Source organism: Paraburkholderia sp., assembly GCF_047605525.1.
Taxonomy (GTDB): Bacteria; Pseudomonadota; Gammaproteobacteria; order Burkholderiales; family Burkholderiaceae; genus Paraburkholderia.
Genome location: NZ_JASGFN010000006.1, coordinates 1 through 113,537 on the forward strand (window position 1 = coordinate 1; position 113,537 = coordinate 113,537).

At 64.7% G+C, this 113,537-nt stretch carries 111 protein-coding genes, 1 other RNA gene, 1 pseudogene and 1 riboswitch (1 of these 114 running past the window's edge); of the genes and pseudogenes, 67 read left to right on the forward strand and 46 right to left on the reverse strand.

Translation table 11 applies throughout. From position 1 onward, the window contains the following. Positions 1-159 precede the first annotated feature (159 nt). From cobU to QM685_RS10330, 4 genes are all read left to right on the forward strand, one after another. On the forward strand, positions 160-714 hold the full coding sequence (gene cobU / locus QM685_RS10315) for a bifunctional adenosylcobinamide kinase/adenosylcobinamide-phosphate guanylyltransferase (protein ID WP_415115412.1): 555 nt from the start codon (positions 160-162) through the stop codon (positions 712-714). Beyond that, a complete protein-coding gene (gene cbiB / locus QM685_RS10320; protein WP_415115414.1) occupies positions 714-1,655 on the forward strand; it encodes an adenosylcobinamide-phosphate synthase CbiB in 942 nt (313 codons plus the stop codon). The genes cobU and cbiB overlap by 1 nt, the downstream gene beginning before the upstream one ends. A 40-nt stretch (positions 1,656-1,695) precedes the next feature. Continuing rightward, positions 1,696-2,778, forward strand: coding sequence for a threonine-phosphate decarboxylase CobD (gene cobD / locus QM685_RS10325; RefSeq protein ID WP_415115416.1), 1,083 nt, complete (start codon positions 1,696-1,698; stop codon positions 2,776-2,778). A 67-nt stretch (positions 2,779-2,845) separates the two neighbouring features. Next, the gene (locus QM685_RS10330; RefSeq protein ID WP_415115945.1) at positions 2,846-3,805 is read left to right on the forward strand and encodes a cobalamin-binding protein; all 960 of its coding nucleotides are present in this window, start codon (positions 2,846-2,848) and stop codon (positions 3,803-3,805) included. A gap of 62 nt (positions 3,806-3,867) precedes the next feature. On the opposite strand, the gene cobC is transcribed toward QM685_RS10330, so the two are convergent. From cobC to QM685_RS10360, 6 genes are all read right to left on the reverse strand, one after another. Further along, positions 3,868-4,458, reverse strand: coding sequence for an alpha-ribazole phosphatase (gene cobC, locus QM685_RS10335; RefSeq protein ID WP_415115418.1), 591 nt, complete (start codon positions 4,456-4,458; stop codon positions 3,868-3,870). Next, positions 4,443-5,219 (reverse strand): adenosylcobinamide-GDP ribazoletransferase, encoded by a 777-nt coding sequence (locus QM685_RS10340; protein ID WP_415115420.1) that lies wholly within the window; start codon positions 5,217-5,219, stop codon positions 4,443-4,445. The genes cobC and QM685_RS10340 overlap by 16 nt, the downstream gene beginning before the upstream one ends. A gap of 63 nt (positions 5,220-5,282) precedes the next feature. After that, on the reverse strand, positions 5,283-6,344 hold the full coding sequence (gene cobT / locus QM685_RS10345) for a nicotinate-nucleotide--dimethylbenzimidazole phosphoribosyltransferase (RefSeq protein ID WP_415115422.1): 1,062 nt from the start codon (positions 6,342-6,344) through the stop codon (positions 5,283-5,285). A 35-nt stretch (positions 6,345-6,379) separates the two neighbouring features. After that, entirely contained in the window at positions 6,380-7,234 is an 855-nt protein-coding gene (locus QM685_RS10350) for an ABC transporter ATP-binding protein (RefSeq protein WP_415115424.1), read from the reverse strand. Next, entirely contained in the window at positions 7,231-8,301 is a 1,071-nt protein-coding gene (locus tag QM685_RS10355; RefSeq protein WP_415115426.1) for a FecCD family ABC transporter permease, read from the reverse strand. The genes QM685_RS10350 and QM685_RS10355 overlap by 4 nt, the downstream gene beginning before the upstream one ends. A 39-nt stretch (positions 8,302-8,340) precedes the next feature. Further along, positions 8,341-10,293, reverse strand: a complete 1,953-nt coding sequence (locus tag QM685_RS10360) for a TonB-dependent receptor domain-containing protein (RefSeq protein WP_415115428.1) — start codon at positions 10,291-10,293, stop codon at positions 8,341-8,343. A 90-nt stretch (positions 10,294-10,383) separates the two neighbouring features. Next, a riboswitch (cobalamin riboswitch) is annotated at positions 10,384-10,645 on the reverse strand. Between the two features lie 209 nt (positions 10,646-10,854). Between QM685_RS10360 and QM685_RS10365 the strand changes: the two genes are divergently transcribed. The 5 genes from QM685_RS10365 (at position 10,855) to QM685_RS10385 (ending at position 13,504) form a co-directional block, all read left to right on the forward strand. Continuing rightward, the gene (locus QM685_RS10365; RefSeq protein ID WP_415115430.1) at positions 10,855-11,214 is read left to right on the forward strand and encodes an ATPase; all 360 of its coding nucleotides are present in this window, start codon (positions 10,855-10,857) and stop codon (positions 11,212-11,214) included. Further along, complete coding sequence (locus QM685_RS10370; protein ID WP_415115432.1) at positions 11,211-11,525, forward strand: cell division protein ZapA; 315 nt, start codon at positions 11,211-11,213, stop codon at positions 11,523-11,525. Before QM685_RS10365 ends, QM685_RS10370 begins: the two co-directional genes overlap by 4 nt. A gap of 150 nt (positions 11,526-11,675) precedes the next feature. Next, a non-coding RNA gene (ssrS, locus tag QM685_RS10375) (6S RNA) lies at positions 11,676-11,857 on the forward strand. A 139-nt stretch (positions 11,858-11,996) separates the two neighbouring features. Beyond that, the gene (locus QM685_RS10380; protein ID WP_415115434.1) at positions 11,997-12,455 is read left to right on the forward strand and encodes an EVE domain-containing protein; all 459 of its coding nucleotides are present in this window, start codon (positions 11,997-11,999) and stop codon (positions 12,453-12,455) included. A 320-nt stretch (positions 12,456-12,775) separates the two neighbouring features. Further along, positions 12,776-13,504, forward strand: a complete 729-nt coding sequence (locus QM685_RS10385) for an SIMPL domain-containing protein (protein ID WP_415115436.1) — start codon at positions 12,776-12,778, stop codon at positions 13,502-13,504. Between the two features lie 125 nt (positions 13,505-13,629). Here QM685_RS10385 and lgt read toward each other — a convergent pair whose 3' ends face one another. Beyond that, complete coding sequence (lgt, locus tag QM685_RS10390; protein ID WP_415115438.1) at positions 13,630-14,535, reverse strand: prolipoprotein diacylglyceryl transferase; 906 nt, start codon at positions 14,533-14,535, stop codon at positions 13,630-13,632. A 123-nt stretch (positions 14,536-14,658) separates the two neighbouring features. Next, positions 14,659-15,633 (reverse strand): LysR family transcriptional regulator, encoded by a 975-nt coding sequence (locus QM685_RS10395; protein WP_415115440.1) that lies wholly within the window; start codon positions 15,631-15,633, stop codon positions 14,659-14,661. 184 nt (positions 15,634-15,817) lie between these two features. On the opposite strand from QM685_RS10395, the gene ilvD reads away from it, so the two are divergent. Together ilvD and QM685_RS10405 are read left to right on the forward strand one after the other, a co-directional pair. Then, entirely contained in the window at positions 15,818-17,491 is a 1,674-nt protein-coding gene (gene ilvD / locus QM685_RS10400) for a dihydroxy-acid dehydratase (protein ID WP_415115442.1), read from the forward strand. Between the two features lie 178 nt (positions 17,492-17,669). Beyond that, the gene (locus tag QM685_RS10405) at positions 17,670-18,011 is read left to right on the forward strand and encodes a c-type cytochrome (protein ID WP_415115444.1); all 342 of its coding nucleotides are present in this window, start codon (positions 17,670-17,672) and stop codon (positions 18,009-18,011) included. A gap of 36 nt (positions 18,012-18,047) precedes the next feature. Here QM685_RS10405 and QM685_RS10410 read toward each other — a convergent pair whose 3' ends face one another. From QM685_RS10410 to QM685_RS10420, 3 genes are all read right to left on the reverse strand, one after another. Next, positions 18,048-18,671, reverse strand: coding sequence for a DUF2486 family protein (locus tag QM685_RS10410; RefSeq protein WP_415115446.1), 624 nt, complete (start codon positions 18,669-18,671; stop codon positions 18,048-18,050). Between the two features lie 61 nt (positions 18,672-18,732). Next, on the reverse strand, positions 18,733-19,149 hold the full coding sequence (locus QM685_RS10415) for a DNA polymerase III subunit chi (protein ID WP_415115448.1): 417 nt from the start codon (positions 19,147-19,149) through the stop codon (positions 18,733-18,735). A 52-nt stretch (positions 19,150-19,201) separates the two neighbouring features. Further along, entirely contained in the window at positions 19,202-20,713 is a 1,512-nt protein-coding gene (locus tag QM685_RS10420; RefSeq protein WP_415115450.1) for a leucyl aminopeptidase, read from the reverse strand. 137 nt (positions 20,714-20,850) lie between these two features. On the opposite strand from QM685_RS10420, the gene lptF reads away from it, so the two are divergent. Genes lptF through QM685_RS10435 form a run of 3 tightly spaced genes read left to right on the forward strand, consistent with a single transcriptional unit; the run spans position 20,851 to position 23,505 of the window. Beyond that, positions 20,851-21,948, forward strand: coding sequence for an LPS export ABC transporter permease LptF (gene lptF / locus QM685_RS10425; RefSeq protein ID WP_415115452.1), 1,098 nt, complete (start codon positions 20,851-20,853; stop codon positions 21,946-21,948). A 3-nt stretch (positions 21,949-21,951) separates the two neighbouring features. After that, positions 21,952-23,100, forward strand: a complete 1,149-nt coding sequence (gene lptG / locus QM685_RS10430) for an LPS export ABC transporter permease LptG (protein ID WP_415115455.1) — start codon at positions 21,952-21,954, stop codon at positions 23,098-23,100. A 24-nt stretch (positions 23,101-23,124) separates the two neighbouring features. After that, on the forward strand, positions 23,125-23,505 hold the full coding sequence (locus QM685_RS10435) for a sirohydrochlorin chelatase (RefSeq protein WP_415115457.1): 381 nt from the start codon (positions 23,125-23,127) through the stop codon (positions 23,503-23,505). A 58-nt stretch (positions 23,506-23,563) separates the two neighbouring features. On the opposite strand, the gene cobA is transcribed toward QM685_RS10435, so the two are convergent. The 6 genes from cobA to QM685_RS10465 form a co-directional block, all read right to left on the reverse strand. Then, positions 23,564-24,319: a uroporphyrinogen-III C-methyltransferase gene (cobA, locus tag QM685_RS10440; protein ID WP_415115459.1), complete on the reverse strand. Its 756-nt coding sequence runs from the start codon at positions 24,317-24,319 to the stop codon at positions 23,564-23,566. 59 nt (positions 24,320-24,378) lie between these two features. After that, positions 24,379-25,695 carry a sulfate adenylyltransferase subunit 1 gene (locus QM685_RS10445; protein WP_415115461.1) on the reverse strand — a complete coding sequence of 439 codons (1,317 nt, stop codon included), beginning with the start codon at positions 25,693-25,695 and terminating at the stop codon, positions 24,379-24,381. A 30-nt stretch (positions 25,696-25,725) separates the two neighbouring features. Then, on the reverse strand, positions 25,726-26,688 hold the full coding sequence (cysD, locus tag QM685_RS10450) for a sulfate adenylyltransferase subunit CysD (protein ID WP_415115463.1): 963 nt from the start codon (positions 26,686-26,688) through the stop codon (positions 25,726-25,728). Positions 26,689-26,831: 143 nt separating this feature from the next. After that, positions 26,832-27,578, reverse strand: coding sequence for a phosphoadenylyl-sulfate reductase (locus QM685_RS10455; RefSeq protein WP_415115465.1), 747 nt, complete (start codon positions 27,576-27,578; stop codon positions 26,832-26,834). Continuing rightward, positions 27,575-28,135 carry a DUF934 domain-containing protein gene (locus QM685_RS10460; RefSeq protein WP_415115467.1) on the reverse strand — a complete coding sequence of 187 codons (561 nt, stop codon included), beginning with the start codon at positions 28,133-28,135 and terminating at the stop codon, positions 27,575-27,577. Before QM685_RS10460 ends, QM685_RS10455 begins: the two co-directional genes overlap by 4 nt. A gap of 22 nt (positions 28,136-28,157) precedes the next feature. Further along, entirely contained in the window at positions 28,158-29,837 is a 1,680-nt protein-coding gene (locus QM685_RS10465) for a nitrite/sulfite reductase (RefSeq protein WP_415115469.1), read from the reverse strand. A 241-nt stretch (positions 29,838-30,078) separates the two neighbouring features. Between QM685_RS10465 and QM685_RS10470 the strand changes: the two genes are divergently transcribed. Continuing rightward, positions 30,079-31,020 (forward strand): CysB family HTH-type transcriptional regulator, encoded by a 942-nt coding sequence (locus tag QM685_RS10470; protein ID WP_415115471.1) that lies wholly within the window; start codon positions 30,079-30,081, stop codon positions 31,018-31,020. Between the two features lie 47 nt (positions 31,021-31,067). Further along, positions 31,068-32,243: an ABC transporter substrate-binding protein gene (locus tag QM685_RS10475; RefSeq protein ID WP_415115473.1), complete on the forward strand. Its 1,176-nt coding sequence runs from the start codon at positions 31,068-31,070 to the stop codon at positions 32,241-32,243. Here the strand turns inward: QM685_RS10475 and QM685_RS10480 are convergent. After that, the gene (locus tag QM685_RS10480; protein ID WP_415115475.1) at positions 32,209-33,183 is read right to left on the reverse strand and encodes a LysR family transcriptional regulator; all 975 of its coding nucleotides are present in this window, start codon (positions 33,181-33,183) and stop codon (positions 32,209-32,211) included. The two genes, QM685_RS10475 and QM685_RS10480, sit on opposite strands and share 35 nt — an antisense overlap. 108 nt (positions 33,184-33,291) lie before the next feature. On the opposite strand from QM685_RS10480, the gene QM685_RS10485 reads away from it, so the two are divergent. Together QM685_RS10485 and QM685_RS10490 are read left to right on the forward strand one after the other, a co-directional pair. After that, on the forward strand, positions 33,292-34,044 hold the full coding sequence (locus QM685_RS10485; RefSeq protein WP_415115477.1) for an SDR family oxidoreductase: 753 nt from the start codon (positions 33,292-33,294) through the stop codon (positions 34,042-34,044). A gap of 168 nt (positions 34,045-34,212) precedes the next feature. Beyond that, a complete protein-coding gene (locus QM685_RS10490; protein WP_415115479.1) occupies positions 34,213-34,977 on the forward strand; it encodes a ParA family protein in 765 nt (254 codons plus the stop codon). Positions 34,978-35,023: 46 nt separating this feature from the next. Here QM685_RS10490 and QM685_RS10495 read toward each other — a convergent pair whose 3' ends face one another. Next, positions 35,024-35,164 (reverse strand): hypothetical protein, encoded by a 141-nt coding sequence (locus QM685_RS10495; protein WP_415115481.1) that lies wholly within the window; start codon positions 35,162-35,164, stop codon positions 35,024-35,026. Between the two features lie 511 nt (positions 35,165-35,675). Between QM685_RS10495 and QM685_RS10500 the strand changes: the two genes are divergently transcribed. The 3 genes from QM685_RS10500 to QM685_RS10510 all read left to right on the forward strand — a co-directional run bounded on the left by QM685_RS10500 (position 35,676) and on the right by QM685_RS10510 (position 38,166). After that, positions 35,676-36,371: an alpha/beta fold hydrolase gene (locus QM685_RS10500; RefSeq protein WP_415115483.1), complete on the forward strand. Its 696-nt coding sequence runs from the start codon at positions 35,676-35,678 to the stop codon at positions 36,369-36,371. A gap of 94 nt (positions 36,372-36,465) precedes the next feature. Further along, complete coding sequence (locus tag QM685_RS10505) at positions 36,466-37,320, forward strand: alpha/beta fold hydrolase (RefSeq protein ID WP_415115485.1); 855 nt, start codon at positions 36,466-36,468, stop codon at positions 37,318-37,320. A 75-nt stretch (positions 37,321-37,395) separates the two neighbouring features. Further along, a complete protein-coding gene (locus QM685_RS10510) occupies positions 37,396-38,166 on the forward strand; it encodes an SDR family oxidoreductase (RefSeq protein WP_415115487.1) in 771 nt (256 codons plus the stop codon). A gap of 416 nt (positions 38,167-38,582) precedes the next feature. Here QM685_RS10510 and QM685_RS10515 read toward each other — a convergent pair whose 3' ends face one another. Next, positions 38,583-39,086, reverse strand: coding sequence for a hypothetical protein (locus QM685_RS10515; protein ID WP_415115489.1), 504 nt, complete (start codon positions 39,084-39,086; stop codon positions 38,583-38,585). A gap of 97 nt (positions 39,087-39,183) precedes the next feature. On the opposite strand from QM685_RS10515, the gene QM685_RS10520 reads away from it, so the two are divergent. Both QM685_RS10520 and QM685_RS10525 read left to right on the forward strand, forming a co-directional pair. Next, on the forward strand, positions 39,184-40,155 hold the full coding sequence (locus tag QM685_RS10520) for a LysR family transcriptional regulator (RefSeq protein WP_415115491.1): 972 nt from the start codon (positions 39,184-39,186) through the stop codon (positions 40,153-40,155). Between the two features lie 49 nt (positions 40,156-40,204). Beyond that, positions 40,205-40,465 carry a hypothetical protein gene (locus QM685_RS10525; RefSeq protein WP_415115493.1) on the forward strand — a complete coding sequence of 87 codons (261 nt, stop codon included), beginning with the start codon at positions 40,205-40,207 and terminating at the stop codon, positions 40,463-40,465. A 21-nt stretch (positions 40,466-40,486) separates the two neighbouring features. Here the strand turns inward: QM685_RS10525 and QM685_RS10530 are convergent, their stop codons facing one another. The 6 genes from QM685_RS10530 to QM685_RS10555 all read right to left on the reverse strand — a co-directional run bounded on the left by QM685_RS10530 (position 40,487) and on the right by QM685_RS10555 (position 47,410). Further along, positions 40,487-41,638 (reverse strand): Gfo/Idh/MocA family protein, encoded by a 1,152-nt coding sequence (locus QM685_RS10530; RefSeq protein ID WP_415115495.1) that lies wholly within the window; start codon positions 41,636-41,638, stop codon positions 40,487-40,489. Between the two features lie 43 nt (positions 41,639-41,681). Then, positions 41,682-42,731 carry a sugar phosphate isomerase/epimerase family protein gene (locus QM685_RS10535; RefSeq protein WP_415115497.1) on the reverse strand — a complete coding sequence of 350 codons (1,050 nt, stop codon included), beginning with the start codon at positions 42,729-42,731 and terminating at the stop codon, positions 41,682-41,684. 79 nt (positions 42,732-42,810) lie between these two features. Next, positions 42,811-43,773 carry a substrate-binding domain-containing protein gene (locus QM685_RS10540; RefSeq protein ID WP_415115499.1) on the reverse strand — a complete coding sequence of 321 codons (963 nt, stop codon included), beginning with the start codon at positions 43,771-43,773 and terminating at the stop codon, positions 42,811-42,813. 78 nt (positions 43,774-43,851) lie between these two features. After that, positions 43,852-44,865, reverse strand: a complete 1,014-nt coding sequence (locus tag QM685_RS10545) for an ABC transporter permease (protein WP_415115501.1) — start codon at positions 44,863-44,865, stop codon at positions 43,852-43,854. After that, on the reverse strand, positions 44,846-46,333 hold the full coding sequence (locus QM685_RS10550; RefSeq protein WP_415115503.1) for a sugar ABC transporter ATP-binding protein: 1,488 nt from the start codon (positions 46,331-46,333) through the stop codon (positions 44,846-44,848). Before QM685_RS10550 ends, QM685_RS10545 begins: the two co-directional genes overlap by 20 nt. Before the next feature lie 3 nt (positions 46,334-46,336). Continuing rightward, positions 46,337-47,410 (reverse strand): LacI family DNA-binding transcriptional regulator, encoded by a 1,074-nt coding sequence (locus QM685_RS10555; protein ID WP_415115505.1) that lies wholly within the window; start codon positions 47,408-47,410, stop codon positions 46,337-46,339. Positions 47,411-47,754: 344 nt separating this feature from the next. Here QM685_RS10555 and QM685_RS10560 point away from each other — a divergent pair, with 344 nt between their 5' ends. Next, a complete protein-coding gene (locus QM685_RS10560; RefSeq protein WP_415115507.1) occupies positions 47,755-48,408 on the forward strand; it encodes a protein-L-isoaspartate O-methyltransferase family protein in 654 nt (217 codons plus the stop codon). A 93-nt stretch (positions 48,409-48,501) separates the two neighbouring features. Here the strand turns inward: QM685_RS10560 and QM685_RS10565 are convergent, their stop codons facing one another. Next, positions 48,502-49,431: a LysR substrate-binding domain-containing protein gene (locus QM685_RS10565; RefSeq protein WP_415115509.1), complete on the reverse strand. Its 930-nt coding sequence runs from the start codon at positions 49,429-49,431 to the stop codon at positions 48,502-48,504. Positions 49,432-49,586: 155 nt separating this feature from the next. Here QM685_RS10565 and QM685_RS10570 point away from each other — a divergent pair, with 155 nt between their 5' ends. The 6 genes from QM685_RS10570 (at position 49,587) to QM685_RS10595 (ending at position 54,745) form a co-directional block, all read left to right on the forward strand. Further along, the gene (locus QM685_RS10570) at positions 49,587-50,525 is read left to right on the forward strand and encodes an amino acid ABC transporter substrate-binding protein (protein ID WP_415115511.1); all 939 of its coding nucleotides are present in this window, start codon (positions 49,587-49,589) and stop codon (positions 50,523-50,525) included. 65 nt (positions 50,526-50,590) lie between these two features. Then, entirely contained in the window at positions 50,591-51,367 is a 777-nt protein-coding gene (locus tag QM685_RS10575) for an amino acid ABC transporter permease (protein WP_415115512.1), read from the forward strand. Between the two features lie 10 nt (positions 51,368-51,377). Next, entirely contained in the window at positions 51,378-52,064 is a 687-nt protein-coding gene (locus QM685_RS10580; protein ID WP_415115513.1) for an amino acid ABC transporter permease, read from the forward strand. 18 nt (positions 52,065-52,082) lie between these two features. Beyond that, positions 52,083-52,817, forward strand: coding sequence for an amino acid ABC transporter ATP-binding protein (locus QM685_RS10585; protein ID WP_415115515.1), 735 nt, complete (start codon positions 52,083-52,085; stop codon positions 52,815-52,817). Positions 52,818-52,833: 16 nt separating this feature from the next. Then, complete coding sequence (locus QM685_RS10590) at positions 52,834-53,913, forward strand: threonine aldolase family protein (protein ID WP_415115517.1); 1,080 nt, start codon at positions 52,834-52,836, stop codon at positions 53,911-53,913. A gap of 10 nt (positions 53,914-53,923) precedes the next feature. After that, complete coding sequence (locus tag QM685_RS10595) at positions 53,924-54,745, forward strand: amidohydrolase family protein (RefSeq protein WP_415115519.1); 822 nt, start codon at positions 53,924-53,926, stop codon at positions 54,743-54,745. Positions 54,746-54,784: 39 nt separating this feature from the next. Here the strand turns inward: QM685_RS10595 and tolA are convergent, their stop codons facing one another. Further along, entirely contained in the window at positions 54,785-56,338 is a 1,554-nt protein-coding gene (tolA, locus tag QM685_RS10600; protein ID WP_415115521.1) for a cell envelope integrity protein TolA, read from the reverse strand. Between the two features lie 256 nt (positions 56,339-56,594). On the opposite strand from tolA, the gene QM685_RS10605 reads away from it, so the two are divergent. From QM685_RS10605 to QM685_RS10625, 5 genes are all read left to right on the forward strand, one after another. Further along, positions 56,595-56,918, forward strand: a complete 324-nt coding sequence (locus QM685_RS10605) for a rhodanese-like domain-containing protein (RefSeq protein ID WP_415115523.1) — start codon at positions 56,595-56,597, stop codon at positions 56,916-56,918. A gap of 278 nt (positions 56,919-57,196) precedes the next feature. Next, positions 57,197-57,910 carry a hypothetical protein gene (locus QM685_RS10610; protein ID WP_415115525.1) on the forward strand — a complete coding sequence of 238 codons (714 nt, stop codon included), beginning with the start codon at positions 57,197-57,199 and terminating at the stop codon, positions 57,908-57,910. 10 nt (positions 57,911-57,920) lie between these two features. Continuing rightward, positions 57,921-58,148 carry a hypothetical protein gene (locus tag QM685_RS10615; protein WP_415115527.1) on the forward strand — a complete coding sequence of 76 codons (228 nt, stop codon included), beginning with the start codon at positions 57,921-57,923 and terminating at the stop codon, positions 58,146-58,148. Between the two features lie 97 nt (positions 58,149-58,245). Further along, positions 58,246-58,542 carry a hypothetical protein gene (locus tag QM685_RS10620; protein WP_415115529.1) on the forward strand — a complete coding sequence of 99 codons (297 nt, stop codon included), beginning with the start codon at positions 58,246-58,248 and terminating at the stop codon, positions 58,540-58,542. A 23-nt stretch (positions 58,543-58,565) separates the two neighbouring features. Then, positions 58,566-59,033: a hypothetical protein gene (locus QM685_RS10625; protein ID WP_415115531.1), complete on the forward strand. Its 468-nt coding sequence runs from the start codon at positions 58,566-58,568 to the stop codon at positions 59,031-59,033. A gap of 323 nt (positions 59,034-59,356) precedes the next feature. Here the strand turns inward: QM685_RS10625 and QM685_RS10630 are convergent, their stop codons facing one another. Then, complete coding sequence (locus QM685_RS10630; protein ID WP_415115533.1) at positions 59,357-60,688, reverse strand: aspartate aminotransferase family protein; 1,332 nt, start codon at positions 60,686-60,688, stop codon at positions 59,357-59,359. A gap of 414 nt (positions 60,689-61,102) precedes the next feature. Here QM685_RS10630 and urtA point away from each other — a divergent pair, with 414 nt between their 5' ends. The 13 genes from urtA to ureG all read left to right on the forward strand — a co-directional run bounded on the left by urtA (position 61,103) and on the right by ureG (position 73,930). Then, the gene (urtA, locus tag QM685_RS10635; RefSeq protein WP_415115535.1) at positions 61,103-62,401 is read left to right on the forward strand and encodes an urea ABC transporter substrate-binding protein; all 1,299 of its coding nucleotides are present in this window, start codon (positions 61,103-61,105) and stop codon (positions 62,399-62,401) included. A gap of 227 nt (positions 62,402-62,628) precedes the next feature. After that, positions 62,629-64,293, forward strand: coding sequence for an urea ABC transporter permease subunit UrtB (gene urtB, locus QM685_RS10640; protein ID WP_415115537.1), 1,665 nt, complete (start codon positions 62,629-62,631; stop codon positions 64,291-64,293). 1 nt (position 64,294) lies between these two features. Next, positions 64,295-65,524 (forward strand): urea ABC transporter permease subunit UrtC, encoded by a 1,230-nt coding sequence (urtC, locus tag QM685_RS10645; protein ID WP_415115539.1) that lies wholly within the window; start codon positions 64,295-64,297, stop codon positions 65,522-65,524. Further along, positions 65,524-66,387 (forward strand): urea ABC transporter ATP-binding protein UrtD, encoded by an 864-nt coding sequence (urtD, locus tag QM685_RS10650; RefSeq protein WP_415115541.1) that lies wholly within the window; start codon positions 65,524-65,526, stop codon positions 66,385-66,387. The genes urtC and urtD overlap by 1 nt, the downstream gene beginning before the upstream one ends. Before the next feature lie 41 nt (positions 66,388-66,428). Further along, positions 66,429-67,121, forward strand: a complete 693-nt coding sequence (gene urtE / locus QM685_RS10655; RefSeq protein ID WP_415115947.1) for an urea ABC transporter ATP-binding subunit UrtE — start codon at positions 66,429-66,431, stop codon at positions 67,119-67,121. 307 nt (positions 67,122-67,428) lie between these two features. After that, positions 67,429-68,310, forward strand: a complete 882-nt coding sequence (locus QM685_RS10660; RefSeq protein WP_415115543.1) for an urease accessory protein UreD — start codon at positions 67,429-67,431, stop codon at positions 68,308-68,310. 269 nt (positions 68,311-68,579) lie between these two features. Continuing rightward, on the forward strand, positions 68,580-69,392 hold the full coding sequence (locus QM685_RS10665) for a transporter substrate-binding domain-containing protein (protein ID WP_415115545.1): 813 nt from the start codon (positions 68,580-68,582) through the stop codon (positions 69,390-69,392). Positions 69,393-69,502: 110 nt separating this feature from the next. Continuing rightward, the gene (gene ureA, locus QM685_RS10670) at positions 69,503-69,805 is read left to right on the forward strand and encodes an urease subunit gamma (RefSeq protein ID WP_154565940.1); all 303 of its coding nucleotides are present in this window, start codon (positions 69,503-69,505) and stop codon (positions 69,803-69,805) included. 25 nt (positions 69,806-69,830) lie between these two features. Continuing rightward, positions 69,831-70,136, forward strand: a complete 306-nt coding sequence (locus QM685_RS10675; protein WP_415115547.1) for an urease subunit beta — start codon at positions 69,831-69,833, stop codon at positions 70,134-70,136. A gap of 98 nt (positions 70,137-70,234) precedes the next feature. Further along, a complete protein-coding gene (gene ureC, locus QM685_RS10680) occupies positions 70,235-71,941 on the forward strand; it encodes an urease subunit alpha (protein ID WP_415115549.1) in 1,707 nt (568 codons plus the stop codon). 2 nt (positions 71,942-71,943) lie between these two features. Further along, positions 71,944-72,579, forward strand: coding sequence for an urease accessory protein UreE (ureE, locus tag QM685_RS10685; protein WP_415115551.1), 636 nt, complete (start codon positions 71,944-71,946; stop codon positions 72,577-72,579). Continuing rightward, the gene (locus QM685_RS10690) at positions 72,566-73,246 is read left to right on the forward strand and encodes an urease accessory protein UreF (RefSeq protein ID WP_415115949.1); all 681 of its coding nucleotides are present in this window, start codon (positions 72,566-72,568) and stop codon (positions 73,244-73,246) included. The genes ureE and QM685_RS10690 overlap by 14 nt, the downstream gene beginning before the upstream one ends. Positions 73,247-73,273: 27 nt before the next feature. Further along, positions 73,274-73,930, forward strand: coding sequence for an urease accessory protein UreG (gene ureG, locus QM685_RS10695; protein WP_415115553.1), 657 nt, complete (start codon positions 73,274-73,276; stop codon positions 73,928-73,930). A 105-nt stretch (positions 73,931-74,035) separates the two neighbouring features. Here ureG and QM685_RS10700 read toward each other — a convergent pair whose 3' ends face one another. The 10 genes from QM685_RS10700 to QM685_RS10745 all read right to left on the reverse strand — a co-directional run bounded on the left by QM685_RS10700 (position 74,036) and on the right by QM685_RS10745 (position 84,145). Continuing rightward, positions 74,036-75,463, reverse strand: coding sequence for a M81 family metallopeptidase (locus QM685_RS10700; protein ID WP_415115555.1), 1,428 nt, complete (start codon positions 75,461-75,463; stop codon positions 74,036-74,038). Between the two features lie 20 nt (positions 75,464-75,483). After that, positions 75,484-76,623, reverse strand: a complete 1,140-nt coding sequence (locus tag QM685_RS10705; RefSeq protein ID WP_415115557.1) for a M24 family metallopeptidase — start codon at positions 76,621-76,623, stop codon at positions 75,484-75,486. A 44-nt stretch (positions 76,624-76,667) separates the two neighbouring features. Further along, on the reverse strand, positions 76,668-77,447 hold the full coding sequence (locus QM685_RS10710; RefSeq protein WP_415115559.1) for an ABC transporter permease: 780 nt from the start codon (positions 77,445-77,447) through the stop codon (positions 76,668-76,670). Then, on the reverse strand, positions 77,444-78,298 hold the full coding sequence (locus QM685_RS10715) for an ABC transporter permease (RefSeq protein ID WP_415115561.1): 855 nt from the start codon (positions 78,296-78,298) through the stop codon (positions 77,444-77,446). The genes QM685_RS10710 and QM685_RS10715 overlap by 4 nt, the downstream gene beginning before the upstream one ends. Continuing rightward, a complete protein-coding gene (locus QM685_RS10720) occupies positions 78,295-79,425 on the reverse strand; it encodes an ABC transporter ATP-binding protein (protein WP_415115563.1) in 1,131 nt (376 codons plus the stop codon). Before QM685_RS10720 ends, QM685_RS10715 begins: the two co-directional genes overlap by 4 nt. Before the next feature lie 2 nt (positions 79,426-79,427). Next, positions 79,428-80,546, reverse strand: coding sequence for an ABC transporter substrate-binding protein (locus tag QM685_RS10725; RefSeq protein ID WP_415115565.1), 1,119 nt, complete (start codon positions 80,544-80,546; stop codon positions 79,428-79,430). After that, on the reverse strand, positions 80,506-81,558 hold the full coding sequence (locus QM685_RS10730; protein WP_415115567.1) for a MurR/RpiR family transcriptional regulator: 1,053 nt from the start codon (positions 81,556-81,558) through the stop codon (positions 80,506-80,508). Before QM685_RS10730 ends, QM685_RS10725 begins: the two co-directional genes overlap by 41 nt. 319 nt (positions 81,559-81,877) lie before the next feature. Then, positions 81,878-82,750 carry an NAD(P)-dependent oxidoreductase gene (locus QM685_RS10735; protein WP_415115569.1) on the reverse strand — a complete coding sequence of 291 codons (873 nt, stop codon included), beginning with the start codon at positions 82,748-82,750 and terminating at the stop codon, positions 81,878-81,880. Positions 82,751-82,757: 7 nt separating this feature from the next. Next, positions 82,758-83,771, reverse strand: coding sequence for an alpha/beta fold hydrolase (locus QM685_RS10740; RefSeq protein WP_415115571.1), 1,014 nt, complete (start codon positions 83,769-83,771; stop codon positions 82,758-82,760). 59 nt (positions 83,772-83,830) lie between these two features. Further along, positions 83,831-84,145, reverse strand: coding sequence for an EthD family reductase (locus QM685_RS10745; protein WP_415115573.1), 315 nt, complete (start codon positions 84,143-84,145; stop codon positions 83,831-83,833). Between the two features lie 177 nt (positions 84,146-84,322). On the opposite strand from QM685_RS10745, the gene QM685_RS10750 reads away from it, so the two are divergent. The 4 genes from QM685_RS10750 (at position 84,323) to QM685_RS10765 (ending at position 89,208) form a co-directional block, all read left to right on the forward strand. Then, on the forward strand, positions 84,323-85,174 hold the full coding sequence (locus tag QM685_RS10750) for a LysR family transcriptional regulator (RefSeq protein WP_415115575.1): 852 nt from the start codon (positions 84,323-84,325) through the stop codon (positions 85,172-85,174). 369 nt (positions 85,175-85,543) lie between these two features. After that, positions 85,544-86,563 carry a beta-propeller fold lactonase family protein gene (locus tag QM685_RS10755; protein WP_415115577.1) on the forward strand — a complete coding sequence of 340 codons (1,020 nt, stop codon included), beginning with the start codon at positions 85,544-85,546 and terminating at the stop codon, positions 86,561-86,563. Between the two features lie 10 nt (positions 86,564-86,573). Continuing rightward, entirely contained in the window at positions 86,574-87,539 is a 966-nt protein-coding gene (locus QM685_RS10760; protein WP_415115579.1) for a sterol desaturase family protein, read from the forward strand. Between the two features lie 361 nt (positions 87,540-87,900). Next, positions 87,901-89,208, forward strand: coding sequence for an Nramp family divalent metal transporter (locus tag QM685_RS10765; RefSeq protein ID WP_415115581.1), 1,308 nt, complete (start codon positions 87,901-87,903; stop codon positions 89,206-89,208). 141 nt (positions 89,209-89,349) lie between these two features. On the opposite strand, the gene QM685_RS10770 is transcribed toward QM685_RS10765, so the two are convergent. Next, positions 89,350-90,234, reverse strand: coding sequence for a LysR substrate-binding domain-containing protein (locus tag QM685_RS10770; protein WP_415115583.1), 885 nt, complete (start codon positions 90,232-90,234; stop codon positions 89,350-89,352). Positions 90,235-90,359: 125 nt separating this feature from the next. Between QM685_RS10770 and QM685_RS10775 the strand changes: the two genes are divergently transcribed. The 5 genes from QM685_RS10775 to QM685_RS10795 are packed head-to-tail and all read left to right on the forward strand — an operon-like array spanning position 90,360 to position 95,923. Beyond that, positions 90,360-91,979 (forward strand): FAD-dependent monooxygenase, encoded by a 1,620-nt coding sequence (locus QM685_RS10775; RefSeq protein ID WP_415115585.1) that lies wholly within the window; start codon positions 90,360-90,362, stop codon positions 91,977-91,979. 16 nt (positions 91,980-91,995) lie between these two features. Continuing rightward, complete coding sequence (locus tag QM685_RS10780) at positions 91,996-92,946, forward strand: VOC family protein (RefSeq protein ID WP_415115587.1); 951 nt, start codon at positions 91,996-91,998, stop codon at positions 92,944-92,946. Between the two features lie 10 nt (positions 92,947-92,956). Next, positions 92,957-93,817: a fumarylacetoacetate hydrolase family protein gene (locus QM685_RS10785; RefSeq protein WP_415115588.1), complete on the forward strand. Its 861-nt coding sequence runs from the start codon at positions 92,957-92,959 to the stop codon at positions 93,815-93,817. Between the two features lie 46 nt (positions 93,818-93,863). Then, positions 93,864-95,189 carry an MFS transporter gene (locus QM685_RS10790; RefSeq protein WP_415115590.1) on the forward strand — a complete coding sequence of 442 codons (1,326 nt, stop codon included), beginning with the start codon at positions 93,864-93,866 and terminating at the stop codon, positions 95,187-95,189. 32 nt (positions 95,190-95,221) lie between these two features. After that, positions 95,222-95,923, forward strand: coding sequence for an SDR family NAD(P)-dependent oxidoreductase (locus QM685_RS10795; protein ID WP_415115592.1), 702 nt, complete (start codon positions 95,222-95,224; stop codon positions 95,921-95,923). 269 nt (positions 95,924-96,192) lie between these two features. Here the strand turns inward: QM685_RS10795 and QM685_RS10800 are convergent, their stop codons facing one another. Next, positions 96,193-96,495 (reverse strand): VF_A0006 family four-cysteine protein, encoded by a 303-nt coding sequence (locus QM685_RS10800; RefSeq protein WP_415115951.1) that lies wholly within the window; start codon positions 96,493-96,495, stop codon positions 96,193-96,195. A gap of 369 nt (positions 96,496-96,864) precedes the next feature. Between QM685_RS10800 and QM685_RS10805 the strand changes: the two are divergent. Then, positions 96,865-97,029: pseudogene (locus QM685_RS10805) on the forward strand (transketolase family protein); the annotation flags it as partial. Positions 97,030-97,352: 323 nt separating this feature from the next. On the opposite strand, the gene QM685_RS10810 reads toward QM685_RS10805, so the two are convergent. Then, entirely contained in the window at positions 97,353-98,234 is an 882-nt protein-coding gene (locus tag QM685_RS10810) for a LysR family transcriptional regulator (protein WP_415115594.1), read from the reverse strand. A gap of 101 nt (positions 98,235-98,335) precedes the next feature. Between QM685_RS10810 and QM685_RS10815 the strand changes: the two genes are divergently transcribed. From QM685_RS10815 to QM685_RS10835, 5 genes are read left to right on the forward strand one after another with little or no spacing between them, the layout of a single operon-like run. Then, on the forward strand, positions 98,336-99,208 hold the full coding sequence (locus tag QM685_RS10815; protein WP_415115596.1) for an HpcH/HpaI aldolase/citrate lyase family protein: 873 nt from the start codon (positions 98,336-98,338) through the stop codon (positions 99,206-99,208). 47 nt (positions 99,209-99,255) lie between these two features. After that, positions 99,256-100,461 carry a CaiB/BaiF CoA transferase family protein gene (locus QM685_RS10820; RefSeq protein ID WP_415115598.1) on the forward strand — a complete coding sequence of 402 codons (1,206 nt, stop codon included), beginning with the start codon at positions 99,256-99,258 and terminating at the stop codon, positions 100,459-100,461. Between the two features lie 50 nt (positions 100,462-100,511). Then, positions 100,512-101,405 carry an amidohydrolase family protein gene (locus QM685_RS10825; RefSeq protein ID WP_415115600.1) on the forward strand — a complete coding sequence of 298 codons (894 nt, stop codon included), beginning with the start codon at positions 100,512-100,514 and terminating at the stop codon, positions 101,403-101,405. Between the two features lie 59 nt (positions 101,406-101,464). Beyond that, positions 101,465-102,829, forward strand: a complete 1,365-nt coding sequence (locus QM685_RS10830) for a short-chain fatty acid transporter (RefSeq protein WP_415115953.1) — start codon at positions 101,465-101,467, stop codon at positions 102,827-102,829. 48 nt (positions 102,830-102,877) lie between these two features. Beyond that, positions 102,878-104,257, forward strand: coding sequence for a 2-hydroxycarboxylate transporter family protein (locus QM685_RS10835; RefSeq protein ID WP_415115602.1), 1,380 nt, complete (start codon positions 102,878-102,880; stop codon positions 104,255-104,257). Positions 104,258-104,654: 397 nt separating this feature from the next. Here QM685_RS10835 and waaA read toward each other — a convergent pair whose 3' ends face one another. The 4 genes from waaA to QM685_RS10855 form a co-directional block, all read right to left on the reverse strand. Next, positions 104,655-105,968 (reverse strand): lipid IV(A) 3-deoxy-D-manno-octulosonic acid transferase, encoded by a 1,314-nt coding sequence (waaA, locus tag QM685_RS10840; protein ID WP_415115604.1) that lies wholly within the window; start codon positions 105,966-105,968, stop codon positions 104,655-104,657. A gap of 121 nt (positions 105,969-106,089) precedes the next feature. Further along, positions 106,090-106,974 (reverse strand): Kdo hydroxylase family protein, encoded by an 885-nt coding sequence (locus tag QM685_RS10845; RefSeq protein WP_415115606.1) that lies wholly within the window; start codon positions 106,972-106,974, stop codon positions 106,090-106,092. A gap of 68 nt (positions 106,975-107,042) precedes the next feature. Further along, positions 107,043-107,984, reverse strand: a complete 942-nt coding sequence (waaC, locus tag QM685_RS10850; protein ID WP_415115955.1) for a lipopolysaccharide heptosyltransferase I — start codon at positions 107,982-107,984, stop codon at positions 107,043-107,045. Positions 107,985-108,220: 236 nt separating this feature from the next. Continuing rightward, positions 108,221-109,615, reverse strand: coding sequence for a phosphomannomutase/phosphoglucomutase (locus tag QM685_RS10855; RefSeq protein WP_415115608.1), 1,395 nt, complete (start codon positions 109,613-109,615; stop codon positions 108,221-108,223). Positions 109,616-109,852: 237 nt separating this feature from the next. Between QM685_RS10855 and QM685_RS10860 the strand changes: the two genes are divergently transcribed. From QM685_RS10860 to galE, 4 genes are all read left to right on the forward strand, one after another. Beyond that, on the forward strand, positions 109,853-111,115 hold the full coding sequence (locus QM685_RS10860; RefSeq protein WP_415115610.1) for an oligosaccharide flippase family protein: 1,263 nt from the start codon (positions 109,853-109,855) through the stop codon (positions 111,113-111,115). Further along, positions 111,112-111,942, forward strand: a complete 831-nt coding sequence (locus QM685_RS10865; RefSeq protein WP_415115612.1) for a glycosyltransferase — start codon at positions 111,112-111,114, stop codon at positions 111,940-111,942. Before QM685_RS10860 ends, QM685_RS10865 begins: the two co-directional genes overlap by 4 nt. Positions 111,943-112,021: 79 nt before the next feature. Then, entirely contained in the window at positions 112,022-113,170 is a 1,149-nt protein-coding gene (locus tag QM685_RS10870; RefSeq protein WP_415115614.1) for a glycosyltransferase family 4 protein, read from the forward strand. Positions 113,171-113,182: 12 nt separating this feature from the next. Then, positions 113,183-113,537, forward strand: the 5' portion of a protein-coding gene (gene galE / locus QM685_RS10875) for a UDP-glucose 4-epimerase GalE (protein WP_415115616.1). The gene runs 668 nt beyond the window's last position; only the first 355 of its 1,023 coding nucleotides appear in the window; the start codon lies at positions 113,183-113,185; its stop codon lies beyond the right edge, outside the window.

A 113,537-nucleotide genomic window follows, 5' to 3' on the forward strand; every position in this document is an offset into this window, starting at 1 on the left:
GTTGCGGTTGCGGTTGCGGTTGCGGTTGCGGTTGCGGTTGCGGTTGCGGTTGCGGTTGCGGCTGCGGCCATGCCTGCGGCTCACAACTCCACAACTCACGCAATCGCGCAGCATTATCCCACCGCGCCGGCCCGCGCCGCGCGCCGGTACAATCACGCGATGACTCCCCGCGACCTCACCTTCGTCCTCGGCGGCGCGCGCTCGGGCAAGAGCGCGCACGCCGAACGGCTCGCCGGCGACAGCGCGCTGCCCGTCACCTACATCGCCACCGCCCGCGTCACCGACGACGCCGAATTCAGCGCGCGCATCGCGCATCATCGCGCGCGCCGGCCCGCGCATTGGGGCCTCGTCGAAGCGGATCACGATCTCGCCGGCGCGATCGCGCAACACGACGTGCCGGGCCAGTGCCTGCTGATCGACTGCCTGACGTTGTGGCTCGCGAACCTGCTGTGTCCCGCCGACGGCGCCACGCCGCCGCTCTCGCACTATCACACGCAGGCCGCCGCGCTCGAAACGGCGCTCGCCGAAGCGCGCGGCAAGCTCATCGTCGTCAGCAACGAAATCGGCCTCGGCGTCGTGCCGCTCGGCGCGGCCACGCGTCTTTACGTCGACGAACTCGGGCGCATCAATCAGCGCATCGCCGCGTTGAGCAGCACCGCCACGCTGATGGTCGCGGGCCTGCCGCTCGCGCTGAAAGGCGTGGGCCGCGCGTAATGCCGATGCTGACGATGCCGCTGATCGCGACGCTCGCCACCCTGGGCGTGGCCGTCGACCGCTGGTTCGGCGAGCCGCGCCGCGCGCATCCGCTCGTCGGCTTCGGCAACTGGGCCGCGCGCATCGAAGCGCGCTGCAATCGCGGCCGGCGTCTGCGGTTGAAGGGGCTGTTCGCATGGGGGCTCGCGGTGCTGCCGCCGGTGCTGATCGCGTGGTGGCTGGTCGCCGTGCTGCCGTTTTTCGCGGCCTGCGCGCTGCACGTCGCGCTGCTGTGGTTCGCGCTCGGCGCGCGCAGCCTGCGCGATCACATCGCGCCGATCGCGCGCGCACTCGGCCAACACGATCTCGCCACCGCACGCCTGCTGACCGCGCGCATCGTGTCGCGCGATACCACACGAGCCGACGAAGCCGCGCTCGCGCGCGCCGCGGTCGAATCGGCGCTCGAGAACGGCAACGATGCGATCTTCGGCGCGCTGTTCTGGTTCGCGATCGCGGGCGGACCGGGCGCGCTCGCCTTCCGCCTCGCCAATACGCTCGACGCGATGTGGGGTTATCGCACGCCGCGCTATCTGCGCTTCGGCTGGGCCGCGGCCCGCATCGACGACGTGCTCAACTGGATTCCCGCGCGCCTGACCGCCACGAGCTACGCGCTGCTCGGCGATACGCTGACCGCATGGCGCTGCTGGCGCGAGCAGGCGCCGCGCTGGGACAGTCCGAACGCGGGTCCGGTGATGGCGGCGGGCGCCGGGAGCCTCAATGTGCTGATCGGCGGCCCGGCGGTGTATCACGGCGCGCTCGAACAGCGGCCGACGCTCGGCTTCGGGCATCCCGCCGAGGCGCGCCACGTGGGCGCCGCGTTGATGCTGGTCGAGCGCACGATGATTCTCTGGCTGGCCGTGCTGATCGTGCTGGCGTTGCTGAGCGTGCCGTTTCATGGCTGAGCGGATGAATGAGCGCATGACCGACCACACCGATAAGCCCATGACCGCTCCGCTGCCGCCCCACCCGAGCGCGGCAGCCGGTCCGATCGCGCACGGCGGCAACCTGCACGAAGCGGCGACGCGCTACGGCATCCCGTACGCGCACTGGCTCGACCTGTCGACGGGCATCAATCCGCACGGCTATCCGGTGCCGCCGGTTCCCGCCGATGCATGGCGCCGCCTGCCCGACGAAGGCGACGGCTTCGCCGCGCGCGCGGCGCTTTACTACAGCGCGCCCGATGCCGCGCACGTGCTGCCGGTCGCCGGCAGCCAGGCGGCGATTCGCGCGCTGCCCGCGCTGTTGCCGCGCGCGACGGTCGGCATCGCGCCGCTCACGTACGGCGAATATGCGCCCGCGTTCGCGCGTGCCGGCCACCAGGTCGCGCCACTCGACACGCGGGGCGACACGCTGCCCGCCGCGCTCACGCACGTGGCGATCGTGAATCCCGACAACCCGACGGCCACGCATCTCGACGCCGGCAGACTGCTGCGCTGGCACGCTCAACTGAGCGAGCGCGGCGGCACGCTGCTCGTCGACGAGGCATTCGCCGATGCGCTGCCGGCTGCGTCGCTCGCCGCGAGCGCGTATCGGGATGGGCTCATCGTGCTGCGCTCGCCGGGCAAGTTCTTCGGTCTTGCCGGCGTGCGCGCCGGCTTCGTGCTTGCCGCGCCCGCGTTGCTCGCAACGCTGCGCGATACGTTGGGCGCATGGACGGTCAGCGGCCCCGCGCGTCACGCGGTAAGCGCCGCGTTCGCCGATACCGCGTGGCAGGTGCAAATGCGCGAACGGCTCGGCAGCGAAAGTGCGCGACTCGTCGCGCTATTGCATGCGTGCGGTTTCAGCACGCGCGGCACACCGCTTTTCGCATGGACCGACGATGCACGCGCCGCCGCACTACATGAAGCACTCGCGCGGCGCGGCGTGTGGACACGGCTTTTTGCGCCATCATCTGTTGCGCCATCATCTGTTGCGCCGTCGGGCAGCGTGCGTTTCGGGCTGCCCGGAACCGAGGCCGAATGGAGCCGCTTCGAACGACATCTGCAAGAAGCAATGCGCGCGATCGATGCCACGCAAACGGGTTAGCGTGGCATTTGCGTCAATTTCGCCACGCCCCCGACCTGCTCAACGTTTCGTGAACCGTCCTCGTCCGATGATCCGCTTCGCCCGCTCACTCCGCTGCGCCGTGAACCCGCGCCGCTTCATCCGCATCGTCCGCTTGTGCGGCGCCGCGTCGCTCGTCATCACCACGCTGACCGCGCATGCCACCATCACCGTCACCGACGACACCGGCGCGACCGTCACGCTTCCCGCTCCCGCGCAGCGCGTCATCAGCCTCGCGCCGCATGTGACCGAACTGCTCTACGCGGCGGGCGGCGGCGCAAAAATGGTCGGCGCGGTGTCGTACAGCGACTACCCGCCGCAAGCAAGGCAGTTGCCGCGCGTCGGCGACAACAAGGCGCTCGACCTCGAGCGCATCGTCGCGCTGAAGCCCGATCTGATCGTCGTATGGCGGCATGGCAATGCGCAGCGTCAGCTCGATCGGTTGCGCGAACTGCACGTCCCGCTCTTCTTCAGCGAACCGCGTCGTCTCGACGACGTCGCCGTCTCGCTGACGAAGCTCGGCGAATTGCTCGGCACCTCGGCGAGCGCGGATGCGGCGGCGGCAACGTATCGCGCGCAGATCGCGAGTCTGCGCGCGCAGTACGCGAACCGTGCGCCCGTCAGCGTGTTTTACCAGGTATGGGACCGGCCGTTGATGACGCTCAACGGCGAGCACATGATCAGCGACGTGATCGCGCTATGCGGCGGGCGCAACGTATTCGCGGGACTTCAGCCGCTCGTGCCGACCGTCTCGACCGAAGCGGTGCTCGCGGCGAATCCGGAGGCCATCGTTACCGCCGCGCCCGGCGCGACCCGGCCCGACACGACGCTGCCGCAGCTCGCGACGTGGCGCGCGTGGCCCGGCCTTGAGGCCGTCGCGCACAACAATCTGTTCGCCATCGACGGCGATCTGATCAACCGTCCCGCGCCGCGCATCGCGCAAGGCGCGCGGCAGCTCTGCGAGGATCTGGAACTCGCGCGCTCGCGCAGAAAGCCGCGCGCGCCGTGACAGCGGCGGGGCGCCTCGTTCTTATCCGCCATCCGCCGCGTTACACGCGCCCAGGAACCCGCTCAGGCATTCCACCGCACCAGCGCCCACTGCTGCGTCTCGTCATTGCGCCGCAGCCACACGACCCCTGTCATATCGAGCGACCATTGCAGGCAACGCGCGAGCGGCACTTCGAGCACGCACGACGCGATCGCGCGCATCACGCCCGCATGCGTGACCACATACGCGGGCGATAGCTCGCGCGTCTGCGCGAACGCATCGAACCATGCATGCACGCGCGCGGCGAACTGCGCGACGCTCTCGCCGCCGTGCGCGCGCGCATGCTCGAAGTCGGCGGCCCAGTCGTCGAGCTGCGCGCGATCGATATCGTCCCAGCGCTGCGTTTCCCAGTCGCCGAAATCCATTTCCTTCAGATTCTCGTCGTGGCTGACCACGCAGCCGAAGTCGTTCGCGATCTCGGCCGCGAATGCCGCGCAGCGTGTGAGCGGACTCGAGATCAGCACGCGCGGCGCCGGCACCTGCAACGTCGCGAGCCGCAACGACAACGCGCTCGACGACACCTCGGCGCTTTCGGCCAGCGCGACGTCGCTGTGGCCGTAACACACCCCCGCATCGAGCGCGACAGCGGGATGACGAATCAGGACGATATCCATGCAAGCCCCACCAGATAGATGCTCAATTCGAAGATCTGTTGTGCGAAGCCGAGGCAATCGCCGGTATAGCCGCCAATGCGTCTGACGAAATAACGGCCGATCACGAAGCGCAGCGCGAGCAGCACGGCGCACGTGAACGCGGCGAAGCGCCAGGCGGGCGCGCCGGGTCCGTCCGGCCATAGCAGCCACGGCAAACCGAACAGCGCCGCGCACAGCAGCGCGGGCCCGGAGAGGCGTTGCGCGACCGGCTTCGCCTTGCCCTCGGCGCGCACGTAGTCGAGGGTGGCCAGATAGCTGATCGCGCACGCGCGGCTCGCGCCGTGCGCCGCAATCATCAGACTTGCGGCACGCAGCGGCGGCAATGCCGCAAGCGTTTGCCACTTCAGCGCCAATGCGATCACGAGCGCGACGGCGCCAAATGCGCCGATGCTCGAGTCATGCATGATGCGTAATGCATCTTCGCGCGTATAGGCGCCACCGAACGCATCGACGCAATCGGCGAGACCGTCCTCATGAAAAGCACCGGTGACGAGCAGCGACGCGGCCATCGACAGCAGCACCGCGACGCCGGCCGGAAACACCCGCAGCGCGGCGAGATAGACGAGCGCGCTGAAGCCGCCGATCAACACGCCGACGAGCGGAAAATAGCGCGCCGCCGCGTTCAGATAATGCGGCTCGTAGCCGACCCAGCGCGGCACGGGCACACGGGTGAAATAACCGAGCGCCGTGAAGAAATAGCGCAGTTCCGCAAGCGGGTTCATGAACGGGCCGGGTGCCTGTGAGGTGCGATGCGGGTTCTCGCGACGCGCGTCGTCACGCGCGGATCAGGCATCGCGATCCGCGACGCCCGCCGAATCGAAGCTCGCCATCTCGTTGACGAAGGCCGCCGCCGCGCGCAGCAGCGGCACCGCGAGCGCCGCGCCGGTACCTTCGCCGAGCCGCATGTCGAGCGACAGCAGCGGCTGCGCGCCGAAATGATCGAGCATGCGGCGATGCCCGGTCTCGTTCGACGCATGCGCGAACACGCAGTACTCGCGCAGCTCGGGCGAGAACGCGTCGGCGACCAGCAGCGCCGAGGTCGCGATGAAGCCGTCGACCAGAATCGTCATGCGTGCTTCGGCGGCGGCAAGATAGGCGCCCGCCATCATCGCGATTTCGAAGCCGCCGAACGTCGCGAGCACGTCGAGCGGCGCGCGCGCATCCGCGTGACGCGCGAGCGCCGACGCGAGCACGTCGCGCTTTCTCGCGAGCCCGGCGTCGTCGAGACCGGTGCCGCGGCCGACGCATTCGTCGACCGGCATGCCGCACAGCCGGCTCATCAGGCACGCGGCCGCCGACGTGTTCGCGATCCCCATCTCGCCGAAGCCGATCACGTTGGTGCCGAGCGCCGCGTGATGGCGCACGCGCGCCGCGCCGGCCTGCATCGCGGCGAGTGCTTCGTCATGCGTCATCGCGGGTTCGTGCGCGAAGTTGCGCGTGCCGGCGGCAAGCGGAATGTCGACGAGTCCGTCGGTGGACGGCAACGGCGTCGCGATACCCGCGTTGACCACTTCGAGTTCGAGGCCCGCGACGCGGCTCAGCGCGTTGATCGCCGCGCCGCCCGCGAGGAAATTCGCCACCATCTGCGCGGTCACCGCTTGCGGATACGGGCTCACGCCTTCGGCGGCGATGCCGTGATCGCCGGCGAACACGATCATCGCGGCACGCTCGACGCGCGGATGCGTGGTGCGCTGAATCAGGCCCATCTGCCGCGCGAGCGTTTCGAGCCGGCCGAGGCTGCCGGGCGGCTTGGTGCGCGTATCGATGATCCGTTGCAACTCGGCGCGCAGCGTCTGATCGAGTGGCGCGATCTCGGGCAAACCGGCCGGGCGAGGAAAGCGAGTCATAGGTGTCGTCGGAGAAGAGAATGTCGGGATAAAAATCAGCCTGACGCAGTGTCATGGCCGGCCGGCGATTCGTGATGCAAGCGCAACGCGGGAATCAGCGCCTCGTGTTCGCCGTCGCGAATCAGAATCAGCGGATAGCCGAACACGCGGCTCGTCAACGCGGGCGTCAGCACGTCGCGCACCGGCCCGGCATACGCGCTGCCCTCGCCGTCGAGCAACAGCGCGTGCGTCGCGAAGCGGCGCGCGAGGTTCAGGTCATGGCACGAGAACAACACACTGCGCGCCGTGTCATGGTGCGGCTCGCGCGTCCACGCAACAAGCGCTTCGAGACAGTCGATCTGATGATGCAGGTCGAGATGCGACAACGGTTCGTCGAGCAGCAGGAGCGGCGCGTCCTGGCACAGCACCGCCGCGAGCGCGACGCGCTGACGCTCGCCGCCCGACAGCAACAGCACGTCGCGCGCGGCGAGTGCCGCGAGGCCGAGCCGTTCGAGCGCCGCGTGCGCGATCTCCCGATCCCCGTCGCCCTCCCAGCCCCAGTCGCCCAGATGCGGGAAGCGGTTCAGCAGCACGACGTCGAACACGCTCGCGCCGAACGCATCGGCCGCGCTTTGCGGCATCAGCGCGCGGCGCCGCGCGAGCGGCAGCGGCTGCCAGTCGGTCACCCGCACGCCGTCGAGTTCGACATGACCGGCCGACGGCCGCGACAATCCGGCGAGCGTCGACAGCAGCGTCGTCTTGCCCGCGCCGTTCGGCCCGGCGATGCACCAGATTTCGCCCGCGTGGAACGCGTGCGTGAACGCGTCGAGCAAGGTGCGCGCGCCGGCGCGCAGCGTCAGGCGTTGCGCGCTCAGACCTGAAGCGGATGAAATGTCGTGGGTTCGAATCATCGGCGGCGCCTCAGGAGCATCCAGAGAAACACCGGCACACCGACCAGCGACGTAATCACGCCGACCGGCAATTGCGCGGGCGCGATCGCGGTACGCGCGATCAGGTCCGCGCCCATCACCGCGACGCCGCCGCCGAGCACGGCGGCCGGCAGCAGCATGCGTTGATCGTTACCGAACGCGAGCCGCAGCATATGCGGCACGACGAGGCCGACAAAACCGATCGTGCCCGCGGTCGTCACCGCCGCGGCCGCCGCGAGCGACGCGACCAGATACACGCGCAAACGCAGCGGCATCACCGCGACACCGAGCGCCTGCGCGGCCGCGTCGCCGCGCAACAGCACGTTAAGACGCGGCGCGGCCGGCACGATCGCGACCAGAGCGAGCGCCAGCGCGGCGAGCGCGGTCCACGGCAGCGCGCCGCCGTTGAGGTCGCCGGTCAGCCAGAACAGCATGCCGCGCAGCCGGCTGTCGGGCGCGAGATTGAGCAGCAGCGTGATCAGCGCGCCCCACCCCGCCGCGATCACCGCGCCGGTCAATAGCAGACGCGGCGACGTGTCCTGCGGCTCGCCGCGCCACAATTCGCGCCGCGCGAGACCGAGCACCAGCAGGATCGACACGAACGCGCCGGCGAACGCGCTCGCGTCGACGATCCACCATGCGCCGCCCGCGATCATCGCGACGAGCGCGAACGTCGCCGCGCCGCCCGACACGCCGAGCACATACGGTTCGGCCAACGGATTGCGCAGCAACACCTGCAGCAGCGCGCCGGCAAGCGCGAGCAACGCGCCGCATGCGAATCCGGCGAGCGCGCGCGGCAGACGCAATGTGCGCACGATTTCGCCGGCCAGATCATCGCCATGCGCGGTGCCCACGGCCACGCCGCCGATCGCATGCGAGGGCGCCAACGCCGCGAGCACGCGCGACGGCGCGAGCGGCACGCTGCCGAGCGCGAGCGACGCGACCAGCACCGCCACGGCAACGAGCGCGAGCCCGAGCCAGATCGCGGCCGCGCGCTTCGCGCTCATCGTCCGCATGGCGGTGGGCAGCAACCCGGGCGCGCGGTTCATCCGCGTGCGCTCACGGATTTGCCAGACCCGGCGCGCGCGTCACTGCTGCTGCCAGCCGAGCGTGACATACGCACCGCGGCGCGGCGAGTTATATGAGTAGGCCGTTTCATAGTCCTTGTTCAACAGGTTCTGGATTTGCGCGCTCACGTACCACGCTTTCGTGATGTTGTAGCGCGCCGCCAGATTCACGACGCCGTAGCCGCCCAGGTTGCCGTTGCTGTCGATGCTCGGGCCGCTGACGATCCACTCGCCGCCGACGCGCCATGCGCCGATGCTGCGATTGATCGCAAGCGAGCCGAAGCGCCGTGCGCGCCGCACGAGGTCGACGTCGTTGTCGAGGTCGACGGGATTCTGCAGCGTCAGCGACGCGCGCACGTCGGTCTTGCCGACGTGACCGCTCCACGATCCCTCGAGTCCCTGCACCTTCGCATGGCCGACGTTCTCGGCCAGATAGATGCCGGGGATCGTCTGCACGTAGTTGATCAGGTTCGAGTAGCGCGTCTGGAATGCGCTCACGCGCATCACGCCGAGCGCATCCGATGCGTACTGCAAACCTGCCTCCACCGAATGACTGCGCTCGGGCTGGATCGACGGATTGCCGCTCAACGGATAGTACAGATCGTCGAAGCTCGGCGCGCGAAACGCATCCGAATAGCTTGCGGTTGCCTTCCAGTGCGACGTGATGTCGAAACCGTAGCCAAGATAGTAACTGTTCGCTCCGCCGAAATCGGAATACTGGTCGTGCCGCACGTTGGCCTGAAGCTGGTTGCGGCCGAAACGCGCGGTGTAGCCCGCGAACACCGAATCGACGTGACGGTCGGGCGCGGCGAACGTATCGGAGTCGAGGCTCTGGTCGAGATGTTCGTAGCCGGCCTGCAGCTTCTGATGCGCGGCGAGCGCGAAATCGTTCTGCCACGTGTACTGGCGATTGTCGGTATCGAAGCGGCCGTTGTAGATGCCGTTGGTGTTCGACACGCTGCGGTCGTCGCCCTCGGCGACCGTGAAGTGCGTGGTCCACCAGTCGGTCAGCTTGCCGTTCGCGAACACCGACACCTGGCGCACCCTGCTGTACAGATTGTTCAGATCGGTCGGCATGCCGTACGCGTTGTCGTAGCTGTCGTTGCCGTTCGCCTGGAAATAGCGCACGCCCGCATCCCAACTGTCGTTGAACTTGTGACGCAGCGACGCCGAGATGCTCTCGTTCAGATAGCCGTTCGCATTCGGATTCGCCCCCGGTGCCTGGTTCGGATTGAGCGACGAAAAACCGTCGTCCTTGGTGCGCGCGAGCGCGATGCTGAAGGTCGTGCGGCCGTCCTGATCGAGCGCGCCGTTCACGCCCGCGGTCTGCGTCTGCGTGTGATAGCTGCCGTAGCCGACCGAAAAGTTGAAACGCGGCGGATGATCGCCGCCGTCCTTCGTGAACACCTGCACGACCCCGCCGATCGCGCCCGAGCCGTATAACGCGGACACGTTGCCGTTCACCACTTCGACGTGATCGATCTGATCGAGCGGAATCTGCGCGATCTGCGCGGAGCCGAGGCTCACCGAGTCGACGCGCACGCCGTCGATCAGCAACAGCGATTGCGTCGACGACGCGCCGCGCAAATAGAGGCTCGCCGTCGAACCGGGGCCGCCCGTGCGCGAGATCTGCGCGCCGGGCGCGAGTTGCAGCAGGCCGGGCAGATCGGTCGCGGTGGTGTCGGCGATGTCCTGCTGATCGAACTGCGCGGTTTGCGGAATGGCATCGGCGAGCGCTTGCGGTCCGCGTCCCGCGGTCACGACGATCGGCGAGAGCACGGGAGCCGATTGAGCGGCGGCGGCGCTCGCGTTGGCGGCCGTGGCAGACGAACTGTCGGATGAGGGCGAAGCCGGGGACGAAGCCGCGGCAGGCACGGAAGAGGCCGAAGCCGCGGGTTCAGCGCTTTGCGCATGCACGACGAGCGGCAGACCCGCGGAAGCGAGCAACGCCGCGCGGGCGATGGGGGACAGCATGGGATGACATTCCTGTGGATAGCGTGCGCGGCCCGCTTCCCCGCAGGCCGACGCGTAACGAGGCGCCCCCGATGTTTAACGTTTTCGCGGGCGACGTCCTCTCCCTCTGGCCGGTATCCGGGCTGCGACGCATCGGTCCCGCCTTCCCACGCGTGACGCGCAGTGGCACACTCGCACGTTGAACTTCCAACCTGCGACGAGGACCGACCTGCATGAGAGCATGCGGTCGCTTACCGTTGCGGGGGCAGCGCAGGTTCGCGCGTCCGGTTTTCGAAACCCGCGCGCGCCCTGCTTCCCGTTTAACCGCGCGCGCGGAAAAGCACGCGCGGGCACCAGAGTGCGGCAAGTTTAGGAGCGGCCTCGACGGGCGTCAAGAAAGGTTGGCCCGCGAACCAACCGTTCCGTTGAACGCGGCGCATGGTCCGGCCGGCGACGCGTTTTTCATCTTATGGTCGGGAAAAAAGTGTGCAAGAAGCGATGTTGTTACGTCTCGAAACGAGACAATTGTCGGAACCTGTAATATTCCGCGCTAAAATGCGATGTCTTTAGAGGACGCAGCACATGCTCACCGAACTCGAATCACTCTCCCAGAATATCGGCAAGCTGATTGCGATCAGCCAGCGCCACAACGAAGCGCGGGCCGCGCTCGAAGAGCAGCTCGCGCACTCGCGTGCCGAAGTGGAAACCACGCGTGCGGAACTCGCGCAGTTGCGCGCGGAGCGTGACGCCTTGCAGGCCGAACGCGACACGCTGTCCGCCAAGATCGACGACGCTCAGGTGCGTCTGAATGCGATTCTCGAAAAATTGCCGCGCGCTCGCGCGAGCAGCGAACCGGATAACCAGCTCGATCTGCTCGAGTCCGCTCAGCCCGCGGGCGACGAAGCGGAAAGCGACGTGAGCCGCCACGGAGAAAACGCATGACCACCAAGCAGATCGAAGTATCGATTCTCGACGTACCGTATCGTCTCGCCTGCTCGCCGGAAACGGAAGGCGCGCTGCTCGAGGCGGTCGCGCGCGTCGACGCGGAAATGAAGAAGATCCGCAGCGCCAGCAACGTGCGAGGCACGGATCGTATTGCGGTCATGGCCGCGCTGTCGCTGGCATCGGAACTGCTTAAGCTGCAAACCAGCGTAAGGCATGGAGAAGCATTTCCCGCTGAAGAAATCCGGCGTACAATGCAGCAAATGAACGAGCAGCTGGATACTGTGATTCAGCAATACAGCATGCAGTAAGCCGTAGCGCGCGGGTCTGAACCGGTCGCGCATTCAACGAGGTAGCGCGAAAGCAGTACTTGTGCGTTGCTTTTCCGAAGTACATGAGAAGATCGCGGCAAGCATTTGAGTTCAATCGTTAAATGGTTTGGTTGTAGCTTTATCGGTTTTGCTTCCCTGCCTGGTTCGCCAAGGTCATATATTCCTTGAACCAATGCCATGTGCACGGTTGCGGAAATTTGTAGCACGGGTGTGCGCGTCACTCAGTCTGATGTACCCGAAGTGTTGCTAACTGCGACCAATTCTGAACCCTCGGTTCAGGATGCCGGCCTAGCGGCTAAGGCGGGGACCTTATCTGGAACGGCATCGGACTTCGATTCGATGCCGTTTTTCTTTGCGGTGCCGTCTTTTTCGTGCCGTTTTTTAAGCCCTTTTTTGCAGGCAGCCGTTCGTTCCCGCGCATCGCTTAATCTCTAACGTTCAATTCGATTCATGCGCTACTGGCTGATGAAGTCCGAACCGGACGAAGCGAGCATCGACGATCTCGCCAACGCACCGCATCGCACGCTGCCGTGGACCGGCGTGCGCAACTATCAGGCGCGCAATTTCATGCGCGACGTGATGCAGATCGGCGACGGCGTGCTCTTCTATCATTCGAGCTGCCCCGAGCCCGGCATCGCGGGCATCGCGGAAGTGTCGTCCACCGCTTATCCGGATCCGACCCAGTTCGACAAGAAGAGCCCTTACTACGACGCCAAATCGTCACCGGAAACGCCGCGCTGGATGCTCGTCGACGTCGTGTTCAAGAAGAAGATTCCGCTGATTCCGCTCGCCGCGCTGCGCGAGCATCCGCAATTGCAGGACATGCGCGTGCTCGCCAAGGGCAACCGTCTGTCGATCACGCCGGTAACCGAGGCTGAATGGCGCTTCATCACTAAACATCTGGTTTAAAGGCGAATTCGACGTTCGACTGCGTTTGATGTCCGGCCGCGTCATGGGGCAAACGCGTGCGCATCGTCCGCGCCGATGTGGCGGCAAATGCCGAATTGGGGAACCAAGCCGGAGCGCGCCGCGCCTAATCCATCAACGAACCAATCGGCGCAATTCAGCGGTTCGCCCAATCGGTTCGCCCCGATCGATCCACACCACGGCCAATCCATCCAGACAGCCCGACCACCCCTACCCCACTCCCAGCGAATCCACCCACCTCGCGCCGCGACACGGCGCTCGCGTCAATCGAGTACAACCTGTTCAAACAAAGGAGTCCAGCAATGACGAAAAAAGCCGCACGGGCCCTCGCACTCGCTCTCGCCTGCACCGCGCCTGTCGCGCTCGCGCTGACCCCGGCCCTCGCTCGCGCGCAGGCCGTCATGCAGCAGCCTTCGGGCGTCCTGTCGCTGAATGCGCAGGCGAGCGCGGAGGTGCCGCAGGACGTCGTCGACATCACGCTGTTTTACGAGCAGGAAGCGAGCGATCCATCCTCGCTCACGGTGACGCTGAACCAACGCGCCGACGCGGCGTTGCAGAAAGCGCGCGGCATCAGCGGCGTAACGGCGCGCACGGGCGCGTTCGCGATCTTCCCGTCGACGGACCGCGACGGGCGCATCTCGACCTGGCGCGGCCGCACCGAGGTCGTGCTCGAATCGCGTGATTTCGCGGCGGCGTCGAAGCTCGCCGGACAGATGGCATCGATCATGCAGGTGGGCAACGTGAGCTTCTCGCTGTCGCCGGAAGCGCAGCGCGCCGCCGAGCAGCGGCTCACCGGCGAGGCGATCAAATCGTTCCGCGAGCAGGCGGCTTCGTCCTCGCAGGCGTTCGGCTTTAGCGGCTATTCGATTCGCGAGGTCAACGTGAATCACAGCGGCGGCATAATGCCGCGTCCGGTCATGATGATGAGCGCGCGCGCGATGGGCGCCGACGCGAAGACGTCGCCGATACCGCTCGAAGGCGGTACGTCGACGGTGACGGTCAACGTATCGGGGTCGGTGCAGATGAAGTGACGTGCGTTGCGGGCCGCGCGTCCGCGAAGATGCAAACACGCAAATAGAAACGCCACTGCATGAATTCATGCAGTGGCGTTTTTCATTAAAGACACGCCGCGGCCGGCCGCCCGGCGGCGCTCAACTTAGCTCGCGCTTACCGCCTGCGCCGGCTCCCGGCGCCCACGGCGATACGCCCACACCATCAGGCCGATGCCCGCGAGAATCATCGGCAACGACAGCCACTGGCCCATCGACAGCCCCATCGCCAGCAGGCCGAGGAAATCGTCCGGCTCGCGCGCGAATTCGACCGTGAAACGCGCGAGCCCGTAGCCGATCAGGAACATCGCGGAAATGGCGCCGAGCGGCTTCGGCTTGCGCGAGAAGAAGATCAGCACGAAGAACAGCACAAGGCCTTCGAGCGCGATCTCGTACAGCTCCGACGGATGCCGCGGCAGCATGTGATATTGCGCGAACACTTCGTTCAGGTGCCATTGCGCGGCCAGTTGCGGATGCGCGGCGAGCCACGCGGCGTCGTCGGGCGCGGCGCCCGGAAACAGCATCGCCCACGGCGCGGACGGATCGGTCACGCGGCCCCACAGCTCGCCGTTGATAAAGTTGCCGAGACGCCCCGCGGCGAGCCCGGTCGGCACCATCGGCGCGACGAAATCGGTGACTTGCAGCCACGAACGCTTGCGCTGATACGCGAACAGCATCATCGCGAACGTCACGCCGAGAAAGCCGCCGTGAAACGACATGCCGCCTTCCCATACCTTGAAGATGTCGAGCGGATGCGCGAAATAGAAGCTCGCCTTGTAGAACAGCACATAGCCGAGCCGGCCGCCGAGGATCGTGCCCAGCACACCGTAGAACAGCATGTCGTCGATATCCTTCGCGGTCCAGCCTTGCGCGGCAATGTACGGCAAACGCAGCCGCAGCCGCGCGACGACGATCGCCGCGACGAACGCGACGAGGTACATCAGGCCATACCAGCGCACGGCGAGCGGCCCCAGATGAATGGCGACGGGGTCGAAATTGGGGTGAATGAGCATCGTGTAGTTATGGGCAGTTCAGGTTCAGAAGCGGTTTTGCAGCGGCGCGAACATCAGTATCGACAATCGGATATCGGATCAACCACGCGGGATCGGGCACGTCATTACGCGCGACCGGCATCGCTAGACACGCGCCGCGACGCTCGCCGCATGAGCACGCACGATCGCGATGAAACCCGCCAGCACCGGACTCACCTCGTCCGTGCGCCAGACGAGGCCCGTCTCGATCGCCGGCACCGACTCGGACAGCGGCCGGTACACGACCCCGGTGCGGCGCAGGTTACGCAACGATTGCGGCACCAGTGCGACGCCCATGCCGGCCGACACGAGGCTGACGATCGTCTGCATCTGGATCGCCTCCTGGCCGATCCGCGGCGTGAGGCCCGCGACGCCGTAGCAATCCATAATGATGTCATAAAAGCCTGGCGCGAGACGTCTTGGAAAGATCACGAGCGGCGCGTCGGCGAGATCGCGCAAGCTGACCGGGGTGTCGAGCCATTCGGCGTCAGGGTCGGCGTTGCCGGCGTTGCCGACGGCGCCCTGCACGCGCTGCGCCATCTCCGTCGACATCGCGATCACCAGCGGCTCGCGCGCGATCGGCAGCCACGACAACTGTGCCGCATGACGCGACGGCAGCGGCGCGATCACGAGACCGGCATCGATGCGCCCAGCCACCAGTTCCTCGACCTGCACGTCGCTCGTCGCCTCGGTCAGCTCGAGCCGCACGCGCGGATGACGCGCGCCGAAATCACGCAGCAGCAGCGGCAACAGGCCGTAGTCCACGGTCGACACGAACGCGAGCGACAGTACGCCCGCTTCGCCGCGCGCGAGACTCTGCGCGAGCGGCCGCAGCCCTTCCGCGCCCGCCAGCAGCCGCCGCACCTCGGGCAGCAGATCGGCGCCGACCGGCGTCAGCTCGACCGAACGCTTGGTGCGCGCGAACAGTTCGACGCCAAGCGTCTCCTCGAGCGCGCGGATCGCCTGCGACAGCGGCGGCTGCGTCATCGACAGACGCGCGGCCGCGCGCCCGAAGTGCTTTTCCTCGGCAACGGTGACGAAATAGCGCAACTGGCGCAGGTCGGGAATCGTCGGCAGCATGATTAATACATTTTACGACTTTGACAGGCCCGAATAATACACGCGACACGCACCACGCAAAACCGTCTGCCCAGCCGGCGCGGCGGCACTACACTGAACGGTGTGCCGGCGCAACGGCCGGTGCATTCGCCGGCGCGGCGTCCCGCGCGGCCCGATCACGAACAGAACAGACTGGAGCGTCCCCATGGCATACAACCGTCGTTCGAAAAACATCACGCAAGGCATCGCGCGCTCGCCGAACCGCTCGATGTACTACGCGCTCGGCTACCAGAAAGAGGATTTCGACAAACCGATGATCGGCGTCGCCAACGGCCATTCGACGATCACGCCATGCAACGCCGGTCTGCAGCGCCTCGCCGACGCGGCCGTCGTCGCGATCAAACAGGCCGATGCGAATCCGCAGACCTTCGGCACGCCGACGGTCTCGGACGGCATGTCGATGGGCACCGAGGGCATGAAGTACTCGCTGGTGTCGCGCGAAGTGATCGCCGACTGCATCGAGACCTGCGTGCAAGGGCAATGGATGGACGGCGTGGTCGTGATCGGCGGCTGCGACAAGAACATGCCGGGCGCCATCATCAGCCTCGCGCGCATGAACGTGCCGGGCATTTTCGTGTACGGCGGCACGATCCGCCCGGGCAACTGGAAGGGTACCGATCTGACGATCGTGTCGTCGTTCGAGGCGGTCGGCGAATTCACCGCGGGGCGCATGTCGGAGGAGGATTTCGAGGGGATCGAGAAGAACGCGTGTCCGTCGACCGGTTCGTGCGGCGGCATGTACACGGCCAACACGATGAGCTCGTCGTTCGAGGCGCTCGGCATGTCGCTGATGTATTCGTCGACGATGGCGAACCCCGACCAGGAAAAAGTCGACTCGGCCGCCGAGTCGGCGCGCGTGCTCGTCGAAGCGGTCAAGAAGGATCTGAAGCCGCGCGACATCATCACGAAGAAATCGATCGAAAACGCGGTCGCGCTGATCATGGCGACCGGCGGCTCGACCAACGCGGTGCTGCACTATCTCGCGATCGCGCATGCGGCCGAAGTCGAATGGACGATCGAGGACTTCGAGCGCATGCGCAAGAAAGTCCCGGTGATCTGCAACCTGAAGCCGTCGGGCCAGTACGTCGCCACCGATCTGCACAAGGCGGGCGGCATCCCGCAGGTGCTGAAGATCCTGCTCGACGCCGGGATGCTGCACGGCGATTGCGTGACGATCACCGGCCGCACGATCGCCGAGGAGCTGAAGGACGTGCCGGCCAGACCGCGCGCCGATCAGCAGGTGATCTTTCCGATCGACAAGGCACTCTACAAGGAAGGCCATCTCGCGATCCTCAAGGGCAACCTCGCCGAGGACGGCGCGGTCGCCAAGATCACCGGCCTGAAGAATCTGGTCATCACCGGGCCGGCGCGCGTCTTCGACGATGAGCAGAGCGCGCTCGAAGCGATCCTCGCGAACAGGATCGTCGCCGGCGATGTTCTGGTGCTGCGCTATCTCGGTCCGAAGGGCGGCCCCGGCATGCCGGAGATGCTCGCGCCGACCTCGGCGATCATCGGCAAGGGGCTCGGCGAATCGGTCGGCCTGATCACCGACGGCCGCTTCTCGGGCGGTACGTGGGGGATGGTGGTCGGGCACGTCGCGCCCGAAGCGTTCGTCGGCGGCACGCTCGCGCTCGTGCAGGAAGGCGACTCGATCACGATCGACGCGCACAAGCTGCTGCTGCAACTGAACGTCGACGACGCCGAACTGCAGCGGCGCCGCGCCGCGTGGCAGGCGCCGAAGCCGCGCTATACGCGGGGCGTGATGGCGAAGTATTTCGCGCTCGCCCAGCCGGCCAACCGGGGAGCGGTAACGGGTTGACGAAAGCGGGCGAAAGCTGACGAGGGTTGGTCGGGGTTGAGGGGCAGGCTGCGCGAACCCGGCCCGACCCGCCGCCGTTCCACGCACAAACGCAAAGGGGCGCACGAGAAACCGTGCGCCCCTTTGCTCTTATAATGCGTGCACCACGAGCCGGGCATCTGAACCGGCGGAGACCATAATGAAATCGACGTCGTATGCAGCCGTATCAGCCGCTGTTGCGCTTGCCATCACATTGAGCGTCGCCAGTCCCGCCATCTACGCCGAGGCCTCCACGGACCTCGCGCTCGCCCAGCAGAAGAACTGCATGAGCTGCCACTCGGTCACGCGCCCGTTCATGGGGCCGGCGCTGCACGACGTCGCGGCGAAATATGCGGGACGCGAGGACGCGGCGACGTATCTGAAGCACAAGATTCTCGACGGCAGCACCGGCGTGTGGGGAACGGTGCCGATGCCCGCGAACACCCAACTCACGCCCGATCAGGCGGCCGTGCTCGCGACCTGGGTGCTGACGCTCAAATAATGGGCGCGTTGCCGATGAACGCCGCTTCATACAGCGTCAAGCGCGGCCCGAGCGCCGTGCAATCTCCTCTTCCACTGCTTCCCGCACCCAGCCGGTCATTTCGGCTTCCAGAGTCTGCGCGACTTCTGTCGTGATCTGACCCACGAGCAGACTCGTATGCCGCTGCAACGCATCGCGGCAGCGCGCCTCGATGAGGCCGCGCCCTTCGCCCGTCAGAAATGCCGCGAAACGTGCGCGCAGACGTTCGGCGATCACATCGGCATCGGGTCGAGGCTGCGCCGACGCGGCCTCGCGCGCGGCGTCATGCACGCCTTCGTGTCCGAGGTCCGGCGGCACGGTGGCGCCGGCCTCGGCCGGCACGGTCGGCTCCGCGCGGTCGAACACCCCCGGCGACACCTCCATGTCTTCATGGACGTCTTCATGTCCATGCCGCACATGCACGCCGTGATGCGGACGCAAGCGCTTTTTCGCATGCGTATGATCGGCCACATGCGGCGGATAAAGCTCGGTCTCGGGAGCGGGAACAGGAGCAGCAACGGGCGCGGCCGGCTGGGCGGCCGGCGCTGCGCCGCCCCCCGACGCCTCGCGCGTCTGGGGGGCGCGGCCCGGCACGAGAATTTCGTGCAGGACCGGAATCGAATTGTCGTTGGGATCGGACACGTGCGCTCTCCGTGTTTGAATCGAAGCGGAAGCAGGCCGCCCGCATGCCATGCTCCGCGACCTAACCGCCCTGCTTGTAGTTGTTCAAAGCATAGCCGCGATCGCGATAGAAACGATAGCGTTCACGGCCCGCGGCAAGTTCCTCGTGTGCGTTACCAACCACTTCGAGCAATCTTTCGAAGCGGGCGAACTGCGCGGGCACCGTCGCGCCGAGATTGAGCAGCACCTGGTGATGCGGCACGTCGTCGAGATTCGCGGCCAGCACAACTGGAGTTTGATCTGCAAGCGGCGTGCCCGCCATGCAGTGCGGCACGAAATCGAGCGGCGAGAAGGTCCACAGCTTTTCGTCGAACGCGCGCAGGCGCGCGGGCTCGGCCAGCACGACGAGCGGCTGGCCCGCCAGATACGCCTTGCGCACGAGGCGGCACGCATATACCAGCGAATCGCCGACGTTCGAGTGAAAGTCGATTCTCGTCATCGGCCGCTCCGCCCCGCTTGCCGCGCGCGGTGCGCGCGCTTACCGCACGGCGTCATTGCCCGGCGCGATCGATCAGGAACTGCGCGAGCAGCGGCACCGGCCGTCCGGTCGCCCCCTTGGCCGCGCCGCTCTTCCACGCGGTGCCCGCGATGTCGAGGTGCGCCCACGGATACGCGTCGGTGAAGCGCGACAGGAAGCACGCGGCGGTCACGCTGCCCGCCGGGCGTCCGCCGATGTTCGCGACGTCCGCGAAGTTCGACTTCAACTGGTCCTGATACTCGTCGTCGAGCGGCAGGCGCCATGCCGGGTCGGCCGCTTCGCGCGACGCGTCGAGCAGTTCGCCCGCGAGCGCGTCGTCTTTCGAGAACAGGCCGCTGTTGTGATGGCCGAGCGCGATGATGCAGGCGCCCGTCAAGGTGGCGATGTCGATCACCGCGGCCGGCTTGAAGCGTTCGGCGTAAGTGAGCGCGTCGCACAGGATCAGACGGCCTTCCGCGTCGGTGTTGAGCACCTCGATCGTGAGACCCTTCATGCTCGTGACGATGTCGCCCGGCTTCGTGGCGGTGCCCGACGGCATGTTCTCGACCGCCGGGATCAGGCCGACCACGTTGATCTTCAGGCCCATTTCGGCGACCGCGCGCAGCGTGCCGAGCACCGAGCCCGCGCCGCACATGTCGTACTTCATCTCGTCCATGCCCTCGCCCGGCTTCAGCGAGATGCCGCCGGTGTCGAACGTGACGCCCTTGCCGACCAGCACCACCGGCGCGGCCTTCGCGGCGCCGCCCTGGTATTGCAGCACGATGAATTGCGCCGGTTCGACCGCGCCCGCCGTGACCGACAGGAACGAGCCCATTTTCAGCGCTTCGCATTGCTTTTCGCCGAGCACCTCGACCTTCAGCTTCCAGTCCTTCGCGAGCTTTTTCGCGGTGTTCGCGAGGTAGGTCGGCGTGCAGACGTTGCTCGGCAGGTTGCCGAGGTCGCGCGTGAGGTCCATGCCGTTGGCGAGCGCGGCGCCCTGCTTCGCGGCGAGCTTGGCGGCCTTCTCGTCGCCGCTGTTGACGCTGAACACGATGCGCTTGAGCGCGCGCGGCGTGTTGTCCGGCTTGCTCTTCATCTGCGTGAAGCGGTAGGTCAGCTCGCGCAGCGCGAGGATCGCGGCGCGCACGCACCAGTCGGAAGTGCGCTCGAGCACCGGCAGTTGCGCGAGCGTGAACGTGACCTGGACGATCTTCGTGCCGAGCAGCGCGCGCCACGCGGCACGCGCCGCTTCGCCGTAGGCTTTCTGGCCGAAAGCATCCTGTTTGCCGAGGCCGACGAGCAGCACGCGCGATGCGCCGATGCCCGACACCTCGTGCAGGAACAGCGTGGTGCCGGCCTTGCCGTCCATGTCGCCGGCCTTGATGATGCGCGTGAGCAGGCCCCTGGTGGCCGCGTCGATCTCCAGCGCGGCGCCCGACAGCGTCTGCGACTCGAACACGCCGATCACGATGCAATCGGATTTCCCGGTCACGAAACCGTTCGTCGAGCCTTTGGTCCAATCACAGGCTTTTATGCTAAAGTCCATCGCGCTTGTCCTCGGATAAAATCTGGGCTTAGGATGAAAGCCGCAATTATCCGCTATTTTTCCCGCGGCGGCTGCACCGGAGGCGTGACGGGAACGAACCCGCGCGCTGTCGTGAGCGCCCCCTCTCGTCATCACTAATGATCTTCGAACGCTCCCTCCAGCGCGAACTCGCGTACACGGCTGGCGCCGTGTTCATGGTTCTTCTCACGCTCGTGCTGACGACGATGATGATCCGTATCGTCGGCTTCGCGGCCCAGGGCGAGATCGACCCGCGCGACGTGCTGGTCCTGATCGGCCTCACCGTGATCGGCTATCTGGCCATCATGCTCGTCGCGACGCTGTTCGTGTCGATCCTGTTCGTGCTCACGCGCTGGTACAAAGACTCCGAGATGGTCGTGTGGCTGTCCTCGGGCGTGAGTCTCACGCAATTCATCAAGCCGATCGGCATTTTCGCGACGCCGATCATCATCCTGATCATGTTCTTCGTGTTCGTCGGCTGGCCGTGGTCGAACCAGCAGAACAAGCTGATCCGCGCGCGCTTCCAGCAGCGCGACGAGGTCTCGCTGCTCGCGCCGGGGCAGTTCCGCGAATCGCCCACGACGCACCGCGTGTTCTTCATCGAGAAGATGTCGCCCGACCAGGGACACGTCGAGAACGTGTTCGTCACCAGCACCGAGGGCGGCAAGGTCAACGTGGTGGTGTCGAAGAACGGCCACGTCGAGACGCACAAGAACGGCGACCGCTTCGTCGTGCTGGAGAACGGGCGCCGCTACGACGGCGAGCCGGGCCACCCCGATTTCCGCATCATGGAGTTCGAGCGCTACGGCGTGAAGATCCAGAGCCAGCCGGTCGTCAATACACCGACCACCACGGGTTTGCCGACGCTCGCGCTGCTGCGCAACCCCACCCGGGAGAATCTGGCCGAATTCGCATGGCGCGCGGGGCTGCCGCTGATCGCGATCAACCTGATGCTGCTCGCGATTCCGCTCGCTCACCAGAACCCGCGGCGCAGCCGCACGATCAACCTCGTGATGGCGGTGCTGATCTACCTCACGTATTCGAATCTGCTGAACGTGGTGCAGTCGTGGATCGAGCAGGGCAAGATGTCGTTCGCCGTCGGGCTCGTGATCCTGCACGTGATCGTCCTCGGGATCGTCGCGTTCATCTTCTGGCTGCGGGTGCGCAACCGGCCGCTCTTCACGCGCGCCATGTTCAGCCGTTCGCAGGGAGCCTGACCGATGCGCATCTATGAAAGGTATTTCGCGCGTCAGATCTATCTCACGTTCATCTTCATTCTGTTTGCGTTTTCGGGTCTGTTCTTCTTTTTCGACCTGATCAATGAACTGAATTCGGTCGGCCACGGTAATTACAAGTTCCAGTACGCGGTGCTGCGCGTCGCGCTGCAAACGCCGTCGCGCTTCTACGAGATCATTCCGGTCGCGGCCCTGATCAGCGCGATCTACGTGTTCGCGCAGATGGCGGCGAACTCCGAATACACGATCTTCCGCGTGTCGGGCCTCGCGACCAACCAGGCGTTGCGCTCGCTGCTGAAGATCGGCATTCCGCTCGTGATCGTCACCTATCTGATCGGCGAAGTGGTCGGCCCGTACACGGATCAGCTCTCCGAGCGCGTGCGGCTCGAGGCGCTCGGTTCGTCGGTGTCGAGTAATTTCCAGTCGGGCGTATGGGTCAAGGACACGCTGACCGAGCGCGCCGACGGCGAACAGGTCACGCGCTTCGTCAACGTCGGCGAGTTGAAGCCCGACGCGACGATCAGCAACGTGCGCATCTACGAGTTCGATTCGAAATTCCGGCTCTCGAACGTGCGCATCGCGCAGAGCGGCCGCTATCAGCCGCCGGGCCACTGGCTGCTGACCGGCGTGACCGATACGCAGCTGGTCGACGTGCCGCCTCCTTCGGGCACGCCGGCCGATGCGCTCAACCCGGTCTACCGCGCGAACCAGGTGACGCTGCCCGAGTACTCGCTGCGCTCGGAGCTGACGCCGCAGATTCTGTCGGTGCTGCTGGTGTCGCCGGACCGCATGTCGATGTTCAACCTGTTCCGCTACATCCAGCATCTGACCGAAAATCATCAGGACACCCAGCGCTATGAAATCGCGCTGTGGCGCAAGCTGCTGTATCCGTTCGCGGTGTTCGTGATGCTGGTGCTGTCGCTGCCGTTCGCGTATCTGCATACGCGTGCCGGCGTGGTCGGCATGAAGGTGTTCGGCGGCATCATGCTCGGCATGAGCTTCCAGCTGTTCAACACGCTGTTCTCGCACATCGGCACGCTCAATACGTGGCCCGCGCCATTGACGGCCGCGACGCCGGGGCTCGTGTACCTCGTGCTGGGGCTCGTCGGGCTGAAGTGGGTCGACCGGCACTAAATATGGGCATCGGGAGCTGACGCGATGGCTATGCACGGACTGATTCTGTTTGGCCACGGCGCGCGCGATGCGCGCTGGCGCGAGCCGTTCGAACGGCTCGCCGGCAAACTGCGCGACGCGCGCGCGTCGACGGGCGAAGCGCAAGCGGTGACGCTCGCGTTTCTGGAACTGATGGAGCCCGATCTGCCGGCGGCGGTCACCCAACTCGTCACGCAAGGCTGTGATGCGATCACGGTGGTACCGGTGTTCTTCGGTCAAGGCGGCCATGTCAGGAAGGATTTGCCCGCGCTCATCGATCAGTGCCGCGCGGCTCATCCGGCCGTCGAGATTCGCTGCGCGGTGGCGGTCGGTGAGGATGATTCGGTGCTGGATGCGCTCGCACAGTATTGCTTGCGGCAGGTCTGATTTTTTCTTTATCGGTTGCTCAGACTCGCCGCTGTCGGGTCCTTCCTGCCGAGCGACTTCAGGCCGCGACCAGCATCCCGTTCGATGAGAGTTTCACTTCGATCTGCCGCGCCGCGAACGCTTCGCCGATCATCAGCAGACTCGGCTGCGATGCATCCACCCAACGCTGAGCTTCGCCGGCGGCAAGCTCGTCGAGCGTGAGCGTGAGCATGCGTTCGCGCTCGGTACTGCATGCCTCGACGATCGCGACCGGCGTCGTGACCGGCTTGCCGGCATCGATCAATTGCTGCGCGATCTCGACGCCGCTGTCGCGTCCCATGTAGAACACCAGCGAATCCGCGTTGACCTGCTCGCGGATTTCGTCCGAACCGGGCGCGCGGCTGAAGGTGGCCAGCGCGACGCTGCGCGACACGCCCCGCAGCGTCAGCGAGCGCTTCAGCGACGCCGCGCTCGCGAGCGCGGCGGTGATGCCCGGCACGACTTCATATTCGATGCCCGCGGCTTCGAGCGCGCGCATTTCCTCGTCGGCGCGTCCGAACAGCATCGGATCACCGCCCTTCAGACGCACGACGACGTCATGTTCGAGCGCCGCATCGACGATCTGCTTGTTGATGAACTGCTGGGCCGTCGAGAGTTGTCCGCAACGCTTGCCGACCGCAATACGCTTCGCGCGCGCGGGCGCGTAGTCGAGCATCGCCGCCTCGACCAGCGCGTCGTGCAGCACGACGTCGGCCGCGCCGAGCAGCCGCGCGCCGCGCACCGTAATCAGATCCGCGGCACCGGGGCCCGCGCCGATCAGATAAACCTTACCCATTTACATCAACCTGTTCGTTGGAGCGTGCAGGCGACGCAGTGCGTCGCCGCTTACGCCACTTACGCCGAATATGCGCGGATCATCCCGGCCGCGACGGTATGGTTCGTCGCCTCGTCGATCAGCACGAACGCGCCCGTGCCCTGGTGCGAATCGTACACGTCGCACACGAGCGGCTTCTGCAAGGTGAGCGCGACACGGCCGATGTCGTTCATCGCCAGTTCCTTGCGATCGACGGCCTGCGACAGCGTATGCACGTCGAGCACTTCCCTGATCGACCCGATGCGCGCGAACACCGTGCTGGTGGTCTGCTTCAGCAGATACTTGCGCTGCGTCGACAGCGGCGCGTCGTCGAACCAGCACAGATCCGCTTCGAGTTTCTTCGCCGGTTCCGGCGCGCCGGCGCGCAGCACGAAGGTATCGCCACGCGACACGTCGACGTCTTCCGCGAGACGGATCGTCACCGTCTGGCCGGCGAACGCGCGATCCACCTGCGCGGTGCCGCCGACCACCGGCGCGATGATCTCGGCGACTGTTGCTTCGCGATTCGCCGGCAGCACGACGATCGTGTCGCCGAGCTTCACTTCGCCCGATTCGACGCGGCCCATATAGCCGCGGAAATCGTCGGCCCGGCTGCCGTCCTGACGCGCGACCCACTGCACCGGGAAGCGCAGCGCTTCGCCGCTCGCGGTTTCGACCGGCAGCGCCTCGAGCACGTCGAGCAACGGCGCGCCCGCGTACCACGGCATGCGCTCGCTCGCGGTCACGATGTTGTCGCCCTTCAGCGCCGACACCGGCACGAAGCGCACGTCTTCGAGACCGAGATGGCGCGCGAGCTCGACGTACGCATCGCGAATCTCGTTGAAACGCGCTTCGCTGTAGTCGACGAGGTCCATCTTGTTGATCGCGACGATCACGTGCTGCAGACCGAGCAGCTTGACGATCGCGCTATGACGCTTGGTTTGCGGCAGCAGTTGCGCGACGTCGTTCTCGAACGTCACGCGCGTCGCGTCGACGAGAATGATCGCCGCGTGCGCGGTCGATGCACCCGTCACCATATTGCGCGTGTACTGCTCGTGGCCCGGCGTGTCGGCAATGATGAACTTGCGCTTGGCCGTCGCGAAGTAGCGATATGCGACGTCGATCGTGATGCCCTGCTCGCGCTCGGCTTCGAGGCCGTCGGTCAGCAGCGACAGATCGATTTCGTCGCCGACGGTACGCTTGTTCTTCGCGCGCGACAGCGCGGAAAGCTGGTCGGACAGCACCGCCTTGCTGTCGTACAGCAGGCGGCCGATCAGCGTACTCTTGCCGTCGTCGACACTGCCCGCGGTGATGAAACGCAGCACGCCGAGGTCTTCCGGTTGATGAATACTGCTCATGGTTGCATTGCCCTCGTCTCGTGTGCCTGCTTAGAAATAACCTTGCTTCTTGCGCTGTTCCATCGCGGCTTCGGACACCTGGTCGTCCATCCGCGTCGCGCCGCGTTCCGTGATTTCGGTCACGGCCGTTTCGGCGATGATCTTCTCGACGTCGTCCGCGTCGCTTTCGACCGGGCACGTGCAGCTGATGTCGCCGACGGTACGGAAACGCACGAGCGCCTGTTCGCTCGTCTCGCCCTCGCGCATCGGCGTGAGCGGCGTGACCGGCACGAGCAGGCCGTTGCGGCGCACGATCTCGCGCCGGTGCGCGTAATAGATCGACGGCAGTTCGAGCTGTTCGCGCGCGATGTACTGCCACACGTCGAGTTCGGTCCAGTTCGAGATCGGGAACACGCGCAGGTGTTCGCCGTTGTGCAGGCGCGCGTTGTACAGGCTCCACAGTTCCGGGCGCTGCGCCTTCGGATCCCACTGGCCGAATTCGTCGCGGAACGAGAAGATGCGCTCTTTCGCGCGGGCTTTTTCTTCGTCGCGGCGCGCGCCGCCGATCATCGCGGTGTAGCCGTATTGCTCGATCGTTTCGAGCAGCGTGACCGCCTGCGCGGCATTGCGCGAATCGGTTTCGCGGCGCAGACGCACGGTGCCGCGCCTGATCGAATCCTCGACATGGCCGACCACGAGTTCCGCGCCGATTTCCTGCGCGCGGCGATCGCGAAAGTCGATCACCTCGTCGTAGTTATGGCCGGTGTCGATATGCACGAGCGGGAACGGCAGTTGCGTCTTGCGGTTCGCGCCGAGACCGAACGCCTTCAGCGCGAGCGCGAGCACCACGACGGAATCCTTGCCGCCCGAAAACAGCAGCGCCGGCTTGCTGCATTCGGCGACCAGTTCGCGCAGGATATGGATCGACTCGGCTTCGAGCCAATCGAGGTGATCCATCCGGTTGACCGTGTTGGCAAGGGGAGCGTTGACAGTGGAATCGAGCGTGGTGCTCATAGCAGGGTCCTTCGTTGGTGCGCCCGGCGAGCGTGGATTCGCCTGGGCGGAAGTATTCAAATCGGTATGTGCGCGGGGTGGGCGAGTCATTCGCGGCCTATGCGGCGTTCAGTCGGATAGCCGAAGCTTAGCGCACCGGCCATTCAGGCCGACGCGTTTTCGCCGTGCCCGGCCGCAAGCGGGGTAATCGCCGTGATATGCAGTCCGCATTCCTTCGTGTCGCGCGACTCCCACCACCAGCGCCCCGCCCGGCTGTCCTCGCCGGGGCGAATCGCGCGCGTACACGGCTCGCAGCCGATGCTCGGATAACCGCGCGCGTGCAGCGGATTGACCGGCACGTCGAACGTCTTAAGATAATCCCAGACTTCGGCTTCCGTCCAGTCGGCGAGCGGATTGAACTTGGCGATATTGCGCGCGCCGTCGTGCTCTTCCTCGTGCAGTTCGGCACGCGTGACCGACTGCTCGCGGCGCTGGCCCGTCACCCACGCGCTGACGCCCGCGAGCGCGCGGTTCAGCGGCTCGACCTTGCGGATTTCGCAGCAGCGCTTGCGCAGCTCGACGCTTTCGTAAAACGCGTTCAGGCCGTGCACGCTCACATACTGCCCGACTGCCGCGGCCTGCGGATGAAACTGTTCGATGTCGTAGCCGTAGCGTGCTTTCACGCGCTCGAGCATGCCGAGCGTTTCCGCATGCAGACGGCCGGTGTTCAGCGAGAAAATGCCGATCTTTACGCCACGCGAAAGAATCGCATGCGTGAGCAACATGTCTTCCGCCGCGAGGCTGCTCGCGAGCTTCACGTCCGCGTGGCGCGCGGCGATCGAATCGAGCAGCGCGTCGAGACGCTCGACCTTCGCAGCAAGTTCCGGGTTCAGCGACTGCACGGCGCTCATGCCGGGACCTTGCCCACGGCAACGGCCTGTCCGGCGGCCGCTTGCGCCGCACGGCGGCGGAACAGCGGCGGCGTGTCCACCGCACCCTGATACTGCACGCTGAATTCGTCGAAAGACTTCAGTGCGTCGTTGATGTCCTTGTCGGCGCGCAGCGCGTACGAGTCGAAGCCGCAGCGGAACATGAAGGTGATCTGGTCGCGCAGCACGTCGCCGATCGCGCGCAGCTCGCCCTTGTAGCCATAGCGCTCGCGCAGCAGGCGGCCGATGCTGTAGCCGCGGCCGTCGCGGAACACCGGGAAGTCCACCGCGATCAGCGCGAGCTTGTCGAAGTCGCCGGCGATGTCCGCCGGTTCGTTGTCCGGCGCGAGCCACACGCCGATTTCGGCGGCGCCGCGCGACGCGACGAGCGCATCGCGTTCGGCCTGCCACAGCGCGAGCGGCACCAGCACCTTGCCGGCCGGCAGGTCGCTCACGACCGGCAGCGCGCCGTCTTCGGCCGGGCGCACGACCGTCCAGTCGTCGTCGACGATCGCGCGATTCTTGATGATAGAAGCCATCTGTTCAGTATCCTTTGCGCGGTTACGCGTGAGCCGGTTGACGCGCGGCGTACACGCGCTCCTTGAACGGGGTGATGCCGATACGGTTGTACGTATCGATGAAACGCTCGCCTTCCTGGCGGTTTTCCACGAAGGTGTCGATCACCTTGCTCATCACGTCCGGCATTTCGTCGGCCGAGAACGACGGGCCGATCACGCGGCCCAGATGCGCGCCGGTCGCGCCCGTGCCCTGTTCGCCGCCGAGCGTCACCTGGTACCACTCGGAGCCGTCCTTGTCGACGCCCAGAATGCCGATGTTGCCGACGTGGTGGTGACCGCACGCGTTGATGCAGCCGGAGATGTTCAGCGATACGTCGCCGAGGTCGTACACGTAGTCGAGATCGTTGAAGCGTTCCTGGATCGCGAGCGCGATCGGAATCGACTTCGCATTCGCGAGCGAGCAGAAGTCACCGCCCGGGCACGAGATGATGTCGGTCAGCAAGCCAATGTTCGGCGTCGCGAAACCCTCCGCCCTGGCTTTTTCCCACAGCGCGAACAGGTCGCGCTTCTTGACGTCGGCGAGAATCAGGTTCTGCTCGTGCGACACGCGGATCTTGCCGAACGAATATTCGTCGGCCCAGTCGGCGACCGCTTCCATCTGCGCATCCGTCGCGTCGCCGGGGGCGATCGTGGTCGGCTTCAGCGACAGCGTGACCGACGCGTAGCCAGCCACCTTGTGCGGACGCACGTTGCGCTCCACCCAGCGCGCGAACGCGCGGTTTTCCAGCAGATGCTTTTCGAACGACGCGTCCGTGTCCGGCAGCTTCTCGTAAGCAGGCGGCGCGAAGTACTGCGCGACGCGATCCACTTCGGCCTGCGTGAGCGTCGAAGGACCGTCCTTCAGGTGCTGCCACTCTTCCTCGACCTGCGCGGAGAATTTCTCCGGCGAGAGCGCCTTCACCAGAATCTTGATGCGCGCCTTGTACATGTTGTCGCGGCGGCCGTAGCGGTTATATACGCGCAACACGGCTTCGCAGTAGGTCAGCAGATGCTGCCACGGCAGATCGCGGCGGATGATCGCGCCGACGATCGGCGTACGGCCGAGGCCGCCGCCCGCCAGAATGTCGACCACCAGTTCGCCTTGCGCATTTTTCCTCACATACACGCCCATGTCGTGGATCTGCACGGCCGCGCGGTCTTCCTTCGAACCCGACACGGCGATCTTGAACTTGCGCGGCAGCCACGCGAATTCCGGGTGGAACGTCGACCATTGACGCAGAATTTCGGCCCACGGACGCGGATCGACCACTTCGTCCGGCGCGACGCCGGCGAACTGGTCGGCGGTGATGTTGCGGATGCAGTTGCCCGAGGTCTGAATCGCGTGCATCTGCACGGACGCGAGCTTGCGCAGGATTTCCGGCGTTTCCTCGAGCTTGATCCAGTTGTACTGGATGTTCGAGCGCGTCGAGAAATGGCCGTAGCCGCGGTCGTGTTCGCGCGCGATCTGCGCGAGCACGCGCATCTGGTCGCTGCGCAGATTGCCGTACGGAATCGCGATGCGGTGCATGTACGCATGACGCTGGTAGTACAGGCCGTTCTGCAGGCGCAGCGGACGGAACTCCTCTTCGCTCAATTCGCCCGACAAGCGGCGGCGAACCTGATCGGCGTACTGCGCGACCCGTTCATCGACGATGGTCTGGTCGTACTGATCGTATTGGTACATTCGGGGACCCCAATTTTTCGAAACCTGCGTGACACACGGCGGTCCGGCGGCCGGCGCTCCGGTTCCGCCGCGGCTCGACTATCCGTGTTGGTCAACCGACGCAGACAAGCGTTTAGACCCATCGCTTATTTGCTTATGACAAACACAGATATCCATATTGAAAAAGTTGGACAGATCGTAATAAACTCGCCTTATATTTCAAACGACTAAAAAATTCTTTTTATATGCGGCGAGGTTATATATGAATCTGCACCAATTTCGCTTCGTCCGCGAGGCTGTGCGGCAGAACTTCAACCTCACCGAAGCCGCCAAGGCGCTGTTTACAAGCCAGCCGGGCGTCTCGAAGGCGATCATCGAGCTCGAGGACGAGCTGGGCGTCGAAATCTTCACGCGGCACGGCAAGCGCGTGCGCTCGCTGACCGAGCCGGGCCGCATCATCCTGCAGTCGATCGAGCGAATCCTGCAGGAGGTGGAAAGCCTCAAGCGCGTCGGCAAGGACTACGCGGCGCAGGATCAGGGCAATCTCGTGATCGCCGCGACCCACACGCAGGCGCGCTATTCGCTGCCGGGGGCGATCGCCGAATTCAAGAGGCGCTTCCCCAAAGTCCACCTTTCAATTCTGCAAGGCAGCCCGACCCAGGTCGCCGAGATGGTGCTGCACGACCAGGCCGACCTCGCGATCGCGACCGAGGCGATCTCCACCTATAAGGAACTGGTGTCGCTGCCCTGCTTCCAGTGGCACCACGTGGCGGTGATGCAGCCGGACCATCCGCTGCTCGACCGCAAGCTTCTGTCGCTCGACGATCTGACCCAGTACCCGCTGATTACGTACGACAACGCGTTCGCCGGCCGCACCAAGATCAACGAGGCGTTCCGCCTGCGCGGGCTGCACCCGGACATCGTGCTGGAAGCGATCGACGCCGACGTGATCAAGACCTACGTCGAGCTGGGCCTGGGCGTCGGCATCATGGCGGACATCGCGTTCAACGCCGAGCGCGACCGCCATCTGCGCGCGATGCCGGTCGGCCACCTGTTCGGCAGCAACGTGACGCGCGTCGCGCTAAAACACGGCGCGTATCTGCGCAGCTACGTGTACACGCTGGTGGAACTGCTGTCGCCGAGCCTGAACCGCAAGCTGATCGAGCAGGCGCTGAAGGGCGAGCACGAAACGTACGAACTTTGATCCGCAATCATCCCGCTTGAATCCCGCCCCGCTATGGAGACCTTCTGATGACGTCGCATAACAACAAGCTTCGGAAAACCCTGCGCGGCCTCGCGGCCGCCGCCAGCGCGCTGCTCGTCGCGAGTGCCGCGCACGCCGACCTGAAAGTCGGCATCGACCTGTCGAACACCGGGCCGGCCGCCGTGATCGGCATCACGAGCAAGAACGCGATGCTGATGTGGCCGCAGACGATCGCCGGCCAGAAGGCCGATTACATCTTCCTCGACGACGCGTCCGACCCCGGCAACGCCGTGCGCAACATCCGCAAGCTGATCAACGAGGACCACGTCGACGTGATCGTCGGCCCGAACATCACGCCGGCCGCGATGGCCGCGCTCGATCCGGTCGCCGAAAGCCAGACGCCGATGATCACGCTGATCGGCTCGGCGAGTGTCGTCGAGCCGCAGGAAGGCAAGAAGATCTGGGCCTACAAGATGGCGCAGACCGACAGCGCGATGGCCGACGTGATGACGCGCTACATGTCGAACCACAACGTGAAGACGGTCGGCTTCATCGGCTTCGCGGACGGCTACGGCGAAAGCTGGCTCAACGAATTCAGCAAGTTCGCGGCGCTGCGCCATATCCAGTTGGTCGCGACCGAGCGCTACAACCGCACCGACGCGAGCGTGACCGGCCAGATCCTGAAGCTGATGGCCGCGAAACCCGACGCGATCCTGATCGCCGGCGCGGGCACCCCGACGGTGCTGCCGCAACGCACGCTGATCGAGCACGGCTACAAGGGACCGATCTACCAGACGCACGGCATCGCGACGCCGGAGTTCATCAAGCTCGGCGGCAAGGATGTGGAAGGCACGCTGTTCCCGACGCAGCCGGTCGTCGTCGCGCGCACGCTGCCGGCCGATCATCCGTCGAAGAAGGCGGCGCTCGCGTTCGTCAACGCGTACGAGGCGAAGTACGGGCCGGGCAGCGTCACGCAGTTCGCCGGCGACGCAGCCGGCGTGTATCCGCGCCTGCAGGACGCGGTCGCGCGCGCATTGAAGACCGCCCAGCCGGGCACGCCCGCGTTTCGCGTCGCGTTGCGCGATGAACTCGAGCATGCGCATGAGCTCGTGGTGCCGAACGGCGTCGTCAATACGAGCCCGAAGGATCACGTGGGTCTCGACCAGCGCGCGAGCGTGATGGGCATCATCAGGAACGGGAAGTTCGTTTATCTGAGCCAGTGAGGAACGGCGGGGCGGCACGGGCGCCGTGCCGCGGCTTCAACGCCGTCGTCATGTACTCGGTGGCGAAATCGATAAACGCCCTCACCCGCAGCGGCACTCTGCGTTGCGCGGGATAAATGATCTGCGCGGACAACGGCTTCGCGTGCCATTCCGGCAAGACCCGCACGATGCGTCCCGACGTCAGATCTTCGTCGATCAGCCATTCAGGCAGCACGGCAATCCCGAGCCCCATGCGAACCGCCTCGCGTATGCTCGTCACCCCTTCGGTCACGAACAGGTGCTCGACCCGCAGCGCCTGCGTCGCCGCACCCGAATGGAGCGTGATATCCGTCGTGCCGCCAAACTGATTGCCGGCGAGCCCAACCCACGGCAGCGCGCCAAGATCCTCGGGCTTGCCGGCAATCTTGTGATCCTTCAGAAGCGCGGGTGACGCAACCACATAGCGTCTGATCTCGCCAAGCGGGCGTGCCACGACGCGATCGTCGCTCACCGTCCCCGCGAAAATGCCCGCGTCGCAGCCCTCTTCGATCATGCGCACGGGGCGATTCGAATAGCCCAACTCCATCCGCACGCCCGGATGCGCCTGAATGAAGCTGCTGATGAGGCGGCTGACGACGGACTGGCCGAAATCGATCGTCGAGAACACGCGGATCGTGCCGCTCAGCGCGGTCTGGTCGTTGCGCAAGCGCTGCCCGGATTCCTCGGCGAGCGACAACAGCGCCTGCGCGTCGGCAAGCAACTGATGCCCGAGATCGGTGAGGCTCATGCGATGCGTATCGCGACGCAGCAGCGCCGCGCCGCATTGATCCTCGAGCGCGCGCAACTGGCGGCTCAGCGTGGGTTGGGTCAGACGCAGCTTGCGCGCCGCCGCGGAAATGCTGCCGCTCTCCACGATGGCGACGAAGGCGCGCAGCAGGCCGAGGTCGTCGAAGGGGGTCATACGTTCGAAGCATAACCGATATGCTGGTCATGCGGCTACCGTCTGGGGACGGTGGGCGGGAAGATACACCCATTGCATCACCTACCGCCCAGCCAAAGGAGAGTCACCATGAGCACCCAGGCCAACGTTTCCAAAGTCGCCATCGTTACCGGCGCCTCGCGCGGCATCGGCGCGGCCATCGCGAAGCGCCTCGCCGCGGACGGCATCGCCGTCGTCGTCAATTACGCGGGCCGCGCGGCGGACGCCCAGGCCGTCGTCGACTCGATCGAAGCCGCCGGGGGCCGCGCGGCCACCATTCAGGCCGACGTCGCCGTACCCGCCCAGGTTGCGGCGTTGTTCGATCAAACCGTCACGCTGTTCGGCGGCGTCGATATCGTCGTCAATAACGCCGGCATCATGCAGCCGGGTCTGGTTTCGCTCGTCGATACCGACGACACCCTGTTCGACCGTCTCATCGCGATCAACCTGAAGGGCACGTTCAACACGCTGCGCGTCGCCGCGAAGAAGTTACGCAGCGGCGGTCGCATCATCAACTTCTCCAGCAGCGTGCAGGCGCTCGCGCTACCCGGCTATTCCGTCTATGCCGCCACCAAGGCCGCGGTCGAAACGATGACGAACATCTTCGCGAAGGAGCTGCGCGGCCGCCACATCACCGTGAACGCCGTGGCGCCCGGACCGACCGCGACCGAACTGTTCCTCAAGGACAAGACACCCGAGCAGGTCGAACACCTCGCGAAGATGCCGCCGCTCGAACGCCTCGGCCAGCCCGAGGACATCGCGGCCGTGGTGTCGTTCCTCGCCAGCGACGCGGCCGGCTGGGTCGACGGTCAAACGCTGCGCGTGAACGGCGGGATCGTCTGAGCGTGACCGGCGGATGCCGACGCCGCGTTCATATGGATGACGCGCGAAGACTCGCACTGGCGCAACACGATGATGATCCATCGCCGGAAAATTGCCGCTCCGCCATTGCCGTCATCCGACTCAGGTATGCTGGGCGTCATTTGGACAGCTTCCGCTCAAGGGGAGAACATGCGGCGCGTTGTATTCAATCAGAAAGGTGGCGTGGGCAAGTCGACCATCGTCTGCAACCTGGCGGCCATCAGTGCGAGCGAAGGCCTGCGCACGCTGGTTATCGACCTGGACGCCCAGGCGAATTCAAGTCAATACCTGCTCGGGCCGCAGGCCAACGAAGTCCATCCCACCGTCGCCGGCTTCTTCGAAACCGCGCTCTCCTTCAGCTTCAAGCCCGTGGAGGCCACTGCCTTCATTCATCCGACGCATTTCGAGAACCTCGACGTGATGCCCGCTCACCCCGATCTCGACACGTTGCACGGCAAGCTGGAATCGCGCTACAAGATCTACAAGCTGCGCGACGCGCTCAACGAGCTCGACATGTACGACGCGATCTATATCGACACGCCGCCGGCGCTGAATTTCTACACCCGCGCCGCGCTGATCGCGGTCGAGCGTTGTCTGATTCCGTTCGACTGCGACGATTTTTCGCGTCGCGCGCTTTATACGCTGCTCGAAAACGTGAAGGAGATCCGCCAGGATCATAACGACGCGCTGGAAGTGGAAGGGATCGTCATCAACCAGTTCCAGCCGCGCGCGAGCCTGCCTCAGAAACTGGTCGACGAACTCATCAGCGAGGGCTTGCCGGTACTGACCTCGCGGTTGTCGTCGTCCGTGAAAATTCGCGAATCGCATCAGCAGGCGACGCCGGTTATTCACCTCGATCCGGGGCACAAGCTTTCGCAGAAGTACCGGGCTTTGCATCGCGAGCTGAGCAAATAGCCCATTGCGCGCGGAAGTCGGATCTCGAGATTCTGTTCCGCCGCTATCAGGCGAACAGGATGACCGCGGTTGTGATCCCATTACGCAGCACGTGCACGGCAACGGTGGCGATAAAGGGGCGTCCGTTGCGCCTGTCTTCAATGACGAAGACCGTGGCCAATATCACACCCACGAGCATTGTCAACACGACGTATGGCCCGCTGTAGTGTTATGACCGAGGCCGAATATCAGCGCCGAAATACCAATCGCGATGCCCGTCTTGCAACGGAGTCGTTTCAGTAGCGGAATCCATTGTTTTTGTCCTCGGCTGAGACAGGTCTCGAGATTACTGACCTGTCGGCCATCTTACGCGAAGCGCAAGCAACGCAGCCACGCTTGAATCCAATTTGCCCGCAGATTTGAGGGCCTCTCGAAACCGCGGCCGGCTTTACCGTACCAATTCGATTTCCACTTGCCCGCAACTCGCGGAGTCAGGTCGCCACGCTTTGGCAATCTGTCACCCAGCTTGAGCTGACACAGGTTTTGCTCGCTCAACGCTCCCCCCACCACCCTCTCGCTCATCCCGCCGCCCTTCCCGGCACGCGCATTCGTAACCTCTCAAAATCACCTTGACAAGTTACATACCCAATGAGTAACCTTCAAACATCAAATTTAGAGGTTGCTCAGCGGCATCGACAACGATCGAAGGAGCAACAGGAATGAACCCCGGTAACGTGAATGTGGTGCTCGCGCACGGCGCATGGGCGGACGGCTCGAGCTGGAGCAAGGTGATCGATCGGTTGAACGCGCAGGGCATCCATGCGATCGCGGCGCCGCTGCCGCTGACGTCGCTTGCCGACGACGTGGCCGCGCTCGAGCAGACAATCGAACGCATCGAAGGGCCGGTCGTCCTAGCAGGCCATGCGTATGCGGGCGCCGTGATCGGAGCGGCACGATCCGAGGCCATCGAAGCATTGGTGTTTATCGCCGCGCTCGCACCCGACGCGGGCGAAACAGTCGGCGACGTGTTCTATCGCGGCACCCAGCATCCGCAAGCACCGAAGCTGGCGCCGGATCGGCACGGCCGGATATGGCTGGCGGAACACGACTTCGCGGCCGCGTTCGCACAGAACGCGACGCCGCGGGAGTCGGCGGTACTCGCCGCGGTGCAGCGCCCGATCGCGGTTGCGTGCATCGGCGAGCCGGTCGCCCGCCCGCTTTGGAGAGATATGCCGAGCTGGTATCTGATTGCCGGGCAGGACCGGATGATCGATCCGGACACGCAGCATTTCATGGCGGATCGCATGAACGCCCACCTGCACGCGTATCAGGTCGATCACACGCCGCTCGTCACCGCGCCGGACGTGGTAACGAGCGTGATCCTCGACGCGGTCCACGCGATATCGGCCCACTAGGTTCGCTGGCGACTTTTCATCCCACCGGCCACTCGCCGCCTTCCATCGTCAATTGCAGCTTCGAGAGCCGCGTTGACTCATCGAGAGAGAAACCATGCCATCCATCGCCTACCGTTATGCCGACGTCGACCAGTTCAAGGTGTTCTATCGCGAAGCGGGTCGAGCCGGCGCGCCGAAACTGCTGCTGCTCCACGGCTTTCCGAGTTCGAGCCATATGTTTCGCGACCTGATCCCGAAGCTGGCCGATCGCTTTCATATCGTCGCGCCGGATCTGCCCGGCTTCGGACTGTCCGACATGCCGTCGCGCGACAGCTTCGCCTATACGTTCGACAACATCGCCAACGTGATCAACCGCTTCACCGAAGTGACCGGTTTCGATCGTTACGCGGTCTATGTGTTCAACTACGGTGCGCCGACCGGCTTCCGTCTTGCGCTGAAGCACCCCGAGCGCATCACCGCGATCATTTCGCAGAACGGCAACGCCTACGAGGAAGGACTGAGCGACGGCTGGAATCCGATTCGCGCGTACTGGCGGGATCCGTCGCAAGCGAATCGCGATGCACTGCGGGCGTTGCTCACGCATGAGACGACCGTATGGCAATACACGCACGGCGTGAGCGATACGACATCGGTGTCGCCCGATGGTTATTCCCTCGATGAGTTTTATCTGAGCCGCCCCGGCGCGCACGACGTGCAACTCGATCTGTTCCGCGACTATCGAAGCAATGTCGCGCTATACCCGACGTTCCAGCAGTACTTCCGCACGCATCAACCACCGTTCCTCGCCGTATGGGGCAAGAACGATCCGTTCTTCCTGCCGCCGGGCGCGGAAGCATTCCGTCGCGACATGCCACGAGCAGTCGTGCGCTTCCTCGACACCGGCCATTTCGCGCTGGAGACCCATGCCGCCGAAATCGCGGACGCGATTGCCAGTTTTCTGACTCGCTGACGTACGCAGATACGCTCAGCAAGCCGGTTGACTGTTCGCCGGATCGAATATGTCCATGACCCAAGGAGAAGTGACATGGCCGCAAAAGTAGCTATCGTGACGGGCGCGAGCCAAGGTATCGGCCGATCGACCGCGATCAGACTCGCACACGATTTCGAATCGATCGTGCTGGTTGCGCGCAACCGCGAAAACCTCGAGCAGACCGCCGCGGAGGTCGCGAAGGCCGGCGCCACGCCGCTCGTGCTCGACCTCGATCTGTCCCAACCCGACGCCGCGCGGAAAGTTGTCGAGCAAACGCTCGCGACGTTCGGGCGAATCGACGCATTGCTGAACATCGCGGGCGCGGTGCCGCAGATCGATATCCTGGAGATGACCGACGAACAATGGGACAACGGTCTCGCATTGAAGCTGCACGGCGCGCGACGTTTGACGATCGCCGCATGGCCCGCGTTGAAGGCGTCTTCGGGGTCCGTGGTTCTGATGTCGGGCAATTCCGCGTTGTTTCCGAAGGCGCCCTATGCCGCCGTCGGTACGATCAACGCGGCAATCGTGGCGCTTGCGAAGGCGTTCTCGGACCGTGGCATTACCGACGGCGTACAGGTCAACAGCGTATTGCCCGGCCCCGTTATGACGGGCCGTCGGCAATCGTATCTGGAACATTGGGCGCCGCTGCACAACATGACCGTCGAAGAGGCGACCGCGAAATTCCCCGCGCAAGCCGGTATCGCGAGGTACGGCACGCCAGAGGAAATTGCGGAATTGATGGCGTTTATCGTGTCGCCGGCGGCTCGCTGGATGACGGGGTCGACCTTGAGGATGGACGGCGGCGAAGTCAAATCGATCTGATCGCAAATGCCGCGCGTGCGGTGGAGCGATTAACGCCGCGCCTGCGCGCGAAAGATCACCGATGCGGCCCGGCCGGTTCGCGGATGCAAAGGCTCCCGCATCTCCCGAACGATCAGCCCGCTAGTCCATATCGATTCGAGCCATGTCTGCAAGGTGCGGAAATACCACGGCGGGCATCGCTGAAGGCGTCGCCAAACCTCGCCCACGAACCGGTTCTCTTGCTATCGCCAGGCAGTTCGATATCCATAGCCCGTTTCGTCCCCTGTCCGTTCGTACCGATGCACGGCATCAGCGATCTGCATCAGAAAAGATGTCCGAACGACTGGCGATAGCGGTCAGATAAGCCTGGCTTCCCGAATGCTCTCGAGGAACGCACGCGTTCTTCGACGAGACCTCGCGCGCGAAGCCGTTTGCGATCAATAACCCGGCACCACCTTCATCTGCCGCCGCAGCAACAGATAAAACGCGGCCCCATGCGCAATCATCAGCACGGGCACATAGATCACCGGAATCGCATACATGGCACCCAACTCGCCCGCCCGCGCGGGAAGATCGGCTTGAACAGCATGGTAATAATCGAGGATAAGGTCGGTCGTTCCCACCACATTGAAAGCCACGACGAACGACCAGAACAGCGGCCGTAGGCGCACCGCGAGTAACGCCAGCATCGCCAGCACCGCGGTTGCGAAGTCACCGTATGCGGCGAATACGGCAAAGCTCGCCGGAAGATCGGCACCCACGACGCCCGGCAGCATGAAGACCAGACCGAAAAAGCGGAAGCTGTGCAAAGTGGCGATCGCGCGCTGGGCGTCGAACGGATCCATCGCCCTGAGCCTGGGCCATACGTAGGCGCCGAAACACAGCAGCCATGCTACGTAACCGAGAACGAGATGCAGTTGAAAAAGAAGTTGCGGCGACATGGAGCCTCCTGAACCGGTTTGCCGAAGATTTCCGGCACAGATGTCAGGTGTACCATCGTCTCGCATGAGCGACTATTCCTCACAATGTTGACAGGCTATGAAGCAGAACTTCACAGTCAGGCAGGGCGCACTCGATGGCGTCGAGGTGTTCCTGAGCGTTGCCCAGCATCGCAGTTTTCGCCGGGCTGCCGCGGAACTCGGCGTGACGCCGTCGGCTGTCAGTCAGACGGTGCGTGTACTCGAAGAGCGCATCGGCGCGGCACTCTTTACCCGCACCACGCGCAGCGTCGGCCTGACCGAAGCCGGCGAACGGTTTCTGTCGCGCGCGAAGCCCGCCTTCGAGGAACTCGTCGCCGCGAGCGAGGTGGCGCGCGGACTCGGTCAACGCCCAACCGGCTTGCTGCGTCTTTCCGTGCCGCGCGCGGTGGTCCCGCTGTTGCTGGAGCCGCTGATCGCTTCCTTCTGCAAGGCCAATCCCGAAGTCGAGGTGGAAATCTCCGTGAACAAGGAGCTGATCGATCTTGCGGCGGAAGGATTCGACGCCGGCATCCGGCTCGGTCAGTTCGTCGCCGCCGACATGGTCGCGGTGCCAATGACGCCGCCGTTCCATCTCGTCGTCGTTGGCAGCCCTGCGTACTTCGCGCAGCGCAGCCGGCCCAAACACATCGACGACCTGCGCCAGCATGCCTGCCTGCGATGGCGGCGATCCAGCGGCGCGCTTGCGTTATGGTCGTTCAACGACAACGGTCATGCGGTCGAGATCGCCGTGTCCGGTCCACTCATCGCCAGCGATTTTCCGACCATGCTGGGCGCCGCGATCGAAGGCATCGGCCTTGCACAGCTACCCGCGCCGATGGTCGCCGAAGGATTGAAAACGGGCAAGCTGGTACGCGTGCTGCAGACATATGCGCCGGTGATACCGGGCGTGTTTCTCTACTATCCGGGCCGACGGCAGGTCCTGCCAAAGCTGCGCGCGTTCATCGATCATGTGAAGAGCCGCGCGGCGGCCGACGGCAAGGTCTCGGCCCAAGCCGACGCGACGCACACAGGATCGCGCAAAAAACGGTGATTTGTTAAAGTAACGCTCTATCCCAATCCGCCGCCCGCGGCTCAAAATCATGCGCACCACCCGAGCCATCCACGCCGTCGAGCGGCTGAAAACACGCAGCGGCAATCCACGCTTCGCCGCGATCAGCCTCTCCGGTGGCCTGTTCTATCTGGTCGACAGATCGAGCGGCGCCGACAGAAAAGTCTCCGATCCACTCACACTCGACGACTTCGTCAAATTCGTCGACGCATTCGGCCCGCAAAAACCGCGCAAGGCGAGCAAGCTCGATGTCGCGTTCGAAGCGCAGATCAAAAAAAGCAAGGGCGGCTGATGCCGCGCTCACGTCAGCGCTTCACACTGCTTCAATCCCCGTCCACTTCCCATCCGCGGCGCTGCTTCTGAGCACCGCATCGATAAAACGCAGACCCGCCACGCCATCGTCGACCGTCGTCAACAGCAGGCTTTCCGGCGGTAGCGCATGTCCTGCGTTCAATGCTTCGATCTGCAACGCCGCATCCTTGTACAACTGCGCGAACGCTTCCAGATAACCCTCAGGATGCCCCGCCGGCACACGCGTCGCATGCGCGGCAACCGCGCTTTTCACGCGCGCGCGGGTCAAGCGTTCAGCTGGGCCGCCGAGCGGCGTGAACCACAATGCATTTGGCTCCTCCTGATCGAACGCGAGCCCCGCCTTCGTGCCATATACGCGCAAACGCAGCGCATTCTCCGCGCCGCTCGCCACCTGACTCGCCCACAACATCCCGCGCGCGCCGTTCGAATAACGCAGCATCGCCTGCACATGATCGTCGATACGGCGCCCCGGCACGAACGTGTGCAATTCCGCCGACAGCGCATGCGGCATCATTCCCGTCACGAACGCGGCAAGCTGATATGCATGCGTGCCGATATCGCCGAGGCAACCCGCCGGCCCCGCCAGCGCCGGATCCGTGCGCCAAACCGCCTGCCGGTTCGCGCCGCCTGCTTCGACTGGTTCGGCGAGCCAATCCTGCGCGTATTCGACCTGCACCACGCGTATCTCGCCAAGCTCGCCGTGCTCGACCAGCTCGCGCGCATGCCGCACGAGCGGATAGCCCGAATAGGTATGCGTCAACGCAAAGAGCCGCTGCTTCTCGCGCGCGAGCTTCGCCAGCGCCTCGCCCTCCGCGAGCGAAACGGCAAGCGGCTTATCGCAGATCACGTGAATGCCCGCTTCGAGAAACGCCGTCGCAACCGGCGCATGCAGATGATTCGGCGTGACGATCGCGACCGCGTCGATGCCGTCGTCGCGCGCGGCTTCGGCGCGCGCCATCTCGCGCCAGTCCGCGTAGCCGCGCGCGATGCCGGCCTCGGCCGCACTCGCCCGCGCGCGTCGCGGATCGGACGACAGCGCGCCCGCCACCAGCTCGAAACGATCGTCGAGCCGCGCAGCGATCCGGTGCACCGCGCCGATAAACGCGCCCTGCCCGCCGCCGACCATGCCGAGTCTGAGCCTGCTTCGTTGCATTGCTTCCCGCTCCCCGCGTTGAGCCGCCATCACCATCGGGCCATCAAATGCCCAGCACGCTCTTCAACCGCGCGGCGTCGACACCGCTGCCGGCGAAATCGTCGAATGCATGCTCGGCCACGCGGATGATGTGGCGGCGAATGAACTCCGCGCCTTCACGCGCGCCGTCGTGCGGATGCTTCAACGCGCATTCCCATTCGAGCACGGCCCAGCCCGGAAAATCGAACTGCGCCATCTTCGAGAAGATCGCGCCGAAATCGATCTGCCCGTCGCCGAGCGAGCGAAAGCGTCCCGCGCGCTCGACCCAGCCGCTATAGCCGCCATACACGCCCTGCCTGCCGGTCGGCCGGAACTCCGCGTCCTTCACATGAAACGCCTTGATGCGCTCGTGATAGATATCGATGAACGCGAGGTAATCGAGCTGCTGCAGCACGAAATGGCTCGGGTCATAGAGGATGTTCGCGCGCGAATGCTGTTTGACCGCGGCGAGAAAACGCTCGAACGTCACGCCGTCGTACAGGTCTTCGCCCGGATGCAGCTCGTAGCAGACGTCGACGCCGGCCGCATCGAACGCATCGAGAATCGGTGTCCAGCGGCGCGCGAGTTCGTCGAAGGCGGCCTCGACGAGACCGGCCGGACGCTGCGGCCACGGGTACAGATACGGCCACGCGAGCGCGCCCGAAAACGACACATGCGTATTCAGCCCCAGGCGCCGCGATGCCTGCGCCGCGAGCTTCATCTGCGCGATCGCCCATTGCGTGCGCGCCGCCGCGTTGCCGCGCACGTGCGGCGCGGCGAAGCCGTCGAACAACGTGTCGTAGGCCGGATGCACGGCGACCAGTTGCCCTTGCAGATGCGTCGACAGTTCGGTGATCGTCACACCCGCGTCGTCGGCAATCTCGCGCAGTTCGTCGCAATACGCGTCGCTCGTGGCCGCTTTGTCGAGATCGATCAGGCGCGGATCGCACGGCACCTGGATCCCCTTGAAGCCGAGCCCGGCGGCCCAGCCCGCCAGATGCGCGAGATCGTCGAACGGCACGTCGTCGCCCATGAACTGGGCGAGAAAGATCGCCGGCCCCTTGATGGTTTTCATCGTACGGCTCCTCCAACCTTGCGCGCGCGGGCAACCTCCTCCGCATAACCGGGATACGCCCGCGCGCGCTGCACGCCGCTCAGAACGGCGAGTCCGGAAAATAGAATTGCTGCGCGTTTTCCTTCGTGATCAGCACCGACGGGATGATCGTCGTGGCCGGCAGCTTGTCGCCCTTCAGACGCGCTTCGGCGGTGAGCTTGATCGCGTCGTAGATGAATTTCGGCGAGTACGACACGTCCGCCTGGATCATCGGCGCGCCGTCCATCACGTTCTTCACCATGCCCTTCGAGCCCGCGCCGCCGAACACGATCTTGATGTCGTTGCGTTTGGCCTGATCGATCGCCTTGATCACGCCGACCGCCATGTCGTCGTCGGCGGCCCAGACGGCGTCGATATGCTTGAAGCGCGTCAGGTAGTCCTGCATCACCTTGAACGCGTCGTCGCGATTCCAGTTCGCGTACTTCGCATCGAGAATCCTGATGTTCGGGTAGTTCTTCATCACGCCGGTGAAGGCGGTCCAGCGCTCGTTGTCGAGCGTGGTCGGAATGCCGCGCAGCGCGACGATGTTGCCCTTGCCGTCGAGCGCCTTCGCCAGGTACTCGGCGGGGATCTTGCCGAACGCGGTGTTGTCGCCGGCCACGTACGCATCCTGCGCGCTCGTGTCAGTCAGGCCGCGATCGACGACCGTCACGTACACGCCCTTCTTCTTCACCTGCGCGACCGGCTGCGTGAGCGACGCCGATTCATACGGGAAGATCACGAGCGCGTTGATCTTGTTGACGGTCACGAGGTCCTGCAACTGGTTCGCCTGCTCGGGCGCGTTGGCCGCCGTTTTCACGATCACCTTCAGATCGGGATGCGCTTTCTCGAGATCGGCCTTTGCCTTGTTCGCCCACCAGACGATGCCGCCGGTGAAGCCGTGGTCGGCCGTCGGAATCGCGACGCCCAGCGTGACCTTGTCGTCGGCGCGCGCCGCGCCCGCCGTGCCCAGTATCCCCAACGCCAGCATGCCGGCGCCGATCGCTCGAATGACCTGCTTCATGGTTGTGTCTCCATTGATGAGGCGTTCGGGCGCCCCGTTTTTCGGACCTGCCGTTGCACTGCCGCTGCCACTCTGCTGCTACCGCCGCCCCCGCTGCACGAAGGCGACGAAAATAATCACCACGCCCTGCACCGCCGCGTTCAGATACACGCTGATGATGCTGGTCAGATTGAGAATGTTCGCGATCACCGACAGCAGGATCGCGCCGATCACCGTGCCGATCACGCGCCCCTCGCCGCCCTTGAGCGCCGTGCCGCCGACCACCACCGACGCGATCGCCTCCAGCTCCCACAACAATCCCGTGGTCGGCGTGGCCGACCCGAGGCGCGGCACGTAAAGCACGGTCGCAACGCCGACGCAGATGCCGAGCAGCACATACGTGACGATCTTCACCGTATCGACGCGAATCGCCGCATAACGCGCGACCTGTTCGTTCGAGCCGATCGCCTGCACGTGCCGGCCGAACGCGGTGCGATTGAGGATCAGCGCGCCGCCCGCGGCGACCACGAGAAACACCCAGATCGGCACCGGCACGCCGAACAGGCTCGCGTAATAGACGGGCCCGTAGAGATCGGATAACGAATCGTTGAGCGTCAACGCGCCGCCGTCGGCGAGCCACGTGAGCACCGCGCGAAAAATCCCTAGCGTGCCGAGCGTGACGATGAACGGCTCGATGCGCCCTTTGGTAATCAGCAAGCCATGCGCGCAGCCGAACAGCGCGCCGAGCGCGAGCGCCGCGACGATGCCGATCGCCACGATCGCGAGCGGCGCGAGCGCATGGCCGGCCGCGCCCGATGCCAACGCGTTCATCAGCCAGATCATGCTGCCCGCGATCAGCGCGGCCATCGAGCCGACCGACAGATCGATGCCGCCCGAAATGATCACGAAGGTCATGCCGACCGCGATGATGCCGATGAACGACGTGCGCGTGAGCACGTTCATCAGGTTGTCGAACGTGGCGAAATCGCGATTGAGCAGCGTGCCGACGATGCACAGCAGGATCAGCCCGACCAGCGGCCCGAGCGCGTAGAGACGATGCGCGAGGCGCAGCGCGCGGCCGGCTTGCACGGCCTCAGTGGGTGCCGGTCGCATGAGCGATCAACTCCTCTTCGGTCAGATGTTCGAGCGTGAGCGTCGCCTGCAGGCGTCCCGCGCGCATCACCGCGACGCGATGGCACAAGCCGATCAGCTCGATCAGTTCGGATGAAATGACGATCACCGCGCGGCCCTGCGCGGCGAGCCGATGAATCAGGAAATAGATGTCGCGTTTCGCGCCCACGTCGACGCCGCGCGTCGGCTCGTCGAGCACGATCACGTTCGGGTTGGGTTGCAGGAACTTCGCGAGCGCGAGCTTCTGCTGATTGCCGCCGGACAGCATGCGCGCGCGGCTCGACAGGTCGCCGGTGCGAATGCCGAATTCGCCGACCGCCTGCGTCAGCGCCGTGCGCGCCGCTTTCATGTCGAGCAGCGGATGCGCGTAGCGTTCGAGCGTCATCAGCGTGACGTTGTCCTGCAGGCTCAGATCGACGTGCAGGCCCTTGCCCTTGCGGTCCTCGCTCAGATAGGTGAGGCCGTGGCGCATCGCGTCGCGCGGGCTCTTCAGATCGACGTGCCGGCCCGCGATCTCGATGTCGCCGGCCGTGCGCTTGCGCAGCCCGATGATCGCCTCGAATGCCTCGGTGCGACCCGCGCCGACGAGGCCCGCGAAACCGAACACTTCGCCCGCGCGCACGTCGAAGCTCAGGTCCTCGACCCAGTCCGGCACCGTGAGGCCGCTCACCCGCAACGCGACGGGCGTATCGGCGGGCACGGTCAGCTTGTCGGGGAACATGTCGGACAGCTCGCGCCCGACCATCAGGTTCGCCATCTGCTGACGCGCGAGCCCCGCGGTCTCGCCGCGCGCGACAAAGCGGCCGTCGCGCATCACGATCACTTCATCGGTGATGCGCTCGACTTCGTCGAGCTTGTGCGAGATGTAGACGATCGTCACGCCGTCGGCCTTCAGTTTCGTCATCAGCGCGAAGAGCCGTTCGGTTTCGGCGGGCGTCAGCGTCGCGGTCGGCTCGTCCATGATCAGCAGACGCGCGCGCCGCGACAGCGCCTTCGCGATCTCGACCATCTGCTTTTCCGCGACGATCAGCTCGCGCACCTTCGTGTCCGGCGCGCGCTCGAGCCCGACCTGCTCGAGATAGCGCGCGGCGTCGGCGCGCATCGCGGCATCGTCGACGAACCAGCCGCGCCGTTTTTCGTGGCCGAGGTACATGTTCTGCGCGATCGTCAGATGCTCGGCGAGATTGAACTCCTGGTGAATCAGCACGATGCCCTGCGCCTCGGCATCGCGCGAACCGGCAAAGTGCTGCTCGCGACCGTCGACGAATACGCTGCCCGAACTCGCCACCTCATAACCGGCGAGGATTTTCATCAGCGTCGACTTGCCCGCGCCGTTTTCGCCGAGCAGTCCGTAGATGCGCCCCGGCGCGAGCTCGAAGCTCACGCCGTGCAGCACGCGCACCGGGCCGAAGTCCTTGCGGATGTCGTCGAAGCGGATCGCGAGGCTCATGGCTCAGGCGCTCCCGCGAATCACGAGGCGATGCGGCAGCAGCACGCCGGGCACATTGGCCTGCGGATTCGCGAGGCGCTGCAACAGCAGCCGCGCGGCGGTTTCGCCGAGTTCGCGCATCGGCTGCGCGATCGTCGTGAGCGGCGGATCGATCTGCGCGGCCAGCGAGATGTCGTCGAAGCCGGCCACCGCGACGTCGTCGGGCACCCGCTTGCCGACGCTGCGCAAGCCGTGGATCACGCCGATCGCGAGCGTGTCCGACACCGCGAAAATCGCGCTCGGCGCCTCGGGTTGCCGCATCAGCGCGGCCGCGGCCGACGCGCCCGCCTCGTAGTCGAGGCTGTTCAGATTCATGCGCCAGCGCGGGTCGGGCGCGATGCCCGCGTCGCTCAATGCGTCGAGATAGCCCTGCTGACGCTGCCGCGCGTACAGATAGTCGACGTCGGAGTTGATGAGCCCGATGCGCCGGTGGCCGCGCGCAAGCAGATGCCGCACCGCGTCGCCCGCGGCCCGGTAATTGTCGATGCCGACGTACGGCACGCCGACCGCCGGATCGAACTCGCAGCACGCGACCCACGGCAACGCCTGCGACGCCTCGCCGAGCGCCTGCTGGATCGTCGCCGGATCGAGGCAGATCGCGCCGTCCGCGCGGCGGCGGCGCAGCATGTCGAAGTAGCTGCGCTCGCGCCCAGGGTCCGCGCCGGTGTCGCACAGCAGCATGAAATAGCCGTGCTGACGCGCGACGCTGTCGATGCCGCGCACGATCTCCGCGTAGAACGGATTGCCGAAGTCCGGCACCATCGTCAGCAGCAGGCGGCTTTCCGCGGTGCGCAGATTGCGCGCCAGTTCGTTGACGCGGTAGCCGCTCGCGTCGATCGCGGCGAGCACCCTGTCGCGCGTGGCGGGCCGCACGTTCTCGTGGCCGTTCAGCACGCGCGACACCGTCGCGACCGACACGCCGGCCTGCTGGGCAACGCCGGCAATCGACGGCCCTTCGGCCGCGCCCGGCTTCATGGCGGACTGGCCGGCTGCGCCTGACAGCACGGCCGGCGACGATCGGGACGGCGTTCCGGACACGGACACTCGCGGGGTAAATGTAATCGATTACATTCTGTAGCGATGCCGCCACGAATCGCAAGGGCGGATCGCTAGGGATTAACACGGGGCCGGGGCGCGCCGGCCTGAGCGCCCGCCTGGCTCACCCTGGCCCGGCGATTGCCCGATCGTTGCCTGACTGTTGCCCGCGAGCGTCCGGCGCGACCCCGCCATTTGATACAATCCCGCAGTTACCCTGACGCGGCTTGCAATCCGAAGGCTTTCCGCGAGGCCGCGCCCGACGGCAACCAGCCGCGGCAAAAGTCAGGGCAAAAAGTCCGCGGCACACCCCGCCCGCTCGCCAAACCAAAACCGCCGAATCCACCATGAACATCGAGCAAGCGCGTTTCAACATGATCGAACAGCAGATCCGCCCCTGGGAAGTGCTCGACCAGGACGTGCTGAATCTGCTGTCGATCGTCAAACGTGAGAATTTCGTCCCCGCCGCCTACCGCGATCTCGCTTTCGCCGACTTCGAAGTGCCGCTGCCGGCCGGCCAGCACATGCTGGCGCCGCGCGTCGAGGCGCGCACCCTGCAGGAACTGGCGGTGAAGAAGCACGAAAGCGTGCTCGAAATCGGCGCGGGTTCGGGTTACATGGCGGCGCTGCTCGCGCATCGCGCGCAGCACGTGCTGACCGTCGACATCGAACCGGAACTCGCCGAACTGGCGAAGAGCAACCTGATCGCCAATGGCGTGCTGAACGCCGAAGTCGCGACCGGCGACGCATCGCGCGGCTGGGCCGGCGCCGCGCCCTACGACGTGATCTGCGTATCGGGCGGCCTGCCGGTGCTGCCGCAGGAAATCCTCGAACAGTTGAAGGTTGGCGGCCGTCTCGCGGCGTTCGTCGGCACCGCGCCGGTCATGAAGGCGCAAATCATCACGCGTATCGACGAGAAGCAGTACCGCATCGCCGATGTGTTCGAAACCTACGTCGAGCCGCTGACCAACGCGGTGCAGCCGACGCGTTTCAGGTTCTAGGCCGTACTTCAAGCCGGCTTCCGGGCCGCGTCATCGAGCCGGACGGCGCGCCTGTCGCCGTCCGCGTCACCAGCGCCCCAGGCACACCCCGTCTCACGATATCGATTTCCGCAGCACGGTCATCTCGTTGCGAATGACCGGCCGCGCGATGGCCGCGAAGGCGGTCACGAGGCGCGCCTGCGCCTGATACTGCGGATACAGCAACGCCACTTCATTCGGAATGTCGATGGTGAACGGCCGGATCTCGATGCCGCCGTTCAGATACTCGTCTCGCGCCGCAAGCGGATTGACGAGACTCACGCCCATGCCCGCGCGCACCATCGCGCACACCGACGAGCCCAGACTCGCCTCGGCCACGATCTGTCGCGACACATGCTCGGCCGCGAAGACATCGTCGATCGTGGAGCGCAGCAGGCTTTCGCCGGTCGGCGAGATGAAGTGCTGATTCGCGAAGTGCGCGGGCTTGAGCCTGCGCCACCGGCATAACGGATGATGTTTCGGCAACACGGCCACGCAGCGCAGCGTCGCTATCGATTCAATGCGCACGCCCGGTGCATCGCCGGTGAGCAATGCGAGCCCCGTGTCGCAAAAGCCGGAGCGCACCCAGTCCTTGACCGACACCGCGTTGCCCGAATGAATCGACACCAGGACGTCGGGATGCGCCGCATGAAACTCCGCGACGATCTTCACGAGCAGATCGCCGGCGAGCCGGGGCATCGCCGCCACGCTCAGACGCGCCGCGCTGAACGAGCGGATATTGGCCGCCACCGATTCGAGTTCGGCGAGCCCCGCGAATGTTCGCTCCACTTCACGATGAAAACGCAAGCCGTCCTGCGTCGGACTCAGCCGGCTGCCATTGCGCTCGAACAGCGGAAATTGCGTGATCGCTTCCAGTTGCGACACGAGCCGGCTGACCTGCGGCTGCGACGTATGTATCGCGCGCGCCGCGGTGGTCATCGAGTTGGTAGACATCACGGCGCGAAACGCTTCGATATGGCGCACGCCGAGCTTCAGTTTCAGCATATCAATTCTGAATTGAACGATGCGAGACAGGTATTGGACTTTAGCATAATGGCGACCGATATTGACTGCGTCGCCGCGCGCCAGCGCCGTGCGTCCCCGCTTCATCACACCGCTCGCAGCGGCGAGCACAACGATCTCGGACGAACGCCAGAACCATGAACGCACCTTCGATGTTGAAATCCGCCGTGCTGATCGCCGCGGCGCTCGCGGGAATCGGCCTCACGTCCGGCGCGCACGCCGATGCGCCCAGCCGCCTCGACCGCATCAGGCAGACGGGTACGCTGTCGATCGGCTATCCGACCAGCTCGCTGCCGTTCGCGTATCTGGACAACGCGCATCAGCCGGTCGGGTATTCGGTGGAAATCTGCCAGCGCATCGCGGACCACCTGAAAAAGGACCTCGCGCTGCCCGATCTGAAGATTCGCTACGTGCCGGTCACGTCGGCCACGCGCCTGCCGCTGCTGCAGAACGGCACGATCGATCTGGAGTGCGGCAACACGACCAACACGGTCGAGCGTCACAAGCTCGTGTCGTTCTCGCCGACGACCTTCGTCACGAAAGTCGTGCTGATGGCGCGCAAGGACAGCGACCTCGACGTGAACAATCCCGCTGCGTTCGCGGGCAAAACCGTGACGAGTCTCGCGGGCGGTCTCGATCTGCAGATCATCCAGCAGATCAGCAACCAGCAGCATCTGAACATTTCGGTGCTGCCGGTCAACGATACGGCCGCGACGTTCATCGCCGTCAAGACGGGCCGGGCGATGGCGATGTCGACCGACGACGGCCTCGCGTATGCGCTCGTCGCCACCTCCGGCGCGCCGCAGGATTACGTGGTCGGCACGAAAGCGATGCTGCTCGCGCCCTATGGCATCGTCGAGCCGAAAGACGATCCGCGCTTCAAGCAGGCGGTGGACGACGCGGTGCTCGATCTGATGAAGACGAAGCAGATTTACGCGCTCTACGACAAGTGGTTCAACTCGCCGGTGCCGCCCGCCGGTGTGAACCTGAAATATCCGATGAGCGCGGAGCTCAGGCACGCAATCGAGCATCCGTCCGATTCGGGCGATCCGTCGGCCTACGTCGTCAGTCAGTAACGACATAAGCGCGCGCGCCGCGTGCGCCGGTTCGTCAGGCCACTTCATCACGATTCCGAGCCGCCATGAACTATCAGTGGAGCTGGGCCAGTTTCAACGATCTGTCGCCCGATGGGTTGCACACCTATCTGCAGACGCTGCTGAACGGCACCGGATGGACGATCGCGCTGTCGCTCAGCGCGTATCTGTTCGCGCTCGTGCTCGGCGCGGTGATCGGCGTGATGCGGACGGTCGAATCGAAAACGGCGCGCGCGGTTGCCGCCACGTACGTCGAGCTGTTCCGCAACATTCCGCTGCTGGTACAGATGTTCCTCTGGTACTTCGTATTGCCCGAGTTGCTGCCGAAGGCGCTCGGCACGGCGATCAAGCAGATGCCGCAGCCGTGGAACCAGTTTTTCCCCGCGCTGCTGTGTCTCGGCTTCTACGAGACCGCGCGCATTGCGGAGACGCTGCGCTCCGGCATCCGCTCGTTGCGCGCGGGGCAGCGTCAGGCCGCGCTCGCACTGGGCCTGACCGGCACGCAGGCGTATCGCTTCGTGATCCTGCCGCAGGCGTTTCGCGTCGTCATCCCGCCGCTCACGTCGGAGTTCATGAGCATGATCAAGAGCTCGTCGGTCGCGATGACGATCGGTCTGCTCGAACTCACCGGCGCGGCGCGTTCGATGCAGGAATTCAGCTTCCATATTTTCGAGGCGTTCAGCGCGGCGACGATCATCTACTTCGTGATCAACACGATCGTCGTGTACGGGCTGATGCTCTTCGAGCGCAAAGTGGCGGCACCCGCCGTGCGTGCGCGTGCGAAGTCCGCCACGCTGACGCTCACCGACGCCGGACAGTCATAGGAGCACGACGATGTCGTCATCCGGGTTCCACGAAATCGTCGCGGCGCTGCCGTATCTGTTCAAGACCGGCATGACGTTCTCGCTGACGCTGACCACGCTCGCCGCCGTATTCGGCCTGTTGCTCGGCACGCTGCTCGCAATCTGCCGGATGTCGACGTCGAAGCTGATTTCGGTACCGGCCACGCTGTACGTGAACGGCATGCGTTCGGTACCGCTGCTGCTGGTCATTTTCTGGTTCTACTTTCTCGCGCCGTATGTGGGCGCATGGCTGACGCATGCGCCGATGCCGATCGAAGTGGGCGCGTATCGTTCGGCGGTGATCACGTTCACGCTGTTCGAAGCCGCGTACTTCTGCGAAATCATGCGCGCCGGCATCGCATCGATTTCACATGGACAGAAGCAGGCCGCGCTCGCGCTCGGGCTGACGCCGCGCCAGACGATGCTCACGGTGATCCTGCCGCAAGCCTTGCGCAACATGACGCCCGCGCTGCTCACGCGGGTCATCACGCTGTTTCAGGACACGTCGCTGGTGTACGTGCTGTCGATGACGGACTTCTTCGGCACCGCATCGGAAATCGCTTCGCGCGACGGCAGCACCGTGCAGATGTATCTGTTCGCGGCCGCCGTGTATTTCGTGATCTGCTTCGGCGCATCGCGCTTCGTCAGGCGTTTCGACATGGCGCGGCACGCGCATTGATTCAACCAGGATGAACGCATGATCCAGATCGAGAACGTCAGCAAATGGTACGGCGCGTTTCGCGTGCTGACCGGGTGCAGCACGCAGGTCGCGCGCGGCGAAGTCGTCGTCGTGTGCGGTCCGTCCGGTTCCGGCAAGTCGACGCTCATCAAGACCGTCAACGGTCTCGAAGCCGTGCAGGAAGGCGATATCCGCATCGACGGCATGCACGTGACCGGTCCGCGCGCCGACCTCGGCAGGATCCGTGCGCGCGCCGGCATGGTCTTTCAGGGGTTCGATCTGTTTCCGCATCTGAGCGTGCTCGACAACCTGTGTCTCGCGCAGACGCGCGTGCTCAAACGCCATCGCGACGCGGCGCGGGCGCGCGGCCTGCAACTGCTCGAACGGGTGGGCCTTGCCGCGCATCGCCACAAGTTTCCCAGCGCGCTGTCCGGCGGCCAGCAACAGCGCGTCGCGATTGCACGCGCGCTCGCGATGGACCCGGCCGTCATGCTGTTCGACGAACCTACGTCCGCGCTCGATCCCGAAATGGTCAACGAAGTGCTCGACGTGATGACCGACCTCGCGCGCGAAGGCATGACGATGATGGTCGTCACGCACGAGATGGGCTTCGCGCAACGCGTCGCGGATCGCGTCGTGTTCATGGATGCGGGCCGCATCGTCGAGGACTGCACGAAAGACGATTTCTTCGGCAATCCGTCGGGACGCAGCGATCGCTCGCGTCACTTCCTGTCGAAGATCCTTCAACACTAGCGCCCATTGAACCGCCATGCAGGACTTTCCCGTTTTCGACCCCCGCTACGCAAAATACGCGCGTCTGACCGATCTGCGCAGCGACACCGTGACCCGCCCGACCGAGGCCATGTACGAACGCATGCGCGCGGCGCCCATCGGCGACGATGGCCTCGATGGCGATCCTTCGGTACAGCAGCTCGAAGCCGCTGTCGCGACGATGCTCGGCAAGGAAGCGGGCCTTTACGTGCCGACCTGCACGATGGCGAATCTGCTCGCCGTGCTCGCGCATACGCAGCGGCATCAGCAGGTCGTGCTGGAAGCGAACGCGCATATGTTCACGACGGAGCGCGGCGGCTCGCTGCTGGCCGGGCTCGCGTACACGCCCGTCGAGGGCAGCATGGGCGCGATGGATCTGAACCGGCTCGCGACGGCGATCAAGCCGGGCGCGTACCGGATCGGTGTCGGTCTGATCGCGATGGAGACCTCGCACAACAACGCGGGAGGCGCCGTCCTGCCGCTCGATCACATGCGCGACGTGCACGCGCTCGCGCAACAGCGGGGCGTGCCGGTGCATATCGACGGCGCGCGTCTGATGAACGCGGCGGCAGCGCTGCGCGTGCCCGCCGCGACGCTCGGACAGCACGCGGAATCCGTGTCGCTGTGTCTGTCGAAAGGATTGAGCGCGCCGGTCGGCGCGGTGCTCGCCGCGAGCAGCAAGGCCATCGGCGTCGCGCGCGTGTATCGCAAGGTGCTGGGCGGCACGCAACGGCAGGCCGGCATCATGGCGGCCGCCGGACTCGAAGCCTTGCAGACGATGAGCGCGCGCATGACGGACGATCATGCGCAGGCGCGCGCGCTCAGCGAACGGCTCAACGCGATCGGCGCGCCGCTCGCCGCCAGCACGCCCGACACCAACATCGTGCAGGTGCGGGTCGGCGATACCGGCATGAGCAGCCATCAATGGGTCGACGCCCTGAGCGAACATGGCGTGCTCACGCGTCCGTGGGGCGACACGACGCTGCGTTGCGTGACGCATCGTCATATCGAAGCAGAAGATATCGCGCACGCCGCCGACGCCTTCGCGCAGGTGCTGAAGCAGCGCGTCCACGCATGAGCATCGCGTGATGGACGCGTTGCAACACGCGTGCGACGCGCACATTCACGTGTTCGATCCGCGCTTCAGCGAAACGCTCGCTGCCGACGATATGTCTTCCGTCGCGGCCGCCGCCGACGACTACCGGCGCGTGCAGCCTCACTTCGGCACCTCGCGCGTGGTGATCGTCACGCCGCGCAATTACGACGTCGACAACGCCGTCACCGTCGATGCGATCCGTCAGCTCGGTCAGGAGCGCGCGCGTGGGATCGCGACGGTGCGGCCCGACATCACCGACAGGCAACTCGAAGCGCTGCACGCGGGCGGCATACGCGGCTTGCGCTTTACGCTCTACACACCGGATCACGCGCCGACGCGCTTCGACATGATCGAGCCGCTCGCGCAGCGCATCCGTGGGCTCGGCTGGCATCTCCAACTTCACTGGACCGCCGCGCAGATCGTCGAGCATCGCGCGCTGGTCGAGCGCCTGCCCGTCCAGTTCGTATTCGATCACTTCGCGCGGCTGCCGCTGCCCGATGCGTTGACCCACCCGGCGTGCGCGCTCGTCACGGGATGGCTGCGCGAAGGTCGCGCGTGGCTGAAGCTGTCCGCGCCGTATCTCGACTCGCGAAGCGGCGCGGCATCCGGCTATGCGGACATGAATGCTCTTGCGCGGCACTGGATCGACGTGGCGCCCGATCGTCTCGTATGGGGCAGCGACTGGCCGCATACGTCGAAGCAACCGCCGCCCTCGCCTCGATCGATCGCCGCAACGCAACGCGCATGGTTTGCATCGCCGGCGATCAGGCAGCAGATTCTGGTCGACAATCCAGCAGCCCTTTACGGGTTTTGAATTGACTGTCTCAATCGTCCACGGGTACCAAACCTAGCGTCAAATCCCCGGCCGCAGCGTGATCGTGAACATGCGCGGGGCCTCGCCGTTTTCGTCGCGCGGCATCGGGTCGGAGCGCCTGATCGCTTCGAGCGCGGCCTTATCCCAGCGGCGGTCGCCGCTCGAGCGCACGATCCTCGCCGATTCGAGGCTGCCCGACGACGCGCAACGCACTTCGATCACGGTTTCCCGATTGCTCGCGTTGCCATCCCAGACGATGTTCGGACGCACGCGCTGCCGCACCATCTCCGCGTAATCGAACACCTTCGGCGCGGCGGCCGGCTGCTGGGCCGACTGTCGCGCCGCCGCCATCGCCGCCAGATTCTTCAGCGCTGTGGCGATGGCCGCCGCCGAACGTTTCTGGTCTTCGATGGCCGCGACCATCACCCAGTCGCGCTGCGGCTGCGGCGTGGCATCGAACGCATGCCGGTAGAAACGCGTGGCCTTGCACCACGCTTGCGGCGAAAGATCCGCCGCCCTGCCGCTCAGCAACGCCCCGAGGTCTTCCGTCCCGGATGGGTCGTGTTTCAGCGCGGCCGCGATCGACGCCGACAGCGCCAGTTGTCCTTGCAACCGCTGTCCAGGGGTGATTTGCGACGGCGGCGTGCTTTGCGTCGCCTGCTTGAGCAGATGAAACAGCGACTGCAGTTGAGCGCGAAGCTCCGCATCGCTCTCCGCGCCCAATGTCATGTAGCGCGACGTCACGAGCTGCGCGTTCTTGACCCCGCCGCAGTCCGCCGGCGCGTTGTCGAACGCCCGTGTCGTCATCGCCGTCAGTTGTTCGCGGTCCTCCTGCGAGATTCTCACCATGCCGTCCAGCATCGCCAGCCCGCGCGACAACGCAGCCGGACCCGCGGCAGCCGGGTTGTCAGCGGATGAAAAGAAGCGCTTGATGTCCGGATCGGCCACGACCTGCCGCGCCCAGTCCGCCAGGAGCTTCGCCTTCGACGAGCCGGGATCGATGCCGAACCGGGCCAGCATGCCCGGATCGAGCGGCTTGCCGAGGTCGAACGGGAGGGCCGTGGCCAGAAGCGACGGATTGGCGGCGCTGACCGGAAACGACGGCGCCGCGGCCGGACTGTTCAGCGCCGCCGCCATGCCCTGGCCGGCGCGAGGCGCAGCGGCGTTCGGGCGTGACCCAGGGAAAAAGAAATTCGTTTCGACCGCGACGGACTTGCCGTCCGTGCCGGTGAAAGGCCGGCACTGGGCGCGCCGCGACGCTTGCAGCGCGGCATTGTCGAAGGCTGGATCGCCGGACGATTTCTCCACGATCGCGTCGCTGATTTCGCCACGCTCATTGATCCAGACCCGGACGACGGCGTCGGAGCGCGCCGCCGGCCCGCCGGCGAGAGCGGCGGCTTTCAGATCGTCGGCGGACAAAGCATAGCTGCAGCCGATGGTTCGCGCGGGCACGTACGGCGACATGGGCGCGACGTCTACATTCGCCTGTGCCGCCGTCATGCCGGCAAGACCGGCGACCATGAAGGCGATGGCACGCACCGCTTTGCCGGCACGCACGCGCGGCAATGAACCCCAATGACTGGATATCTGCATTTTTGTATTCTTTTGCCGGATCGGCAGTCGCATGACTGCAAACCGGCAGTATCGAGTTGCGCTGGCCTTGATCGGTCCTTGATTGGGCCCTTATCTGCCCTTTACCTGAACTTCGAAAACCGCCTGATTATCGTGCATTCCGATGTCGATCGTGGTTTGTTCGCGAACAGAAAAGCGTTACGTGGCTACTCTATTTTCGCTACCATACGGGCTTATTTCGTCGCTCCTCCTCCCTGAACCGAATACTCTTCCGCCGATGCAAAATCTGACCGCTCCCGCACTCGCCGAATGGCTCGCCGATACCTCGCGTCCCGCGCCCGTGCTGCTCGACGTGCGCGAGCCGTGGGAACTGCAAACCGCGTCGATCGCCGGCGTCGTGCCGATTCCGATGCGGGAGATTCCCGCGCGCAGCGAAGAACTCGACGACGACGCGCAGATCGTCTGCATCTGCCATCACGGCGCGCGCAGCGCGCAGGTCGCGATGTTCCTCGAATCGCGCGGCCATGCCAACGTGTTCAATCTGCAAGGCGGGATCGACGCGTGGTCGCGTCAGGTCGATCCGTCCGTGCCTACGTACTGAGATTTACTGCGGAGATTTACCGCGGAGATTTACCGCGGAGATTCACCGCGCGGTAGTAGCGCATTGAAGCGGCGCAAGGGCGGGCAGTCCTTGCGCCGTGTGTCGTTCTGTCTGCACCGGCAAGGGTGGCAAAAACCGCGCAATGCGGGCGCTTTTTCTGTTTCATCGAAAGCAGCGGAAATTTGGGCCGCCGCCCATATACGGACAACCTGTCGCACGGCAATTATCTGATCGCTGCCGATCCGGGCCGCGACTTCAGATAGATCGTCGACACACCTATGTCCCTGTCCGTATTCAAGATGCACTCCGTGGAGCTGAGCTGTCCGAGGCCATCAGGTGCCCGTTATGTCATCTGCAACGAGTTGCACTACAAGGCGTGCCTGAGAAAGGCCGCCGACCTCGAAAAGGCCGAGGCAGATACCCAGGAATTTCTCGGTATTGCCAACCTGAACCGTAGCGAATGGAAGGAAAACCAGAAGCTGGTGAAGAGCATCAGGCAGCGCTCCTGGCTGTGGTTTCATTATATTCCGGACGGAAACCCGGACTCAGTTGGCTGGTGGGTCATCAGTGCGCTTCTCGCCGAGGTGCGCCGGGGCTCCCTGCTTGCTATCAAAGGCCGCTGTGCTGACCTGTTTCCGCCACCTTGCCGCACGCCACTGACGATTCTCGCGGCGAGGGCAGTCAATCTCCCGGACGGCGAATCCATGCTGTCCAGCCGGTACGCCTTAACGCCGCTCGGCGATGCATTGCCGTTCGAATACATGCCGGAAGCGATGAGCGGTGACGCTGAATATCTGGCTGGTATTGGCAGCCGCGGCGACATGTATGCATGCGACATCATTTCAACCGAGTGCAAAGGGTCCGTGTTGCGCGAGTTTCCTGGCCAGTACCTAAACTCAACACTGGACGACATTGAGAGCGATGCGCAGGACGGGATAAAAGATGCCCGAAAAGCGCTTAAGCTGCTCAATGATGGACGATTCAAAAAATAGGACGATAGCCATGCCTCATCCGCTTTATGACCTGCTCGACAAACTTGACGATGCCAAAATTCACTATTCCCTAAGCCGCCAACGACCGGGCAGCGTGCTTGTTTCCGTAACCGTCGTCGGCCAGCGCATCGAAATTGACGTGTTCATCGATGGACATATGGAAGTGTCTCGTTTTCTTGGGCATGAAAATATCGAAGGCGGCGCGGAATTGATCGACTCAATTATTGCCCTTGGCTGACCTCCCGCAAGTAACGCAACATCTGTTTCCGCCACCTTGCAGCACGCCGCTGACGATTCTCGCGGCGAGGGCAGTCAATCTCCCGGACGGCGAACCCATGCTGTCCAGCCGGTACGATCCCGGCACCCGGCAAACCCCGTCGATCGCCGCACGCGCAGCCATGTCTGGTGGTAGCGGCGGCGGCCTGCTCGATGCGGCTGTCGCCGTCGTCGGTGCATTGGCCGGTGAAAGTACTGCGGACGCGGTTAGCACAGAGGGTAGCGATCTGACCGACGATGGGCACACCTCAACGCTGCTCGGCGATGCGCAGCCGTTCGAGTACACGCCAGGCGGCGACCTGAGTGACGACACAACGAAAGTAGCGGCTCCAATGTCGCCGATCAACTGCCGGTGAAGTACGAGAGCGATGGAGGGTTAATGAATAGCCAGAATAAAACATGGGGTTGGGAGCATGCAAGGAACAGCAGTTTGCTGATTAAAATATTTGGAGAGTATCCGTCATTTCATGATTCAGCCGTAAGAACATTTTGCATGCAGAGAAAGAGGCGATCATTTGAGAGTGCGCAAGGCAAGCCTTTACCGACTGGCCGCTCGCGTGATCTGGTCGATCTTGAGCTTGAAGTACTGCATAACCGCTATGGTCCACCTCGCAGTGATGGAAGTCCCGACTATCTGATTGCGCTTGAGTTTTTAGATATCAGGAGTTCCGAGATCGATGTAAACGCCATGCTCGAAGAAGCTTCGATAATGGATATGTCCTTATCCAGGGAATCGGATGGGTTAATAAGGTTTGATCTTATGCCCAATATTGGTCTCGATATACGCTTAACCTGCATGGAAGTTGTGGTCAGTTCTATCCAGCCCTATATTCGCGACGAATTTTAAACCGTACCGCTCGCACCACCACATGAGCGAACCCGTCATGTTCACAATTGGGCAATCGATCCTGCTGTGCGCGATAAACGGTTGTCGGCTGGATTCGCAGCTACGCCGATTCCAAACCCGCGCTCGTATCCCAGGCGCGGGCGGAACAGATCACTCAAGCCATACTTGCAGGACGGGCGACTCTGTTCCCGCTCGAACCATCATGCGGTGCCGAAGTGGCCGTTCTATGCGAATCAGCATGGCTGAACAACGCGATCAATCAGCGCAATAATTTCTGCCGCTCCATCACGTCACGCGATGACAGCCACGCCGCCCGCCCCCCACTACTCCGTCTCCCGCAGCACCTCCGCCACCGTCCCAAAGATCTCGTCGATCTGCGCGTCGTCGACGATCAGCGGCGGCGAGAACGCCAGAATGTCGCCGGTATAGCGCGTCAGCACCCCCTTCTCGAAGCAGCGCACGAATACGTCGTGGGCCCGCGTGCCGGGCGCGCCCGCGCGCGGCTGCAGTTCCACGCCGCCCACCAGCCCGAGATTGCGCACGTCGATCACGTGCGGCTCGCCGCGCAACTCGTGGATCGCGCGCTCGAACACCGGTGCCATCCGCGCGGCCCGCTCGAACAGTTGCTCGCGTTCATACAGATCGATGGCCGCGCACGCGGCGGCGGCCGCAAGCGGATGCCCCGAATACGTATAGCCGTGGAACAGCTCGATGCCGCCCGGCGCGCCGTTGACAATCGTGTCGTGAATCTTCGCGCTCGCCGCGACCGCGCCCATCGGCGCGGCGGCATTGTTGGTGCCCTTCGCCATCGTCAGCAGATCGGGCGTCACGCCGAAGAACTGCGCGGCGAACGGCGCGCCGAGACGCCCCCAGCCGGTGATCACTTCGTCGAAGATCAGCAGGATGCCGTGCCTGTCGCAGATCTCGCGCAGCCGTTGCAGATAGCCTTGCGGCGGAACCAGCACGCCGGTCGAGCCGGCCACCGGCTCGACGATCACCGCCGCGATCGTCGACGCATCGTGCAGCGCGACGAGCCGCTCGAGCTCGTCGGCGAGATGCGCGCCCCATGCGGGCTGTCCCTTCGAAAACGCCGCTTCCTTCAGATTCAGCGTGTGCGGCAGATGATCGACCGCCGGCAGCAGGCCGCCTGAAAACGCCTTGCGATTCGGCGCGATGCCGCCGACCGAAATCCCGCCGAAGCCGACGCCGTGATAACCGCGCTCACGGCCGATCAGTCGCGTGCGCTGCCCTTCGCCCTTCGCGCGGTGATAGGCGAGCGCGATCTTCAGCGCGGTGTCGACCGCCTCCGAACCTGAGTTCACAAAGAAAATGTGCTTCAGATCGCCCGGCGTATGACGCGCGATTTTCGTCGCGGCTTCGAAGGCCTTCGGGTGGCCCATCTGAAAGGTCGGCGCGAAATCCATTTCCGCGGCCTGCGCCTGCACCGCCGCGACGATCTCGTCGCGGCAATGGCCCGCGTTCACGCACCACAGCCCCGCCGTGCCGTCGAGAATGCGCCGGCCATCGTGCGACGTGTAGTACATCCCCTTCGCGCCCGTCAGCAGACGCGGCGCGCTCTTGAACTGTCGGTTGGCGGTGAAGGGCATCCAGAACGCCGACATATCGGGTGGGCTGACGGCAGTGCGTTCGTTCATGTCGGGTCTCCTCACAGGTGGACTTTCAGTGTAGGCAGCGCGCGCGTCATGCACAAAGACGCGGCGCGCGTGCACCGCGCCCGCGCCCGCGTGCGCCGCTTGCGCCCGCAACCTTCCGCTGGCGGCGAAGCACGCTTCGTTGCGGCGCGGCACGCACCCGAACGAGGCGCGCCGCGCATAGCTGCACCAGTTTCGCGCCGCGGCGTGGCGCCGCCCGTTGCGCGCCATGCATCGCGCACGAGCGCCGCTAGCCGCGCCGCAACAAGCATCACGCGCGCCGCGCGGCGCGATACCGCCCGCATGCGTCGCATGGCATGTGCCTTGCAGTACAGCAGCGGCAAATCGTGCGGGCTCAGCGCTGCTGGCTGAAATCGACGCTCATAAACAGTCACCATCCATGGCAGGGGAAAACACATGAAACGTCGCAGTCTGTTGAAGTTCGGTTCCATGTCCGGCGCGCTCGCGCTCGCGGGCCGCGTGCCGTTCGCGCACGCGCAGCCCGACAGCGGCCCGATCAAGGTGGGGATCCTGCATTCGCTGTCGGGCACGATGGCGATCTCCGAAACGTCGCTGAAGGACACCGCGCTGATGACCATCGCGGACATCAACAGGAACGGCGGCGTGATGGGCCGTCAGATCCAGCCGGTGGTGGTCGACCCTGCTTCGAACTGGCCGCTCTTCGCGGAGAAGGCGCGCCAGCTTCTCACGCAGGAGAAGTGCGCGGTCGTGTTCGGCTGCTGGACCTCGGTGTCGCGCAAGTCGGTGCTGCCGGTGTTCGAGGAACTGAACGGCCTGCTGTTCTACCCGGTGCAGTACGAAGGCGAAGAGATGTCGCGCAACGTGTTCTATACGGGCGCCGCGCCGAACCAGCAGGCGATTCCGGCGACCGAATACCTGATGAGCGCCGAGGGCGGCGGCGCGAAGCGCTTCTTCCTGCTCGGCACGGACTACGTCTATCCACGCACGACCAACAAGATCCTGCGCGCGTTCCTCAAATCGAAGGGCGTGCAGGAAACCGATATCCAGGAGGTCTATACGCCGTTCGGACACAGCGACTATCAGACCATCGTCGCGAACATCAAGACCTTCTCGCAAGGCGGCAAGACCGCGGTGATCTCGACCGTCAACGGCGATTCGAACGTGCCGTTCTACAAGGAGCTCGGCAATCAGGGGCTCAAGGCGTCGGACGTGCCGGTCGTCGCGTTCTCGGTCGGCGAGGAAGAGCTGCGCGGCATCGATACGAAGCCGCTCGTCGGCAATCTCGCCGCGTGGAACTACTTCATGTCGCTGCGCAATCCGGCCAACGAGAAGTTCAAGAAGCAATGGGCCGCGTGGGTGAAGGACAACAACCTGCCGGGCGGCTCGAAGCGCGTGACCAACGATCCGATGGAAGCGACCTTCGTCGGCATTCATATGTGGAAGCAGGCAGTCGAAAAAGCGAAGAGCACCGAGGTCGACAAGGTGCGCGTCGCGATGGTCGGCCAGACGTTCGCGGCGCCGTCGGGCTTCACGCTCGAGATGGACGGCAACCATCATCTGCACAAGCCGGTGATGATCGGCGAAGTGCGCGCGGACGGTCAGTTCAACGTCGTGTGGCACACCAAGGGACCGATTCGCGCGCAACCGTGGAGTCCGTTCATCGCCGGCAATGCGGGCAAGCCGGATGTGGTCAGCTCGATTCCGGCGTTCTTGAGGCGTTCGCGGGTCGCCTGACGGCGAAGCTCGCGGCGGCGGTGTGGTGAGCGGTGCCCGACACGCTCGCGCCGTTCGATAAGCCGCCGCGCGACGCCCGCGCTTCGCTCGAGCGCCGCGAATTCATGTTGCGCGCCCGCTCACGCGCCGATACCACGGCACCGTTGCCCGCTTTATCCGCTCCATCGATCCGCACAGTGCAAAAGGCCACTATGGCGTTTTCATTTCCGACTTCCATGCGGTGCTTCATGCCGCGATCCGCATCACGACTGGCGTTGCGACTGACGCCGCAATCGGTACGCCGATCCGCGCGCCGCGCAAGCGCCATCGCGGCCCTCGTGCTGCTCGCGGCGGGCGCGCCATGCACCGCGTTCGCGCTAACCCAGGCCGACGTCGCGCCGCTCGCCGGCGACGACTTCGAAGCGAAGTCCGCGGCCATCGACAAACTGATCGCGACGCACGACGCCGCATCGCTCGCGGTGCTCAAAGCGCTCGCCGACGACAGCGCGCTCGCCACCGACTCAGGCGCCCTGCTGCTGCAGGACGGCGACAGCACACGCGATGCCGTGACCGGCCGGGCTGTCGCCGCGAACGACGCGCAACCGGTCACGCTGAACAACCTGCTTCGTTCGAAGGTCGCCGGCGCGCTGTCGGGTCTGCAACTCGCGTCGCCGGACAAAGCGACGCGCGCCGCCGCCATCGCCGCGCTGCTGCAAAACCCCGACCCGTCGATCAAGCCGCTCGTCGACGCGGCCCGCGCGAAGGAAACCGATCCCGCATTGAAGAAACGCCTCGACACGCTGTGGGCCATGTCCGCGTTGCACGACGCCGATCCGGCGAAGCGCCTCGAAGCGGTGCAACTGGTCGCCGCGCGGCACGACCTCGACATGAACGAACTGCTGCGCCCGCTGGTCGCGAAGAAAACGGACGGCACTTACACCGAACCCGACGAACGGGTACGCGCCGCCGCGCAAAGCGGCATCGACGAACTCGATGCGATCCAGCGCCGCAGCCAGATCGCCGGCACGCTGTTCGCGGGGCTCTCGCTCGGCAGTGTGCTGCTGCTCGCCGCGCTCGGTCTCGCGATCACGTACGGGCTGATCGGCGTGATCAACATGGCGCACGGCGAATTCCTGATGATCGGCGCATATGCGACCTACGTCGTGCAGAACCTGTTCCAGCGCTTCGCGCCCGGCGCGTTCGACTGGTATCCGCTCTTCGCGGTGCCGGCCGCGTTCGTCGCCGCGGGACTCGTCGGCATCGTGCTCGAACGGCTCGTGCTGAAGCACCTGTACGGCCGCCCGCTCGAAACGCTGCTGACCACCTTCGGCGTGAGCCTGATCCTGATTCAGGCAACCCGCATGCTGTTCGGCGCGCAGAACGTGCAGGTGGAGAATCCGTCGTGGATGAGCGGCGGCGTGACCGTGCTGCCGAATCTGATCCTGCCGTACAACCGGCTCGCGATTCTCGCGTTCTCGCTGTTCGTCGTCGCGATCGCGTGGGCGGTGCTCACGCGCACGCGGCTCGGTCTGTTCGTGCGCGCGGTGACGCAGAACCGCCGCATGGCCGCGTGCGTCGGCGTGAAAACCGCGCGCGTCGATTCATATGCGTTCGCGTTCGGCGCGGGCATCGCCGGTCTCGGCGGCTGTGCGCTGTCGCAGATCGGCAATGTCGGGCCGGACCTCGGCCAGAGCTACATCATCGATTCGTTCATGGCGGTCGTGCTCGGCGGCGTCGGCCAGCTCGCGGGCACCGTGCTCGGCGGCTTCGGCCTCGGCCTCGTCAGCAAGGCGATCGAGCCGTTCTGGGGCGCGGTGCTCGCGAAGATCGCGGTGCTCGTGCTGATCGTGCTGTTCATCCAGAAGCGTCCGCAGGGCATGTTCGCCCTGAAGGGCCGCAGCGCGGAGGCGTGAGATGGCATCGGCAACCTCATCGGCAACCTCATCGGCAAACCCGTCGACAGACCCGTCTTCCGGTTCGACATCGCGCGCCGGCGTTGCAGGCAGCGGCATAACGGGCGCGCGCGACAGCAGCGCCGGCTTCGCGCTCGGCCTGCCGCCACGGCCCGCATTGTTGTCGCGCCGTGCATGGCTCGCGCTGATCGCGCTGATCATCGCGTTCGGTCTCGGCGTGCCGTTCGCCGCGCTCGTGATTCCGGAGACCAGCGCGCTGCATCTGTCCGCGTATGCGATGACGCTCACCGGCAAGTTCATGTGCTACGCGATCGCGGCGCTCGCGCTCGATCTCGTGTGGGGCTACTGCGGCATTTTGAGCCTCGGCCACGCCCTCTTCTTCGCGCTCGGCGGCTACGCGATCGGCATGTACCTGATGCGCGCGATCGGCCACGACGGCAAGTACGGCAGCGATCTGCCCGACTTCATGGTGTTTCTCGACTGGCACCAGTTGCCGTGGTACTGGCAGGGCACGCAGCATCTCGGCTACGCGTTGCTGCTCGTCGTGCTCGTGCCGGCCGTGGTCGCATGGGTGTTCGGCTTCTTCACGTTCCGCTCGCGCGTGAAGGGCGTGTATCTGTCGATCATCACGCAGGCGATGACCTTCGCCGCGATGCTGCTGTTCTATCGCAACGAAACGGGCTTCGGCGGCAACAACGGCTTTACCGACTTCAAGCGCATCGCCGGCTTTCCGATCACGCATCAGGGCACGCGCGCGGCGCTGTTGCTGATCACGTTCGCGGTGCTGATCCTCGCGTTTCTCGGCGCGCGCGCGATCGTCACGTCGAAGCTCGGGCGCGTCGTCACCGCGGTGCGTGACGGCGAAACGCGTTTGATGTTCCTCGGCTACAGCCCGCTCGCGTACAAGCTGTTCGTGTGGACCGTGTCGGCCGTGCTGTGCGGGATCGCGGGCGCGTTGTACGTGCCGCAGGTCGGCATCATCAATCCGGGCGAGATGTCGCCGGGCAACTCGATCGAAATGGCGATCTGGGTCGCGGTCGGCGGACGCGGCACGCTGATCGGCCCGATCATCGGCGCGTTCGCGGTGAACGGCGCGAAGAGCTTTTTCACCGCGAACTTCCCCGAGTACTGGCTGTTCTTTCTCGGCCTGATTTTCGTGCTGGTGCCGCTGCTGCTGCCGAACGGCATCATGGGTCTGGCCGATCTGCTGACGCGCAAAAGGAACCGCTGATGAACGAAAACCCGATGGTTCCCGATCTGGATTTACCCGAAGCACCGCCCGAACGCTCGTTGAGCGGCGTCGCGAACATGGGGCACATAGTCGTGCCCGGCGAGATCGACGTGTCGCACGGCACGATCCTCTATCTGGAGGACGTGACCGTCAGCTTCGACGGCTTTCGCGCGTTGAACGCGCTGACGCTCGCGATCGACGCGGGCGAGCTGCGCTGCATCATCGGCCCGAACGGCGCGGGCAAGACGACGATGATGGACGTGATCACCGGCAAGACCGCGCCCGACGACGGCAAGGTGTTCCTCGGCCAGTCGATCGATCTGACGCGGATGAACGAACCCGCGATCGCGCGCGCGGGCATCGGCCGCAAATTCCAGAAGCCGACCGTGTTCGAGCAGCATCCGGTGTGGGAGAACCTCGAACTCGCGATGAAGACCGACAAGGGCTGGTGGGCGTCGCTGCGCGCGCGGCTCGATCGCGACGCGCAGGCGCGCATCGAGGCAACGCTCGCGCTGATCGGCCTCGAAAGCGAAGCGCGGCGGCTCGCCGGCGAGTTGTCGCACGGGCAGAAGCAGCGGCTCGAAATCGGCATGCTGCTGATGCAGCAACCGGCGCTGCTGCTGCTCGACGAACCCGCGGCCGGCATGACCGACGACGAAACGATGCAGCTCGCCGAACTGCTCAACCACCTGCGCGGCACCTGCTCGATGATGGTCGTCGAACACGACATGGAGTTCGTCGCGGCGTTGGCGGGCGACACCGGCAAGGTCACGGTGATGGCCGAAGGACGCGTGCTCGCGCACGGTTCGCTCGATGAGGTGAAGCGCGATGAGATGGTCATCGAGTCTTATCTGGGTCGATGAACTTGCCCGATGAATCGCGGATTGCACAGGACCTCACGACGATGCTCGAAGTAGAAAAACTGAACCAGTACTACGGCGGCAGCCACATCCTGCGCGACGTGCAACTGACCGTGCCCGACGGCAAGCTGACGGTGCTGCTCGGCCGCAACGGTGTCGGCAAGACCACGCTGCTGCGCTGTCTGATGGGGGTGGTGCCGGCGAAAAGCGGCGCGATCGCATGGCGCGGCGCGCCGCTCACGAAACTGCCGACGCATGCGCGCGTCGCCCAGGGCCTCGCCTATGTGCCGCAGGGCCGCGATATCTTTCCGCGTCTGAGCGTCGAGGAAAACCTGCTGGTAGGCGCGGCGAGCCGAAAGGCGCCGAAGAAAATCCCCGAGCGGATCTACGAACTGTTCCCCGTGCTGAAGGACATGCGCAACCGGCGCGGCGGCGACCTGTCGGGCGGTCAGCAGCAACAGCTCGCGATCGGCCGCGCGCTGATGAGCGAGCCGCAACTGCTGATTCTCGATGAGCCGACCGAAGGCATCCAGCCGTCGATCATCCAGGACATCGGCCGCACGCTGCGGCAACTGGTCGAGGAAATGGGCATGACGGTGCTGCTCGTCGAGCAGTACTACGACTTCGCGAAAGCGATCGCCGATCGCTACTGGGTGATGAGCCGCGGCGAGATCGTCGCCGGCGGCGACGGCGCGAACATGGACGAGGACGGCGTGCGGGCGTTGATTGCGGTTTGACAGTATTGGGTTGATCATCGGCGGAATCGCGCTCGAGCCACCTCGAAACGGCGCACTGGTTACAACCTCGGCGAGCACGCGACGCAACGGAAGTTCGTGCCGTCCCGCCGTGCTTCGCCCTACGCCGCCGCATTCCGGGCAAACCGCTGCGCGCGCGGCAAATTGTCCATGTGACCATGCGTGCTATCCTCGCCGCATCGTAGCGGGAGATGCGATGGACCACGCGAAGCACCGGCGCCATGCGCGCCGCGCCGCCGCCCCTTGTTCTCCCGCTCCATTCCGCCACGCCGCCCGTCCATCCATTCGCATGTCGCTTCACGAAAACCACGCCACGCTCGCCACCGCGCAGCCTGCCGCGCATGCGCCGTGGCGCGCGCGTCTCGAACTCGGCTTCGTCGGCGGCGACGCCCGCACGACGCTCGCGCATCGGCTGCACGACGGGCCGCTGCGCGTGCAACGGCCGCTCTATCCGGAAGGCCAGTCGATCTGCCACGCGGTGATCGTGCATCCGCCCGGCGGCATCGCGGGCGGCGACCAGCTCGACATCGACATCGCGCTCGGCGCGCGCGCGCATGCGGTACTGACGACGCCGGGCGCGACCAAATGGTACAAGTCGAACGGACGCGCGGCCCGGCAACACATCGCGTTACGCGTCGGCGAACACGCGAAGCTCGACTGGCTGCCACAGAACAACATCGTGTTCGACCATGCGAATGCGCAACTCGATTTTTCGCTGACGCTCGCCGACGGCGCCACCGCGATCGGCTGGGACGCGACGCAACTCGGCCGCCAGGCGGCCGGCGAACGCTGGTCGGCGGGAAGTTTGCGCACGGTGTCGCGCATCGTCGGCGCGCGCGGTGAGTTGCTGTGGTTCGAGCGCGCGAGTCTCGCGGCGGATGATCCGCTGCGCGACGCGGCCCAGGGGCTCGCCGGATTTCCCGCGTACGGCACGCTGTGGGCGATCGGTCCGGCCTGCGACGACGCGCTCGCCGAATCGCTGAGCGCGCAACTGCCGTTCGACGATACGCTGCGCGCCGCCGCTTCGTGCGTCACGCACGGCGTGCTGCTGGTGCGCGCGGTATCGCGGTCGATGGAGACGCTGCAGCATTCGCTCACGCGCTGCTGGCTGCAGTTGCGGCCGCTCGTGCACGGCGTTGCGGCCGTGCCGTTGCGGATCTGGTCGACCTGAGCGGCGCGCACCCAAGCCTTTCACCTTCACAACGCCCATCGCGCACCAGCGTGGCGCGCGCGTGCGCCCCAAAGCCGTGCGCGAACCCGCCGCGGACGCCGCGAGGCCTCGCCGCAACGCAATGGCACACAGCTTGCATAGTCTGCCACCGCAATGAAGCGCGGGTTTCGATACGTATTCGACGGCAACCTGCCGCCCCCCATCAACGACGGCCGGTCCGCGCTCCACCACGCCAACATCAAACGACACACCACCACCGCTCACTCACCATGATCCGACTGCTTCCCCGTCCCGCGCGCCGCGCGCTGCTCGCCGCGCTGCTCGTCCTGCCCATCGTCGCCGACCTCGCGTTTCATTCGAGCGCCGCGCACGCCGACACGCTCGACAACATCACGAAGGCCGGCGTGCTCAAGGTGGCCGTGCCCGAGGACTATCCGCCGTTCGGCTCGGTCGGCCCCGATATGAAACCGCAGGGCTACGACATCGACACCGCCGCGCTGCTCGCGAAAGCGATGAACGTAAAGCTCGAACTCGTGCCGGTCAACAGCGCGAACCGCATTCCGTATCTGCAGACGGGCAAGGTCGACCTGGTGATCTCGTCGCTCGGCAAGACGCCCGAACGCGAGAAAGTGATCGACTTTTCGACCGCGTACGCGCCGTACTACCAGGGCGTGTTCGGTCCCGCCGACATCAAGGTGAGCGGCCCCGCCGATCTCACCGGCAAGACGGTCGGCGCGACGCGCGGCGCGCTCGAGGAAATCGCCCTTACGCAGATGGCGCCGAACGCGACGATCAAACGCTTCGAGGACAACAACGCGACCATCGCCGCGTTCCTGTCGGGTCAGGTGCAACTGATCGCGGCCGGCAACATCGTCGCGGCGGCGATTCTCGCGAAGAATCCGCCGCGCCGTCCGGAGCCGAAATTCGTGATCAAGAACTCGCCGTGCTTCGTCGGCATGAACCGGAACGAGCCGCGTCTGCAACAGAAGGTCGACGCCGCGATCGCGCAGGCGAAGCACGACGGCACGCTCGAGGCGATGTCGAAGAAGTGGTTCGGCGCGCCGCTGCCGGCCGATCTGTGAATCTGTAAGCGTGCCGTTAGCCGGACTTGATACCGTGACCGGCTAACCGCGCGTCGTCACGACATCCGGACGACGCCGCCACGACCCGATAACGCCGGAACTCACATCCGATGAAGCTGACACCTCGCGAGAAGGACAAGCTGCTGATCTTCACCGCCGCGCTACTGGCCGAACGGCGCCGCGCGCGCGGCCTCAAGCTGAACTATCCGGAGGCGGTCGCCTTCATCACGGCCGCGCTGATGGAAGCCGCGCGCGACGGCAAGACCGTCGCCGAGGTCATGCACTACGGCACCACGCTGCTCACGCGCGCCGACGTGATGGAGGGCGTGCCCGAGATGATCCCCGACATCCAGGTCGAAGCGACCTTCCCGGACGGCACCAAGCTCGTCACGGTTCATCATCCGATTCCCTGAATCCTTCATCGTCAAGGCGGGCCTCATGATTCCCGGCGAACTCCTCATCGACGACGGCGAGCACGAGCTCAACGCGGGCCGCGCGACCGTCACGGTGGTCGTGTCGAATACCGGCGACCGGCCGGTGCAGATCGGCTCGCACTACCATTTCTACGAAGTGAACGAAGCGCTCACGTTCGACCGCGAAGCGGCGCGCGGCTTTCGCCTGAACATCGCGGCCGGCACCGCGGTGCGCTTCGAGCCCGGCCAGGAGCGCACGGTCGAGCTCGTCGCGCTGGCGGGCGAGCGCATCGTCTACGGCTTCAACGGCAAGGTGATGGGCAAGCTGTGAGATGCCCGTAACGCGCCGCTGCCCGCGCCGCGCGCTTATCGGCTTCGACCGCTTTGCTCCGCCGCCTCTTTGCAACCTGGTTGCTCCGGACCCACACCATGACACTACGCATTGGCCGCCGCGCATACGCGGAGATGTTCGGCCCCACCACCGGCGATCGCGTGCGCCTCGCCGACACCGAACTCGTGATCGAGATCGAACGCGACTTCACGACCTACGGCGAAGAGGTCAAGTTCGGCGGCGGCAAGGTGATTCGCGACGGCATGGGCCAGTCGCAGCGCGTGCATGCGGAGGTGGTCGATACCGTCGTCACGAACGCGGTGATTCTCGATCACTGGGGCATCGTGAAGGCCGACATCGGCATCAAGGACGGCCGTATCGCCGCGATCGGCAAGGCGGGCAATCCCGACATCCAGCCGGACGTGACGATCGCGATCGGCGCGTCGACCGAAGTGATCGCGGGCGAAGGGCTGATCGTGACCGCCGGCGGCATCGATACGCACATCCACTTCATCAGCCCGCAGCAGATCGACGAAGCGCTCGCAAGCGGCGTGACGACGATGATCGGCGGCGGCACCGGTCCCGCGACCGGCACCAACGCGACGACCTGCACGCCGGGGCCGTGGCATATGGAGCGCATGCTGCAGGCGGCCGACGGCTACCCGATGAATCTCGGCTTTCTCGGCAAGGGCAACGTGAGTCAGCCGCGGCCCGCGCTCGAACAGATCGCCGCGGGCGCGATCGGCCTGAAGCTGCACGAGGACTGGGGCACGACGCCGGCCGCGATCGATAACTGCCTTTCCGTCGCCGACGACACCGACACGCAGGTCGCAATTCACACCGACACGCTGAACGAAGCCGGTTTCGTCGAAGCGACGGTGGCCGCGTTCAAGGGCCGTACGATCCACACGTATCACACCGAGGGCGCGGGCGGCGGCCACGCGCCGGACATCATCAAGGTGTGCGGCGAAGCGAACGTGCTGCCGTCGTCGACCAATCCGACGCGGCCGTACACGGTCAACACGCTCGAAGAACATCTCGACATGCTGATGGTGTGCCATCACCTCGACCCGTCGATCACGGAAGATATTGCATTCGCCGAATCGCGGATCCGCCGCGAGACGATCGCGGCCGAGGACATCCTGCACGATCTCGGCGCGCTGTCGATGCTGTCGTCCGACTCACAGGCGATGGGCCGCGTCGGCGAGGTGATCATCCGCACGTGGCAGACCGCGCACAAGATGAAGGTGCAACGCGGCGCGCTGCCCGGGGACAACGCGCGCCACGACAATTTCCGCGCGAAGCGCTACGTCGCGAAGTACACGATCAATCCGGCGCTCACGCATGGCATCGCGCACGAGGTCGGTTCGATCGAGCCGGGCAAGTGGGCCGATCTCGTGTTCTGGGAACCGGCGTTTTTCGGCATCAAGCCGTCGCTGATTCTCAAGGGCGGCATGATCGCGATGGCGCAGATGGGCGACCCGAACGCGTCGATTCCGACGCCGCAACCGGTTCACTATCGCGAGATGTTCGCCACGCGCGGCGGCGCATTGGGACGCACGTCGCTGACCTTCGTGTCGCAACTCGCCGCCGACGCGAACGTCGCCGAACGCTATGGTTTGCGCAAACGCATCGTCGCGGTGAAGAACTGCCGCGGCGTCACGAAGGCCGACATGATTCACAACGCGTGGCGCCCGGCGATCAGCGTCGATCCGGAAACCTATCAGGTGATCGCCGACGGCCAGCTGCTGACCTGCGAGCCGGCCGCCGTGCTGCCGATGGCGCAACGCTACCTCCTGTTCTGATCATGCGCACACTCGACAAGCGGCTCGCGCCGCATCTGAAGATTGCTCCGGTGCTCGTGAAGCGCGCGCCGACCTTGACGCTTGCGTTCGATGAGCGCCGCAGGAGCCGGCTCGCCGCGACGCTCGACAACGGCGAGGAAATCGCCCTGCTGCTGCCGCGCGGCACCGTGTTGCGCGACGGCGATGTGCTCGTTGCCGATGACGGCGGCCTCGTGCGTATCGTCGCGAAACCGGAAGCGGTGCTGCTGGTGCGCGCGAACGATGCGTTGACGTTGACGCGCGCCGCGTATCACCTGGGCAACCGTCATACACCGGTCGAGGTGGGTACCGATTATCTGAAGCTCGAATACGATCCGGTGCTCGCCGATATGCTCGCGCGCATCGGCGCGACGGTCGAACAGGTGTCGTTGCCGTTTCAGCCGGAAGCGGGTGCGTATGGCGGTGGGCATAAGCATGGGCACGACGAGACGTTCGCCGAAGACTATGCGCTCGCGCAGCAGGTGTTTGGTGAGCATCACGGGCATGAGCATGCGGGTTCGCACTCGCATGAACACGATCACGGTCACGATCACGGCGACCACACTCACGACGATTGTTGCGGCCACGCGCATCACCCGCATCATCATGCGCATCGCTGAACTCACCGCGCTGCTGCATCTCGCGTCGCCGGCGCTGCCGATCGGCGCGTTCAGCTATTCGCAGGGACTCGAAGCGGCTATCGAAGCGGGTTTGATCACCGACGCCGATTCCGCGCGCGCGTGGATCGAAAGCGGTTTGACCGACGTGCTCGCGCGCGGCGAGCTGCCCTTCCTCGCGCAGCAGATCGAGCGCTGGCGCTCGCATGACGCCGCGGGCCTCGGCGATGCGAACGCCGAATTTCTCGCGAGCCGCGAATCCGCCGAACTGCGCCGCGAAACCGAACAGATGGGCTGGTCGCTGCGACAGCTATGCGTATCGCTCGAATGGGGCGATGCGTCACGCCGCGCGACGCTCGCGTCGCTCACGCCGCTCGCGCAACCGACCGCGTTCGCCTTCGCCGCTCACGCGCACGACGCCGCCATCGACGCCGCGCTCGCCGCGTACGCGTTCAGTTGGGTCGAGAACCAGGCCGCCGCTGCGCTGAAGGCGGTGCCGCTCGGCCAGCTCGCGGGACAGCGCATCATCGTCGCGCTGCGCGAGCCGATCGACGCGGCGGTCGCGCGCGCACTCGCCACCTCGCGTGAGAACATCAACACGTTCGCGCCGCAGCTCGGCATTCTGTCGGCGCGTCACGAGTCGCAGTATTCGCGGCTCTTCCGCTCATAGCACGACCACACGGTCACACGACCCATCATGAACGCACCTCATCATCCCGCCGCTTCTACGAAGACCCGCACGAAGAAGCTGCCGCCGCTGCGCGTGGGCGTCGGCGGCCCGGTCGGTTCGGGCAAGACCACGCTGCTCGAAATGCTTTGCAAGGCGATGCGCGACCAGTACGACCTCGTCACGATCACCAACGACATCTACACGAAGGAAGATCAGCGTCTGCTGACGGTAGCGGGCGCGCTGCCGGCTGAGCGGATCATGGGTGTCGAGACGGGCGGCTGCCCGCACACGGCGATCCGCGAGGACGCGTCGATCAATCTCGAGGCGGTCGACCGCATGCTCACGCGTTTTCCCGACGCGGACATCGTGTTCATCGAATCGGGCGGCGACAACCTCGCGGCGACGTTCAGCCCGGAACTGTCGGACCTGACGATCTACGTGATCGACGTCGCGGGCGGCGAGAAGATTCCGCGCAAGGGCGGCCCCGGCATCACGAAGTCGGATCTGCTGGTGATCAACAAGACGGATCTGGCGCCGCTGGTCGGCGCGAATCTCGACGTGATGGCGTCGGACGCGAAGAAGATGCGCGGCGAGCGGCCGTTCGTGATGTGCAATCTGAAGGCGCTCGACGGGTTGAGCGAGGTGGTGAGGTTTATCGAAAAGAAGGGATTGTTGAAGGTGTGAAGCTCTTCGCGAATCTGGCGAATCGCCGATACCGATGCGAGTCACCCAAAATGAGACGACGCTGTCTCCCACCGCCGCCATCGAAGCCACGCACTAACCGATGCGTCAGAGTTGGCGCACCACGATCACCGACGACGTGATCGCATTGAAATCCGCCCTGAAATGCACCGAGCTTTTCAGCGCAAGCACCTGCATCGTCTGCGGCTCGATGCCGACATGGCGGAAGATGGACCGGTCGGCGGCCTGCATCGTCCGGGACGAGACGATCGCGCGCACGTCGGTGTGTTCGACACGTAACAAGGCCATCGGACCGAGGTCGATCGGCGATCCGCGCCACATCGGGCCGGTTCCGGTAAAGCGCCCGTCGGTCATGCGTTCGACGATGAATACGGCCTCGTAGGGCAGGTTGCCCGGCGCGTCGGCGCGTCCGCCGAGCGCGAGTTCGATGCGTGAACCGACGCCCGCGGCATGCGCGTCGCTTGCAGCCTGTGCATCGCAGACGACTGCAACCACGGCACGACAAGCAGCCCGTGCGACCAGCGCACGGAGAATCGCGGTATTGTCGGACGCCGCGCCTGCACCGGGGTTGTCGTCGGTATCGCAGAGCACGACCGGCAGGCCGGGTTGCGCGGCGAGGCGGCGAAGCGCTTCGTCCACTGCGGCATCGGGAGAAAGCGGCGCTTCCGTGAAACGTTCCCGCTGCGCTTCGACGGCCTGCGCGAAGCGCGCCGACACGCGTTTTGCCGTGCCCGCTTCGTCCGCATACACGAGCACGCTTTGCTGGCGGCAGGCGACATCCGCCAGCGGAAAGCCGCTCGCCCATGACATCGATACGAGACCTTCGCCGGCTTCCGTGCGTTCGAGCAGCGCCATCAGCGATTGCGCCGGTTCCGCGAGCGTGCATTGCGCGGTAAGCGGCGCAACGAATGCGATGTCGGCCATCGACTTCGCCCACGGACGCCCGCGTTCGACGCGCGCCATCAGCAAACGCGCCGCGCGCACGCCGCTTTCGTCCATGTCGACGTGCGGGTAGCTGCGGTACACGACCATCGCATCGCACAGGTCGAACGAGCGGCGGCTCACGTTCGCGTGCAGATCGAGACTCACGACGATGGGCAGCGCTTCGCCCACGCGGGTGCGTATGCGCGCGAGCAGTTCGCCCTCGGCATCGTCGTGCGAGACGGTCGCCATCGCGCCGTGCAGGTCGAGATACAGGCCGTCGAGCGGTCCGGCATCAAGCAGGCGCGCGATGAGTTCATCCGCGAGCGCATCGAACGCGGCGTCCTCGACGCGGCCCGATGGTGTCGCCGCCGCCCACATCAGCGGCACGACGTTGCCCTCGCCCACGCGTGCATCGGCGGCGAGTGCGGCGATTGCCCCGCTCACCGGCAGGTTCATCGCGCCGAGTGTGGCCGCGATCTGCGCGCCCTTCTGCCAGCCCGGCCATCCACCGCCGAGGATGAAGGCATCGAGCGGCGTCACCGCCGCGTGCGTGTTGGTCTCGTGCTGAATGCCACCGACCGCGATTCTCATCGACGCGCTCTCCGCAAAGCTCAGACCACTGCGAGACGGCGCGGACTGCGCGTCAGCAGCTCGATGCCGTCATCCGTCACGAGCACGGTCTCACTGAACGCGATACCGTTCGCGGACACGTACATGTGGAAGATCATGCCCGTTTCCAGCACCCACTCCGAATTGGTGAGGAACACGCGCGTGAAGTCGCTCGTATGCGGCGTCGATTGCGGATAGTAGCCGAGCGTATAGCCCGTGATGTTCGGGAACGTGCTGCGCAGCCCTGCCGCGAGAATCGCGTCGCGTGCAATCGCGTCGATGTCCTTCGCCACTGCGCCGGGTCGCATCGCGGCGAACTGGCGATCCTGAATCCCGAGCAGTTGCGACGCGATGCGCTGCTGCGCGTCGCTCGCCTCGCCCATCACGGCGGGACGCATGATGCGCGCGCTGTAGCCGTTCACGAAAGGCAGCAGTTCCATATGCAGGATTTCGCCGCGCTCCAGCGGACGGCTGTGCAGATTGCCGTGCAAAAAGGCATCGCCGACTCCGTTGGTGATGGGGCCCGCGCGGCCGGAATCCGCGCCGTGGCGCATGAAGGCGTAGCTCACGGCGGTGGCGGCATCGCGCTCCGACTTGCCGACGCCCGCCACCGCGAGCGCTTCGCTGATGGCGATATCGCCGATGGCCGCCGCGCGGCGCACGTATTCGATTTCGGCGGGCGACTTGCGTGCGCGCAGCGCTTCGAGCACACCGGAGAAATCGCCGAAGCGCGCCTGCGGCAACGCGGCCTTCAGACGGTTGAAGCGGTTCAGTGTCATGCAATACGAATCGCCGTCGAGGCCGATATGTCCCGCGTCCCAGCCGCGCTCGCGCAGCAGTTGCGCGAGCACTTCGATCGGGTCCTGCCAGTCGGAGAAGCCGACATGCTGCGAAAGCCATGTGGTTTCCAGATACGGCAGTTCGTCCATCGAGCGCAGCATGAACACCGGTTCGCCTTCGAGCGGCACCACGCAGGCGCGGTACATGTTCTCCGAGATGCCGAAGCCGCTGATGTAGAACAGAAAGTCCGTCTGATCGATGATCAGTGTGTCGAGCTGGCGCGCGCGCATCGCAGCGCGTACTTTTTCCAGGCGGTCGCGGTATTCGTCGAGTGAAAACAGCAGGTTCTTATCGATGGTCATGGGTCGGGCGCGAATCGCGCGAAATGAGTTTCTTACGGGGGAAATCAGGCGCGCCGGCCAGCCAGCGCGCTCAGGCCGAGCGTCATAGCCGAAACGATGACGAGCAACGCGCTGACCGCTGCGATTTTCGGGTCGAGCTGGAAGAGCACCGCATTCCAGATGCGCACCGGCAAGGTTTGCGACGACGTGCCTGCCATGAACAGCGCAATGAGCAATTCGTCGAACGATGTCAGGAACGCGAAGATCGCGGCGGACATCACGCCGGGCGCGATCATCGGCAGCGTGATGCGGCGAAACGCGGTGATGCGGCTCGCGCCGAGACTCAGCGCGGCGTCTTCGAGGCGGCCGTCGAATGCCTGCAGCGTCGACGACAGAATGATGACCGCGATCGGCGATGACACGACCGCGTGGCCGATCACGATCGCGCCGATGTTGCCGAACACCGCGACGTCCGAGAAAAAGAAGAACATCGCGATGGCCGCGATGATGTTCGGCACGATCATCGGCAAGAGGATCAGCGCGTACACCGCGCGTTTGAGCGGAAAGCGATGCCGCACCAGCGCCAGCGACGCGAGCAGCGACATCGTCAGCGTGACCAGCGTCGACAGAAACGCGATACGCACGCTCAGCCAGATCGATGCGAGCCAGTCGGGGTCGGTCAGCACGGACACGAACCAGCGCATCGAAAGCGCCTTGGGCGGAAAGGACAGATAGCCGGCGTCGTTCAGCGCGAGCGGAAACACGAGCACGATGGGCGCGGCCATGAAGATGAGCACGGCGATCGCGAAGATCGCGAGCGGCAGGCTCGTTCCACGCGGGTTCACAGTTTTGCCTCGAAAAGCCGGTTGAGTCCGATCAAACGTTCGTACAGCGCGAACAGCACCAGTGTGCTCGCGAGCAGCACGGCGGCGAGCGCCGACGCGAAGTTCCAGTCGAAGTAGGTTTCGATCTGCGCCTCGACCACCATGGAAATCAGGCTGTCCTGCTGACTGCCCATCAGTGCGGGCGTGATGAAGTAGCCGAGCGACAGAATGAACACGAGCAGGCCGCCCGACGCGACGCCAGGCATCGACAGCGGAAAGAAGATGCGCCAGAACGCGCGCGCGCGGCCCGCGCCGAGGCTTTCAGCGGCGAGCAACAGACGCGCATCGATGGAGCGCATCACGCTGTAGAGCGCGAGCACCATGTATGGCAGCAGCATGTACGTCATGCCGATCAGCACGCCGATGCGGTTGTAGAGCAGCTTGACCGGCGCGTCGATCAGATGCAGACGGATCAGCAGATCGTTGATGATCCCGTGACTGCCGAGCAGCACCATCCACGCATACGTGCGCACCAGCACGCTCGTGAAGTAAGGAATGACGACGAGGATCATCAGAAGCGTCGCCGTGCGCTGCTTGCGCTGCGACAGGAAATAAGCGAGCGGGTAGCCGATCACGAGCGTGAGGATCGTGACAAGTGCGGCGATCACGAAGGTCGTGCGCAGCACGATCAGATATGCCGGTTCGTGCAGGATGCGCAGCATGTAGACCGACGTGAAACCGGTTTTGTCATGGATCGCGCGCACGAGCATGGCGCCGAGCGGATAAATGAAGAACACCCCGACGAACGCGATCAGCGGCAACAGGAGCCAGAAGGCGGGCGCACGCGTGCGGCGCATCGGAACGGCACTCATGCCGCCTGCTCCACCTGCGCCACGGCCGTGGGCATCAGCCATGCGCTCCGGGCGTTGGTGTGCAGCGTGACGGCGTCACCGACGACGGGCATCGACGATGCGCCCGTATTCGGCAATTGCACGACGAGCGTCTGACCGTCCGCGAGCGTGACGGTGTATTTCACCGTATGGCCGAGATACAGCGAATCGACGACCACGGCGTCGAGCTTCGCACCTTCGCTCGCGACCCGTTCGCCGCGCTTCGCCAGCACGATGCGCTCGGGACGCAGCAACGCGCTCGCACGTTCGCCCGGACGCAGCGACGGCGCGCTCGCGCCATCGAGTGCCGCGCCATTCGAAAGGCGCAACACCGCGCGCCCCGCATCCACGGATTGCACCACGCCATCCAGCAGGTTCGACTGACCGACGAACTCCGCGACCCAGCGCGTAAGCGGCCGTTCGTAGAGATCGGCGGGCGAGCCGATCTGCGCGATTGCGCCGTCGTGCATCACCGCGATGCGGTCCGATAGTGTGAGCGCTTCTTCCTGATCGTGCGTGACCAGCACCATCGTCGTGCCGAGCGACGTATGCAGCGCCTTGATCTCGTGCTGCATGCGTTCGCGCAGATTCTTGTCGAGCGCGCCGAGCGGTTCGTCGAGCAGCAACGCACGCGGATCGAAGATCAGCGCACGCGCCAGCGCGACGCGCTGCTGCTGGCCGCCCGACAATTCGCGCGGATAACGCTGGTCCTTGTCCGCGAGCTGCACCGTCTCCAGCAGTTGCGCGACTCTCGCTGCAATTTCCTTCTTGCCGAGATGGCGCATCTGCAACGGGAAGGCGAGATTCTGTGCGACCGTCAGATGCGGAAACAGCGCGTAGTTCTGGAACACCACGCCCAGATTGCGCTGCGCGGGTGCGAGCCCCGTCACCGTCTCGCCGCCGATCAGCACCTGCCCCGACGTCGGTTCGACGAAGCCCGCAAGCATCATCAGCGAAGTGGTCTTGCCCGAACCGCTCGCACCGAGCAGCGTGACGAACTCTCCCGCCTCGATCTTCAGATCCAGATCGCGCACGGCCGCCGCGCGGCCATAGGTTTTGGTGATGCCGCGCAGTTCGAGACTGGCGCCGGCGCTCATCGACTTGCTCATGCTCACCCCTGAAGCACCCACGACTGCCATTGCTGCCCCACCGACGCGAGACTGTCCGACCACCATTGCGGGTCCTGCTGGAACGATTCGGCGAAGTGCTCCCGCGAACTCGGCAGGCGCGACAGTTCCTCGGGCTTGAGCAGCGCGAGCGCTTTCTGGTTAGTCGGGCCGTATGCAAGATGGCGCGCGATTTCCGCCTGTACCGAAGGTTGCAGTGCGAAGTCCACGAACTTCTGTGCGTTCGCCGCATTCGGCGCGTTCCTGATGACGCTCAGGCACTGCGTCTGGCGCTTGGCCTCGTTCCATTCGATGGCGAGCGGCGCGCCCTTGTCGATCAGGTCCTGCGCGCGGCCGTTCCACAGTCCGCCGAGCACGGCATCCTTGCGCTCCATCAGTTGCGCGGATGCGGCGCCGGTCGTCCACCACGTCGTGATTTGCGGCTTGATACGCGAGAGCGACTTGAACGCGCGCGGAATGTCGAGCGGATAGAGCTTGTCCATCGGCACGCCGTCGGCGAGCAGCGCGAATTCGAGTTCGGCGGAGCCGGATTGCTGGTCCGCGAGTGTGCGCGCGCCGGGGAATTTTTTGACGTCCCAAAACTCGGCCCACGATTTCGGATGCGCGCCGTTCCTGAAGACTTCGGTGTTGTAGACCATCACCGTCGAGAAGAACAGGCTGCCCGCGTAGTTGGGCTTGCGCACGATCGGCTGAATGTCGTCCGGGTGCGTGAACTTCATCTTCGCGTAGTCGATGGGCGCGAGCGCGCCGATCTTGTCGAGCGCGACCTGCGCGATGTCGGTCAGATCGACCACGTCGATCGATACGCGGCCTGCCTGCACCATCGCGCGAATCTGCGCGGCGGTCGCGGGCTGCACGACCACTTCGATGCCGGTCGCGGCCGTAAACGGCTTGTGGACGGCCGCGGCCATCACATCCTGATAGGCACCGCCCAAGCCGCGTACGACGACCTTGCCGGCATCGGCTGCGCGCGCGGCCGTCGGTACGGCGAGCGGCAAAGCACTCGCGGCGGCGAGTCCGGCGCTCGTCGCCAGGAAACGGCGTCGCCCAATGTCGAGCGGATTAGCGGCGTTTGCGCCGTTTCGGTTCTTGATCGGTTTCATGGGCCGGTCTCTCTTTCGCGGATGGTCGGGCGGGTTTGACGGAATCGTTCGAAGTGGCCGCGGCTTGCGCGGACGTGCGCGTCTGACGCAGGCGATCGTCCAGTTGAGCGGCAAGCGATGGTGTGTTGCCGGGGTCGTCGCCGGCGTTCCAGTGCGACAGCAGACGCCACGCGTCATCGGAGCGCCGCAGCAGCGTGGTGGCCTTCTCGCCGTTGCGCGTCATCGTGAGCGCAACGAGCCAGTTGATGAGGCCGAGCGTGCCGGCCTGCGACCACCATCCGAACGACGTACCCTCGCGCCCGACGAGGAATGTGTCGGCAGCGATCTGCGCGAGCGGCGAGGAAGGTTTGTCGGTGATGGCGACGACATGCGCGCCGTATTCGCGCGCGATCTTCATCAGCTCGATCGTGTACGGCAGATAGCGCGCGTAGCCGATGCCGATGAGCACGTCCTCCGGCGCGACCTGGCGGATCCGGTCGGCAATATCGCCGTGGCCGATGGTCAGCGTTTCGCAGATGCCGAGCGTCTGGTTGAGATGCATCGACAGCAGCAGCGCCAGCGGATACGTGGTGCCATGCCCCGTCACCCAGATACGCCGCGCGGCGATAAGCCGGTCCGCGACACGCTCGCCGAGCGCCACGCGATTGAGTCGCGCGGTGGCGTCGAGCAGCGCGGCATCGGACGAGAACACTTCGTTTCTGAGGTCTTCGCCCGCGGCCGATCCTTCCACCGCCGCCCGCATGCCGCCCGCGCCGACGCGCTCCAGCAAACCCTCGCGTAAGGCGCTGCGCATCTGCGGAAAGCCCGGATAACCGATGGCGCGCGCGAACCGTACGACCGCCGCATCGCTCTGCCCGGTGGCGTCGCCGAGTTGGCGCGCGGTCATGAATGCCGCCTGCTCGGTGTGATCGACGATGTGCCGCGCCAGCGCCTGCTGGGCGCGGGTCAGTGAATCGAAATGCAGGCGGATCGCTTCGAAGAATGTCGCCGGCGTTACCGTGTTAATTGCCATATGTCGTGTTTGCTACAATCAATGACGTGAATGTAGTGACCGCGACAATGGCTGTCAAGCGTTCAAAAATGCGAGAGAAGCAAATGCCGGTCGGATGAGACCGGCTGACTCGGTTAGCCCGGTGCCGTCAACGAACAAAGGGGAACCATGTAACGACCGTCACGTGACGACCCGTTGCGGCCAATCGCGTGTCCAGAAAGCCAAGGACCTGTGCGGGATTAATGCAGCCATTCGGACCTGTTCAGATACGCCCAAGCGGCCCAACCCTCGATCGAATGATGTGATCTGATTCACTTGCTGGGGACCGCAACAGCGCCGATCAGGCCCTGTGTGCATACGGATCTACCGTCAAGGCTGCGATTGCCGACCAGTCGCAATCGCCCATGCCCGCGTCGACAGTTTCGGCCATTCGGCCATGTACGGCGGCGAGCATCGGCAATACCCGGCCAGCCTGTCCGGCAGCTTCGGAGGCGAGACGAAGATCCTTCAACCCAAGCGAAGCCTTGAACCCAGGTCGATACTGGTTGTGGATGATATTGCCGGAATAGGTCTGATAGGGACGACTGCCGAAGAGCGTTCCCAGGATCAACTCGAAGAATCGCTCTCGCGAAAGTCCGTTCGTCTCGGTGAGAACGACGGCTTCCGCCATCGCTTCAATCGCCATCGTGATCATCATGTTGCAGGCGATTTTCGCAGCATAGGCCGTGGGCGGCTCTTCACCCATGTCCCATACGCGTTTGCCAATGACGTCCAGCGCCGGCTTTACTTTTTCCAGCGCGGCAGGCGCGCCGGCGGCGAGAACGTTGAGTTCGCCCCTGGCAGCGACATCGGGACGCCCCAGCACCGGCGCAGCCACATAAGCGACGCCCGCCGCGCGATGAAGCCCCACCAGTTCCCGCGCGAACGCCACGGAGACTGTCGCCGCCACGACATGCACCAGGCCCGGCCGTGCCTGCAACAGGAGATTCGTATCCAGCAGGACGTTGCGGATTGCCGTGTCGTCGGACAGCATCGTCAAGGCGATGTCGGCCTGCAACGCTTGCACAGGCGTCTCGACCATGCGCACGCCTTCGACATGGCCGCCTGAACGATTCCACGCTATGACGGCATGACCGGCAGCGACCAGATTGCGGGCCATTTCCCGGCCCATTGCACCTAAACCAATTATTCCGATTTCCATTTGACTCTCCACGTGAAGTTCACAATTTCCCTTGCACCGGGTCCAATGCCTCCGTGTGTTCGATGAGCCAGTTCAACACCGGCACCAGCGCGTCATCGGAGTTCTTCTCGTAGATGAGCCCGTGGCCATTGCCGAACACACCATGGTCGGGAAGATGCAGCACTTCAGCCTGGCTACCGGCTGCCTTGAGTTGCTCGACGGCGGGTCGACTGGCAGCGGCGAAGGCCGAGGCCTCGGCAGTAACGGCGACGATCGGCAAACCGGCGAACGCAGGCAACCGGTGTGTGCCTGGCGTGGCCTCGCGCAGCGCGTCGGGCGAAGCGACGGCCGGCTCCCAGTTCAGCGGCGCCGCCGCGAGGCCCCACGTCAGCGACCCGATATTGGGAATCTCCGCGAACGGAGGGCCCATCGGCTCGACGGCGACGATCGCTTTCACCAGGCCGGGCCGACGATCGGCCACCAACCAGCCGACCGGCCCCGACGCCGAGTGCGTCAGCAGGATCGCAGGGCCAACCCTGTCCAGCAGCTTTGCGATCCGGTCTGCCTCCATGTCCTCGGAAAACGCGAGGTCCGCGGGAAGCGGGCCATAACCGGCGATAAACTCGTCCATTGCCGCTTCGTCGTCCCGGGCAAAGGGCCATTGCGTGTGCTGATCTTCGTATTCGCTCGGGAAGTAGATATGGCGGCCGTGTTCATACGAGAACGCCGGTCCCATCGGCCCCATCGTCTCGACATGGAAGGGAGACCTTCCTTGTCCCGGACGGTCGGCCACGAGAACGGCATAGCCCGCTTCCACGAGGCGCTGTGCCCAGCCCGGCCGGCCATCCGGCGTGTCGAACCACTCGGTTCCCTGATAGCCGCCTCCATGCAGGAGCAGGATCGGCCAAGGGCGAGTCACATGCTCCGGTGCTTCCCACTCGACAAAGAGCGGGCCGCATTGGCAGGTCTCTCCGTTTCGTTCGATCCGATCGCCCGGAATCCACATATGGCCGCGACGTACGGTACGCGGGGCAGCATGTTTCCAGAAGGCCAAGGCCATTCTCCTGTTTGTAGCGTGAGGGTACGTGGCGCGCGAGTCGAGCATTGACCCGCTCAGATCCGTGCAACGCGCAAGCGTTTTGGGGAAATGTCGGTGAAGGTCGCAACGTCGGCCATGACCTGCCCGGCTTCCGGAGATCCGAACGCGGCTTCGATTGCCGCCTCGTCGCGAAAAGTGCATTCGCAGATCGCAAGGGTGCCAACGTGCGTCAGCGCCGGAAAGAACGCCGCGACACGCTCAAGACCGTAGCGCCGCCATGCTTGCATCACGAGCGGCAGGTGATGTTCGACGTAGTAGCTCCGGTTAAAGCGGTCGTCCGGCGTGCCCTCATAGGTGACATACACGGTAGGTGATGCGATGCGCGACATGACGATCTCCGTTCTGCCTGGTTGTTCGATCCGCCCCACGCCGCTATGACGGATTCGAATCCGCAGCGGGTCGCGAGGACGTGACGACATACGATGGACCGAAGTCTCGCAAATTCAATTTCGTACGGCAACTCAATATAATGAACATCTTCCGTTCATTTTTGTAGGTGTGTGAGTATGGAGTGGAGCGATGTCCGGATCTTCCTCGCGATCGCGCGCACAGGGACGCTCGGTGCCGCGGCACGCGCGCTGCATCTCAGCCATCCGACTATCGGGCGACGGCTTCGCGCGCTTGAAGAGTCGATGGGACAGGTACTGTTTCAGCGAACTGCGGACGGTTTCGTTCTGACTGAGGAAGGCACCGCTATCCTGCCGCTGGCCGAGCAAATGGAAGAGAGTGCGTTGACCATGGAGCGCAGGCTGACCGGTGAGCAGCAAAAGCTGGAAGGAACGCTCAAGGTGTCGTCGGCCGACTGGTTTGGCGCCTATGTCCTGCCGCCTGTGATTGCCGAGTATTCGCGCGAATATCCGCTTGTTGAAATCGAGGTCCTGACCGGAACACGCCTGTTCAATCTCGCACAGCGTGAAGCGGACGTCGCTTTCCGCATCGTTCCATTCAACGGGCCAGATATCGTGCAGCGACGTCTGACCCAGATGCGATACGGCGTCTACGTGGCGGCCACGAGTGCCGATCCAGTGGAAGGCGATGGCACGGGGCACCGCCTGATCGCGATGGATACGTCGACCGGCAGCTTTCCGGATATCGACTGGCTAAAAAATCGCTTCCCCAACGCGGGCGTCGTATTGCAGTCGAACAACCGCAATGTCCAGGCGCAGATGTGCGGCAGAGGTTTGGGCATTGCCGTATTGCCCCGCCCTGTCGGCGATCAGCTCGCCACCATTCGCAGGCTCGATTTGAGCGATGAGCCGCCACCTCGGGACATCTGGATGGGCTACCATCGCGATCTCAGGCGCCTACATCGATTACGCGCCTTCGTGGAGCTCGCGATTAAACACGTGGGGCACTAGTGGATGGACGCGATTCGAACTGTAGCGTTTTACCAGCCAGTTGACGCCACACTTCCAGACCATTGCCTCGAGCGTTACTCTGCCCGATTACCGTAGGCTTCGGATAATTCACCCCCATGTCGCGGAACGTCCCTCGTCGAACCGATCCGGCGGCGCCTATCAGGCATTTAACAGCCTTCGACTGTCCGCTTCGATCGGCGCCGAAAGGCGGTTCATGGCCGGCTGCTGCCTGCTGGCGATCGGCCACGCGTTTCATCTTCCATTTGGCGAATCGAAAGCTCAAAACGTTATAGTGTTTCGCGCGTGCGACGCACGGTGCAACTTTGCCTTACGCGCGCATTGCCCCGCATTTCCGGACCGCATACATCCATGAAGCTTTCCCGTCGCATGTGGCTGGGCCGCAGTCTCGCCATTCCCCTGGGCTTGAGTCTGCCCCCGTTTCTTTCGCTCCGTTCCGGCATCGCCGCCGCAGCCCCGGTTCCAGCGCTCGCGATCGTCATGAATTCCGGCGAGGCGAGCGTGTCGGTTATCGATATGGCCACGCACCAGGTCGTACGCACGCTGCCGACGCTGCGGGAGCCCAGCCACTGGGCGCTGACGCCGGACCGCAGCAAGCTCTACATCGCCGATGCCAGCGGCAACGCGCTGTTTATCGTGGACCCGCGCACCGGCACCGCGATCGGCCACAAGACGATCGCCGACCCCTATCAGCTTGGTTTCAGCCCGGATCATCGCTACCTGGTCGTCAACGCGCTGCGACTGAACTATGTCGATATCTATCGCGCCGACGACCTGACGCTCGTGAAGCGGTTCGAGGTCGGCAAGATGCCGAGCCACCTCGATTTCACGCCGGATTCGCGCACGAGCTTCAGCTCGATGCAGGAGTCGGACACGCTCGTTGCCTTCGACCTCACCAACATGACGGTCCGCTGGACTTCGAAGGTCGGTGCGACACCCGCCGGCGTGCTGTACCACAACGGCAAGGTGCTGGTCTGCGTGATGGGAACCGATCACGTCGCCGAAGTCGATCCCGTGGACGGCAAGGTCCTTCGCAAGATCAGGACCGGCGTGGGCCCGCACAATATCTTCCTCACGCCGGACGGCAAGACGCTGTACGTGAGCAACCGCATCGGCGGCTCGCTCGTCGCGCTCGATCCCGACACGTACGAGCTGCGCCGCACCTATCCTTTTCGCGGTGCGGGTCCCGACGACATCAGCGTCGCGCCGGACGGCAAGCTGTGGGTCACGTTGCGTTTCCGGGAGCAGGTTGCGGTGCTCGATCCGCTCAGTGGCAACTACGAGACGATCGAGGTGGGCCGCTCGCCGCACGGGATTTTCCTCACGACCGAACTGAACCGTTCCGGCCTCGTCACGGCCGAAACCCTGTAACAGGCCCACCATGCTGACCTTCATCGACAGGTTCTTCAACATGCTGGCCGGCGAGATCGACCAGTACCTCGTGCTGCCGTTGCTCTATCACTTCGGCTGGATGCAGTGGGAAGAGCTCTCGTTCGACTGGGCGCTCATCTGCGTGTACGGCTTTTTCGCTGTTATCGCCACGTATGCCGTGTGCTGGCCGCTCGAAGCCTTCTTTCCGATCGAGCGCTGGAAAGACCGCAAGGCAGTGCTGACCGATGCGTTCTATACGGTCCTCAACCGGGTCGGAGTGCTGCCGGTCTTCAGCTTCCTTCTGTTCTACCAGGTGCAGGTGTGGGTCAACGGCTTCGTCGTGAGTCAGGGCTACATTCCGCCGACGCTCGAAACGATCTTTCCGCCGTTGTTCGGGCACCCGATCGTCACGTTCGTGTGCTATGCGCTGATCCTCGATTGCGCGGACTATTGGCGACATCGACTGTCCCACTCGTTCCGCAGCTGGTATGCGCTGCACGCACTGCATCACGCGCAGCGGCAGATGAGCTTCTGGTCCGATGACCGGAATCACCTGCTCGATGACCTCGTCGCCGGTCTGTGGTTCGGCATTGTCGGCCTTGCGATCGGCGTTCCGCCGCTGCAGTTCCCGCTGCTCTTCCTGTTCATGCGTTTTATCGAGAGCCTCAGCCACGCGAACATCAGGCTCTCGTTCGGCTGGCTTGGCGACAGGCTGCTGGTGTCGCCGCGTTTTCACCGGCTGCATCACGGCTTGCGCGCGGCCGGTCGCAACTCGTGCAATTACGGTGCGGTCTTTCCGTTCTGGGACATGCTGTTCGGCACGGCGGACTTCTCGAACGAGTATCTACCGACCGGTGACAGGCGCGCACCGGAATCGATGGCCACGGGCGGCTACCTCGAGCAGCAGTTGGGCGGCCTGCAATTCTTCATGAAAGAATTCAGGGCTGCCTCGCGCAAAGCGCACCGAAGTTCGTGAAGCAGGAGCCCGAAAATTTGCTGCACATGTTGGTGCCACCGCGCTCGCAGCACCCATTCGAAAAGGGGCAACTATCCCGTTCCTTTGATTTCCAGAACTGAGCGATGTTGCGTCGAACGCGGAGTTGGCTTTTGAGATGCATGTTGCACCAGCGTATCTGGTCGCACCTTCAAAAGGCCATCGGATTTGCGATTGTCATCGCAGGCTTCGCGGTGATCGCCGTATACCTGCTGAGACGCTTCTCTGCCGCTTAGCCCCCACCCGTTGGCGCCGAATGCGTTGTACGGCGGAGTGATCGCTATCTGCAATTAATCGTGACGTGTGACAGTGTTATATCAAGCGCCGTGTCATGGAGGTTGGCATGAATACCGCGACCAACAGGAGCACGCTGACCGATCGTGCCACGATCGCGATTCGCGACGTGCTCGCCGGCAACCGGCGCGGCGCACGCTCGCTCGTGCTGTTTGCGGGGCCGGCAGTCATCGCCTCGATTGCCTACATGGATCCAGGCAATTTCGCGACCAACATCCAGGCAGGGGCCCAGTTCGGCTACTCGTTGCTATGGGTGGTGTTGATGGCCAATCTGGTCGCCATGCTGTTTCAGGCGTTGTCCGCCAAACTGGGCATTGTGACGGGCCGCAATCTCGCCGAATTGTGCCGTGAGCAGTTTCCCCGCCCCGCGGTGTACGTGATGTGGGGTGTCAGCGAGGTGGCGGCAATGGCCACCGATCTCGCCGAATTCCTCGGCGGTGCGATCGCCCTTGCGCTGCTTTTCAGGCTGCCGCTGACGGTTGGCATGGCCATCACCGCCATCGTGACCTACGGCATCCTGCTGTTTGAAAAGAATGGCTTCCGGCCGATGGAAATTGTCATCGGCGCACTCGTCGGTGTGATCGGTCTGAGTTACCTCGCGGAGATGTTCATTGCACCTGTTGCGTGGAGCCAGGTGGCCCTGCACTCGATCGTGCCTGCCATGCCTGGTGCGGCGGCACTGACCATTTCGGTCGGCATCGTTGGGGCGACGGTGATGCCGCACGCGATCTACCTCCATTCAGGCCTCACCCAAGGCCGGATAGTCGGGCGCAACGTGCGCGAGCGCCGACTGCTGCTGCGCTTTTCCAATCGTGAAGTCATGCTCGCCCTTTCTCTTGCCGGCCTTGTCAACATGGCGATGGTGATCATGGCGAGCTCTGCGTTCCATGCAGGTCATAGCGACATCGCGGAAATCGAAACTGCGTATCACACGCTTACCCCTTTGCTCGGTGCGGGCGCAGCGGCCATTTTCCTGATTTCCCTGATCTGTTCCGGCGTCTCCAGTTCGGTCGTGGGAACGATGGCAGGCCAGATGATCATGCAGGGCTTCGTTGGTTTTCGTATCCCGGTCTGGCTGCGACGGCTCGTCACGATGGTGCCCGCGTTCATTGTCGTGGCGCTCGGGGTGAATGCTACGCAGGCGCTGGTGATCAGTCAGGTCGTCCTGTCGTTCGCGCTGCCCATTCCGATGGTGGCGCTGGTGATCTTCACGCGCCGCCGGGACATCATGGGCGAATTCGTCAACAGTCGGCTTACCGATATCGCCGCGATTGCCGCGACCGCCATCATCCTCGCATTGAATGTCGTTCTGCTGCTTCAGACGTTCGGCGTCGCCATTCCAGGCATGGCAGGCTGATCTGCGGCGCGCCGGCAGAAGCAAGGCGTGGCCGATATAAAGGTCAAGCAGTCGCCCAATACAGCCGCTTACGAGCAACGAGTCCCGCAATCCACTCTGACAGGAAGCGCACCCGGCAACGTGGGCTCGCAACCGTCGTCTTCATCCGCTGATCCGGCGCACCAGCGTACAGAAATATTCCGCCGCCGGCGTCAACGGCAGGCCGATGCGCTGCACGATGCATACCGGCGGCGCCGGCAACGCCTCGACGACCCTGATCTCCTGAAACGCCTCGCTCAGGAGCGGATACTGAATCCACTGGACCGGCAGCATCATCAGCAAATCCGAGTTCGCGAGCGTGGTCATGAACGTGAGCGCGGATTGCGCGCGCATCGCCAGACGCGGCGCGGGCAGCCCGTGTTTCTCGAACAATGGACCGAGTTCTTCTTCCGCCCTGTGCGTGATCGACGTCGTGATCCATTCCGCCTCGACGAGATCGCGCAGCGACGTTGCCTTCGCGAGCGGATGCCCTTTCCGGCCGAGAATCACGCGTGTGTTGTCGAACAGCTTCTCTATCCGCAGCTCGGTCGGCACCGCCGATGGCGCGGGGCCGATGTAACAGTCCACGGTGCCGTCCAGCAGAGACGCCTCGACAAGCGGATACACGCCATCGATGATTTCCAGATGGATGTTCGGATAGCGCGCGCGAAACGGCTGGAGCACCCGCGGTAACAATCCGAGATGCGGCGCCGTCGACATGCACAGCGTGACACGCCCATGCGTCTCGCCCCGCAGTTGCCCGATCTCGTCCTTCGCGCGCTCGAGCTCGTTGCGCACCGCGTTCGCCCGCCGCAGGAACGCCGTGCCGACCGGCGTCAACCGTACGCCTTTTGCGTGCCGCTCGAACAGCGTGACGCCGAGTTCCTTCTCCAGATCACGGATGCTCCGGGATAGCGCCGGTTGGGGCTGCCCCAGATAGCGCGCCGCCGCCCGCAAGCCGCCTCGCTCGACCACCGTGACGAAGTCCCGCAACGCATTCAGCTTCATCGCGTTCCTGATTCATTTTCTGTATCACTTGGTGAATTTTGCCATCTTTCTGAATCACGCGGCTATTTATAAGATTCCTGCCATCCCGAACCGCAATGCGGTACAGAACGACAGGAGACAACATCGTGCAAAAGCGCGCAGCACCCCGCGTACTGATCGTCGGCGCCGGCCCCGCCGGCCTCGCGCTGGCCATCGAGCTCGGTCATCGAGGCATTCCCTGCCTGCTCATCGAACGAAACGATCGCGTCGGCTACGCGCCGCGCGCGAAGACCACCAACGTTCGCACCAGAGAGCACCTGCGCCGCTGGGGCATCGCCGATCGCCTGCGCGCCGCGTCGCCGCTCGGCGTCGACTATCCATCGAACGTGGTGTTCTGCACGCGGCTCGCGGGCTTCGAGCTCGCGCGGCATGAAAATGCGATGTACTGCGCGCCCGGCCGTAATCCGCTCTATTCCGAGCACGCGCAATGGATTCCCCAGTACACGGTCGAGGAAACGCTGCGGGCGCATGCGCAATCGTTGCCGGACGTCGAGATCCGTTTTCGCTGCGAGCTTCGCGGATTCGAGCAGGACAGCAACAGGGTCAGCGCAACGCTGCACGATCTCGAACACCGAAACGACATCGTCGTCGACGTGGACTATCTGGTCGGCGCCGATGGCGCGCGCAGTCTCGTGCGGGATCTGATCGGCACGCGCATGGAAGGCGAGTACGGTCTGTCGAAGAACTACAACATCGTGTTTCGCGCGCCGGGGCTCGCCGCCGCGCATCGGCTCGGGCCGGCGATCATGTACTGGCAGATCAACCGCGACGCACCGAGCCTCATCGGCCCGATGGACAGCGACGACAGATGGTTCTTCATGCCGACCCACGTGGAGCATGGCGTGCGCATCGGCGACATCGACGCGCGCGCGATGATCGGCGCGGCCACCGGCATCGATCTCCCGTACGAGGTCCTCAGCAGCGACGAATGGGTCGCGAGCAAGCTGCTCGGCGATCGATACCGCAAGGGGCGGGTCTTCCTCGCCGGCGACGCGTGTCATCTTCATCCGCCGTTCGGTGGCTACGGGATGAACATGGGTGTCGCCGACAGCGTCGATCTCGGCTGGAAGCTGGCCGCGACGCTGCGCGGCTGGGGCGGTCCCGCGCTGCTCGACAGCTACGAGGCGGAACGGCACCCGGTGCACCAGTGGGTGCTGGACGAGGCCGTCGTCAACCACGCGACGCTCGGCAATCAGTTGCTCGCGGACGATATCGAAGCGCCGGGCGAGACGGGTGAACGCGTGCGCCGCGAAATCGGCAGCCGGATTCAGGCAGCCAAGATGCGCGAATTCGCGACGTTGGGCGTCGTGCTCGGCTATCGATACGACGATTCTCCGATCGTCGCGCCGGACGGCAGCCCCGCGCAGGAAAAGGACTTCATCAATTACGTGCCGTCGTCGCGCCCCGGCGCGCTGGCGCCCCACGCATGGCTGCACGACGGCAGTTCACTGTACGACCACTTCGGCAGCGGCTTCACGCTGCTCGCATCCACCGCCGCGACCGCGCGGGAAATCGAATCGGCAATGAGCGATGCCGCCGCCAGCGGGATGCCGATGAAAGTGATCCAGCCGGGCGAAGGCGGCGTGGCGAATCTGTACCCCACCCGCTTCACGCTGATCCGCCCGGATCAACACGTCGCGTGGCGTGGCGACGGCTGGCCGGGCGCCGCGGTGGTTCGCACGGTAACCGGTTTCTCCGCGCGTTGATACAGGAGTCAATCCGATGAACCCGCAATCAGGACGGCGCCCGCATACCGTCGGCGTTCACTCCGTTCACGAATTCGTCTTCTCGGTGCCCGATCTCGACGAAGCCGAACGTTTCTATACGGCGTTCGGCCTGGACGTGTGCCGGCACGACGATCGTATCGATCTGTTTACCGCCGGCCATCCGCACCGATGGGCATCGATCTACCGCGACGGCGAACGAAAACAGCTCGAGTACGTGAGCTTCGGGATCTTCGCGGAAGATCTCGACGCGATGCGATCGCGCGTCGCGCGCGACGGTGTCGAATGCGCGCCGCATCCGCTGTCGGACGGCGCGGGGCTCTGGCTGCGCAACCCGGACGGCACGTCGGTTCAACTGCGGGTCAGCCCGAAGGTGTCGCCCGACGAAAAGGCCACGCCGTCGCCCGCGCAGCCGGCCGCCCCCGGACAAGGCGCGGCGCCGTCGCGCAGCCGCGTCGTGAAAGTGCGTCCGCGCCGTCTGTCTCATGTGCTTTTTTTCAGCCCGGACGTACTGCGCATGGTGCGCTTCTGCGAAGACGTGCTCGGCCTGCGCCTGTCGGACCGCTCGGGCGATGTGGTCGCATTTCTGCACGGCCCGCACGGCTCCGATCATCATCTCGTCGCGTTCGCGAAATCGAGCGGCCCCGGACTGCATCACTCGGCCTGGGACGTCGGCAGTGTCGACGAGGTCGGATGCGGTGCCGAGCAGATGCGCAACGCGGGCTTCCGGGAAGGCTGGGGCGTCGGCCGGCACGTGCTCGGTTCGAACTATTTCCATTACGTGCGCGACCCGTGGGGCAGCTTCGCCGAGTACTCGTTCGACATCGACTACGTGCCGAGCGAGGTCGACTGGCCGTCCGCGGACCATGCGCCCGAGGACTCGCTCCATGTGTGGGGGCCCGAAGTGCCCGAATTCTTTTTCATCAATTTTGAGCAGGCGTCGGCCTGAAGGAGACAACGTGAGATTCATCGCATTCGTTAGCAACAATGGGCAGCCTGCGATCGGCGCACGTATCGATGCGGACAATCTGGTCGATCTGACCGCGGCGGCCCTGCCCGCTTCGCTCGACGAGCTGCTGCGCATGGGGGATGCCGGCATGCATGCGGCACGCGAGGCTCTGGACCGCCGCGGCGTCGTGGTGCCGCTGCGGGGTTTGCGCTATCTGCCGCCGGTGCGGCAACCGTCGAAAGCGTTGGCCATCGGCCTCAACTACGTCGATCACGCGGCCGAAAGCAGCTTCGCGCCGCCCAAGGATCCGGTGATCTTCAGTCGCTATCCGTCGTCATGGGTCGCGCACGGGCAGCCGATCGTGCGTCCGCGCGTGTCGACGCAATTCGACTACGAAGCGGAACTGGTGGCCGTGATCGGCAAGGCCGGCCGCTACATTCCGAAGGCATCCGCGCTCGACTATGTAGCCGGCTATTCGGTGTTCAACGAAGGCTCGATTCGCGATTACCAGTTGCGCACCAACCAGTGGACGATCGGCAAGAACTTCGACGCGAGCGGCGCGTTCGGCCCGGAGTTCGTCACCGCGGATGAGCTGCCGGCGGGCGCGAAGGGTCTGCGGATCCAGTGCCGCCTGAACGGCGCGACGATGCAGGACGCGAATACCGAGGACATGATCTTCGACGTCGCGACGCTGGTCAGCGCATGCTCGGAAGCGCTCGAGTTGCAGCCGGGCGACATCATCATCACGGGCACGCCATCGGGTGTCGGTCTGGCCCGCAACCCGCAAGTCTGGATGAAGCCGGGCGATGTCTGCGAAATCGAGATCGAAGGCATCGGTCTGCTGCGCAACACCGTGATCGACGAGGCGTGAAGCAACCGCGACCGACCACACAATATATATCGGAGGAGACGACGTCATGAACCAGAATTCGGTGCATGCGGATGCCGAGCGGGCGATCGCCGGTTTTCGCAATCGTGTGCTGCCCCTGCTGTTCGCGGGGTATGTGCTCAATTTTCTCGACCGCACCAACATCAGCTATGCGCAGTTGCAAATGGGCACGGATCTCGGGATCTCGCTGGAGGCATACGGCCTCGGTGCCGGCCTGTTCTTCCTCGGCTATGCCGGTTCGTGCGTGCCGGCCAATCTCGCACTGAAGCGGATCGGCGTACGGCCCTGGCTGGCGTTCGTATTCATCGCCTGGGGGATCGTATCGTGTCTGATGGCCACGCTGCAGGGTGAGAAGTCGTTCTACGTGCTGCGCTTTCTGCTCGGCATGATCGAAGGCGGTTTCATCCCCGCCGTCAACTTCTACTTCGCAAGCTGGATCCCGCCGCGCTTTCGCAGCCGGATCAACGCGGTGTTCATCATGGCGATCCCGTTCGCGATGATCTTCGGCGGTCCGCTCGCGGGTGCGTTGCTGGGCATCGACGCGTGGATGCCGGGCTGGCGCTGGCTGTTCCTGATCGAAGGATTGCCGACGGTCGTTCTCGGTCTGTGTGTGTTGCGCTTCCTGCCGGCGACGCCGGATGACGCGCACTGGCTCACCGAACAGCAACGTCGTTCGCTGCTTGCGGTGATGAACGACGAGACCGCGGATGCCTCGCCTTCGTCTTCGTCCGAGACCCGCGCATCGGGGTTCGCCGTGTTCCGCGAGCCGTTGCTGTGGGGACAGCTCGTCGCGCTGCTGATCGCCTACGCGGCGACTTTCGCGCTGGCCTATTTTCTGCCGACGATCCTGAAGAATCTGTATCACATCACGCCGCTGCAGATCGGCACGCTGCTGATTATTCCGAACGTGGTGGCGTTGACGTTCAGCTATCTGATCGGGCGCAGCAGCGAGCGCTGGAACGACATTCGCTGGCACCTCACGACGGTGTGCGTCATCGGCAGCGTCGGGTTCTTCCTGCTTCCGACCGCGGCCGAGGTGTCGCTCGGCGCGTTCATCGCGACCGTGTCGATCATCACGGGCTATACGATCGCGTACTACGGCCCCCTCAATACGTCTATCCAGAACACCATCGGCGCGCATGCCGGACCGCTCGCGCTCGTGACGACCATTGGCTCGATCGGCGGATTCTTCGGACCGACGCTGACGGGCTGGGTGATGCAGGCCACCGGCGGTCAATGGAGCATCGCGGCGCGCGTGTTCGCGATGGCAACGCTGGCAAGTGCCGGGCTCGCGATCGTCTGCGTGCGTCACCAGCATGGTGCCGAGAAAAATCTGGCCCGGTCTCGCGCATGACCGGGCCGTTACCGACATATCGGGAGGCTGACATGAACCATACGGAAGAACGGACCGCCGTTGTCACGGGCGGAGCAAGCGGCATCGGACAGGAGTGCGTGAGCCAATTGCGCGCGGCAGGCTGGCGTGTCGTGGTCTGGGATCGTAGCGGGCAGGACGGCGGCGTAGCCGTGAACGTCGCGGACTACACGACCGTCGCCGCCGCCGCGAAGCAGTTGGACGGGGTCGACCTGCTGATCAATGCCGCCGGCATCGCGGGTGGCCGCGAGCCGGTGGCCGACAAGGATCCCGCCGAATGGGACAACGTGCTGGCGGTGAATCTCAACGGCACCTTCTACTGTTCGCACGCACTGTACCCGCAGTTGTGCAGGAGGCACGGCGTTATCGTCAACGTCGCATCCGTCGCCGGCATGGTGATGATGAAGGGGCGTGCGCACTATGCGGTTTCGAAGGCGGCCGTCGCGACGCTGACGCGCTCGCTCGCGAACGAGTGGGTGTCGGACGGCATTCGCGTGATCGCGGTCGCACCCGGTTACGTGAAGACGCCGCTGATTCAGCGCTCGATCGATGCGGGCGAGCTCAGCGAAGAGAAACTTGCAGCCATGCATCCGATGAACCGCCTGGCTTCAACGCAGGAAATCGCCGCTGCGATGATCGCGCTCGCGCAACCGCCGTTCCAGTTCATGACCGGCGAGATCGTGACGATCGATGGGGGGATGACGCTTGGAAAATAGGGGGCTACGTTGGCGTAGGGCAGGGCCGACTGAATTGCGATTGAAGCGGCGTTCGGGTGACGGGTATATGCGATGGTCGAGCGGCGGGAACTGGCCGATCTCTCACTGATACGGTTGGTGGCAATCGATCTGAAGCGGACCTTGGCATTTTCAGGAAGCAGCCGTTCGTGCCAGGGTCACGGCACATCTCCAAGGAGCGATGACAATGAGCGCAATCGAAATTAGATTTTGAGAATCTGGGGGCGCTGCAACCGTCAGCCGGGTTCGTCCTACATCGGGTTTTGGCGTCGGCATGCATGAAGTATCTCGTTGACCGCGAACGCTCCTCTCACGGTCTGCACATTTTGCAGGACGCATAGGTGATACGCTCTTTCGCGCGGCAAAAGCATTTCACCATTTCTATAAAGCGCGTCGCACGAGTCGCTAATTGCGCGAGCCGCAAAACTGCTCTGACTGTTTTGCAACGACTGCAGAATGCACTGATCGTAGCCTGGATTATGACCACCGTATGCCAGAGTCGAAACGGGGATGGCGAGCATGATCCAGAGGAACAGATAGGCGAATTTGGGCATTAATTTGGGCATTATTGTGGCCAAGACTGAGAGATATAACAGCGGCAGTCACCGATTGTCAGCGATTCAGGCGTCGGTGTCGAGGGACCACTTGTGGCTGACTCCAGCCCGACATGGTCAGCCGAAGTCGACTCCTATCAACCCTCAGGCACGACTGCTCCAATGCCCGGGATGCAGTTGGAAAGCAACATCCGCGTATCAGACCTGAGGCAATATTGCTGTCGCAAAGGCTACACGCCTCGCCGCACGCGTGACGGCCGCCTGTCAATTCAGAATTTGCGCTTCGTCATCAGGCAAAATGGCCTGCACGGACCATACCCGCACATCGACCTTTCATGGCACATCTCCCTCTCAACCCATTGCGTGTCTTCGGTCGCGGGCGTGCTGGTCGAACGTGGCGTGCAGCCGGCAGCTTTCCGCTTTGCCGGCCTGCCGGACCAGTATCTCGACGCGGGTGCATTGCCGACGCTCCACGATCGCTACGGAATCAGCCGGACCGCGTTCGGCGAGCGCATTCGACAGTGGTTGCGATAGGGAGGTTTCCACGGCATGTCGCGTTCTGAGCGAGCAGGCTTGAACGGGTAATTCGAAAGCAATGCACCTGTTTCGCCGACGCGCTAGCGCTTCGATCCGTCTTTTCTCAGAATGTACGTTCCGTCCGCCTGGTATCCACAAGCGGACGGTCAATGAAGAGACAACGAGCGACCGTTTCTGGGCGACTGCTGCCCGATGCGGTCGGCAGTTGCCGATCCATCTCGGCCGTTCCGCACCAAGGCCTTGATACGTCCGGTTTCACGACAAAACGGCCATCTACGTGCCTGTGACAAAAGCACCGTCAAATCAAACACCATTGGCAACTAGTTGCATTCGCGTGCCAACACCTCATCGGCGCAAACGAGAAAGCCTCGGATCAGCCGTCCGCGTGGCGACGCACGATGCCACACCACGCCGAAACGGCGCGGCTCAGTCTGCACCGGCAGTGTGAGCTTCGCGACATCCAGATGAGTCATCAGTGGCGAAACAATATCCGGCACGAGCGACACGCCGAGTCCGCGATCGACCATCATCGCGATTGCCATTAACGAATTCAGTTCGAACAGTTCGCGCGGCACGATCTTCGCTGCCCGCAGATATTGGTCCGCCTGCTTGCCACCGCCGAGCGAGCGGTCATAGCGAATGAAAGGCTCACGCGACAGCAACTCGTGAGGATCATGCGCGGCGAAACGCGAGGGCGCGAGCACGACAATCGGTTCTTCTCGCAGCAGATGCCAGTCATACGCCTTCGGTAACGCGAACGCGGGATGCAGGCAGACGGCAACGTCCACATCGCCACGCTGCAGCGCCTCGTAAAGCTCCATCGACGTGCCTGCGCGAATCAGCACGTTCGCATGGGGAAACGACGTTGCAAAGCCAGCGAGCACGTCGGGCAGGAGACTCAGTAGCGCGGTCGTGATCGTTCCGATCCGCAATTCGCCAGTTGCCTCACCTTCGAGGGCAAACGCCTTCAGCTCCGCAAATTCACGTACCAGCCCACGCGCTCGTTCGATCACGCGATGGCCTGCTTCAGTCGGAATAACCGTACGCCCCGAGCGCACCAGCAATTCGACGCCGAGCTCGCGCTCCAACGCCTGAACCTGCTGCGCGACCGCAGCCGGCGTCACGCCGATCCGGCGCGCGGCTTCCGCCATCGAGCCACTATCGACGACCAGCAAAAGATTGGCGAGAAAGGCGACGTCCATGACGATAGTTTAACTATATTTAAAAGATAGTTACGGATAGTTTATCTAAATCCACGGACGGCCTAGACTCGCTTCCAGCAAATCAGAAACCAAGTGGAGACATGAGAAGCAAACTGTTCGTGCCCGCCTCTCGCCCCGAGTTGTTCGCGAAGGCCTTCGCCAGCGCCGCCGATGCGCTCTCGTTCGACCTGGAAGACTCCGTCGCCGCCGATCGCAAGCCGCAAGCGCGCGAAGAACTGCGCGAAATGCTGCGCTCCAGTCTGGTTGCCAACAAGCAGAAAGTGCTGATTGTCCGCGTCAATGCGCTGGACACGCCGCACTTCGGTGCGGACATCGACGCCGTGGCACAGGACGGCCTTGACCTGATCAATCTGCCGAAGCCCGAATCCGCAGACGACGTGCTCGCCGCCGCAGCCGCGCTCGACCGCGCTGAGGCTGCCAACGGCGTCGCCAATCCAATCCGGCTGCTCCTCAACATCGAATCGCCAAAGGCGTTGCGCGTCGCCGCCGAACTCGCCGCCGCGCATCCGCGCGTCGCCGGTTTGCAACTCGGACTGGGTGATCTGTTCGAGCCGCTCGGCATTGCACGTCGTGAGCAGTCGGCCATCCAGCAGGCCATGTTCGCCCTGCGCATCGCAGCCGGCGAGGCAGGCGTGTTCGCGTACGACTCGGCCTTCGCCAATATCAAGGACGAAGCCGGCTTTCGTGCGGAAGCACAACTTGCACGCGCGATGGGATTTCTTGGCAAGAGCTGCATCCATCCGAGCCAGATCGCGCTCGCGAACGAGGTCTTCCGCCCGTCTGACGATGAAATCGCCCACGCCATGCGTGTCGTCGAAGCGGCTCGCGAAGCCGATGCGAACGGCGTCGGCGCCTACGTAGTGGACGGCAAGATGATCGATCCGCCATTCGTGGAACGAGCACGCGCGCTGGTTCGCGATGCCGCGCGCCTCGGTCTCCTCGACGGGAACTGAATCAGGGTGCCTCAGGCGCCCCTCATCCGATACTGATGGAGTCAATCATGGAACGTTCGTCCGACGCAGCCGGAAGCGGCGCAACGGGCCCGCTGGCAGGCATTCGCGTGCTGGATCTGAGCGCGTACATCGCCGGTCCGTACGGCTGCACGCTGCTCGCCGACCAGGGCGCGGAAGTCATCAAGATCGAGCCGCCTTCTGGCGACAATCTGCGCAAATATCCGTCCACGCTCGAAGCGGAGAGTCGCGCATTCCTTGGCGTGAATCGCGGCAAGCGCGGTCTCGTGCTGGACCTGAAGCAGCCCGAAGCGCTCGACGTCCTGATGCAACTCGTCAAACGCGCGGACGTGCTCGTGCACAACTTCCGCCCGAGTGTGCCGGCGCGTCTGGGCATTGCTTACGAGCAGCTTCGCGAGGTCAACCCGCGTCTGATCTATTGCGCGGTCACGGGATACGGCGAAACCGGTCCAAGCAAGGACAAGGCCGGCTACGACCAGGTACTACAAACGATGAGCGGGATGTGCACATTGCAGGGCAAGCGCGGCGGGCCGCCGGAGATCCTGTACGGCTCGGTGGTCGATTACTACGCAGCGGCGCTGGTCGCAGCGGGCGTATCGTCGGCGCTGTTCGAACGTGAGCGCAGCGGCGCGGGACAGTATGTCGGCGTGTCGCTGTTGCGCAGCGCACTGACGATGCAATCCGCACGGATGATCTGGGCCGAGGGCGAACCAAAGGACATCGGCCGCGATATGCGCTCAGGCGGCATCACGGGCATTCATCCGACTCGCAACGGCTACCTCTACATCTCCGCGAACACGCCGCATTTCTGGCAAGCGTTGTGTGAGAAAACCGGCCTCGAAGCGCTCGCGAACGACGAACGTTACGACTCCGTTCGCAAGCGTGCGCTGCATTGCGATGAAATCGTGCCGCTACTGCACGAAGCACTCGCTGCGCGAAGCGCACTCGAGTGGGAAGCCTTGTTTGGCGATGCTGTGCCTTGTGCCGCCGCGCGCAGCATCGAAGATATGTTCGACGATCCACAGGTGCTGGCCGAAGACATGATCGCGGACTACGAGTGCCCTGGCGTCGGACGTTACCGGGGCTTCCGTCAGCCGATCCGTTTTGGCGACACGAGTGGCCCGACGCCGCTCGCCGCGCCGGCGTTCGGTCAGCATTCGGACGCGGTATTGCGTGATACCGGCTTGAACGACGAAGAGATCGCCGCACTGCGTGCGAAGCGCGCCGTGCTGTAAGCCGGATTCGATCACACGTTAGCGCCGCGCTATATAAAACGGAGACGTCGATGGACATGCAGCAGAGCAAGGATAACGAGCAACGGCCTCTCAGCCCGGCGCCGCCGGGTGCGTGCGATTCGCACATGCACATCTATGACGCGCGCTTCCTCGCCGACAGTGCGAATCACGCTAATTTCACCGAGCACGCGACCGTCTCCGACTATCTCACGGTCCAGCGCAAAACCGGCACGCAACGGACGATCGTGGTGACGCCGCGCAACTACGGCACCGACAACCGCGTCACGCTCGATGCGATCCAGCAACTCGGACAGGACCGGGCGCGTGGCATTGCGGTATTGACGCCCGAAGTCACCGACCGGCAACTCGCAGCACTCCACGACGGCGGCATTCGCGGTATCCGTTTCACGCTCTATACCGCTGCAAATGCCGCCGTCACATTCGAAATGGTCGAGCCCCTCGCGCGACGGATTGCGGAACTCGGCTGGCATGTGCAACTGCACTGGACCGCCGGGCAGATCGTCGCCCATCGGGACATGCTGGCGCGCCTGCCTTCGACGATCGTGTTCGATCATCTCGCGCGTCTGCCAATGCCAGAAGGTGTGTCGCATCCGGCGTTCGGCATCGTGCAAGATCTGGCCGATTCGGGGCGTGTCTGGATCAAGCTGTCCGGGCCGTACCTCGACTCCGCGGCTGGCATCGAGCACGACTACGCCGACACCGCGGCGACCGCGCGCGCATGGGTCAAAGCGCTGCCCGAGCGTCTCGTGTGGGGTAGCGATTGGCCGCATGTGACCGAGACGCGCAAGCCCGACGACGCGCGACTGTTCGATCTGCTCGGCACATGGACCGGCAGCGACACGATCCGCGACCGCATCCTCGTGGACAACGCGGCGACGCTGTACGGCTTCATGCCCCCCGTGGACCCGCACCCGACGGTCTGAAACCTCGACGCCCAGACGCGCACAGAACGAACAACCAAAAGATTCCTTGGAGACACATGATGAAACCCGCAGCCACCAGCCCAGCCGTGCGCAAAACGCGCTTTACCGACGCGACGATACGGCTTTTCGAACGGATGATCCCCGATCCGTTCGTGCTCGCCATCCTGATCACCGTCGTGGTCGCCATACTGTCCGCGGCATTCGCGCCGCATGCGTCGGCATCTCATCTGATCGGCGGCTGGTACAAGGGCTTCTTCGATATTCTCACCTTCGCCTTCCAGATAACGCTGGTGCTCGTGACCGGCCATGCGTTCGCGCATGCCCCTGTGGTTCAGCGCATGTTCAAGGCGCTGGTGGCGGTCGCGCGCACGCCCGTGCAGGCCGCGGCTCTGACATTCGTGCTCGTCGCGGTCGCGTCGTTTTGCAACTGGGGCCTGGGGCTGGTCGTCAGCGCGCTCCTTGCGCGTGAAGTCGCGAAACGGATGCGTGTGGATTTCGCGTGGATCGTTGCAGCGGGCTTCTCGGGCTGGGTCGTGTGGGCGAGCGGCATCTCGAGTTCGATCGCGCTCGCGCAATCCACGCCGGGAAGCGCGATGAACGTCGTGCAGAAGCTGACCGGCCAGGTTCTGCCATTCAGTACTACCGTCTTCACGAGCTTCAACCTCGTCCCGACGATCATCATGTTGATCGCCATGCCGTTCGTGTTTGCATGGCTCAAACCTTCTGACGAAGACGCAGTCGTGCTCGACACCGAAAAGCATCCCGATGCACCGCCGCGCGAACGCCCGACCGGCAAGCTGAGCTTCGCGCGCTGGAGTGAATATTCGTGGCCTGGCAGCGCGTTTATCGGCGCGGCCGGCATTGCCTTTCTGATTCTCGCGCGTGTCGAGCATCTGGCGTTTTCTGGTGTGAATGCCGTGATCTTCGTGATGTTCATCGCGGGCGTGATCCTGCATGGCTATCCGCTCGCGTACGCGGATGCCGTCAAGAACGCGGCGAAGCAGACCGGTTCGATGATGCTGCAGTACCCGCTCTACGGCGGAATTATGGGGATGATGGATGCGACCGGTCTGCCCGACGTGATCTCGCATTTTTTCATCGCCATTTCGAACGCGCACACGCTGCCTTTCTGGAGCTATGTGTGTTCGCTGATCGTCACGTTCTTCATTCCGAGTGGTGGTGGTCACTGGGCTGTGCAAGGACCGTTCGTCGTGCCGGCTGCGGTTGCACTGCATGCATCGGTACCGGCAACCACGATGGCCGTTGCGATGGGCGAACAGGTGTCGAACATGTTGCAGCCTTTCTGGGCCGCCCCCGTTGTCGCGATGGCGGGCATCGGCGTGCAACGCGTGCTCGGCTTTACCGTGATGACCTTCGTTGTCGGCGCGGTCGTGTACGGTGCAGCGCTGCTGCTTCTTGTTTGATCGGCAGTTGCACACTTGCGGACCAGAGAGATGAATGGAGACCAGTCGATGAAAGTAGTGACGACGCAGCATGCCGGTCACGAGCCGACTGCTTCTGACGCGAAGGTGACGAGTTCGCCTTCCGCCCGCTCCACGCTGAAGGATCGCTGGTGGGCGACATTCGATGCGCGTATCGGATCGTTACCCGTGCCGGTCTATCTCGTGCTGGTTGCGGTGCTCGCGGCGATGACCCTGCATGGCAAGCTCGCATCCGATCTGCCGACCGGCATCGCGCTCGTCGCGGTCGGCGGTTTCACGTGCGCCGAACTGGCGAAGCGCATTCCGTGGATCCGGCATATCGGCGCCACGTCGATCTTCGCGGCATTCATTCCGTCGATGCTCGTGTATTACAAGCTGATGCCGGCGCCTGTCGTCAAGGCCGTCACTGACTTCACCAAAACATCGAATTTTCTTTACCTGTTCATTGCCGCGATCATCGTCGGCAGCGTGCTCAGCATGGACCGCCGAACCCTGATCAAAGGTTTCGTGCGCATCTTTGTCCCGGTGGCAACGGGGTCCATCGCGGCGGCATGTGTCGGCACCGGTGTCGGCGTCGCGCTCGGCATGGACCTCCGGCATGCGCTGTTCATGGTCGTGGTGCCGATCATGGCGGGTGGCGTGGGCGAAGGCGCACTGCCGTTGTCCGCGGGCTATGCGCAGATCATGGGTGTCGAACAGGGACCGCTATTCGCTCAGGCGTTGTCCGCCGTGATGCTCGGTAACATCGCCGCTATCTGTCTCGCGGGTCTCCTGAGCTATCTGGGTACGCGCAAGGCGAGCTGGACCGGCAACGGCCGCCTGACCGTCGCGACCCATGCCGACGACGACACGATGCAAAACGCGCCACCATCGTTCGAATTCGACGTGAATTCAGTTGCCGCCGCTGGCGCAACGGCGATTGCCCTATATCTGCTGGGCGTGCTCAGTCATCAACTTTTCGACTGGCCCGCGCCGGTCGTGATGCTCGTTCTGGTCGTCGCCGCGCAGCTATTTCAAGTGGTGTCGCCGAGCGTGCGCGGCGGTGCGCGATTCATGTACGGCTTCTTTTCGAGCGCCGTCACCTATCCGCTGATGTTCGCAATCAGCGTCGCGATGACGCCGTGGGGTGAGATCGTCACGGCGTTTCACTGGATCAATATCGTCACGGCTCTCTCGACAGTGCTGACGCTCGTGGTCACTGGTTTTGTCGTCGGCAAGCTCGTTGGCATGTATCCCGTCGAGGCCGCGATTGTCAACGCTACGCATAGCGGCCTCGGTGGCACAGGGGATGTCGCGATCCTGACCGCCGCTAATCGGATGGAATTGATGCCGTTCGCGCAGATTGCGACGCGTATCGGCGGTGCGATAACAGTGATGGTGGCGCTTGCTGCGTTTGCCTGGATTCATTGACCTGAAATTGAATACGGGTACCGGTCGACTTCGTGCTTCAGTACCTGACGCGCGCGGTCGACGGAACCCGATCTTGTTGCCGACTCCGGCCGGCGACTATCCGCGATGGGACACGGACGCGACGTTCGACTGTCTCGGCGACGGCGTGCACGGTCGTCCGTTGCTGGCCGAATCCAGCCAGCCGTCCCACCATCAGCGACCCCGCCCATCCGGTCAGAATTCTGCACTTTGATTAGCGCGGCCCGCACAGCCGAAAAAGTCCAAATTAACCGGCGCGCCCTTTTTGCCAGCCAAGACACCGGACACAAAAACCCAAGCCCAATGCCCGCCGAACGCTCCATTAACCCTCTCACCACGCACAACCCAGCATGCCGCATTGCACGGCACCCGCACCGCCCTACTCCGGCAACAACGCCGCCAACACTTCCACGGTCCGCGCCGTCGCCCCGCGATGCCGCGCCGCAAACGCCGCCGCCGCACCGCCCATCGCGAGCCGGCGCGCCTTGTCGCCAAACAGTTCGCGCAGCGCGCGCGCCAGGTCCGCCGGGTCCCGCACCTGCACCGCGGCCCCCGCCGCGACCGCATCCGCGGTGGCCTGCGTGAAGTTGAACACGTGTGGCCCGATCAGCACCGGCACGCCGACCGCGCACGCCTCGATCAGATTCTGTCCGCCGAGCGGCAACAGACTGCCGCCGATAAACGCAAGATCCGACGCCGCGTAGTAAGCGCCCAACTCGCCCATCGAATCACCGAGCAACACGTTCACGTCCCGCGGCAACGGCGGCACGCCCCCATCCGCACCAACCGCCGCCGACGCGACCTTCGCATCGGGCGCCCAGTTCGAGCGCCGTTCGAGCCGCAAGCCTGCCTTGTCGACGAGCGCCGCGACCTCGTTGAACCGCTGCGGATGACGCGGCACCAGAATCAACAGCGCATCGTCGACGCCAAGCGCCGCGAACGCTTCCAGCACCAGCGCCTCTTCACCCTCGCGCGTGCTCGCCGCGACCCACACGGGTCGCGAACCGATCGCCGCGCGCCACGCATGGCCGCGCGCCGCCAGTTCCGGCGGCGTGCTCATGTCGAACTTCAGATTGCCGAGCACCGCGACGTTACGCGCGCCGAGCGCGGTCAGCCGCTCCGCATCCGATGGGCTCTGCGCGAGCACGCGCGCGAAGCCGCCGAACACGTCCCTGGTCGCACCGCCGAACTTCGCCGCGCGCCGGTACGAGCGCGCCGACATCCGCGCATTGATCAGCACGAGCGGCACCTCGGCGCGCCGGCATTCGTCGATCAAGGTCGGCCACACTTCGGTTTCCATCACGAGACCCAGCGACGGCCGCCATGCGCGCAGGAAGCGCCGCACCGCTTGCGGCATGTCGTACGGCAGATAGCTGCGCAGCACGCGGTCGCCGAAAATCTCCACACCGGTCGCGCGGCCGCTCGGCGTCATATGCGTGAGGAGAATGCGCGCGTCGGGACGCGCCTTCATCAGCGCATCGATCAGCGGCTGCGCGGCGCGCGTCTCGCCGACCGATACCGCGTGCACCCAGATCAGCGGCGCGTTGTCTTCGGGCAGCCGTCCGCGCGAATAACCGAAGCGCTCGCCGATATGCTCGCGATAACCGCGCTCCTTGCGCGAACGGATCAACAGACGCAGCACCGCGAGCGGCGCGACGAGCCACCAGAGCGCGCGATAGATCGCTCTTAGCATCGGCGCTCCGCGTGGCTGAGGTGACTCGCGTGGCTCACGTGATTCACATGCCGCGCCTTCGCGGTACACCGCGGCAAGCGGGCCGGCACACCCCGCCCAACCATCAAACGGACCGCGGCGCTCAAACCAGCGCCCTGCCCTTCAGGCGCTCGAGAATGCCGAGCGGCGCGCATTCGGGCTGCGCCATCGCCTTCACCGGCAGGAAGAAAGTCTGCTCCAGCATGAACTGGCCGGACATCACCGCATGCGAAGTCTGGTCGGAGAAGCACACCCACACGCTGCCCGGCGGAAACGGCATCGTCTCCTGCGGGCTCGTCTTCTGATAGTCGAGGTCGGCCTTCATGCCGTCGTGCAGATTGAGCATCAGGTGGTCGTACTCGCTGCGCGGCGACTTGGTGACGTGCAGCAGATTCAGCAGCCACGCGGCGCCCGGCATCTGCGGCTTGATGCGTGGCAAAAAGCGCCGCGCCATGTCTTCGAACGGCTCGCCGACGCGCCACACGCGCGGCACGCCATGTGGATTGACGTTGGTGAACACACGCAGGATGCGCTCGCCGTAATTCGGCCGCGACGGAAACGCATCGACGTGCAGGCGGCTGTCGTCCTTGCGCCATGAGGTTTCGCGCGTTTCGACCTGATGCAGCCGCAGGCTCGTCGGCGCCACGCGCAGCTTGCCGTTGTATTCGGGGAAAAGTCCGTCGACGAGCGTGCGCGCATTGGTCTGATAACGCGCGATCAACGCGCGCACCGCCGATTGCGTGACCGCGTCGCCGGCCACGCCGTGCAGCGTGCCGCCGTTCGGCTCGAGGCTGATGTTCTTGCGGTTCGGGTCGGCGAGCGCGGGGTCGAGCAGCGCCTGTTCGCCGCCTTCGATCGCGAAGCGCAGGTTCGGGAAGTACAGCACCTTGCCGCGCTCGACGCCGGCGAGCAGCGTCTCGCGCGGCACGGACAGGTTGCTGCCGTGCCAGTCGGCGTTCGCTACTTCGATGATCTGGGTTTCGTTCATGGTCGCCCTTGGGAACAGAGGGTGCGCAAGGCGAAGCGCACCGGCGGGTTGCGGCAGACCGGCCCGGCCTACAACAAGCCAAAAGCGGCCAGCGCCGACTTGACCTGCTGCAGCGTCGGCGGCTGCCCGGCCCCGCCGAGGTTGACGACGTTCGGCGACCAGTAGCCGCCGGTGCGCCACGCAGTCGAGAAATTGTACAACTCGACCGTCGGCCGCTTCAGCGCCGCCGCGATGTGAACCAGACCTGTGTCAACCCCGACCGTCGCGGCCGCGCCGTCGATCAGCCCGACCACCGCCGGCAGCGACAGCTTCGGCGGCACGATCGCGGCCGCGCCGAACTCCTTCGCGAGCCGCTCGCTGGTTTCGCGCTCGGCGTCGCTGCCCCACGGCAGCACGATCGACGCGCCGCGCCGCACGAGCGACTGTCCGAGTTCGATCCACGCGGTATCGGGCCATTGCTTGTCGGCACGCGAGGTCGCGTGCACGAACACCACGTACGGCACCGGCAGATTCAGATTCGACTGCGACAGCGCGAGCGCCGCGCGCCCGGTGTCGAGGCCGAAGTCGATGTCGTCGGTCGGTTGCGGCGGCGGGTCGTTCAGCGCCGCGGCGACCAGTTGCCGCGTGCGTTCGACCACGTGCGTGCGCGGCGCGATCGGCACGCGCCGTTCGTAGAAGAAGCGCACCGGCCATTCGTAGCCGGCGCCGTCGGTGCGATTGCCGAGGCCGACGAGCGAACCGCGCGCCATGCTCGCGACCCACGCGGTCTTGATGAGCCCCTGGCAGTCGATCACGAGGTCGTAATGCTCGGCGGCGAGCGCGCGGCGGAACGCGCCGATTTCGCGCCAGTTGCCGACCGACAGGATGCGCTTGCGCCAGCGCCGCAGCGACACCGGAATCGCGCGCCGCACGCCGGTGACGAGTTCCACGAGCCCGACGAAGCTTTCCTCGACGAGCCAGTCGATCTGCGCGTCGGGATGACGGCGCCGGATGTCGGCGATCACCGGCATGTTGTGAACGACGTCGCCCAGCGACGACACCCTCACGATCAGTATCTTTTGCGCGCTCAAGAGTGAGAAAACCGGCTATCCGGCTCGAAGATGCGTTGAAAGGACCGCAATTCTAGCGTGCGGTCCGTTGAAAGACATGAAAAACGCGGCGCGGGCAGGCCACCCGCGCCGCGTTCGAGGGCGGCGGTGCTTCGATCCGTTCCGGCGGGACTCGACGCGGGCCGCCGCATCAGCCGTCAGAACGGCAGTTTCGCATCGGCTTTCTCCGCGAGGATCACGCGGCGGAAATCGTCCTGGATGCGTTTCAGTGCCGCGTCGTTATCGGCTTCGAAACGCATCACGACGACCGGCGTCGTGTTCGACGAACGCGCGAGACCGAAGCCGTCCGGATACTCGACGCGCAGACCGTCGATCTTGACCACGTCGTCCGCGCCGCTGAACTTCGCGTTCTGCTGCAAACGCGCGATCAGCTCGAAGTTCTCGCCTTCCTCGAGCTTCAGTTGCAACTCCGGCGTGGAGTGCGAGTTCGGCAGCGAATTCAGCAGCTTGCTCGGATCGGCGACGCGCGTGAGGATTTCGAGCAGACGCGCGCCGGTGTACAGGCCGTCGTCGAAACCGTACCAGCGGTCCTTGAAAAATACGTGGCCGCTCATTTCGCCCGCGAGCGGCGCGCCGGTTTCGCGCAGCTTCGCCTTCACGAGCGAGTGGCCGGTCTTCCACATCAGCGGCACGCCGCCCTTGTCCTTGACCCACTTCGCGAGATTGCGCGTGCACTTCACGTCGTAGATGATCTGCGCGCCCTTGTTGCGCGACAGCACTTCTTCGGCGAACAGCATCAGTTGACGGTCCGGATAGATGATCTGGCCGTCTTTCGTGACGACGCCGAGGCGGTCGCCGTCGCCGTCGAACGCGAAGCCGATTTCCGCATCGGTTTCCTTCAGCGCGCGGATCACGTCTTCGAGGTTTTCCGGGTGGGCCGGGTCCGGGTGATGGTTCGGGAAGTTGCCGTCGACTTCGGTGAACAGTTCGACGAGTTCGCAGCCGAGCTTCCTGAACAGCTTCGGCGCGAGCGCGCCGGCCACGCCGTTGCCGGTGTCGACGACGATCTTGATCGGACGCGCGAGCTTGACGTCGCTCGCGATGCGCTCGAGGTACGCGTCGGCGATGTCGTACTCGGCGTAGCTGCCGTTGCCGTCGGTGAAGTTGCCGTCGACGATGCGCTGATGCAGCGCGAGGATCTGCTCGCCGTAAATGGCCGCGCCGCGCAGCACCATCTTGAAGCCGTTGTAGTCCGGCGGATTGTGGCTGCCGGTCACGACGATGCATGAATCGACGCGGCGCTCGCCGCCCGCGAGCCCGAGCGGCACGCTCGCCGCGAAATAGCCGACCGGCGTGGGCACCATGCCGACGTTGACGACGTCGACGCCCGCCGCACGTAGACCGTCGGAAAGAGCCTGGATCAGCTCGGGACCCGACAGGCGGCCGTCGCGCGCGACGACGACCGCGTCGCCGCCCTGGGCGCGCACCTCGCTGCCGAATGCGCGGCCGATGGAGCGCGCGGCGTCGGCGTCGAGCGTCTTGCCGATCACGCCGCGAATGTCATATGCCTTGAAAATGGATTTGGAGATCATGTTGGCTCACTTGCGTGCAATGGAAAATTTTGACCTGCGCACCACCGATGAATCGGTAAAACCCGCGATAAAACCGGGCGTTGCAACACCTCGGCGCGCCCTTGCCGGAAGCGGTCCGGTTCCAACTTATAATTGCGTTCTTCTGACCAGCCTGAATAACGCCATTCTAATGCTTAGACGCCCTCCTTTTGTAAAATTGCCGCGGCTGCCGGCCGGGCGGGCGAACGCGGCCAGCGGATGCTGACGCTCAAGCGTTTCGCCAATCCAGACGTCACGCGCGCGTTCACGAACATCGTCTGGCTGGGGCTCGAACGGCTTACGCAGATCGGCGTGGCGATCGCGATCAGCGGCATGCTGGCCCGTTACTTCGGGCCCGACACGTTCGGCAAGTGGCAGTACGCGAATACGCTGCTGCTCGTGCTGTCGCCGATCACATGGGTCTGCGGCGCGGAAATCCTCGTGCCCACCATCGTCAACCGTCCTCCCGAACAACTCGGCACCGTGCTCGGCAGCGCATTCGCGCTGCGCTTCTCGGTCTCCGCCGTCGCGCTCCTGCTCACGTGGCTCGGCATCGCGCTGCATTTCTTCGAGCCGCTGGTCGGCGCGATGCTGGCCGGCCTCGCAGTGACGATGCTGTTTCGCGAACCGTTCGTCGGCGTAATCAACGCGTGGCTGCAAAGCATGACCTACAGCAAGCCGCAACTGCTCACGAGCATGAGCACCGCGGTGCTGAAGGCGGGCTGCGTCTATCTGCTCGTGCGCGCCGCCGCCGTGCCCGCGCGTTTCGGCTGGCTGTGGGCGCTCGAATCGGCGGCGATCGGCGCGGTGCTGCTGCTCTACTTCATGCGCCGCCACGGCGGCAAGCTCGGCTGGCAGGTCGACCGTCCACTGTTCAAACACTTCGCGAGCGCGGGCACGGTGTTCTGGCTCGGGCTCATCTGTATGTATCTGTTCCTGAAACTGGACCGGCTGATGCTCGAACGCGCGATTTCGTTCGCCGACCTCGGCCGCTATTCCGCCGCCCAGCAACTGAACGAAAACTGGATCACGCTCGCACTGATGCTCGCGCAGACCATCGCGCCCGCGTTCGTCTATCGCGTGCAGGGCATCGCGCAACTGCGCCGCAACATGTGGCGGCTCACCGCGATGACCGCCGCGCTGATGGCAGGCGGCGCGCTGGTGCTCGATCTGCTGGCCGGGTTCATCATCCGCCGCGTGTTCGGGCCGGGTTTCGAAGGCGCAATCGATATCTTCCGCTGGGCCGTATGGCTGTCGGTGCCGGCCGGCATCGAGGCGATCGGCAATCTGGTCGTGCTCAAGTATCAGGCCAGGTTCGTGTTGCTCTGCAAGTGGCTGCTCGCGCTCGCCGTCGCGTTCGCGGTCAACCTGCTCGCGATCCCATGGCTCGGCGCGTACGGCGCGCTGGTGGGTCTCGCGGCCGGTTATCTCGCGGCCGCGTCGGTCAATCTTTATTACATCCGTTTCAAACTGCGCCCATGACGAACTCATCCGCCACCGCGCAAATCACGCTCGACGACGTCGCGGTGCTGATGCCCGCGTACAACGGCCAGGCGGACGTCGACTCCACGCTGGCGTCGTTCGAGGAAAGCGCGCTGGTGCACGTACTGATCGTCGATGACGGCAGCATGCCGCCGATCGTCGCGCCCGCGCTGCCCAACCTGAAGATCGAAGTGCTGCGCATCGCGCGGAACGGCGGCATCGAGCGCGCGCTGCAAACGGGCATCGATGCGCTCGCGCAGCGCGGCTTTCGCTACGCGGCGCGAATCGACGCGGGCGACCGCGCGGCGCCGGGCCGGCTCGCGAAGCAGCGCGTGTTCATGGAACTGCATCCGCGCGTGGCGGGCCTCGGCATGTGGACCCAGGTCGTCACGCGCGCGGGCGAACCGCTCTTCATGCTGACGCCGCCGGCCGAACCGGACGCGATCCGGCGCCAGCGCTTTTTCCGCTCGTGCCTCGCGCATCCGTCGATGATGCTGCGTATCGATGCGGTGCGCACGGTCGGCAACTATCGCGCCGAGTATCGTTCGGCGGAAGACCTCGATCTGTTCGTGCGCCTGATGGAACGCTACGACTGCGCGAATCTGCCGGAATTCGGCCTCTTCTACGAAGTGAACGAAGGCGGTATCAGCGCGACCAGACGGCGCCGTCAGATCGTCTCGACGCTGCGTCTGCAACTGCGCTACTTCAACGTGGCCAATCCGTATGACTGGCTCGGCCTCGCGAAGAATCTGCTGCATCTGATGCTGCCTTATCGCACGCTGCAACGGATCAAGCGCATGCTGCTCGCGCCGCGCGCGAGCCATTGATTGCGCCGTTCGTTGCTGTATTGATTGCTTTATCCGCCTTCCCGATCAACACCCGATGCAACGCCCAGCCTCTCCACGCATGAAGCCTTCTTTCAAGTCGACGCCCGCGCTGCGCATTACACTCGTCTGCAACACGGCCTGGGCAATCTATACGTACCGTCAGGGGCTGATCCGCATGCTGGTCGGACGCGGCGTCGACGTGACCGTGCTCGCGCCGCGCGACCGCACGTTCGAGCTGCTCACCGCGATGGGTTGCCGCTGCATCGAGCTGCCGGTCGCCTCGAAGGGCACGAATCCGCGCGAGGATCTGCGCACGCTCGCGGCGCTGTACCGGCAATACCGGACGATTCGTCCGCACGTCGTGTTTCACTACACGATCAAGCCGAACATCTACGGCTCGATCGCGGCGAAGCTCGCCGGCGTGCAGTCGGTCGCGGTCACGACGGGGCTCGGCTACGTGTTCATCCAGCAGAGCCGCGCCGCGCGGATCGCGAAAAAACTGTATCGTTTCGCGTTCCGTTTCCCGCGCGAAGTGTGGTTTCTGAATCGCGACGACGAAGCGGCGTTCCTCGACGGAAAGCTGCTCGTGCATCCGGAGCGCGCGCGGCTCCTGCATGGCGAAGGTGTCGATCTCGAGCAGTTCGCGTTCACGCCGCTGCGCGAGCGCGCCGAGTTCCGCTTCGTGCTGATCGGGCGTCTGTTGTGGGACAAGGGCGTCGGCGAATACGTCGAGGCCGCGCGGCAATTGCGCGCGCGCTATCCGCACGCGCGCTTCCAGCTGCTCGGGCCGGTCGGCGTCGACAATCCGAGCGCGATCACGCGCGAGGAAGTCGCCGTATGGGAGCGGGAAGGCGTGATCGGGTATCTTGGTGAAGCGCACGACGTGCGGCCGTTCATCGCCGACGCGGATTGCGTCGTGCTGCCGTCGTATCGCGAAGGCGTGCCGCGCACGCTGATGGAAGCGTCGGCGATGGGGCGGCCCATCGTCGCGACCGACGTGCCCGGCTGCCGCGAAGTGGTGGCCGACGGCGTCAACGGCTTGCTGTGCGAAGTGCGCAATGCCGCGAGCCTCGCCGCGAGCCTCGCGCGCATGCTCGACATGAGCGGCGCCGAGCGGCGCGCAATGGCGGAACGCGGCCGGCAGAAAGTCGCGATGGAATTCGACGAACGCAGGGTCGTCGAAACCTATAAGGATCTGGTGCAGAAAATCACGGGTGTTTTACTTTAACGGAGCAATAGCATGACCACGAAGGGCACGATTCTGGTAACGGGCGGCGCGGGCTTCATCGGCTCGCACACCTGCGTCGAGCTGTTGAACGGCGGTTACGACGTCGTCGTGATCGACAACCTCGTGAACAGCAAGCGTGAATCGCTGCGGCGCGTGGAGCAGATCACCGGCCGCGCCGTGACCCTCTATGAAAACGATGCGCGCGACGAAGCGGCGCTCGAGCGCATTTTCGACGCGCATCCGATCAGCGGCGCAATCCACTTCGCGGCGCTGAAGGCGGTCGGCGAATCGGTCGCGAAGCCGATCGAGTACTACGCGAACAACGTCGGCAGTCTGCTGACGCTGCTCGGCGTGATGCGCGATCGCA

Coding starts and splice junctions, on each gene's coding strand:
- cobU (WP_415115412.1), top strand. CDS start 160: ATGACTCCCCGCGACCTCACCTTCGTCCTCGGCGGCGCGCGCTCGGGC.
- cbiB (WP_415115414.1), top strand. CDS start 714: ATGCCGATGCTGACGATGCCGCTGATCGCGACGCTCGCCACCCTGGGC.
- cobD (WP_415115416.1), top strand. CDS start 1,696: ATGACCGCTCCGCTGCCGCCCCACCCGAGCGCGGCAGCCGGTCCGATC.
- QM685_RS10330 (WP_415115945.1), top strand. CDS start 2,846: ATGATCCGCTTCGCCCGCTCACTCCGCTGCGCCGTGAACCCGCGCCGC.
- cobC (WP_415115418.1), bottom strand. CDS start 4,458: ATGGATATCGTCCTGATTCGTCATCCCGCTGTCGCGCTCGATGCGGGG.
- QM685_RS10340 (WP_415115420.1), bottom strand. CDS start 5,219: ATGAACCCGCTTGCGGAACTGCGCTATTTCTTCACGGCGCTCGGTTAT.
- cobT (WP_415115422.1), bottom strand. CDS start 6,344: ATGACTCGCTTTCCTCGCCCGGCCGGTTTGCCCGAGATCGCGCCACTC.
- QM685_RS10350 (WP_415115424.1), bottom strand. CDS start 7,234: ATGATTCGAACCCACGACATTTCATCCGCTTCAGGTCTGAGCGCGCAA.
- QM685_RS10355 (WP_415115426.1), bottom strand. CDS start 8,301: ATGAACCGCGCGCCCGGGTTGCTGCCCACCGCCATGCGGACGATGAGC.
- QM685_RS10360 (WP_415115428.1), bottom strand. CDS start 10,293: ATGCTGTCCCCCATCGCCCGCGCGGCGTTGCTCGCTTCCGCGGGTCTG.
- QM685_RS10365 (WP_415115430.1), top strand. CDS start 10,855: ATGCTCACCGAACTCGAATCACTCTCCCAGAATATCGGCAAGCTGATT.
- QM685_RS10370 (WP_415115432.1), top strand. CDS start 11,211: ATGACCACCAAGCAGATCGAAGTATCGATTCTCGACGTACCGTATCGT.
- QM685_RS10380 (WP_415115434.1), top strand. CDS start 11,997: ATGCGCTACTGGCTGATGAAGTCCGAACCGGACGAAGCGAGCATCGAC.
- QM685_RS10385 (WP_415115436.1), top strand. CDS start 12,776: ATGACGAAAAAAGCCGCACGGGCCCTCGCACTCGCTCTCGCCTGCACC.
- lgt (WP_415115438.1), bottom strand. CDS start 14,535: ATGCTCATTCACCCCAATTTCGACCCCGTCGCCATTCATCTGGGGCCG.
- QM685_RS10395 (WP_415115440.1), bottom strand. CDS start 15,633: ATGCTGCCGACGATTCCCGACCTGCGCCAGTTGCGCTATTTCGTCACC.
- ilvD (WP_415115442.1), top strand. CDS start 15,818: ATGGCATACAACCGTCGTTCGAAAAACATCACGCAAGGCATCGCGCGC.
- QM685_RS10405 (WP_415115444.1), top strand. CDS start 17,670: ATGAAATCGACGTCGTATGCAGCCGTATCAGCCGCTGTTGCGCTTGCC.
- QM685_RS10415 (WP_415115448.1), bottom strand. CDS start 19,149: ATGACGAGAATCGACTTTCACTCGAACGTCGGCGATTCGCTGGTATAT.
- QM685_RS10420 (WP_415115450.1), bottom strand. CDS start 20,713: ATGGACTTTAGCATAAAAGCCTGTGATTGGACCAAAGGCTCGACGAAC.
- lptF (WP_415115452.1), top strand. CDS start 20,851: ATGATCTTCGAACGCTCCCTCCAGCGCGAACTCGCGTACACGGCTGGC.
- lptG (WP_415115455.1), top strand. CDS start 21,952: ATGCGCATCTATGAAAGGTATTTCGCGCGTCAGATCTATCTCACGTTC.
- QM685_RS10435 (WP_415115457.1), top strand. CDS start 23,125: ATGGCTATGCACGGACTGATTCTGTTTGGCCACGGCGCGCGCGATGCG.
- cobA (WP_415115459.1), bottom strand. CDS start 24,319: ATGGGTAAGGTTTATCTGATCGGCGCGGGCCCCGGTGCCGCGGATCTG.
- QM685_RS10445 (WP_415115461.1), bottom strand. CDS start 25,695: ATGAGCAGTATTCATCAACCGGAAGACCTCGGCGTGCTGCGTTTCATC.
- cysD (WP_415115463.1), bottom strand. CDS start 26,688: ATGAGCACCACGCTCGATTCCACTGTCAACGCTCCCCTTGCCAACACG.
- QM685_RS10455 (WP_415115465.1), bottom strand. CDS start 27,578: ATGAGCGCCGTGCAGTCGCTGAACCCGGAACTTGCTGCGAAGGTCGAG.
- QM685_RS10460 (WP_415115467.1), bottom strand. CDS start 28,135: ATGGCTTCTATCATCAAGAATCGCGCGATCGTCGACGACGACTGGACG.
- QM685_RS10465 (WP_415115469.1), bottom strand. CDS start 29,837: ATGTACCAATACGATCAGTACGACCAGACCATCGTCGATGAACGGGTC.
- QM685_RS10470 (WP_415115471.1), top strand. CDS start 30,079: ATGAATCTGCACCAATTTCGCTTCGTCCGCGAGGCTGTGCGGCAGAAC.
- QM685_RS10475 (WP_415115473.1), top strand. CDS start 31,068: ATGACGTCGCATAACAACAAGCTTCGGAAAACCCTGCGCGGCCTCGCG.
- QM685_RS10480 (WP_415115475.1), bottom strand. CDS start 33,183: ATGACCCCCTTCGACGACCTCGGCCTGCTGCGCGCCTTCGTCGCCATC.
- QM685_RS10485 (WP_415115477.1), top strand. CDS start 33,292: ATGAGCACCCAGGCCAACGTTTCCAAAGTCGCCATCGTTACCGGCGCC.
- QM685_RS10490 (WP_415115479.1), top strand. CDS start 34,213: ATGCGGCGCGTTGTATTCAATCAGAAAGGTGGCGTGGGCAAGTCGACC.
- QM685_RS10500 (WP_415115483.1), top strand. CDS start 35,676: ATGAACCCCGGTAACGTGAATGTGGTGCTCGCGCACGGCGCATGGGCG.
- QM685_RS10505 (WP_415115485.1), top strand. CDS start 36,466: ATGCCATCCATCGCCTACCGTTATGCCGACGTCGACCAGTTCAAGGTG.
- QM685_RS10510 (WP_415115487.1), top strand. CDS start 37,396: ATGGCCGCAAAAGTAGCTATCGTGACGGGCGCGAGCCAAGGTATCGGC.
- QM685_RS10515 (WP_415115489.1), bottom strand. CDS start 39,086: ATGTCGCCGCAACTTCTTTTTCAACTGCATCTCGTTCTCGGTTACGTA.
- QM685_RS10520 (WP_415115491.1), top strand. CDS start 39,184: ATGAAGCAGAACTTCACAGTCAGGCAGGGCGCACTCGATGGCGTCGAG.
- QM685_RS10525 (WP_415115493.1), top strand. CDS start 40,205: ATGCGCACCACCCGAGCCATCCACGCCGTCGAGCGGCTGAAAACACGC.
- QM685_RS10530 (WP_415115495.1), bottom strand. CDS start 41,638: ATGCAACGAAGCAGGCTCAGACTCGGCATGGTCGGCGGCGGGCAGGGC.
- QM685_RS10535 (WP_415115497.1), bottom strand. CDS start 42,731: ATGAAAACCATCAAGGGGCCGGCGATCTTTCTCGCCCAGTTCATGGGC.
- QM685_RS10540 (WP_415115499.1), bottom strand. CDS start 43,773: ATGAAGCAGGTCATTCGAGCGATCGGCGCCGGCATGCTGGCGTTGGGG.
- QM685_RS10545 (WP_415115501.1), bottom strand. CDS start 44,865: ATGCGACCGGCACCCACTGAGGCCGTGCAAGCCGGCCGCGCGCTGCGC.
- QM685_RS10550 (WP_415115503.1), bottom strand. CDS start 46,333: ATGAGCCTCGCGATCCGCTTCGACGACATCCGCAAGGACTTCGGCCCG.
- QM685_RS10560 (WP_415115507.1), top strand. CDS start 47,755: ATGAACATCGAGCAAGCGCGTTTCAACATGATCGAACAGCAGATCCGC.
- QM685_RS10565 (WP_415115509.1), bottom strand. CDS start 49,431: ATGCTGAAACTGAAGCTCGGCGTGCGCCATATCGAAGCGTTTCGCGCC.
- QM685_RS10570 (WP_415115511.1), top strand. CDS start 49,587: ATGAACGCACCTTCGATGTTGAAATCCGCCGTGCTGATCGCCGCGGCG.
- QM685_RS10575 (WP_415115512.1), top strand. CDS start 50,591: ATGAACTATCAGTGGAGCTGGGCCAGTTTCAACGATCTGTCGCCCGAT.
- QM685_RS10580 (WP_415115513.1), top strand. CDS start 51,378: ATGTCGTCATCCGGGTTCCACGAAATCGTCGCGGCGCTGCCGTATCTG.
- QM685_RS10585 (WP_415115515.1), top strand. CDS start 52,083: ATGATCCAGATCGAGAACGTCAGCAAATGGTACGGCGCGTTTCGCGTG.
- QM685_RS10590 (WP_415115517.1), top strand. CDS start 52,834: ATGCAGGACTTTCCCGTTTTCGACCCCCGCTACGCAAAATACGCGCGT.
- QM685_RS10595 (WP_415115519.1), top strand. CDS start 53,924: ATGGACGCGTTGCAACACGCGTGCGACGCGCACATTCACGTGTTCGAT.
- tolA (WP_415115521.1), bottom strand. CDS start 56,338: ATGCAGATATCCAGTCATTGGGGTTCATTGCCGCGCGTGCGTGCCGGC.
- QM685_RS10605 (WP_415115523.1), top strand. CDS start 56,595: ATGCAAAATCTGACCGCTCCCGCACTCGCCGAATGGCTCGCCGATACC.
- QM685_RS10610 (WP_415115525.1), top strand. CDS start 57,197: ATGTCCCTGTCCGTATTCAAGATGCACTCCGTGGAGCTGAGCTGTCCG.
- QM685_RS10615 (WP_415115527.1), top strand. CDS start 57,921: ATGCCTCATCCGCTTTATGACCTGCTCGACAAACTTGACGATGCCAAA.
- QM685_RS10620 (WP_415115529.1), top strand. CDS start 58,246: ATGCTGTCCAGCCGGTACGATCCCGGCACCCGGCAAACCCCGTCGATC.
- QM685_RS10625 (WP_415115531.1), top strand. CDS start 58,566: ATGAATAGCCAGAATAAAACATGGGGTTGGGAGCATGCAAGGAACAGC.
- QM685_RS10630 (WP_415115533.1), bottom strand. CDS start 60,688: ATGAACGAACGCACTGCCGTCAGCCCACCCGATATGTCGGCGTTCTGG.
- urtA (WP_415115535.1), top strand. CDS start 61,103: ATGAAACGTCGCAGTCTGTTGAAGTTCGGTTCCATGTCCGGCGCGCTC.
- urtB (WP_415115537.1), top strand. CDS start 62,629: ATGCCGCGATCCGCATCACGACTGGCGTTGCGACTGACGCCGCAATCG.
- urtC (WP_415115539.1), top strand. CDS start 64,295: ATGGCATCGGCAACCTCATCGGCAACCTCATCGGCAAACCCGTCGACA.
- urtD (WP_415115541.1), top strand. CDS start 65,524: ATGAACGAAAACCCGATGGTTCCCGATCTGGATTTACCCGAAGCACCG.
- urtE (WP_415115947.1), top strand. CDS start 66,429: ATGCTCGAAGTAGAAAAACTGAACCAGTACTACGGCGGCAGCCACATC.
- QM685_RS10660 (WP_415115543.1), top strand. CDS start 67,429: ATGTCGCTTCACGAAAACCACGCCACGCTCGCCACCGCGCAGCCTGCC.
- QM685_RS10665 (WP_415115545.1), top strand. CDS start 68,580: ATGATCCGACTGCTTCCCCGTCCCGCGCGCCGCGCGCTGCTCGCCGCG.
- ureA (WP_154565940.1), top strand. CDS start 69,503: ATGAAGCTGACACCTCGCGAGAAGGACAAGCTGCTGATCTTCACCGCC.
- QM685_RS10675 (WP_415115547.1), top strand. CDS start 69,831: ATGATTCCCGGCGAACTCCTCATCGACGACGGCGAGCACGAGCTCAAC.
- ureC (WP_415115549.1), top strand. CDS start 70,235: ATGACACTACGCATTGGCCGCCGCGCATACGCGGAGATGTTCGGCCCC.
- ureE (WP_415115551.1), top strand. CDS start 71,944: ATGCGCACACTCGACAAGCGGCTCGCGCCGCATCTGAAGATTGCTCCG.
- QM685_RS10690 (WP_415115949.1), top strand. CDS start 72,566: ATGCGCATCGCTGAACTCACCGCGCTGCTGCATCTCGCGTCGCCGGCG.
- ureG (WP_415115553.1), top strand. CDS start 73,274: ATGAACGCACCTCATCATCCCGCCGCTTCTACGAAGACCCGCACGAAG.
- QM685_RS10700 (WP_415115555.1), bottom strand. CDS start 75,463: ATGAGAATCGCGGTCGGTGGCATTCAGCACGAGACCAACACGCACGCG.
- QM685_RS10705 (WP_415115557.1), bottom strand. CDS start 76,623: ATGACCATCGATAAGAACCTGCTGTTTTCACTCGACGAATACCGCGAC.
- QM685_RS10715 (WP_415115561.1), bottom strand. CDS start 78,298: ATGAGTGCCGTTCCGATGCGCCGCACGCGTGCGCCCGCCTTCTGGCTC.
- QM685_RS10720 (WP_415115563.1), bottom strand. CDS start 79,425: ATGAGCAAGTCGATGAGCGCCGGCGCCAGTCTCGAACTGCGCGGCATC.
- QM685_RS10725 (WP_415115565.1), bottom strand. CDS start 80,546: ATGAAACCGATCAAGAACCGAAACGGCGCAAACGCCGCTAATCCGCTC.
- QM685_RS10730 (WP_415115567.1), bottom strand. CDS start 81,558: ATGGCAATTAACACGGTAACGCCGGCGACATTCTTCGAAGCGATCCGC.
- QM685_RS10745 (WP_415115573.1), bottom strand. CDS start 84,145: ATGTCGCGCATCGCATCACCTACCGTGTATGTCACCTATGAGGGCACG.
- QM685_RS10750 (WP_415115575.1), top strand. CDS start 84,323: ATGGAGTGGAGCGATGTCCGGATCTTCCTCGCGATCGCGCGCACAGGG.
- QM685_RS10755 (WP_415115577.1), top strand. CDS start 85,544: ATGAAGCTTTCCCGTCGCATGTGGCTGGGCCGCAGTCTCGCCATTCCC.
- QM685_RS10760 (WP_415115579.1), top strand. CDS start 86,574: ATGCTGACCTTCATCGACAGGTTCTTCAACATGCTGGCCGGCGAGATC.
- QM685_RS10765 (WP_415115581.1), top strand. CDS start 87,901: ATGAATACCGCGACCAACAGGAGCACGCTGACCGATCGTGCCACGATC.
- QM685_RS10770 (WP_415115583.1), bottom strand. CDS start 90,234: ATGAAGCTGAATGCGTTGCGGGACTTCGTCACGGTGGTCGAGCGAGGC.
- QM685_RS10780 (WP_415115587.1), top strand. CDS start 91,996: ATGAACCCGCAATCAGGACGGCGCCCGCATACCGTCGGCGTTCACTCC.
- QM685_RS10790 (WP_415115590.1), top strand. CDS start 93,864: ATGAACCAGAATTCGGTGCATGCGGATGCCGAGCGGGCGATCGCCGGT.
- QM685_RS10795 (WP_415115592.1), top strand. CDS start 95,222: ATGAACCATACGGAAGAACGGACCGCCGTTGTCACGGGCGGAGCAAGC.
- QM685_RS10800 (WP_415115951.1), bottom strand. CDS start 96,495: ATGCCCAAATTCGCCTATCTGTTCCTCTGGATCATGCTCGCCATCCCC.
- QM685_RS10810 (WP_415115594.1), bottom strand. CDS start 98,234: ATGGACGTCGCCTTTCTCGCCAATCTTTTGCTGGTCGTCGATAGTGGC.
- QM685_RS10815 (WP_415115596.1), top strand. CDS start 98,336: ATGAGAAGCAAACTGTTCGTGCCCGCCTCTCGCCCCGAGTTGTTCGCG.
- QM685_RS10820 (WP_415115598.1), top strand. CDS start 99,256: ATGGAACGTTCGTCCGACGCAGCCGGAAGCGGCGCAACGGGCCCGCTG.
- QM685_RS10825 (WP_415115600.1), top strand. CDS start 100,512: ATGGACATGCAGCAGAGCAAGGATAACGAGCAACGGCCTCTCAGCCCG.
- QM685_RS10830 (WP_415115953.1), top strand. CDS start 101,465: ATGAAACCCGCAGCCACCAGCCCAGCCGTGCGCAAAACGCGCTTTACC.
- QM685_RS10835 (WP_415115602.1), top strand. CDS start 102,878: ATGAAAGTAGTGACGACGCAGCATGCCGGTCACGAGCCGACTGCTTCT.
- waaA (WP_415115604.1), bottom strand. CDS start 105,968: ATGCTAAGAGCGATCTATCGCGCGCTCTGGTGGCTCGTCGCGCCGCTC.
- QM685_RS10845 (WP_415115606.1), bottom strand. CDS start 106,974: ATGAACGAAACCCAGATCATCGAAGTAGCGAACGCCGACTGGCACGGC.
- waaC (WP_415115955.1), bottom strand. CDS start 107,984: ATGCCGGTGATCGCCGACATCCGGCGCCGTCATCCCGACGCGCAGATC.
- QM685_RS10855 (WP_415115608.1), bottom strand. CDS start 109,615: ATGATCTCCAAATCCATTTTCAAGGCATATGACATTCGCGGCGTGATC.
- QM685_RS10860 (WP_415115610.1), top strand. CDS start 109,853: ATGCTGACGCTCAAGCGTTTCGCCAATCCAGACGTCACGCGCGCGTTC.
- QM685_RS10865 (WP_415115612.1), top strand. CDS start 111,112: ATGACGAACTCATCCGCCACCGCGCAAATCACGCTCGACGACGTCGCG.
- QM685_RS10870 (WP_415115614.1), top strand. CDS start 112,022: ATGAAGCCTTCTTTCAAGTCGACGCCCGCGCTGCGCATTACACTCGTC.